The 110,475-nt window shown below is 67.4% G+C and carries 106 protein-coding genes, 5 tRNA genes and 1 riboswitch (2 of these 112 cut by a window edge); of the genes, 61 read left to right on the top strand and 50 right to left on the bottom strand.

Annotated elements, in window-relative coordinates; genetic code table 11:
• The 8 genes from ybgC to EJI01_RS28620 all read right to left on the bottom strand — a co-directional run.
• Window positions 1-175: the beginning of a tol-pal system-associated acyl-CoA thioesterase gene (gene ybgC, locus EJI01_RS03195; protein WP_126835637.1), read on the bottom strand. The gene continues 290 nt to the left of window position 1, outside the view; 175 of the gene's 465 nt are visible here — the first part of the coding sequence; it begins with the start codon at window positions 173-175; its stop codon lies beyond the left edge, outside the window.
• Entirely contained in the window at window positions 172-1,449 is a 1,278-nt protein-coding gene (locus EJI01_RS03190) for a pyridoxal phosphate-dependent aminotransferase (protein WP_126835636.1), read from the bottom strand. Before EJI01_RS03190 ends, ybgC begins: the two co-directional genes overlap by 4 nt.
• The gene (gene nusB / locus EJI01_RS03185; RefSeq protein ID WP_126835635.1) at window positions 1,446-1,979 is read right to left on the bottom strand and encodes a transcription antitermination factor NusB; all 534 of its coding nucleotides are present in this window, start codon (window positions 1,977-1,979) and stop codon (window positions 1,446-1,448) included. The genes EJI01_RS03190 and nusB overlap by 4 nt, the downstream gene beginning before the upstream one ends.
• Window positions 1,976-2,440 (bottom strand): 6,7-dimethyl-8-ribityllumazine synthase, encoded by a 465-nt coding sequence (ribH, locus tag EJI01_RS03180; RefSeq protein WP_126835634.1) that lies wholly within the window; start codon window positions 2,438-2,440, stop codon window positions 1,976-1,978. The genes nusB and ribH overlap by 4 nt, the downstream gene beginning before the upstream one ends.
• Before the next feature lie 31 nt (window positions 2,441-2,471).
• On the bottom strand, window positions 2,472-3,632 hold the full coding sequence (gene ribBA, locus EJI01_RS03175) for a bifunctional 3,4-dihydroxy-2-butanone-4-phosphate synthase/GTP cyclohydrolase II (RefSeq protein ID WP_126835633.1): 1,161 nt from the start codon (window positions 3,630-3,632) through the stop codon (window positions 2,472-2,474).
• A complete protein-coding gene (locus EJI01_RS03170; protein WP_126835632.1) occupies window positions 3,629-4,282 on the bottom strand; it encodes a riboflavin synthase in 654 nt (217 codons plus the stop codon). Before EJI01_RS03170 ends, ribBA begins: the two co-directional genes overlap by 4 nt.
• 44 nt (window positions 4,283-4,326) lie before the next feature.
• The gene (ribD, locus tag EJI01_RS03165; RefSeq protein ID WP_126835631.1) at window positions 4,327-5,445 is read right to left on the bottom strand and encodes a bifunctional diaminohydroxyphosphoribosylaminopyrimidine deaminase/5-amino-6-(5-phosphoribosylamino)uracil reductase RibD; all 1,119 of its coding nucleotides are present in this window, start codon (window positions 5,443-5,445) and stop codon (window positions 4,327-4,329) included.
• Between the two features lie 98 nt (window positions 5,446-5,543).
• Window positions 5,544-5,735 carry a hypothetical protein gene (locus EJI01_RS28620; protein WP_185878792.1) on the bottom strand — a complete coding sequence of 64 codons (192 nt, stop codon included), beginning with the start codon at window positions 5,733-5,735 and terminating at the stop codon, window positions 5,544-5,546.
• On the opposite strand from EJI01_RS28620, the gene EJI01_RS03160 reads away from it, so the two are divergent.
• Genes EJI01_RS03160 through EJI01_RS03130 form a run of 7 tightly spaced genes read left to right on the top strand, consistent with a single transcriptional unit; the run spans window position 5,722 to window position 10,614 of the window.
• Window positions 5,722-6,225, top strand: coding sequence for a GspH/FimT family pseudopilin (locus EJI01_RS03160; RefSeq protein ID WP_185878791.1), 504 nt, complete (start codon window positions 5,722-5,724; stop codon window positions 6,223-6,225). The two genes, EJI01_RS28620 and EJI01_RS03160, sit on opposite strands and share 14 nt — an antisense overlap.
• Window positions 6,222-6,773 carry a type IV pilus modification protein PilV gene (gene pilV, locus EJI01_RS03155; protein ID WP_126835629.1) on the top strand — a complete coding sequence of 184 codons (552 nt, stop codon included), beginning with the start codon at window positions 6,222-6,224 and terminating at the stop codon, window positions 6,771-6,773. The genes EJI01_RS03160 and pilV overlap by 4 nt, the downstream gene beginning before the upstream one ends.
• The gene (locus EJI01_RS03150; protein WP_126835628.1) at window positions 6,770-7,735 is read left to right on the top strand and encodes a PilW family protein; all 966 of its coding nucleotides are present in this window, start codon (window positions 6,770-6,772) and stop codon (window positions 7,733-7,735) included. Before pilV ends, EJI01_RS03150 begins: the two co-directional genes overlap by 4 nt.
• The gene (locus EJI01_RS03145; RefSeq protein ID WP_126835627.1) at window positions 7,732-8,301 is read left to right on the top strand and encodes a PilX N-terminal domain-containing pilus assembly protein; all 570 of its coding nucleotides are present in this window, start codon (window positions 7,732-7,734) and stop codon (window positions 8,299-8,301) included. The genes EJI01_RS03150 and EJI01_RS03145 overlap by 4 nt, the downstream gene beginning before the upstream one ends.
• Window positions 8,302-8,327: 26 nt before the next feature.
• The gene (locus EJI01_RS03140) at window positions 8,328-9,176 is read left to right on the top strand and encodes a hypothetical protein (protein WP_126835626.1); all 849 of its coding nucleotides are present in this window, start codon (window positions 8,328-8,330) and stop codon (window positions 9,174-9,176) included.
• Window positions 9,173-10,141 (top strand): pilus assembly protein, encoded by a 969-nt coding sequence (locus EJI01_RS03135; RefSeq protein WP_126835625.1) that lies wholly within the window; start codon window positions 9,173-9,175, stop codon window positions 10,139-10,141. The genes EJI01_RS03140 and EJI01_RS03135 overlap by 4 nt, the downstream gene beginning before the upstream one ends.
• Window positions 10,141-10,614, top strand: coding sequence for a type IV pilin protein (locus tag EJI01_RS03130; protein ID WP_126835624.1), 474 nt, complete (start codon window positions 10,141-10,143; stop codon window positions 10,612-10,614). The genes EJI01_RS03135 and EJI01_RS03130 overlap by 1 nt, the downstream gene beginning before the upstream one ends.
• On the opposite strand, the gene nrdR is transcribed toward EJI01_RS03130, so the two are convergent.
• The 3 genes from nrdR to EJI01_RS03115 form a co-directional block, all read right to left on the bottom strand.
• A complete protein-coding gene (nrdR, locus tag EJI01_RS03125) occupies window positions 10,615-11,058 on the bottom strand; it encodes a transcriptional regulator NrdR (protein ID WP_126835697.1) in 444 nt (147 codons plus the stop codon).
• A gap of 99 nt (window positions 11,059-11,157) precedes the next feature.
• Window positions 11,158-12,402, bottom strand: coding sequence for a serine hydroxymethyltransferase (glyA, locus tag EJI01_RS03120; protein ID WP_126835623.1), 1,245 nt, complete (start codon window positions 12,400-12,402; stop codon window positions 11,158-11,160).
• 42 nt (window positions 12,403-12,444) lie between these two features.
• Window positions 12,445-12,571: riboswitch (ZMP/ZTP riboswitch) on the bottom strand.
• Window positions 12,572-12,610: 39 nt separating this feature from the next.
• Window positions 12,611-13,447 (bottom strand): transglycosylase SLT domain-containing protein, encoded by an 837-nt coding sequence (locus EJI01_RS03115; protein WP_126835622.1) that lies wholly within the window; start codon window positions 13,445-13,447, stop codon window positions 12,611-12,613.
• Window positions 13,448-14,040: 593 nt separating this feature from the next.
• Here EJI01_RS03115 and EJI01_RS03110 point away from each other — a divergent pair.
• Together EJI01_RS03110 and EJI01_RS03105 are read left to right on the top strand one after the other, a co-directional pair.
• Window positions 14,041-17,841: a DUF748 domain-containing protein gene (locus EJI01_RS03110; RefSeq protein ID WP_126835696.1), complete on the top strand. Its 3,801-nt coding sequence runs from the start codon at window positions 14,041-14,043 to the stop codon at window positions 17,839-17,841.
• Window positions 17,842-17,930: 89 nt separating this feature from the next.
• Window positions 17,931-20,747, top strand: coding sequence for a DUF349 domain-containing protein (locus EJI01_RS03105; RefSeq protein WP_260602288.1), 2,817 nt, complete (start codon window positions 17,931-17,933; stop codon window positions 20,745-20,747).
• Between the two features lie 15 nt (window positions 20,748-20,762).
• Here EJI01_RS03105 and EJI01_RS03100 read toward each other — a convergent pair whose 3' ends face one another.
• The 5 genes from EJI01_RS03100 to EJI01_RS03080 form a co-directional block, all read right to left on the bottom strand.
• Window positions 20,763-21,548: a zinc-dependent peptidase gene (locus EJI01_RS03100; RefSeq protein ID WP_126835620.1), complete on the bottom strand. Its 786-nt coding sequence runs from the start codon at window positions 21,546-21,548 to the stop codon at window positions 20,763-20,765.
• Window positions 21,548-22,309 carry a UDP-2,3-diacylglucosamine diphosphatase gene (locus EJI01_RS03095; protein ID WP_126835619.1) on the bottom strand — a complete coding sequence of 254 codons (762 nt, stop codon included), beginning with the start codon at window positions 22,307-22,309 and terminating at the stop codon, window positions 21,548-21,550. The genes EJI01_RS03100 and EJI01_RS03095 overlap by 1 nt, the downstream gene beginning before the upstream one ends.
• 7 nt (window positions 22,310-22,316) lie before the next feature.
• Complete coding sequence (locus tag EJI01_RS03090; RefSeq protein WP_126835618.1) at window positions 22,317-22,826, bottom strand: peptidylprolyl isomerase; 510 nt, start codon at window positions 22,824-22,826, stop codon at window positions 22,317-22,319.
• 17 nt (window positions 22,827-22,843) lie between these two features.
• Complete coding sequence (locus EJI01_RS03085) at window positions 22,844-23,416, bottom strand: peptidylprolyl isomerase (protein ID WP_126835695.1); 573 nt, start codon at window positions 23,414-23,416, stop codon at window positions 22,844-22,846.
• 70 nt (window positions 23,417-23,486) lie between these two features.
• Window positions 23,487-24,068, bottom strand: a complete 582-nt coding sequence (locus tag EJI01_RS03080) for a tetratricopeptide repeat protein (protein ID WP_126835617.1) — start codon at window positions 24,066-24,068, stop codon at window positions 23,487-23,489.
• Window positions 24,069-24,260: 192 nt separating this feature from the next.
• Here EJI01_RS03080 and cysS point away from each other — a divergent pair, with 192 nt between their 5' ends.
• The 6 genes from cysS to EJI01_RS03050 all read left to right on the top strand — a co-directional run bounded on the left by cysS (window position 24,261) and on the right by EJI01_RS03050 (window position 29,752).
• A complete protein-coding gene (gene cysS, locus EJI01_RS03075; protein WP_126835616.1) occupies window positions 24,261-25,637 on the top strand; it encodes a cysteine--tRNA ligase in 1,377 nt (458 codons plus the stop codon).
• The gene (locus EJI01_RS03070; RefSeq protein ID WP_409513924.1) at window positions 25,619-26,305 is read left to right on the top strand and encodes a DNA-3-methyladenine glycosylase family protein; all 687 of its coding nucleotides are present in this window, start codon (window positions 25,619-25,621) and stop codon (window positions 26,303-26,305) included. Before cysS ends, EJI01_RS03070 begins: the two co-directional genes overlap by 19 nt.
• Before the next feature lie 15 nt (window positions 26,306-26,320).
• Window positions 26,321-27,301 (top strand): acetyl-CoA carboxylase carboxyltransferase subunit alpha, encoded by a 981-nt coding sequence (locus EJI01_RS03065; protein ID WP_126835614.1) that lies wholly within the window; start codon window positions 26,321-26,323, stop codon window positions 27,299-27,301.
• A gap of 32 nt (window positions 27,302-27,333) precedes the next feature.
• Entirely contained in the window at window positions 27,334-28,284 is a 951-nt protein-coding gene (gene tilS / locus EJI01_RS03060) for a tRNA lysidine(34) synthetase TilS (RefSeq protein WP_126835613.1), read from the top strand.
• Between the two features lie 84 nt (window positions 28,285-28,368).
• Window positions 28,369-29,637 (top strand): aspartate kinase, encoded by a 1,269-nt coding sequence (locus EJI01_RS03055; protein ID WP_126835612.1) that lies wholly within the window; start codon window positions 28,369-28,371, stop codon window positions 29,635-29,637.
• Between the two features lie 22 nt (window positions 29,638-29,659).
• A tRNA-Ser gene (locus EJI01_RS03050) sits at window positions 29,660-29,752 on the top strand.
• A gap of 92 nt (window positions 29,753-29,844) precedes the next feature.
• Here the strand turns inward: EJI01_RS03050 and EJI01_RS03045 are convergent.
• The gene (locus EJI01_RS03045; protein WP_126835611.1) at window positions 29,845-30,369 is read right to left on the bottom strand and encodes a hypothetical protein; all 525 of its coding nucleotides are present in this window, start codon (window positions 30,367-30,369) and stop codon (window positions 29,845-29,847) included.
• Between the two features lie 305 nt (window positions 30,370-30,674).
• On the opposite strand from EJI01_RS03045, the gene EJI01_RS03040 reads away from it, so the two are divergent.
• On the top strand, window positions 30,675-31,214 hold the full coding sequence (locus tag EJI01_RS03040; RefSeq protein ID WP_260602286.1) for a PA2169 family four-helix-bundle protein: 540 nt from the start codon (window positions 30,675-30,677) through the stop codon (window positions 31,212-31,214).
• Between the two features lie 50 nt (window positions 31,215-31,264).
• On the opposite strand, the gene EJI01_RS03035 is transcribed toward EJI01_RS03040, so the two are convergent.
• Complete coding sequence (locus EJI01_RS03035) at window positions 31,265-32,563, bottom strand: lytic murein transglycosylase (RefSeq protein ID WP_260602285.1); 1,299 nt, start codon at window positions 32,561-32,563, stop codon at window positions 31,265-31,267.
• 93 nt (window positions 32,564-32,656) lie between these two features.
• Here EJI01_RS03035 and EJI01_RS03030 point away from each other — a divergent pair, with 93 nt between their 5' ends.
• Entirely contained in the window at window positions 32,657-33,631 is a 975-nt protein-coding gene (locus tag EJI01_RS03030; RefSeq protein ID WP_126835610.1) for a Bug family tripartite tricarboxylate transporter substrate binding protein, read from the top strand.
• 21 nt (window positions 33,632-33,652) lie between these two features.
• Here EJI01_RS03030 and EJI01_RS03025 read toward each other — a convergent pair whose 3' ends face one another.
• The 3 genes from EJI01_RS03025 to EJI01_RS03015 are packed head-to-tail and all read right to left on the bottom strand — an operon-like array spanning window position 33,653 to window position 36,439.
• Complete coding sequence (locus EJI01_RS03025) at window positions 33,653-34,939, bottom strand: TRAP transporter large permease (RefSeq protein ID WP_126835609.1); 1,287 nt, start codon at window positions 34,937-34,939, stop codon at window positions 33,653-33,655.
• Window positions 34,933-35,424: a TRAP transporter small permease gene (locus EJI01_RS03020; RefSeq protein ID WP_126835608.1), complete on the bottom strand. Its 492-nt coding sequence runs from the start codon at window positions 35,422-35,424 to the stop codon at window positions 34,933-34,935. The genes EJI01_RS03025 and EJI01_RS03020 overlap by 7 nt, the downstream gene beginning before the upstream one ends.
• Window positions 35,425-35,437: 13 nt before the next feature.
• On the bottom strand, window positions 35,438-36,439 hold the full coding sequence (locus EJI01_RS03015) for a C4-dicarboxylate TRAP transporter substrate-binding protein (RefSeq protein ID WP_221885626.1): 1,002 nt from the start codon (window positions 36,437-36,439) through the stop codon (window positions 35,438-35,440).
• A gap of 83 nt (window positions 36,440-36,522) precedes the next feature.
• On the opposite strand from EJI01_RS03015, the gene EJI01_RS03010 reads away from it, so the two are divergent.
• From EJI01_RS03010 to EJI01_RS03000, 3 genes are read left to right on the top strand one after another with little or no spacing between them, the layout of a single operon-like run.
• The gene (locus tag EJI01_RS03010) at window positions 36,523-37,374 is read left to right on the top strand and encodes an IclR family transcriptional regulator (protein ID WP_165031698.1); all 852 of its coding nucleotides are present in this window, start codon (window positions 36,523-36,525) and stop codon (window positions 37,372-37,374) included.
• Window positions 37,371-38,141: an SDR family NAD(P)-dependent oxidoreductase gene (locus EJI01_RS03005; protein ID WP_126835606.1), complete on the top strand. Its 771-nt coding sequence runs from the start codon at window positions 37,371-37,373 to the stop codon at window positions 38,139-38,141. Before EJI01_RS03010 ends, EJI01_RS03005 begins: the two co-directional genes overlap by 4 nt.
• Window positions 38,142-38,187: 46 nt before the next feature.
• On the top strand, window positions 38,188-38,370 hold the full coding sequence (locus EJI01_RS03000) for a hypothetical protein (protein ID WP_126835605.1): 183 nt from the start codon (window positions 38,188-38,190) through the stop codon (window positions 38,368-38,370).
• A gap of 72 nt (window positions 38,371-38,442) precedes the next feature.
• On the opposite strand, the gene EJI01_RS02995 is transcribed toward EJI01_RS03000, so the two are convergent.
• The 6 genes from EJI01_RS02995 to EJI01_RS02975 all read right to left on the bottom strand — a co-directional run bounded on the left by EJI01_RS02995 (window position 38,443) and on the right by EJI01_RS02975 (window position 43,425).
• Entirely contained in the window at window positions 38,443-39,687 is a 1,245-nt protein-coding gene (locus tag EJI01_RS02995) for an NAD(P)/FAD-dependent oxidoreductase (protein WP_185878790.1), read from the bottom strand.
• A gap of 68 nt (window positions 39,688-39,755) precedes the next feature.
• Entirely contained in the window at window positions 39,756-39,932 is a 177-nt protein-coding gene (locus EJI01_RS28615) for a hypothetical protein (protein WP_185878789.1), read from the bottom strand.
• 116 nt (window positions 39,933-40,048) lie between these two features.
• On the bottom strand, window positions 40,049-40,855 hold the full coding sequence (locus EJI01_RS02990) for a PPK2 family polyphosphate kinase (protein ID WP_126835603.1): 807 nt from the start codon (window positions 40,853-40,855) through the stop codon (window positions 40,049-40,051).
• Window positions 40,856-40,904: 49 nt separating this feature from the next.
• Entirely contained in the window at window positions 40,905-41,330 is a 426-nt protein-coding gene (locus tag EJI01_RS02985; protein WP_126835602.1) for an RNA-binding S4 domain-containing protein, read from the bottom strand.
• Window positions 41,331-41,335: 5 nt separating this feature from the next.
• The gene (locus tag EJI01_RS02980) at window positions 41,336-42,748 is read right to left on the bottom strand and encodes a sensor histidine kinase (protein WP_126835601.1); all 1,413 of its coding nucleotides are present in this window, start codon (window positions 42,746-42,748) and stop codon (window positions 41,336-41,338) included.
• Entirely contained in the window at window positions 42,745-43,425 is a 681-nt protein-coding gene (locus EJI01_RS02975) for a response regulator transcription factor (protein ID WP_126835600.1), read from the bottom strand. Before EJI01_RS02975 ends, EJI01_RS02980 begins: the two co-directional genes overlap by 4 nt.
• Window positions 43,426-43,526: 101 nt before the next feature.
• On the opposite strand from EJI01_RS02975, the gene EJI01_RS02970 reads away from it, so the two are divergent.
• From EJI01_RS02970 to EJI01_RS02960, 3 genes are all read left to right on the top strand, one after another.
• Window positions 43,527-44,486, top strand: a complete 960-nt coding sequence (locus EJI01_RS02970) for a Bug family tripartite tricarboxylate transporter substrate binding protein (protein WP_126835599.1) — start codon at window positions 43,527-43,529, stop codon at window positions 44,484-44,486.
• 82 nt (window positions 44,487-44,568) lie between these two features.
• Window positions 44,569-45,129: a tripartite tricarboxylate transporter TctB family protein gene (locus EJI01_RS02965; RefSeq protein WP_126835598.1), complete on the top strand. Its 561-nt coding sequence runs from the start codon at window positions 44,569-44,571 to the stop codon at window positions 45,127-45,129.
• An 81-nt stretch (window positions 45,130-45,210) separates the two neighbouring features.
• Window positions 45,211-46,731 (top strand): tripartite tricarboxylate transporter permease, encoded by a 1,521-nt coding sequence (locus EJI01_RS02960; RefSeq protein ID WP_126835597.1) that lies wholly within the window; start codon window positions 45,211-45,213, stop codon window positions 46,729-46,731.
• A gap of 256 nt (window positions 46,732-46,987) precedes the next feature.
• Here EJI01_RS02960 and EJI01_RS02950 read toward each other — a convergent pair whose 3' ends face one another.
• Window positions 46,988-47,650 carry a trimeric intracellular cation channel family protein gene (locus tag EJI01_RS02950; RefSeq protein WP_126835595.1) on the bottom strand — a complete coding sequence of 221 codons (663 nt, stop codon included), beginning with the start codon at window positions 47,648-47,650 and terminating at the stop codon, window positions 46,988-46,990.
• 114 nt (window positions 47,651-47,764) lie between these two features.
• On the opposite strand from EJI01_RS02950, the gene EJI01_RS29570 reads away from it, so the two are divergent.
• From EJI01_RS29570 to EJI01_RS02935, 3 genes are all read left to right on the top strand, one after another.
• Window positions 47,765-48,835, top strand: coding sequence for an alpha/beta fold hydrolase (locus EJI01_RS29570; protein WP_126835594.1), 1,071 nt, complete (start codon window positions 47,765-47,767; stop codon window positions 48,833-48,835).
• A 137-nt stretch (window positions 48,836-48,972) separates the two neighbouring features.
• Window positions 48,973-49,926 carry a hypothetical protein gene (locus EJI01_RS02940; RefSeq protein WP_126835593.1) on the top strand — a complete coding sequence of 318 codons (954 nt, stop codon included), beginning with the start codon at window positions 48,973-48,975 and terminating at the stop codon, window positions 49,924-49,926.
• A 145-nt stretch (window positions 49,927-50,071) separates the two neighbouring features.
• Window positions 50,072-50,857, top strand: a complete 786-nt coding sequence (locus EJI01_RS02935; RefSeq protein ID WP_126835592.1) for a hypothetical protein — start codon at window positions 50,072-50,074, stop codon at window positions 50,855-50,857.
• Window positions 50,858-50,896: 39 nt separating this feature from the next.
• On the opposite strand, the gene EJI01_RS02930 is transcribed toward EJI01_RS02935, so the two are convergent.
• Genes EJI01_RS02930 through EJI01_RS02915 form a run of 4 tightly spaced genes read right to left on the bottom strand, consistent with a single transcriptional unit; the run spans window position 50,897 to window position 57,053 of the window.
• Window positions 50,897-51,262, bottom strand: coding sequence for a hypothetical protein (locus EJI01_RS02930; protein ID WP_126835591.1), 366 nt, complete (start codon window positions 51,260-51,262; stop codon window positions 50,897-50,899).
• A gap of 39 nt (window positions 51,263-51,301) precedes the next feature.
• Window positions 51,302-54,427 carry an efflux RND transporter permease subunit gene (locus EJI01_RS02925; RefSeq protein WP_126835590.1) on the bottom strand — a complete coding sequence of 1,042 codons (3,126 nt, stop codon included), beginning with the start codon at window positions 54,425-54,427 and terminating at the stop codon, window positions 51,302-51,304.
• A complete protein-coding gene (locus tag EJI01_RS02920) occupies window positions 54,424-55,575 on the bottom strand; it encodes an efflux RND transporter periplasmic adaptor subunit (RefSeq protein WP_126835589.1) in 1,152 nt (383 codons plus the stop codon). The genes EJI01_RS02925 and EJI01_RS02920 overlap by 4 nt, the downstream gene beginning before the upstream one ends.
• A complete protein-coding gene (locus tag EJI01_RS02915) occupies window positions 55,572-57,053 on the bottom strand; it encodes an efflux transporter outer membrane subunit (protein ID WP_126835588.1) in 1,482 nt (493 codons plus the stop codon). Before EJI01_RS02915 ends, EJI01_RS02920 begins: the two co-directional genes overlap by 4 nt.
• A 236-nt stretch (window positions 57,054-57,289) precedes the next feature.
• On the opposite strand from EJI01_RS02915, the gene EJI01_RS02910 reads away from it, so the two are divergent.
• The 8 genes from EJI01_RS02910 to EJI01_RS02875 all read left to right on the top strand — a co-directional run bounded on the left by EJI01_RS02910 (window position 57,290) and on the right by EJI01_RS02875 (window position 65,660).
• Complete coding sequence (locus EJI01_RS02910) at window positions 57,290-58,813, top strand: sigma-54 interaction domain-containing protein (RefSeq protein WP_126835587.1); 1,524 nt, start codon at window positions 57,290-57,292, stop codon at window positions 58,811-58,813.
• 150 nt (window positions 58,814-58,963) lie between these two features.
• Window positions 58,964-60,160: a substrate-binding domain-containing protein gene (locus EJI01_RS02905; protein WP_126835586.1), complete on the top strand. Its 1,197-nt coding sequence runs from the start codon at window positions 58,964-58,966 to the stop codon at window positions 60,158-60,160.
• Between the two features lie 4 nt (window positions 60,161-60,164).
• Entirely contained in the window at window positions 60,165-60,998 is an 834-nt protein-coding gene (locus tag EJI01_RS02900) for an ABC transporter ATP-binding protein (protein WP_126835585.1), read from the top strand.
• Window positions 60,995-61,723, top strand: a complete 729-nt coding sequence (locus EJI01_RS02895; RefSeq protein WP_126835584.1) for an ABC transporter ATP-binding protein — start codon at window positions 60,995-60,997, stop codon at window positions 61,721-61,723. Before EJI01_RS02900 ends, EJI01_RS02895 begins: the two co-directional genes overlap by 4 nt.
• A 256-nt stretch (window positions 61,724-61,979) precedes the next feature.
• On the top strand, window positions 61,980-62,963 hold the full coding sequence (locus tag EJI01_RS02890) for a branched-chain amino acid ABC transporter permease (RefSeq protein WP_126835583.1): 984 nt from the start codon (window positions 61,980-61,982) through the stop codon (window positions 62,961-62,963).
• A gap of 207 nt (window positions 62,964-63,170) precedes the next feature.
• Window positions 63,171-64,235 (top strand): branched-chain amino acid ABC transporter permease, encoded by a 1,065-nt coding sequence (locus EJI01_RS02885; RefSeq protein WP_126835582.1) that lies wholly within the window; start codon window positions 63,171-63,173, stop codon window positions 64,233-64,235.
• The gene (locus EJI01_RS02880; protein WP_126835581.1) at window positions 64,232-65,107 is read left to right on the top strand and encodes an alpha/beta fold hydrolase; all 876 of its coding nucleotides are present in this window, start codon (window positions 64,232-64,234) and stop codon (window positions 65,105-65,107) included. The genes EJI01_RS02885 and EJI01_RS02880 overlap by 4 nt, the downstream gene beginning before the upstream one ends.
• Window positions 65,108-65,153: 46 nt before the next feature.
• On the top strand, window positions 65,154-65,660 hold the full coding sequence (locus EJI01_RS02875; protein WP_126835580.1) for a DUF1993 family protein: 507 nt from the start codon (window positions 65,154-65,156) through the stop codon (window positions 65,658-65,660).
• A 2-nt stretch (window positions 65,661-65,662) separates the two neighbouring features.
• Here the strand turns inward: EJI01_RS02875 and hemH are convergent, their stop codons facing one another.
• Complete coding sequence (gene hemH / locus EJI01_RS02870; protein ID WP_126835579.1) at window positions 65,663-66,694, bottom strand: ferrochelatase; 1,032 nt, start codon at window positions 66,692-66,694, stop codon at window positions 65,663-65,665.
• A 15-nt stretch (window positions 66,695-66,709) separates the two neighbouring features.
• Here hemH and EJI01_RS02865 point away from each other — a divergent pair, with 15 nt between their 5' ends.
• On the top strand, window positions 66,710-67,435 hold the full coding sequence (locus EJI01_RS02865; protein ID WP_126835578.1) for an HAD family hydrolase: 726 nt from the start codon (window positions 66,710-66,712) through the stop codon (window positions 67,433-67,435).
• A gap of 114 nt (window positions 67,436-67,549) precedes the next feature.
• A complete protein-coding gene (locus tag EJI01_RS02860; protein WP_126835577.1) occupies window positions 67,550-68,011 on the top strand; it encodes an SH3 domain-containing protein in 462 nt (153 codons plus the stop codon).
• Between the two features lie 3 nt (window positions 68,012-68,014).
• On the opposite strand, the gene EJI01_RS02855 is transcribed toward EJI01_RS02860, so the two are convergent.
• From EJI01_RS02855 to EJI01_RS02840, 4 genes are all read right to left on the bottom strand, one after another.
• Window positions 68,015-68,497: a hypothetical protein gene (locus EJI01_RS02855; protein WP_126835576.1), complete on the bottom strand. Its 483-nt coding sequence runs from the start codon at window positions 68,495-68,497 to the stop codon at window positions 68,015-68,017.
• Entirely contained in the window at window positions 68,497-69,177 is a 681-nt protein-coding gene (locus EJI01_RS02850) for a C39 family peptidase (protein WP_126835575.1), read from the bottom strand. Before EJI01_RS02850 ends, EJI01_RS02855 begins: the two co-directional genes overlap by 1 nt.
• A gap of 10 nt (window positions 69,178-69,187) precedes the next feature.
• Window positions 69,188-69,535, bottom strand: coding sequence for a hypothetical protein (locus tag EJI01_RS02845; protein WP_126835574.1), 348 nt, complete (start codon window positions 69,533-69,535; stop codon window positions 69,188-69,190).
• A gap of 82 nt (window positions 69,536-69,617) precedes the next feature.
• Complete coding sequence (locus EJI01_RS02840) at window positions 69,618-70,622, bottom strand: hypothetical protein (protein ID WP_126835573.1); 1,005 nt, start codon at window positions 70,620-70,622, stop codon at window positions 69,618-69,620.
• Window positions 70,623-71,183: 561 nt separating this feature from the next.
• Here EJI01_RS02840 and EJI01_RS02835 point away from each other — a divergent pair.
• Both EJI01_RS02835 and EJI01_RS02830 read left to right on the top strand, forming a co-directional pair.
• On the top strand, window positions 71,184-72,485 hold the full coding sequence (locus tag EJI01_RS02835; RefSeq protein WP_126835572.1) for a transporter: 1,302 nt from the start codon (window positions 71,184-71,186) through the stop codon (window positions 72,483-72,485).
• A gap of 12 nt (window positions 72,486-72,497) precedes the next feature.
• On the top strand, window positions 72,498-73,928 hold the full coding sequence (locus EJI01_RS02830; RefSeq protein WP_126835571.1) for a sigma-54 interaction domain-containing protein: 1,431 nt from the start codon (window positions 72,498-72,500) through the stop codon (window positions 73,926-73,928).
• On the opposite strand, the gene hpnE is transcribed toward EJI01_RS02830, so the two are convergent.
• The 3 genes from hpnE to hpnC are packed head-to-tail and all read right to left on the bottom strand — an operon-like array spanning window position 73,844 to window position 76,865.
• Complete coding sequence (gene hpnE, locus EJI01_RS02825; RefSeq protein ID WP_126835570.1) at window positions 73,844-75,118, bottom strand: hydroxysqualene dehydroxylase HpnE; 1,275 nt, start codon at window positions 75,116-75,118, stop codon at window positions 73,844-73,846. The genes EJI01_RS02830 and hpnE overlap by 85 nt on opposite strands.
• Window positions 75,115-75,954 carry a presqualene diphosphate synthase HpnD gene (gene hpnD / locus EJI01_RS02820; protein ID WP_126835569.1) on the bottom strand — a complete coding sequence of 280 codons (840 nt, stop codon included), beginning with the start codon at window positions 75,952-75,954 and terminating at the stop codon, window positions 75,115-75,117. The genes hpnE and hpnD overlap by 4 nt, the downstream gene beginning before the upstream one ends.
• Entirely contained in the window at window positions 75,951-76,865 is a 915-nt protein-coding gene (hpnC, locus tag EJI01_RS02815; RefSeq protein WP_260602282.1) for a squalene synthase HpnC, read from the bottom strand. Before hpnC ends, hpnD begins: the two co-directional genes overlap by 4 nt.
• 167 nt (window positions 76,866-77,032) lie before the next feature.
• Here hpnC and EJI01_RS02810 point away from each other — a divergent pair, with 167 nt between their 5' ends.
• The 12 genes from EJI01_RS02810 (at window position 77,033) to EJI01_RS02755 (ending at window position 90,093) form a co-directional block, all read left to right on the top strand.
• Window positions 77,033-78,199, top strand: a complete 1,167-nt coding sequence (locus tag EJI01_RS02810) for an efflux RND transporter periplasmic adaptor subunit (protein ID WP_126835567.1) — start codon at window positions 77,033-77,035, stop codon at window positions 78,197-78,199.
• A 10-nt stretch (window positions 78,200-78,209) separates the two neighbouring features.
• A complete protein-coding gene (locus EJI01_RS02805; RefSeq protein ID WP_126835566.1) occupies window positions 78,210-81,383 on the top strand; it encodes an efflux RND transporter permease subunit in 3,174 nt (1,057 codons plus the stop codon).
• A gap of 111 nt (window positions 81,384-81,494) precedes the next feature.
• A tRNA-Leu gene (locus EJI01_RS02800) sits at window positions 81,495-81,581 on the top strand.
• 28 nt (window positions 81,582-81,609) lie between these two features.
• Window positions 81,610-82,923, top strand: coding sequence for a trigger factor (gene tig, locus EJI01_RS02795; protein WP_126835565.1), 1,314 nt, complete (start codon window positions 81,610-81,612; stop codon window positions 82,921-82,923).
• A gap of 95 nt (window positions 82,924-83,018) precedes the next feature.
• On the top strand, window positions 83,019-83,627 hold the full coding sequence (gene clpP / locus EJI01_RS02790; protein WP_126835564.1) for an ATP-dependent Clp endopeptidase proteolytic subunit ClpP: 609 nt from the start codon (window positions 83,019-83,021) through the stop codon (window positions 83,625-83,627).
• A gap of 138 nt (window positions 83,628-83,765) precedes the next feature.
• Window positions 83,766-85,031: an ATP-dependent Clp protease ATP-binding subunit ClpX gene (clpX, locus tag EJI01_RS02785; protein WP_126835563.1), complete on the top strand. Its 1,266-nt coding sequence runs from the start codon at window positions 83,766-83,768 to the stop codon at window positions 85,029-85,031.
• Between the two features lie 123 nt (window positions 85,032-85,154).
• A complete protein-coding gene (lon, locus tag EJI01_RS02780; protein WP_126835562.1) occupies window positions 85,155-87,596 on the top strand; it encodes an endopeptidase La in 2,442 nt (813 codons plus the stop codon).
• 54 nt (window positions 87,597-87,650) lie between these two features.
• Window positions 87,651-87,726 (top strand) — tRNA-Gly (locus EJI01_RS02775).
• A gap of 55 nt (window positions 87,727-87,781) precedes the next feature.
• A tRNA-Cys gene (locus EJI01_RS02770) sits at window positions 87,782-87,855 on the top strand.
• An 86-nt stretch (window positions 87,856-87,941) separates the two neighbouring features.
• A tRNA-Leu gene (locus EJI01_RS02765) sits at window positions 87,942-88,034 on the top strand.
• A 22-nt stretch (window positions 88,035-88,056) separates the two neighbouring features.
• Entirely contained in the window at window positions 88,057-88,689 is a 633-nt protein-coding gene (locus EJI01_RS02760) for a DUF6806 family protein (RefSeq protein ID WP_126835561.1), read from the top strand.
• Window positions 88,690-88,758: 69 nt separating this feature from the next.
• Window positions 88,759-90,093, top strand: coding sequence for an MFS transporter (locus EJI01_RS02755; RefSeq protein WP_126835560.1), 1,335 nt, complete (start codon window positions 88,759-88,761; stop codon window positions 90,091-90,093).
• Here the strand turns inward: EJI01_RS02755 and EJI01_RS02750 are convergent.
• From EJI01_RS02750 to EJI01_RS02740, 3 genes are read right to left on the bottom strand one after another with little or no spacing between them, the layout of a single operon-like run.
• Window positions 90,060-90,821, bottom strand: a complete 762-nt coding sequence (locus EJI01_RS02750; RefSeq protein WP_126835559.1) for a hypothetical protein — start codon at window positions 90,819-90,821, stop codon at window positions 90,060-90,062. The two genes, EJI01_RS02755 and EJI01_RS02750, sit on opposite strands and share 34 nt — an antisense overlap.
• A gap of 7 nt (window positions 90,822-90,828) precedes the next feature.
• A complete protein-coding gene (murI, locus tag EJI01_RS02745) occupies window positions 90,829-91,653 on the bottom strand; it encodes a glutamate racemase (RefSeq protein ID WP_260602279.1) in 825 nt (274 codons plus the stop codon).
• Entirely contained in the window at window positions 91,650-93,203 is a 1,554-nt protein-coding gene (locus tag EJI01_RS02740; RefSeq protein WP_126835557.1) for a fumarate hydratase, read from the bottom strand. The genes murI and EJI01_RS02740 overlap by 4 nt, the downstream gene beginning before the upstream one ends.
• Window positions 93,204-93,264: 61 nt before the next feature.
• Here EJI01_RS02740 and fumC point away from each other — a divergent pair, with 61 nt between their 5' ends.
• Window positions 93,265-94,650, top strand: a complete 1,386-nt coding sequence (gene fumC, locus EJI01_RS02735; RefSeq protein ID WP_126835556.1) for a class II fumarate hydratase — start codon at window positions 93,265-93,267, stop codon at window positions 94,648-94,650.
• 8 nt (window positions 94,651-94,658) lie between these two features.
• Here the strand turns inward: fumC and EJI01_RS02730 are convergent, their stop codons facing one another.
• Window positions 94,659-95,267 (bottom strand): YqhA family protein, encoded by a 609-nt coding sequence (locus tag EJI01_RS02730; RefSeq protein WP_126835555.1) that lies wholly within the window; start codon window positions 95,265-95,267, stop codon window positions 94,659-94,661.
• A gap of 150 nt (window positions 95,268-95,417) precedes the next feature.
• Here EJI01_RS02730 and acs point away from each other — a divergent pair, with 150 nt between their 5' ends.
• Entirely contained in the window at window positions 95,418-97,412 is a 1,995-nt protein-coding gene (acs, locus tag EJI01_RS02725) for an acetate--CoA ligase (RefSeq protein ID WP_126835554.1), read from the top strand.
• 156 nt (window positions 97,413-97,568) lie between these two features.
• A complete protein-coding gene (locus EJI01_RS02720) occupies window positions 97,569-98,093 on the top strand; it encodes a LapA family protein (protein ID WP_126835553.1) in 525 nt (174 codons plus the stop codon).
• A gap of 8 nt (window positions 98,094-98,101) precedes the next feature.
• Here EJI01_RS02720 and EJI01_RS02715 read toward each other — a convergent pair whose 3' ends face one another.
• Window positions 98,102-98,407, bottom strand: a complete 306-nt coding sequence (locus EJI01_RS02715) for a c-type cytochrome (protein WP_126835552.1) — start codon at window positions 98,405-98,407, stop codon at window positions 98,102-98,104.
• Window positions 98,408-98,513: 106 nt separating this feature from the next.
• Between EJI01_RS02715 and EJI01_RS02710 the strand changes: the two genes are divergently transcribed.
• On the top strand, window positions 98,514-98,777 hold the full coding sequence (locus EJI01_RS02710) for a TIGR04438 family Trp-rich protein (protein ID WP_126835551.1): 264 nt from the start codon (window positions 98,514-98,516) through the stop codon (window positions 98,775-98,777).
• A 25-nt stretch (window positions 98,778-98,802) separates the two neighbouring features.
• Here the strand turns inward: EJI01_RS02710 and ilvD are convergent, their stop codons facing one another.
• Entirely contained in the window at window positions 98,803-100,497 is a 1,695-nt protein-coding gene (ilvD, locus tag EJI01_RS02705) for a dihydroxy-acid dehydratase (protein ID WP_126835550.1), read from the bottom strand.
• A gap of 98 nt (window positions 100,498-100,595) precedes the next feature.
• Here ilvD and EJI01_RS02700 point away from each other — a divergent pair, with 98 nt between their 5' ends.
• The 7 genes from EJI01_RS02700 to EJI01_RS02670 all read left to right on the top strand — a co-directional run bounded on the left by EJI01_RS02700 (window position 100,596) and on the right by EJI01_RS02670 (window position 107,973).
• Window positions 100,596-101,552, top strand: a complete 957-nt coding sequence (locus EJI01_RS02700; RefSeq protein WP_126835549.1) for a LysR family transcriptional regulator — start codon at window positions 100,596-100,598, stop codon at window positions 101,550-101,552.
• Complete coding sequence (gene lgt / locus EJI01_RS02695; RefSeq protein WP_126835548.1) at window positions 101,552-102,382, top strand: prolipoprotein diacylglyceryl transferase; 831 nt, start codon at window positions 101,552-101,554, stop codon at window positions 102,380-102,382. The genes EJI01_RS02700 and lgt overlap by 1 nt, the downstream gene beginning before the upstream one ends.
• 129 nt (window positions 102,383-102,511) lie before the next feature.
• Window positions 102,512-103,180, top strand: coding sequence for a GntR family transcriptional regulator (locus tag EJI01_RS02690; RefSeq protein WP_126835547.1), 669 nt, complete (start codon window positions 102,512-102,514; stop codon window positions 103,178-103,180).
• Window positions 103,177-104,643: a malonyl-CoA decarboxylase gene (locus EJI01_RS02685; protein ID WP_126835546.1), complete on the top strand. Its 1,467-nt coding sequence runs from the start codon at window positions 103,177-103,179 to the stop codon at window positions 104,641-104,643. Before EJI01_RS02690 ends, EJI01_RS02685 begins: the two co-directional genes overlap by 4 nt.
• 35 nt (window positions 104,644-104,678) lie before the next feature.
• Window positions 104,679-105,665, top strand: a complete 987-nt coding sequence (locus EJI01_RS02680) for a Bug family tripartite tricarboxylate transporter substrate binding protein (protein WP_126835545.1) — start codon at window positions 104,679-104,681, stop codon at window positions 105,663-105,665.
• Window positions 105,662-106,420, top strand: coding sequence for an enoyl-CoA hydratase/isomerase family protein (locus EJI01_RS02675; protein ID WP_126835544.1), 759 nt, complete (start codon window positions 105,662-105,664; stop codon window positions 106,418-106,420). Before EJI01_RS02680 ends, EJI01_RS02675 begins: the two co-directional genes overlap by 4 nt.
• A 2-nt stretch (window positions 106,421-106,422) precedes the next feature.
• Window positions 106,423-107,973 carry a malonate--CoA ligase gene (locus EJI01_RS02670; RefSeq protein ID WP_126835543.1) on the top strand — a complete coding sequence of 517 codons (1,551 nt, stop codon included), beginning with the start codon at window positions 106,423-106,425 and terminating at the stop codon, window positions 107,971-107,973.
• Here the strand turns inward: EJI01_RS02670 and EJI01_RS02665 are convergent.
• From EJI01_RS02665 to EJI01_RS02650, 4 genes are all read right to left on the bottom strand, one after another.
• Window positions 107,970-108,353: a VOC family protein gene (locus tag EJI01_RS02665; RefSeq protein ID WP_126835542.1), complete on the bottom strand. Its 384-nt coding sequence runs from the start codon at window positions 108,351-108,353 to the stop codon at window positions 107,970-107,972. The two genes, EJI01_RS02670 and EJI01_RS02665, sit on opposite strands and share 4 nt — an antisense overlap.
• 106 nt (window positions 108,354-108,459) lie before the next feature.
• A complete protein-coding gene (locus EJI01_RS02660; protein ID WP_126835541.1) occupies window positions 108,460-108,885 on the bottom strand; it encodes a universal stress protein in 426 nt (141 codons plus the stop codon).
• Between the two features lie 109 nt (window positions 108,886-108,994).
• Window positions 108,995-109,810: a sulfite exporter TauE/SafE family protein gene (locus tag EJI01_RS02655; protein WP_126835540.1), complete on the bottom strand. Its 816-nt coding sequence runs from the start codon at window positions 109,808-109,810 to the stop codon at window positions 108,995-108,997.
• Window positions 109,811-110,235: 425 nt separating this feature from the next.
• On the bottom strand, window positions 110,236-110,475 hold the 3' portion of the coding sequence (locus EJI01_RS02650) for a cell division protein ZapA (RefSeq protein ID WP_126835539.1). It continues 96 nt past the right edge of the window; the window shows 240 of its 336 coding nt (coding positions 97-336); its start codon lies off the right edge, out of view; its stop codon occupies window positions 110,236-110,238.

Below are 110,475 nucleotides of genomic sequence, written 5' to 3'. Positions count from 1 at the left end.
CGCTGACCACGAAGATGCCGCCGGTCTCCTCGCGCAGCCGGCCTTGCGCGATGCCGAGCGAGCGCAGCCATTCGGTGCGCGCCCGCTCCATGTACTTCAGGTAGTTGGCGTAGAAGACGATGCCGCCGGCATCGGTGTCTTCCCAGTAGACGCGGATCGGAAATGCAAAGCTCATGCAGCGACGGTGGCCCAGGCGCGCAGGCGCTCCACCGATTCTTCGAGGTGCGCCATCGAGCTGGCGGTCGAGAAGCGAACGAAGCGGGCGGTCTCGGCCGAGCCGAAGTCTCGGCCCGGGGTGATCGCGAGATGCGCCTTCTTCATCGCCTCGAAGGCGAAATCCCAGCTGTTCGCGATGCCCAGCTTCTCGCCGAAGGCGGAGCAATCGGCCCAGGCATAGAAGGCGCCGTCCGGCACCACCGGCACCTGGAGGCCCAGCGCGTCCAGCTGCGGAATGAACCAGTCGCGCCGGGCCTTGAATTCGGCGCGGCGGCGTTCGTACTCGGCGATGCTTTCGGGCTCGAAGCAGGCGAGCGCCGCGTACTGCGAGACGGTGCTCGGGCAGATGAAGAGGTTCTGCGCCAGCCGCTCGACCACCGGGACCAGCGCCTCCGGCACCACCAGCCAACCCAGGCGCCAGCCGGTCATGCTGAAGTACTTGCTGAAGCTATTGATGCTGATGACCTGGTCGTCGATCGCGAGCGCTGTCTGCCCGAAAGTGTCTTTTTCGCCCCCCACGCTCGGCACTGACGTGTCCTCGCTGCCCCCCGAGGGGGCGCCGGGTTCCTCGGGGCGGCCCAGCGCGGCGCCGTAGGAGAGGCCGAGATAGATCTCGTCGATCAGCGTGATGCCGCCGCGCTTCGACACCACTTCGTGGATGCGGCGCAGTTCACCGGGCGCGATCGAGGTGCCGGTCGGGTTGGAGGGCGAGGCCAAGAGCACGCCGCGCGTACGTTCGCTCCAGGCGGCCTCGACCTTGGCGGCGCTCAACTGGAAGCGCTCGGCGGCCGTGGTCGGCACCAGCACGGCGCGGCCGTCGGTTGCGCTCACGAAGTGGCGGTTGCAGGGATAGCTGGGGTCGGGCAGCAGCATCTCGTCGCCGGCCTCGATCAGCGCCAGGCAGGCCAGCTGCAGCGCGGCCGAGGCGCCGGCCGTGACCACGATGCGGCGCGCCGGCACATCGACGCCGAAGCGCTCGCGGTACCAGCCGCTGATGCGTTCGCGCAGGTGGTCGAGGCCGACGGCATGCGTGTACCGCGTCGCGCCCGCGCGCACCGCGCGCGCGGCCGCCTCCTGCACCAGCGGCGGCGCGGTGAAGTCGGGTTCGCCGATGTTGAGGAAGATCATCGGCCGGTCGGTGTGCGCGACTTCGCGTGCCAGCGTCGACGCGGCCTTGGCGACCTCCATCACGTAGAAGGGCTCGATGCGCTCGGCGCGGCGGGAAATTCTCATGGCCTGGCCTTGCCGCTCGCGCGATCGGCCTCGACTTCCGCTGGGCGCAGCTGCGGCGCCAGGCCGTTGAGCACCGCGTTGACGTACTTGTGGCCATCGGTGCCGCCGAATTCCTTGGCAAGCTCGATGCATTCGTTCAGCACCACGCGCCACGGCACATCGAGGCAGTTCTGGAATTCGTACACGCCGATCCACATCGCGGCATGCTCGACCGGCGAGATCTCTTCGAGCTTGCGGTCGAGCAGCGGCACGATCAGCGCATCGAGCTGGTCTGCGGCGGCGATCGAGCCGTGCAGCAGCGCGTCGTAGTGCGCCGCGTCGGCCTTGTGGAAGCCGGCCAGGTCGCGCGTGAACTGGTCGATCGAGGCGGCGTCGTTGTGTCCCACCAGGTGCTGATAGAGCGCCTGCAGCGCGAACTCGCGCGCCCGGCTGCGGGTCGACTTGGCGGAGGCCTTGCGCGCGCCAGTGCTGGTGAGACCCGCGCGGGACTGGCGCGGCTTGCCGCTGGATTCTTTGGTGTCGTCAGTCATGAAAGATGGGTGAGCAGCTGCGCCATCTCGACTGCGACGCGCGCCGCGTCGCGGCCCTTGTCGGTCTGCCGCGCGATGGCCTGTTCGAGGTTTTCGGTGGTGAGGATCGCATTGGCGATCGGGATGCGGTAGTCGAGCGCGAGCCGGCTCACGCTCGCGCCCGATTCGTTGGCCACCAGCTCGAAGTGGTAGGTCTCGCCGCGGATGATGCAGCCCAGCGCGATCAACGCCTGGTAGCGGCTGCGCTCGGCCAGCGCCTGCAGCGCGACCGGCACTTCGAGCGCGCCCGGCACGCTGACATGGTCGATGTCGGCCTCGGCGACGCCGAGCGTCTTGAGCTCGCCGAGGCACGCCTCGGCCAGGGCATCGGTGATGTCTCCGTTGAAGCGTGCCTGCACGATGCCGATGCGCAGGCCCTTGCCGTCGAGCGCGACATCGCTGCCCTTGTTCGCGTGCTGCATCAGGCTTCCTGCCTTGCGTGCGTGTTCTTCTTCATTGCTCTTCCTTCGTGATGTAGCCCGCGATCTCGAGGCCGTAGCCTGCCGCCATGCTGGGCATGCGGCGCGGCGTGCCCAGCAGGTTCATCTTGTGCACGCCGCATTCGCGCAGGATCTGCGCGCCGATGCCGTAGCTGCGCAGGTCCATGCGTCCGCGCTCCGGCGCCTGCGCAGGCCGCGCGGTGCCGTCGAACTGCGACAGCAGCTCGGCACCGGTCTCGCCGCAGTTGAGCAGCACGGCCACGCCCTTGCCTTCGGCCGCGATGTGGGCCAGGCTGGCATCGAGGCTCCACGAGTGCAGCGAGCGGTTGACTTCCAACGCATCGAGTACCGACAGCGGCTCGTGCACCCGCACGTCCACCGTCTCGCCCGCGTTCCACTTGCCGCGCACCAGCGCCAGGTGCACGCCGTGGCTCGGCTTGTCGCGGAAGGCATGGGCGGTGAACCAACCACAGGCGGTGTGGATCTCGCGGCAGCCTACCCTTTCGACCAGCGACTCGGTTCGGCTGCGGTGCTCGATCAGCGCGGCGATGGTGCCGATCTTGATGCCGTGCTCGGCGGCGAAGAGCTGCAGGTCGGGCAGCCGCGCCATGGTGCCGTCCTCGTTCATCACCTCGCAGATCACCGACGCTGGCGAGCAGCCGGCCATGGCGGCGAGGTCGCAGCCGGCCTCGGTATGGCCGGCGCGCATCAGCACGCCGCCGTCGACGGCCTGAAGCGGAAAGATGTGGCCGGGCTGCACCAGGTCGGCCGCGACGGCATTCGGCGCGACGGCGGCCTGCACGGTGCGTGCACGGTCGGCGGCGGAGATGCCTGTGGTCACCCCCTCGGCCGCCTCGATGGAGACGGTGAAGGCGGTCGAATGCTTGGCGCCGTTGCGCGCCACCATCGGCGGCAGCTGCAGCCGCTCGCACATCTCGCGCGAGAGCGTGAGGCAGATCAGGCCGCGCGCATGGCGTGCCATGAAGTTGATGGCCTCAGGCGTCACGTGATCGGCTGCGAGCACGATGTCGCCTTCGTTCTCGCGGTCTTCCTCGTCGACCAGGATCACCATGCGGCCGGCGGCGAGCTCGGCCACGATCTCTTCGACCGAGGAGATCGGCGCGGGCGCCCGGCCGCTGCGCGAGGCGGTGATCGGCGTGACGGAGGCATTCATGAGACTGGGTCTTTCTGAGGGAGGGGCAGGGCGCCGGCCTGAAGCATGCGCTCCACGTAGCGGGCGACGGTGTCGATCTCGAGGTTGACCCGGCTGCCTTGCTTCAGGCTGCCGAGCGCGGTGTTCTCGACCGTGTGTGGAATCAGGTTGATGCTGATCTCGCTGCCATCGGCGCCATCGCTCACGCTGTTGACCGTGAGGCTCACGCCGTTGACGGTGATCGAGCCCTTGTAGGCGAGGAAGCGCGCCAGTGCAGGCGGCGCCAGCACGCGCAATTCCCAGCTTTCGCCCACCGGCGCGAAATGGCTGACCGTGCCGATGCCGTCCACGTGGCCCGACACGATGTGGCCGCCGAGCCGGTCGTTGGCGCGCAATGCCTTCTCGAGATTGACGCGGCCCGCTTCTTCGGCGAGGCCGGCCGTCTTGTCCAGCGATTCGGCCGAAATGTCGATGGTGAAGAGCTGATTCGCCGGGTCGAGGGAGGTGACGGTCATGCAGGCGCCGTTGAGCGCGATGCTGTCACCGAGACTCACGTCGGCCAGATAGCCGTCGGGCACCGCGATGCTGAGCCGCTTGCCGTGGGATGAAGAGCTGCCGAGGTCGTGGACGGCGGCGATGCGCCCCACGCCGGTAATGATTCCGGTGAACATCGCGGCATTTTCGCAGAGATGCGAAGACGCCCCGGGGGCAAATCCTAAAACCGGTCGCGGCCGGCGACCCGCGCAACGATTCGCAGGTCCGGCCCGATCTGCTCGAAGGACTTGAACTCGAGCTCCAAGGCATCGCCGAGCGCGGTCAGCGCGCCCGCGGCATGCGGCTGGCTGGCCATGCCGAGCCCGTCACCGATGAATTTGGGAGCCACATAGACCAGCAGTTCGTCGACCAAGCCTTCACGAATCAAGGAGCCGTTGAGCTTGTGGCCGGCCTCTACGTGCAACTCGTTGACCTCGCGCGCGGCGAGATCGCGCAGCATGGCTGCCAAGTCGACCTTGCCTTGTGGGTTTGCAAGGTAGCTGACCGTGGCGCCGCGTGCTTCGAGCGCAGCCTGCCGGGCCTCGTTCCGATTGGCGGCATAGATCCAGACAGGCCGGGCCGCGCCGAATATCTTTGCCTCCGGCGGCGTCTGCAAATGGCTGTCCACCACCACCAGATGCGGCTGCCGCGGCGTTTGGACCAGCCGCACATCGAGCCGCGGGTCGTCTTCGAGCACGGTGCCGACGCCGGTCAGCACGGCACTGGCACGCGCGCGCCAGGCGTGGCCGTCGGCGCGGGCGGCTTCGGAGGTGATCCATTGGCTGATGCCGTTGGTCAACGCCGTTCTGCCGTCGAGCGAGGCGGCGACCTTGAGCCGGACCCAGGGTGTCTTGCGGACCATGCGGCTGAAGAAGCCGATATTGAGTTCGCGCGATTCGTCTGCGCCGGCGCCCACTTCCAATTCGACGCCGGCGGCGCGCAGGCGCTCGAAGCCCTGCCCTGACACCATGGGATTGGGGTCGGCGATGGATGCCACGACTTTTCGGACGCCGGCCGCAATCAATGCATCGCAGCAGGGGCCGGTGCGGCCATGGTGCGAGCAGGGCTCGAGCGTCACATAAGCGGTGGCGCCTTTGACCGAGCAATTGCGTGCGGCGGCGTCGCGCAAAGCCATGATTTCGGCATGCGGGCCGCCCGCCATTTGCGTCGAGCCTCGACCGATCACCGTGCCTTCTCCGTCGAGCAGGACGCAGCCGACACGGGGATTCGGCTCCGTTTCGACGCTCGCCTGCCGGGCGAGATCGAGTGCCTGGGCCATGGCCTGGATATCTCTATTCATGGGCTGCCAATTCACAATTCTTCGGATTTAGATTTGGTTCAGATTTAGCGAGAATTTCCGTTGATCCTTCAATTCAATCCGTTTGTCGAAAGATTTATTCATGCATTGCTTTGGGAAATTAGACTTCGCGCCGAATTGATTTGAGCAAGGGAGAAGCGTTCGCGCCGGCCTGTCGGCGTGGATTGCACAGGTATGAAGCGACTATTTTGCTTGCGAACGCCAGAAAAATTCGGGCGCAGCTTGGGGCAAGGCGGCTTCACGTTGATCGAGACGTTGGTGACGATCGCCATTGCAGCCATTCTCATGTCGATGGCGGCGCCTTCGATGCGCAACCTGATCGAGCGCAACAGCGTCGCGGACAGCGTCGACAGCTTCGTCAGCGCCATCAGCCACGCGCGCGCCGAAGCGATCAGGCGTGGGCTTCCGGTGACCCTGTGCCGCAGTATCAACGCGGCGACGAGCGCTACGCCGGCCTGCAGCGCGGACCCGGCTTGGGAGGCCGGCTGGATGGCCTTCGTCGACCTCGACGGCGACGGCACTTTCGAGTCCATCCACGGCGATAGCCTGCTGCGCGTACAAGGCGCCTTGAACAAGAGCGGGGGAATCCGCCAGGGCACCTACGCAAGCCTCCGGTTCAGGCCCACGGGCACGCTGAAGAACGGCGCTTCGACCTTCATCTTCAAGTCGCCGTCGAACAACGAGTCACTGCAGCGCGGCGTCTGCGTCGGCTTCGTTGGGCGAGTCCGGCTCATCTCCGGCACCGAGAGCTGTTCATCATGACGAGACGTTCGTGCCACCAGGCCGGCGCCTCCCTGCTCGAGGTGCTGGTGGCGATCCTGGTCATGTCTTTCGGCTTGCTGGCCCTGGGGGGCCTGGCAGCGGCTGCGCAGCAGTACGTGAAGATGGCGCAATACCAGTCCATCGGCATGGCACTGGCGGCGGACCTGGGCGAGCGGATGCGCGGCAATGTCCAGGCCTTCCAGAAGGGCGCCTACGCCAGGGCCGCGGCGTACTCGACTGCGGCGGTCACGGCACCTCCGTGCAAGATCAAGACCGCTTGCACAGTCGATGAAATTGCTGCCATCAACATGGCGCAGTGGATCGGTGAACTGCAACAGCGCCTGCCGGGCGGCGATGCGTATGTCCAGCGCGATGCCATCAATCCCCTGGCAACCGATGTCTGGCTGCTCTGGATCGACCCCGATGACGAATTCGGCAACGTCGGCCGACGCGTTGGAGAGACGCGTGATTGCCCGGCTAGCGCGGTGGCCGGCATCAAGGATGGCGCGCCCAGGCCGCGTTGCATGTACTACCGCATCAGCATATGAAGAAGATCGAAAGTCGCTCGCCTTCTGCGCGCGCGCAGGGCCGCACCCTGCTCGAACTGCTCGTCGCCATCACGATCGGCCTCGTGGTGCTGGGCGCGCTGATCGTCGTCTATCTCTCCACTGGCGCCAGCAGCCGACAAGCCACGGCGATCTCGCGGATGAACGAGGACGCGGCGATTGCGCTCGACTTCGTCGGGACGCAGCTTCGCATGGCCGGCTTCAGCATTCCCCGCCGCAGCGTGGCAGCCGGCGCCGTGATGGTCGACAAGGTGCTGGTCTCCGTGCCCGACAGGAATTTCATCGGTGCCGCCATCCGCGCCTGCGACCACGGCTTCGCGAATCCGACCGTCGCCGCGTTCGAGGATCTCGCGTGCAGCGACGCGGCGACCGGTGCCGCCGCGTTCGCGCTTCGCTTCGAAGGTGCCGACGAGGCCGGTAGCGACGGCGCGCGCGCCTTGCTGCCCAATACCGACTGCCTGGACCAAGCCGTCGCTGCAACCCGGTACTCGGCAAGCGCCATGAGTGACTCTTACCCGTCGTATCCGCTCGTCGAGTCCCGCTTCATTGTCGGCGTCAGCAAGTCGAACGGCACGCCGGAATTGTCATGCGGCGGCAACGGCAAACCGTCGTTTGCCTCGCAGCCCATCACGCAGTACGTGGAGGACATGACGCTGCGCTACGGCCTGGCTGCGGACGGCCAGAGCCCCGACGTCGTGCAGTACGTCGACAAGGCGGCCGACGTCGATGCTCTGGGCGGGACCGTCGATCAGCGCTGGTCCCGCGTCGTGACGGTCCGGCTGTGCCTGCTCATGCGCAGCGCCGAGCCCGATCCGGCGGGTGCTGGCAAGTATGTCGACTGCGATGGGCAGCCAGCACTTTCCGGCGACGGGCTGATCCGCCGCGCCTACGTCAGCACCATCGCGCTGCGCAACCGCGGCGGGTTCGCGGGAGGCGCGCCATGAGCTCGCGTATCGCAACCATGGCTCGCGAGCGCGGGATCGTGCTGATCCTGGCGCTGGTACTGCTGGTCCTGATCTCGCTCGTCGCCACCGTGGCTATCCGCCGAGCGACCTCCGGCGAGCAGGTGTCCAAGGCCTTGAGGACGCACACCGTGGCGTTCCAGGCGGCGGAAACGGCGCTGCGCTTCTGCGAAGACCAAGTGCTGAGGAATTCCAAGGTCGTGAGCGGCGTCGACGAGTTGCAGCCGGCTCCCTATCCGATGGACGGTAGCGCGCCGATGCTGTGGAGCAACCGGACCAATTGGGAACCCGGGGTGCGCAAGGCGATCGCGATCGATACCACCATGGTCAACTCCAAAGACAGCGCGGCAAGAAAGCTGCCGTCGACTGCGCTGCCGCGCTGCATGGTCGAGCGGATGCGATTGGACAGCGACGAGGGCGCCGAGGTCGATGCCTTCCTCATCACCGCGATCGGCTTCAGTGCCGACTACCACCAAACAACATCGACAAGCCCCCCCGACGCGGGTGGCGAGGTGTGGCTGCAGTCCACGGTGACGCGCAGGCGCTAGCAAGAGAAGGAACAGGAGGAACGAAGATGAAAACCTGGATTCGACTATCGGCCGTGATTGCGGCGGGTGTTCTGGTGGCGGGCAATGTGTGGGCAGGCTTGTCGCAGGTGCCCTTGACGCGATCGAACTCCTCGGTTTTTCCGAATCTGATGTTCACGCTCGACGACTCAGGATCGATGGAATTCGAGTGCTTGCCCGACTCGATCTGCTCCGTGCCCGGGGTCGTCGCAGGAGCCGTGGCGTGGTATCCGGCGGGGGGCTATTGGGATTGCTGCCGCTCGGTGGCGACTTACAAGAGCAGCTCGTTGTTTGCGCGTCGAATACGGTCGGCCGGGACCAATTCTCTTTACTACAACCCGGAGATCCGCTACCGACCCTGGCTCAAGGCAGATGGCTTGCGGTTTCCCGAGTATTCCGAGACCGAGGCTCCGCTCGATCCGCAGAATCCTGCGACAAAGGTCAATCTGGTTGCGACGCAGACCGTCACCGCGTTCTGGTGCGAGGACTTGACTGCCGCCTGCACGGTTGGTCAGCTGAGCGCCAGCGCGGAGACCTTCTGGCCTGCCCAGTACTACCAGCTCGCGCCCGGGGCAACGGGCAGGAACCTGGCCGACTACACGCAGGTCCTGATCTCGTCTTCCAACAACAGCTATCCGAAGAGCGCGAATCGTCAGGATTGCACCGGCGACACCTGCACCTACAAAGAAGAAATACAGAACTTTTCGAACTGGTTCACCTATGCGCGCAATCGCCTCAAGGTCGCCATAGGCGGTACGTCCGAAGCATTTGCCGATGTGCCATCGGGGTTCCGCGTGGGCTACGGCACGATCAACAGCCCTACGACCACTGTCGACGGCGAAGAAATCTGTACATGATCGACGCACGAACCGGCTCACGCGTGGCCGTGCTCGACACCGGTGAGGGAACGACAGACAAGCCCAACGGCCTTGGCGGCGTTAAGCTGGTGCGCGATGGCGCCAAGCGCATCGTGGCCGCTTTTGCCGGCGACCTCTACGGGAACCTGTGGAAGTTCGACCTGTCGTCGCCCACGGCTTCGGAATGGGGCGTGGCCTTCGGCGGAAATCCGCTCTTCCAGGCCGCGAACAGCAAAGGCGAGCCGGAGCCCATCACCGCGGCGCCCAATGTCACGCGCCACCCGCTCGGGGGCCTCATGGTCCTGGCCGGATCGGGCAAGCTGTTCGAAAGGGAAGACTCCGACAATCAGTCGGAGCGGACCTTGTACGGGGTCTGGGACAAGGTGAAAGTCGGAGCAAGCTCCGCCAAGTCCGATGATCGCGTCACCGACAACGATCTGCTCGTGACGCAGACCATCGAGAGGCTGACCATCGGCGACGCGTCCGGCAACTACTTCGGCCTCAGCAACAACGGCGTGGACTATGGAGCGGGCGACGACGCGAAGAAGCGGGGCTGGAGGATTCGCATGAACATCGCCTTGGGGCAGCGCCTGATCTACGAACCGCAGCTGCACTCCGGCCGCGTGATCTTCGACACCATGGTGCCCGGCGGCACTGCCACCGGCTGTACCGCCACCGAACCGCGCGGCTATCTCTTCGTACTGGACCCGTTCACCGGTGCGCCCGGGCGCGACGGGCCGACCTTCGATACCAGCGGCGACGGGTACATCACTGCGGCGGACAACGCCGCGGCGGTCATCACGAGCCATGGATCCATCGGCGACAAGGCAATAGTCGGCGTGCCCGATGCCGGGTCTTCTTCGCAGGTTCGCGTCGAAGGCGCTGGTACCAGCGAGCTGGTCCAGCTGGGCAAAACCCCCATCGGCCGGCAATGGCGGCAGATTGCAACGCCTCCCGCGTACTGATGAGCGCCGCCATGCGAGTCCCTGAACAATCCATGCGCCACCTTCGAGGCTTCACTCTCATCGAGGTGATGATCGTGGTCGCGATCGTCGCGATCCTCGCTTCAATCGCCTATCCCAGCTACGTCGAGTCGGTCCGCAAGTCCAGGCGCGCGGAGGCGCGGGCCCAGCTGTTGGAAGCGGCGCAGTACATGCAGCGCTTCTATTCGCAGAACGACAGTTTCAAAAGGGCGGTCGGCACGGGCACCGACATGACGCTGCCCAGCGAGTTGAAAATCGTGCCCCCGCAGGGCGCCCAGACTTATGCGATCGATTTCGTGACGAACTCCCTGACGCCGAGCTCATTCAATCTCCAGGCCACGCCCACCGGTTCGATGAAGGGCGATCGCTGCGGCACGCTGCAACTGGACAACGTCGGGCGCAGAAACATCAAGGACGCCAAGGCCGGCGTCGCGATCGAGGACTGCTGGCGCTGATCAGATATCCCGCAGCAGTTGCCGAAACTCGTCCACGTCCTCGAAGCTCCGATAGACGGAAGCGAAGCGCACGTACGCCACCTTGTCCATGCGCTTGAGCTCCCGCATCACCAGTTCTCCCACTTTCGTGGATTCGATCTCCCGCAGCCCGCTGGACAGCAGCTTCTGCTCGATGCGCAACAGCGCATGGTCGATCTGCTCGATGCTCACCGGCCGTTTGCGCAGGGCCAGCATCATCGAGGCGCGGACCTTCTTGGGCTCGAAGTCGGCCCGGCTGCCGTCCTTCTTGACCACGACCGGGAAGTTGACGTCCGGGCGCTCGTAGGTGGTGAAGCGCTTTTCGCAGTCGCCGCACTGCCGGCGGCGCCGCACGAAGTCGCCGTCTTCCGACACGCGGGTCTCGACGACCTGCGTTTCGAGGTGACCGCAAAAGGGGCATTTCATGCGGCCGCCCTCGCGCTCGGCGCCGGGCCGCCCCAAGGCGAGCGCAGCCCCCTCGGGGGGCAGCGAGGACACGCAGTGCCGAGCGTGGGGGTCATGTTCCTAACGGTAGACCGGGAACCGGCTCGTCAACGCGTTCACCTTGGCGCGCACCGCCTCGATGGTCGCGGCGTCGCGCGGGTTGTCCAGCACGTCGGCGATCAGGTTCGCGGTGGCACGCGCCTCCTCGTCCTTGAAGCCGCGCGTGGTCAGCGCCGGGGTGCCGATGCGCACGCCGCTCGTGACCATCGGCTTCTCGGGGTCGTTCGGGATCGCGTTCTTGTTGATCGTCATGTGGGCGCTGCCCAGCACGGCCTCGGCTTCCTTGCCGGTGATGCCCTTGGCGCGCAGGTCGACCAGCATCACGTGGCTCTCGGTGCGGCCGCTCACGATGCGCAGGCCGCGTTCGGTGAGCGTTTCGGCCACGATCTGCGCGTTCTTGACCACCTGCTGCTGATAGGTCTTGAATTCTGGCGAGAGCGCCTCCTTGAAAGCCACCGCCTTGGCAGCGATCACGTGCATCAGCGGCCCGCCCTGCAGGCCGGGGAAGATCGCGCTGTTGATGGCCTTCTCATGCTGCGACTTCATCAGGATGATGCCGCCGCGCGGTCCGCGCAGGCTCTTGTGGGTGGTAGACGTCACGACGTCCGCATGCGGCACCGGATTGGGGTAGACGCCCGCGGCGACCAGGCCCGCGTAGTGGGCGATGTCGACCATGAAAATCGCGCCGACGTCCTTGGCAACCTTGGCGAAGCGCTCGAAGTCGATGCGCAGTGAATAGGCCGAGGCGCCCGCGATGATCAGCTTCGGCGCGTGTTCGTGCGCCTTGCGCTCCATCGCGTCGTAGTCGATTTCTTCCTTGTCGTTGAGGCCGTAGCTCACCACGTTGAACCACTTGCCGCTCATGTTGAGCGGCATGCCGTGGGTCAGGTGCCCGCCTTCGGCCAGGCTCATGCCCATGATGGTGTCGCCCGGCTTCAGGAAGGCCAGCATGACGGCCTCGTTGGCGGAGGCGCCGCAATGCGCCTGCACGTTGGCCGCGTCGGCGCCGAACAGCTGCTTGACGCGGTCGATCGCCAGCTGCTCGGCCACGTCGACATGCTCGCAGCCGCCGTAGTAGCGCTTGCCGGGATAGCCTTCGGCGTACTTGTTGGTGAGCTGCGTGCCTTGCGCGGCCATCACGGCCGGCGACGCATAGTTCTCGCTCGCGATCAGCTCGATGTGCTGTTCCTGCCGGGCGTGCTCGGCCTGGATGGCGGCCCAGATTTCGGGATCGGTCTGTTCGACCAGGATATTGCGGTTGTACATGGCAGTCCTTTAAGACGATGGTCCTTGTTCTTCAACCAAAACAAGGGCTGCCCAGGCGAACGGCTGAACGCCTGCTCAAGACCGCGGGCGGCACGCTTCCCAGTGGTGTTCCACGTCAGCGCAATGCACCTGAAAAGGGTTGCGCCTATCGCCAGTCGCGTGCCGGCCGAGTGTAGCTGACGGCGGTGGCCGCCGTCTTCGAAAGGGCCTATAGATCGGACAGCAACGCCACGCTCTGCGTGTTCGCTTCCGCCGGCTTGGCGGGTGCCACCACAGGCAGCGGCTGCGCCCGCATGCCGGGCGGCGTCGGCGTGGTGGTGGGGGGCGTGCGTCCGGCGACCACCTGCTGCAGGCGCGCATGTTCGGCCAGCACCTTGCTTGCATACCCGCCATCGTCGGGCAGATTGGCGGCGCCTACGTAGAACTTGAGGCCACCCTCGAGCGAACCCGCGCGCGCGATGCATTCCTGCAGCACCTTGACGCCGACGCGCATGTTGGTCACCGGATCGAAGGCGGTCAGGGTGCCGCCCGCGCTTTGGTACTTCTCGCCGTGCACGCGGGTCATCACCTGCATCAGGCCCTGGGCGCCGACATGGCTCTGGGCAAATGGATTGAAGCTGGATTCGACCGCCATGATCGCCAGGATCAGGGTCGGATCGAGCTTGGTGCGCTTGCCGAGTTCGAAGGCTTCCGCCACCAGCACGCTTAGCGGCTCGGCGGCCACACGGTACTTCTTGCTCAGCCAGTAGGCGACCGCGGCCTGCGGCTTGGGCAGCTCGTGCGGGCTCGCGGCCGTTGTGCGGTCGATGGCCGTGGGCTCGAGATCGGTTGCCTCCGGCGGCGGCTTGCGCGACTGGAGCCAGCCCATGAGCTGTTCCTCGCCCGACTGGCGCAGATCCGGACGCGCGGCCAGCGCCAGCGCAGCGAACACGATGGCCAGGCCGACCAAGGCAAAGCCGTTATGAGTGATCTCGAAAAAACCGTCGGCCACATCGGACACGAAGGTCCGCAGCCCGCGGGCCGTGGCTTCAAACGCCTGTTTCATCGCTCTTCCTTTCTATGCGGCACCTGGGTCGCAGCGCCGGAAAGGCGATGGTCGTAGGCAGCGGCGCTTGATTGGTACGAATCAGGTTCCGCGCATGGAAGGGGAGAAGGGCGCGGCCACCTGATTAAGCCGAAAGAATTCAGCAGCGGATACTGGGAGAGTCCCGGCTGCCAGGTGGCTGCGCGGGCTGGCCGGATTCTAGGAGGCGCTAAATACCCGGTCAAGAATAATGATTAGAGTTTTTATGCTAGTGACGGTTGAAAGAAAGGCCCGAATCGCCGGCTGCCGCTTCATTGAAAAGCTCATTTGCAATCCTCGAAGCGCGCGCCTACCCTGAGGAGGCCTGAGCTATCAGGCGTTAAACCAAGGTCCAGCAACCCGAAGAGCAATCGGACGGTTCAGCGGCCGAGGCCCAATGGTGGCAATCTTTTGCTGCCAGCACGGTCGGAACGAATGAACTTCCGGTCGAGCGAAAAGATGGCATGGGCGTTGCGCCCGCCATCGAGCCCGGAGGCCAGACTTCGCGTCGAGCCGCCGGGCTTTCTTCTTTCTGGGAAGGCACTCGCACTTTTGCGGCACACTCGCCCCCGATGATGAACGCAGCTTCGCTGAAACAAAATAAGTGGGTGCGACGGGGAGTGCTGGCGTTGCTGGTGCTGCTCGGTCTCTGGCTGCTCGCCTGGCTGGCGGTGCCTCCGATCGCCAAGAGTCAGATTCAGAAGATCGCGAGCGAAAAGCTGGGCCGCCAGGTCACGGTCGGCAAGATCGACTTCAAGCCCTGGACGCTCGAACTGACCCTGAAAGACTTGGCGATCGCCACGGCCGACGGCAGCCGGCCGCAGGTGGCGGTGGCACGCATCTATGCCGATGCCGAGCTGCAGTCGATCCTGCGCCTGGCGCCGGTGATCGACGCCGTCGCTATCGACGCGCCAGCCGTCCTGCTGACGCACCTGGCGGACGGCAAGTACGACATCGACGACATCCTGGCCAAGCTCACCGGCGCACCCGACGCGCCCAAGAGCGAGCCGCCGCGCTTCGCGATCTACAACATCGCCATCACCGGCGGGGCGGTCGATTTCGACGACCAGACCGTCAAGCGCAAGCATGAGCTGCGCGATTTCGTGCTCAAGGTGCCATTTCTCAGCAACCTGCCTTCGCAGCGCGAAATCAAGACCGAGCCCAAGCTGGCCTTCGTCCTGAACGGCAGCGCATTCGATTCGGCCGCTTTCACCACCCCCTTCGCGGAAAGCCGCAAGACCGACGCGCAGGTGCATTTCAAGGATCTGGACCTGGCGCCCTACCTGGGCTACATCCCCGGCGGCCTGCCGGTGGCCCTGCGAGCCGGCAAGCTCGACGCGGACCTCAAGATCGACTTCGAACGCGCCGCGACCGCGGGACTCAAGCTCACCGGCACGGTCGCGGCGCACAGCATCAAGCTGGCGGATTCGAAGGGACGCGATCTGCTCGGCTTCGATTCGCTCAAGGTCTCACTGGCCGACGTCCGGCCGCTGGAGCGCGTGGTGCATCTGGGCGAGGTCGCGCTGGCTGCGCCGCAGCTGGTCGTGGCCCGCGATGCGGCCGGGCAGCTCAACCTGGTGGCCACCGGCCGGGCGACCGGCGCGACCGAAAAAGTAGTGCCCGCCACGGCCCCAAATGCGAACGGCGAGCCTGTGCCGAAGCCGGCCGAGCAGCCGGGCTGGCGCGTGCGGGTCGACAAGCTGGCGCTTTCCGGCGGCGAGATCGGATGGCGCGACCAGACCACCCAGCCGGTAGCCGCCATCGACGTGAAGCAACTCAACATCGAAGCCAGCGCCGTGACTTGGCCGATGGACAAGCCGGCGCCTTTCAGCGGCTCCACCTCCGTCGGCGGCGCTCCCCTCAAGTTCAGCGGCGAGGCGACCGACAAGGCGGCCAAGATCCAGACCGAGGTCGAGGGCTTGCCGCTGTCGCTGGCGGCTCCCTATCTCGCGCAAAGCCTGGAGCCCACGCTCGACGGCAAGCTCAGCGGCCAGATCGACGTAGCCTGGGCCCAACCCGATCTCAGGTTCAAGGCACGCCGCGTCGCGGCCGACGGACTCGCGCTGACCCAGGCCAAGACCGCGCTGGCGAGCGTCGGGCGCTTCGAGCTCGTCGATGCCGAAGTCGACATGACGAAGCACACGCTCGCGATCGCCTCGTTCACCGCCACGAATCCCAAGGTCATCGTCGAGCGCGACCACGAGAAGCGCTGGATGTTCGAGCGCTGGCTGAAAACGCCGGCGGGCGGCACCCAGGGCCAAGGCGCGGCCGCCAAGGTCGCGCCACCCAAGCCCAGCGCGGCTGCCCCGGGCGCCAACACCAAGCCGTGGGAGCTTTCGATCGGCACGGTGGCGGTCGACAACGGCGCGCTCTCTTATTCGGACAAGGCCGGCGACACGCCGGTGGCTTTCGAAGTCAGTGCGCTGAAACTCAACGCGCAGAAGATCGCGCCCAACACCGCCACCGCCTCGCCCTTGCAGCTTTCGGGTCGCATCCGCGCCGGTCGCGCGGAAGCCGGGCGCTTCGACTACAAGGGCTCGGTCGCGCTCAAGCCGGTGGCGGCCGAGGGCCGGCTGGAGATGGTTTCCATTCCGGCCCATGCCTTCAAGGCTTACTACGCCGATGCACTGAACATCGACATCCGGCGCGCGTTCGCCAACTACCGCGGCACGGTCAAGTTCGCGACGGCGCCCGCCGGTATGAGCCTCAAACTGGCCGGCGATACGGCGCTCGACGATTTCCGCGCCAACAGCACCACGCTGACCCAGTCGCCCGGCACGGCGACCCGGAGCAATCAGATCCTGAGGTGGAAGACCCTGAGCCTGCGCGGCCTGCAGGTCGACATGGTGCCCCGCGCGCCGCTGGCCGTGGATGTGCGCGAAACCACGTTGACCGACTTTTTCGCCCGCGTGATCGTCGACCCGACCGGCCGTCTCAATCTGCAGGACCTCACCAGGAAGCCCGAGCAGGCGACTGCCGCCGCGGCGCCGGCCGGCGAACCCACCACGCGCCGCAGCCTGGGCGGCACGACCACCACGGCAACCGCCAAGCCCGCTGCGCGTTCGGGCGGCGCCCCGGTCTCAGCGGAAGCCATGGTCGGCGGCGGCGCCGAGGCCGCCGCACCGGCCCCGGCCGCTGTCGCCAAAGCGCCGGCGCCTGACAACGGCGGCCCCGCGCCGGTCATCAATTTCGGTCCGATGAGCATGGTCAACGGCCGCATCGATTTCACCGACCTGTTCGTCAAGCCCAATTACTCCGCAGACCTCAGCGAACTGACCGGCAAGCTCAGCGCCTTCTCTTCGAAGCCGCAAGGCGACAGGCCGGCGCTGGCCGATCTCGAATTGCGCGGCAAGGCGCAGCAAACCGCGCAGCTCGAGATCACCGGCAAGCTCAATCCGCTGGCCAAGCCGCTGGAGCTCGACATCACGGCGAAGATGCGTGAGCTCGACCTGCCGCCGCTGTCGCCGTATTCGGTGCGCTACGCCGGGCACGGCATCGAGCGCGGCAAGCTCAGTATGAACGTCACCTACAAGATCACGCCCGACGGCCAGCTCACCGCCACCAACAAGCTGGTGCTCAACCAGCTGCAGTTCGGCGAGGAAGTGCAGGGCGCGCCGAACAGCCTGCCGGTGCGGCTCGCGGTCGCTCTGCTGGCCGACCGCAATGGCGTGATCGACATCGACTTCCCGGTCAGCGGCTCGCTCAACGATCCGCAGTTCAGCCTGGGCCCGCTGATCTTCAAGGCGATCGTCAACCTGATCGTCAAGGCTGCCACCTCGCCCTTCAGCCTGCTGACCGGCGGCCTCGGCGGCGGCGGCGGCGAATCGAGCACCATCGTCTTCGCGCCCGGCAGTTCGGATCTTTCGCCGGCCGCCAAGGAAAGCCTGGACAAGGTGGCGAAGGCGCTCACGGACCGGCCCGGCCTGCAGATGACCGTGGTCGGCACCGCCAGCCTCGAGCGGGAGCGCGAGGCCTACCAGCGCCAACGCCTGCGTGCGCTCACCCAGACCGAAAAGCGCCGCGCCGCGGTACGCAGCGGCAACCAGAATGCGGCCGATGTGACGCCCGTGACCGATGCCGAGTATCCGGAGCTGCTCGCCGCGGTGTACAAGCGCTCCGAGATCACCAAGCCGCGCAACATGATCGGGCTGGCGAAGGATCTCCCGGCCAAGGAGATGGAAGACCTGCTCATGGCCAGCATCCCGGTCGACGAGGAATCGATGCGGCAACTCGCCGTCGAGCGCGGCGCCGTGGTGCGCGACTACCTGCTGGCCCAGAAGCTGCCCAGCGAGCGCCTGTTCCTCGGCGCGGTGCGCACGAGAGCGGCCGGCAACGATTGGAAACCAGGCGCCGAACTGAATCTGGCGACCCGCTGAAAGCAGGGCACAAGTCGGTGAAAATGGCGGAGTGCGCCGGCAAATGCCGGCGCCTTCGCTTTTCCTCTTCAGATAACGACATTCGCGCAGTGACTTCAACTTCCACCAAGCCCAACGACCTCCAGTCCCTCGACACGATGACCGGCGGCGCCTTCACTGCACCGACCTCGGGTGAGCGTGCCCAGCGTGTCCGCGATTGGCTCGCGGGCAATCCGGCGCCTGAGCAGATGCAGGAGGTGTTCAAGGAATTGAGCGGCCGCGACAAGGGCGCCGCGCGCCTGCTGCGCGAGAAGCTCGACGAGCTCAAGCGCGCCAAGGGCCAGGAAGCCATTGCCGCCGAATGGGCGCAAAAGGCCGAGGCGCTGCTGGCCCAGCCCAAGCTCAACATTGCCGACGCGCTGGCCTGGCAGCGCGACGCGGCCAAGGCGGGTGCACCCCTGTCGCGCGAGCCGCTGGCCGGCTTCAAGGCCCGGTTGGCCGAACGCGTGAAGGGCATCGAGGACCTGCAGCACCGCGCGCAGGTTCACCGCGAGGCCGCCGTGCTGCTGGCGCAGCGCTTCGAAGTGCTGTCGACCAAGAGCTGGCGCGACGCGCAAGCCGCCGAGGAAGCCTTGCGCGCCGACGTCGCGCACTGGCAGCAGCAGGCCGCGGAGATCACGGCCGACGGCAACTGGAACAGTCTCGACGCCAAATTCGCACCGCAATTGGAGTCTTCCAAGGCGCAGTTGCTGGTGGTGTCCGATGCGTTCCACCAGGCGCTGGCGCAGACCATCGCCGCGGCCGAGGATGCGGCCGCGCCGCTGCCGCCCGTGCCGGTGTGGGCCGACGAGCTGCGCGTGGCGCGCGGCGGCGTGGCCGAGGCGGCTGCGCCCGCGGCGCCGAAGCCGCCCGTGCCGAAGGTCGATCCCGAGAAGCGGGTCGCCGCCCAGGCGGCCGTGGAAGCCGCGCTCGCCAAGCTCGAAAAGGAAACTGCCGAAGGCCACGGCAAGGCCAGCGCCGGCGCCGCTGCCGCGCTGCGCGCCGTGCTCAAGGAGCACGGCAAGCTGGTCGAGCCGCCGCTCGAAGCCCGCGTGCATGCGGCCCTGGTCGCTGCCGGCGAGCTCGAAGGCTGGCAGCGCTGGAGCGCCGACAAGGTGCGCGAGGAACTGGTGGCCAAGGCCGAAGCCCTGCTCAAGCGTCCCGAAGGCCAGGCCCTGGGCGGCCGCAAGATGCAGGAAACCTTGCGCACCCTGCGCGAGCAATGGAAGCAGGCCGATCAGGGCGGCGTACCCAATCACGCGCTCTGGAAGCGCTTCGACGAAGCCTGCAACGAAGCCCACAAGGTGGTCGAGGCTTGGCTCGAGAAGGTGCGCGCGGACGCGGCCGAGCATCGCGCCCAGCGCTTGGCGCTGATCGAGGAAGTGAAAGCCTGGGCCGCCGAACACGCGGATGCGTCCGATCTCAAGGCGCACAACCGCGCGCTGCACCAGTTCGCCGATCGCTGGCGCGATGCAGGCCACGTGGGCGAGAAAGTGTTCGCCGAATTGCAGCCGCAATGGAACGAGGCCTTCGGTGCCGCACGCGCGCCCTTCGAAGCGCAGCAGAAGGCCAGCATCGAGCGACGCCAGGCGATGATTGCCGAGGCCGCCGAACTCGGCGCCTCGCCGATGCTGCGCATCGATGCGGTCAAGGCGCTGCAGCAGCGCTGGCAGGCCGAGGCCCAGACCGTGCCGCTCGATCGCCGCCAGGAACAGAAGCTGTGGGACGCCTTCCGCGCGCCGATCGACGAGGCCTTCAATCGCAAGAGCGCCGAGCGCGAGAAGGCGGCGGCTGCCGTGAGCGAGCACGATCGCAACGTGCTCATCGCCTCGAAGGCGCTGGATGCGGCCAACAGCACCGGCGATGCGCAGAAGATCCGCGCCGCCGTCGCGCAGCTCGAAGCCGCGCTGCGCGGCGAAGCACCTCCACCCGCTGCCAAGCCTCAGCCCGCGGCCGCCGATGGTCCGCCGGTCGGTGCCACCGAACTGACCGCGCCGGGCCAGGCCGCGGCCGAGTTCGGCGAAAGCGCCGAACAGGCCCCTGCGCCCGGCGATGCCGAGGCGTCGCCCGAGGTGCCGGCCGAAATCGCGGCATCGGCGCCCGATCTGGTGGCGCCGGCCGACAGCGCGGACCCCTCGGCCCGCACCGATGCCGCGGAGGCCGAAGCCAGCCCGGCACCCGCTGCGCCGCCCAAGCCGGCACCGAAGCCGGTGATCGCCGTGCGCGGCGACGACCGTCCCGGGAACAAGAAGGCCGAAGCCGCGCCGGCCGGACGCAGCGGCAAGTTCGGCGATCGCCGCGACAGCCGCGGCGCCCCGGGCGGCCGTCCCAATGACCGCGCGCCCCGTGCCGGCGATCGCGGTGCGCCGGCCGGCGCAGGCCGCTTCGGCGACCGTCCGCCGCGCTTCGAGGACCGTGGTCCGCGCCTCGGCGACGCTGCCTTCCGAGCGCAGCGAGAAGCGCTCGAACGTGCCGATCTGGCGCTGCGCAAGCTCGCGGCGCAGGCGCATGGCGAAGCGCTCACGCAGGTGCTCGGCGCCTGGGAGCAGCGCGACGCGTCGAAGCTGCCCAGCGTCCAGGAACTGGGCCGCGCCGTTACGCCGGCGGTGCGCGGCCAGTGGTCGCAGGCCCTGGCCGCAGGCCCGACGGCCGCGGCCGACGATGCGGCCGAAGCCTTGCTGCGTCTCGAGATGGCGGCCGAAGTGCCGACGCCGGCCGAGCAGCTCGATGCACGCCGTGCGCTGCAGCTGAAGCTGCTGACCAAGCGCGGCGATCCGGCGCCAGCCCAGACCTGGGGGCAGGATGCCGGCAAGGTGCTGGCCGCTGCGCACGATGCGGCATCGGCGCGCCGGCTGCAGAACGCGCTCAAGGCCCTGCTGCGCAAATAAGGGGCAGAGCGGCGTCTAGCGCTTGCCGAAGAACTCGTCGAACAGGGCCGCCAGTTCGGAGAACTCTGCGGCCAGTTTCGCGCGGTTCACGAAGTAGGCCTCGCAGGCCACGGCAAAGAACTCGCCGGGCGATTCCGCGGCATAGGCATCGAGCCACGGCGGCTCGCCGCCGAAGCGCTCGGCCACGATGATTTTCTCGCGGAAGGCGTCGTAGGCCGGCTGCAGCACCGCGAACCAGGCGGCGCGTGCATCGCGCGCCGACGAGGTCCCGGCGAAGCCGGCCGGCAGCGGCGGGCAGCCGTCGGCAGCACCGCCGTGCATGTCGATCTTGTGGGCGAACTCGTGGATCACGACGTTGTAGCCCGCGTCGCGCGTGATGCTGCTCGCGAGCACGTCCTGCCAGCTCAGCATCACCGGGCCTCGGTCCATGGCCTCGCCGGCCAGCACCTCGTCGTATTCGTGCACCACGCCCGTCTCGTCGGTCGTCTTGCGGCGCGCCACGGCTTCGGAGGGATGCACCACGATGCCGACGAAATCCTCGTACCAGCGCAAGCCGCCCCTCAGGTGCAGCACCGGTAGCACCGCCTGCGCTGCCACCGCGAGCGCGACCTCATCGGTGATCACGAAGCCGTGCGCTCCATGGAATTCCTTGTCGCGCAGGAATTCCGCCGCGAGGCGGCGCAGGCGCTCCAGGTCGGCCGCTGGCCGCTCGGCGAGAAAGGGATAGCGCGCCAGCGTGGCCTGCCATGCCGGCTCGGGAATCGAGGGCGGCGCGCGCAGGCCGCGCAGCCAGCCGAACATCAGCGCAGATCGACGCGTTGCGCGCCGGCGCTCGTAAGACAGAGCAATTGGGCGCGCGCCGGATGGGCTGTCAGGTCCCAGTCGCTCAGCACGATGCGCTCGAGTCCGCCGCCGAGCGCATGCGTCGCAGGCTTGTGCGTGTGGCCATGGACCAGCGTCGCTGCGTCCGCCTGCGCGAGCCATGCGCGCGCAGCATCGGCATCGACGTCGGCCCAGACCATTTCCGGGCTGCGCTTGCGGTCTTCGCTCTGCGTGCGCATCGACCGGGCCAGCGCGCGGCGCTCGGCCAGCGGGCGCGCGAGAAACGCGCTCTGCCAGGCCGGCGTTCGCACCTGGGCGCGGAATTGCAAGTACTCGGTGTCTTCCAGGCAGAGTAGGTCGCCGTGGCTCAGCAGCCAGCGCTTGTCATGCAGGACCAGCACGGTCGGATCGTCGAGGAGCGTCAGCTTGCATTGCGTCGCGAACGCAGCACCGATCAGGAAGTCGCGGTTGCCGTGCATGAAGAAAACCGGCCGGCGCTCGGCCGCCGTGCGCAGCAATTCGGCGCATTGCGCTTCGAAGCCGGGTTCGGCCGCCGCATCGTCGCCGACCCAGACCTCGAACAAGTCGCCGAGGATGAAGATCGCATCGGCCGGCGTGGTTTGCAGATAGCCGCGCCAGGCGTCGAAGGTGGCCGCGTCCGAGGCCTGCAGGTGGAGGTCGGAGAGAAGGTCGACCGTGTGCCACGCCGCAGGGGCCGCGAGCTCGGCGAAAGCCGTCATCGATGGATCAGTCTTTGACGACGGCCTTCTCGATCACCACGTCTTCGAGCGGCACGTCGTCGTGGAAGCCCTTGCGGCCGGTCTTCACGGCCTTGATCTTGTCCACCACTTCCTTGCCGCCCACGACCTTGCCGAACACTGCATAGCCCCAGCCCTGCGCCGACGGCGCGGTGTGATTCAGGAAACCGTTGTCGGCCACGTTGATGAAGAACTGGGCCGTAGCCGAATGCGGCGCGCTGGTGCGGGCCATGGCGACGGTGTAGTTGTCGTTCTTGAGGCCGTTGTTGGCCTCGTTCTGGATCTCGGCGCCGGTCGGCTTCTGCGTCATGCCCGGCTCGAAGCCACCGCCCTGCACCATGAAGCCGGGGATGACGCGGTGGAACACGGTGTTGTCGTAGTGACCCTTGGTCACATAGGCGAGGAAGTTCTCGACCGACTTCGGCGCCTTGTCCTGGTCGAGTTCGAGCGTGATCACGCCCTGGTCCTTGATGTGCAGTTCGACTTTGGGGTTGCTCATTGGGTTGCTCCTTTGGGTTACTTCGCCACGGTGGCGGACTGGATGGTGATGCTTTCGACCGGCACGTCCTGCATGCCGTTCTTGTTGCCCGTGCGCGCGGCGCGGATTTTGTCGACCACCTCGGTGCCCGCCACCACCTTGCCGAACACGGTGTAGCCGTAGCCGTCGGGGTTGGGTGCGTTGAGCATCGCGTTGTCCTTTACGTTGATGAAGAACTGCGAGGTGGCCGAGTTGGGGTTGCCGGTGCGCGCCATCGCGATCGTGTACTTGTCGTTCTTGAGGCCGTTGCCGGCCTCGAGCGGGATCGGCGCGCGCGTGGCTTTTTGCTGCAGGTCGGCCGTGAAGCCGCCGCCCTGGATCATGAAGCCGTCGATCACGCGATGGAACACTGTGCCGTCGTAGTGCTTGTCCTTGACGTACTGCAGGAAGTTCTCGACCGTCTTGGGCGCCTTGTCCGGCGCGAGTTCGATCACGATGTCGCCGGCCGAGGTGCTGAGCTTGACGCGCGGCGCGCTCTGCGCCCAGCTGGGGCTCGCGATGGCCAGGCTCGCGGCCAGGACCAGTGCCGTGCGGCGTGAGAAGACGTGCATGTTCAAGAGAAGACTCGCTTTCGAAGGAAGAGCGCTGCCCGTGCCGCTCTCGCGGGCAGGCGGCGGGTGCTTATTGGCGAACGGGCTTGCGGATGACGCTCGTCGCGGGCGGCAGTGCGCCGGAGGTCGGCGTCGTGAAGAGCTGGCGGATCAGCGCGAGCTTGGGCGCCACGGTGGTGTTGCCGGCTTCGAGCTGTTGCGCGCGGCCATAGGACTGGCCGGCGAGGCGGGCATAGACATCGCCCAGGTTTTCGTGCGCGGTGGCGTAGCTCGGGTTGAGCTTGATCGCCATTTCGAGCGCGGCGCGGGCCTTGTCGAACTGGCTCTGCGCGGCGTACAGCGCCGCGAGGTTGTTGTAGGGCTCGGGCAGCTCGGGGAAATCCTGCGTGAGCTGCGTGAACACCGCGGTCGCGTCGGCCTGCTTGCCCTGCTCGGTCAGGATCACGCCGCGCAGGAAGCGCATTTGCGGATCGCGCGGCTTGCCTGCGATGTAGGCATCGGCTTTTGCCAGCGCTTCTTGGGACTTGCCCTGACGCAGCAATGCGTTGACATCGGCATAGTCGTCGGCTTGCGCCGCACCGGCGGCGAGCACCAACAGGAGGGCCGAAAGAATGCGCAGAACCATGGGGAAGGGGAGAGCGGCGTGCTTCATGAAGCCTCGAGAGATGGGGGAGACGCGGGCCTCGAAAACACCCGGAAAATATCCGGCGGCGGCCGTTTATACTGCGGTGGATTGTAGCCGAGGGGCCGCGTTCAACCCCTTGTCGCAACAGCATCCACACCCCTGAAAAACCCCTGTCGCCACCCGTATCGCATGGGTGCGAAACGACGCGTTCCGAGCCTCATGAGTCTTCGCATCTACAACACGCTCTCGCGTGAGCTGGAGGAATTTTCTCCTTTGCAACCCGGCCGGGTGCGCATGTACGTGTGCGGAATGACGGTCTACGACTACTGCCACCTGGGCCATGCGCGCTCGATGATTGCTTTCGACGTGGTGCAGCGCTGGCTGAAACTGTCAGGATTCGAGGTCGACTATGTGCGCAACATCACCGACATCGACGACAAGATCATCCGCCGCGCGGTGGAGAACGGGGAGAGCATTCGCGCGCTCACCGACCGCATGATCGACGCGTTGCACGAGGATGCCGATGCGCTGGGCATCGAGCGGCCCGCGCACGAACCGCGCGCGACCGAGTTCATTCCGCAGATGCTGTCGATGATCGCCACGCTCGAGAAAAAGGGCCTCGCCTATCGCTCGACCAACGGCGACGTCAACTACGCGGTGCGCAAGTTCCCGGGCTACGGCAAGCTCTCCGGCAAGACGCTCGACGAGCTCCACGCCGGCGAGCGCGTGGCCGTGCTGGACGGCAAGGAAGATCCCCTCGACCCCGTGCTCTGGAAGAGCGCGAAGCCCACAGAGCCCGACGAGGTCAAGTGGTCCAGCGATTTCGGCGCCGGCCGTCCCGGCTGGCACATCGAGTGCTCGGCCATGGCCTGCCAATTGCTCGGCGAGACCGTCGACATCCACGGCGGCGGCATGGACCTGCAGTTTCCGCATCACGAGAACGAAATCGCGCAGAGCGAGGGCGCGAGCGGCAAGCCGTTGGCCCGCGTTTGGATGCACAACGGCTTCATCAACATCGACGACGAGAAGATGTCCAAGAGCCTGGGCAACTTCTTCCTGATCCGCGATGTGCTCAAACAGTACGACGCCGAGACCGTGCGCTTCTTCGTCGTGCGTGCGCACTATCGCAGCCCGCTCAACTACAGCGATGTGCATCTCGACGATGCGCGCGCCTCGCTCAAGCGGCTCTATACGGCGCTGCAACTGGTGGCGCCGGCCGCGGTCGCGATCGACTGGTACGAGCCCTACGCCGCACGCTTCAAGGCGGCGATGGACGAGGACTTCGGCACGCCCGAAGCGGTTGCGGTTCTTTTCGACTTGGCCGGCGAGGTGAACCGCACGCGCTCGGCCGAGGCCGCCGGGCTGCTGAAGGCGCTGGGCGGCTGCCTCGGCCTGTTGCAGGCCGATCCGCAGCAATTCCTGCAGGCCGGCAGCACGCTCGACGATGCCGCGATCCAGGTCCTGATCGCCGAGCGCGCCGAGGCCAAGGCGGCGAAGAACTTCGCGCAGGCCGACCGCATCCGCAACGATCTGCTCGCCCAGGGCATCGTGCTGAAGGACTCGCCGACCGGTACGACATGGACCGTGTCCAAGTAAGGGACCGAGAAGAAAAAATGCCTGCCGCCAAGAAACCGACCATCGAAGTCTTCACCCCCGACTACTGGGAAGAAGCTTGCAAGCACTTGGCCAAGAAGGACCGCGTCATGAAGCGGCTGATCCCGCAGTTCGGCGACGCCTGCCTGGAGTCGCGCGGCGACGCCTTCACCACGCTGGCGCGCAGCATCGTGGGCCAGCAGATCTCGGTGAAGGCAGCGCAGTCCGTCTGGGATCGCTTCGCCACGCTGCCGCGCAGAATGACGCCCGCCAACGTGCTGAAGCTCAAGGTCGACGACATGCGCGCCGCCGGCCTGTCGGCGCGCAAGATCGAGTACCTGGTCGACTTGGCCCTGCATTTCGATTCCGGCATCGTGCACGTCGACGCCTGGGAAGACATGTCCGACGAGATGATCGTCGCCGAGCTGGTCGCGATCCGGGGCATCGGCCGCTGGACCGCCGAGATGTTCCTGATCTTCCACCTGATGCGGCCAAACGTGCTGCCGCTGGACGACGCCGGGCTGATCAACGGCATCAGTCAGAGCTATTTCTCGGGCGACCCGGTGAGCCGCAGCGATGCCCGCGAGGTCGCGGTTGCCTGGGCACCATATTGCAGCGTCGCGACTTGGTATATTTGGCGATCGCTCGACCCGCTACCGGTCGCATACTGACAACAGGAGAAGACGTTGGCGAAACGAACCTTCCTCGACTTCGAGCAACCCGTTGCGGAGCTCGAATCCAAGATCGAAGAACTGCGCTATGTACAGACCGAATCGGCGGTCGACATTTCGGAAGAGATCGATCAACTCAGCAAAAAAAGCCAGCAGCTCACCAAGGAAATCTACAGCGACCTGACGCCGTGGCAGATCACCAAGATCGCGCGTCATCCGGAACGGCCCTACACGCTCGACTACGTGGGCGAGATCTTCACCGACTTCGTCGAATTGCACGGCGACCGCCACTTCGCGGACGACCTGTCGATCGTCGGCGGCCTGGCGCGCTTCAACGGCACGCCCTGCATGGTGCTGGGCCACCAGAAGGGCCGCGATACCAAGGAGCGCACGGCACGCAACTTCGGCATGAGCAAGCCCGAGGGCTACCGCAAGGCGCTCAGGCTCATGAAGACCGCCGAGAAATTCAAGCTGCCGGTGTTCACCTTCGTCGATACGCCGGGCGCCTATCCCGGCATCGATGCCGAGGAACGCTGCCAGTCCGAGGCCATCGGCCGCAACATCTTCGAGATGGCACAGCTCGAGGTGCCGATCATCGTCACCATCATCGGCGAGGGCGGTTCCGGCGGCGCGCTGGCGATCTCGGTCGGCGACCAGGTGCTGATGCTGCAGTACTCGGTGTACTCCGTCATCAGTCCCGAAGGCTGCGCCTCGATCCTCTGGAAGACCAGCGACAAGGCCCAGGAGGCGGCCGATGCCCTCGGCATCACTGCGCACCGGCTCAAGGCCCTGGGCCTGGTCGACAAGATCGTCAACGAGCCGGTCGGCGGCGCGCACCGCGACCACCGGCAGATGGCCGCCTTCCTCAAGCGCGCGCTCAACGACGCCTTCCGCCAAGTCGGCGACCTGAAGCCGAAGGAGCTGCTCGACCGCCGCTACGAGCGTTTGCAGAGCTACGGCCGCTTCGCCGACACCAAGGCCGAGAGCGCCAAGTAGCCCGCGCGGCCGTTCCCGGCCTGCTACCTCCGATGCAGAATCCCGCCGCCCCAGCGCTCGCGTCCTGGGCGGCGCCCTTGCCGCTGGGCATCGCCTACAGCGGCGGTGCCGACTCCACGGCGCTGCTGCATGCCGCGGCGCAGCGCTGGCCCGGACAGATCCAGGCGCTGCATGTGCATCACGGCCTGCAGCACGCAGCCGACGACTTCGAAGCCCATTGCGCCGCCACGTGCAGCGCCCTGGGCGTGCCGCTGCACGTGGGCCGCGTCGATGCCCGGCACGCACCCGGCGAGAGCCCCGAAGATGCCGCGCGCCGGGCGCGCTACCAAACGCTGGCCGCGCTCGCCCAAGCCCATGGCCTGCAGCATGTCGCGCTGGCGCAGCATGCCGACGACCAGGTCGAGACGATGCTCATCGCGCTCAGCCGCGGCGCCGGCCTCGACGGATTGGCCGGCATGCCGCCCCGGATCGAGCGCCATGGCGTCGACTTCCACCGTCCGATGCTCGAGGTGCATGCGAGCGCGCTGCGCGAATGGATTGCCGCCAGCGCCACCGCGCACATCGACGACCCCAGCAACACCGACCTGCGCTACACGCGCAACCGCATCCGCCTGCAGGTGCTGCCGACGCTCGCAGCCGCCTTGCCGCAGTTTCGCGAAACCTTTGCGCGCTCGGCGCGCAACGCGGCCAAGGCTTCGGGCCTCCTGGCCGAGATCGCTGCGCAGGACATCGCCACCGCGGGTTCGCCGCCGACGCTCGCCGCATTGCGTGCGCTGCCGCGCGAGCGTCTTGCCAATGCGCTGCGCCACTGGCTCAAGCGCGAACACGGCGCGGTGCCGAGCGAGGCCCAGCTCGATCAGCTGCTCGACCAGATCGCGGCTTGCAGCACGCGCGGCCACCGCATCCGTCTCAAGGTTGCCGACGGTTACCTCCTGCGCGAGGGCGAGTTTCTGCGTTGGTACAATGCCCGTCCCCTGCCGTAGCCCTCAGCCTTCGCGCTGAACGGCGCCCGGCGGAACACGGATGCCGGCATGCGGCATCCGAATCCTTCTGTCCTGACTTCACCCATGGCATTGATCGTTCACAAATACGGCGGTACGTCGATGGGCTCGACCGAGCGCATCCGCAATGTCGCCAAGCGCGTCGCCAAGTGGGCACGCGCCGGCCACCAGATGGTGGTGGTGCCGAGCGCCATGAGCGGCGAAACCAACCGCTTGCTCGGCCTCGCCAAAGAGCTGGCCCCGCCCAAACCCGGCGACGACCACAACCGCGAGCTCGACATGCTGGCTTCCACCGGCGAGCAGGCCTCGTCGGCGCTGCTGGCGATCGCGCTGCAGGCCGAGGGCATGCAGGCAGTCAGCTATGCCGGCTGGCAGGTTCAGGTCAAGACCGACAGCGCCTTCACCAAGGCCCGCATCGAAAGCATCGACGACGAGCGCGTGCGCGCCGACCTCGACGCCGGCAAGGTCGTTGTCGTCACCGGCTTCCAGGGCGTCGACGACGCGGGCAACATCACCACGCTGGGGCGCGGCGGCAGCGACACCTCGGCGGTCGCGATCGCGGCGGCGATGAAAGCGCACGAGTGCCTCATCTACACCGACGTCGACGGCGTCTACACCACCGACCCGCGCGTCGAACCCGATGCGCGCCGGCTGACCACCGTGAGCTTCGAAGAGATGCTCGAGATGGCGAGCCTGGGCTCCAAGGTGCTGCAGATCCGCTCGGTCGAATTCGCCGGCAAGTACCAGGTGCCGCTGCGCGTGCTGTCGAGCTTCACGCCGTGGGACATCGACATCCAGGAAGAAGCCCGCTCCGGCACCCTGATCACTTTCGAGGAAGACGAAAACATGGAACAAGCCGTCGTATCCGGCATCGCATTCAACCGCGACGAAGCCAAGATCTCCGTGCTCGGCGTGCCGGACAAGCCCGGCATCGCGTACCACATCCTCGGCGCCATCGCCGACGCGAACATCGAGGTCGACGTCATCATCCAGAACCTGAGCAAGGACGGGCGCACCGACTTCAGCTTCACGGTGCACCGCAACGACTACGCGAAGGCGGTCGACCTGCTCAAGGCCAAGGTGCTGCCCACGCTGGGTGCGGCCGACATCGTCGGCGACACCAAGATCTGCAAGGTCAGCATCGTCGGCATCGGCATGCGCAGCCACGTCGGCGTCGCGAGCAAGATGTTCCGCGTCCTGAGCGAGGAGGGCATCAACATCCAGATGATCTCGACCAGCGAGATCAAGACCTCGGTCGTGATCGACGAAAAGTACATGGAGCTCGCGGTGCGCGCGCTGCACAAGGCCTTCGATCTCGATCAACCGGCCGCCTAAGCTGGCATAATTGCTGTTTCCAGGAACTGTGACCGAGTGGCCGAAGGTGCTCCCCTGCTAAGGGAGTATGGGGTGTAGAGCCTCATCGAGGGTTCGAATCCCTCCGGTTCCGCCAGTAATGCCTCCATGAATATCCATGGAGCTGAAAGAGCCCAAGAGAATCAAAACTCTTGGGCTTTTTTGCGTCCGGCGATGCCCATCCAGCTCCTATTCGACACCGTCGCACATCCGCTTGCTGTCTTGCCCTGTGCTGACGATGACCACCTTCCCCCCGCCGTCGACGTTGACATTCGTGCATCCTTTTTGAGTGCTGCTGCCCGCCCCGGGGATCGCACCGAGAATTTCATTGGTGGCAGCAACCGCCTTCTTCACGCCCTCCCAGGTTGTCTCCAGAAAGCTTCTTGCCAGGACCTGAGGCGGTCCCTTCACATCGACGATGACCACCTCGGCCTGAGCTGCACCCTCCACTTGGTAGCGGACGCCGCCTGGAATGGCGCGAAGAGCCTTGGCCGTTGCACCGTCTGGCAACTTGATCCCTGTTTGGAGTTCCGGGTTGGCCTTCAGGAAATCTTGGACCTGTCGCGCTGACGCGTTGGCTCGTCTGGGGACTGGCACCTGTGTGCCCGGCGGGCTCAGGATGGCTGGAGGCGTTGGCGCAAATTGCGCCTGCGTGAGACCGGTCAGCCCAAAGCCTGAGAGGAAGATCACCACTACGGCCAAGTACCTGGTCATGATTGCTCCCCATGCCCAGCCCCTCGCCGGGCTCAGGTCATATTAGGTATCCAGCGCCGCAGCGACAAGCCGAACGGGTGGAGGTCTGGCTGCGCTCTGCGGTGCTGATCACCGTAGCAGTGCCGCTTCGGCGGCAAGTGAGAAGGAGGCGCTGTTCGCGGTAGGGCAAGGCTGCCGGAAGACGCCCGCTGTCGGATTCGGCCTGCGCTTACAGGCGCCTTCGCGAGGGGACGACGTGAACGGCGGCCGCCGCCGTAATCATGATCCTCATCGACCTTGCATCGAACAACTCCAGGGAGACAAGCATGGCCACCAGCAACGATCTTCCCGTCCTCGCTGACGGATCAGTCGCCGCAGGCGCGAATCCGGCCGTCATGCGCTGCGACGATGAGACGCTCGAAGTGCTGAACGATCTGCTCGAGAATGCGCGCAACGGAGAGTACGGGTTTCGAACTTGTGCGAAGGAGCTGCCTGCCGGATCGAGCCAGAGGCAAGCGCTCAACCAGCGCGCCTCGCAGTACCACGAAGTCTGCGACGGACTGGCGCAACTGATACGCCGCCACGGCGGCTTGCCGGCCGAGGGCGGCACCACGGGCGCGGCGATTCACCGGCGGTGGGTGCATGTGAAGGGCGCGATTGGCGCCAACAGCGAGTTGTCGATCCTCGAAGAGTGCGAGCGCGGCGAAGAGGCAGCCATGGTGCGCTGCCTGCAAGCGATAGAGCGGAATCTGCCACCCGACGTCCGCGATTTGATCGCCCGCCAGGCTGCGGCCGCGCAGGAAAGCCGCGATCGGATCAGAACGCTGTGCGACCAGGCTCGCACCGGCGGTCGATCGAAGGCCTGAACGCCGGCAACGTGAGGCGCGTGACGCGTCCGCGCAGCGCTGACCTCCGCCTAATGTTCCTGCAGGCGCTGAAGCAGCTCCGCGCTCGGATAGCCGTCCGCGGGCAAGCCGACACTGCGTTGATAGCGGCGCAGCCCTTCACGGGTCGCCGGGCCCATGACACCGTCGGGCGCTCCGCTGGCAAAGCCACGCTGATTGAGCGCGGTCTGCAGCTCGAGCAGCTGGCTGCGCGTGAGCGCGGCCAGATCCCGCGGCCAAGGCGCCTGCACGCCCGAGCCGCCGGCGAGCCGCTGCGCAAGAAGGCCGACCGCGAGCGCATAGCTGGTCGAGTTGTTGTAGTGCAAGATGGCACGGAAGTTCGATCCGACCAGGAAGGCCGGCCCGCGGGCTCCCGCGGGCAGCAAGATCGTGCCGTCGGCAAACTCCGGCAGCGGCTGGCCGTCCACGGTGCGCAGACCCTCAGTGGCCCATTGAGCGGTCGGCTGGCGCACGGTTGCGTCGGCGCGGCCATAGTCGAAGCCGGTCGGCAAGCGGACCTCGACGCCCCAAGGCTTGTCCGCCTGCCAGCCCGAGCGCGACAGGAAGTTCGCGGTCGAAGCCATCACATCGGCCATGCTGCCCCAGATGTCGCGCCGCCCATCGCCATCGGCATCCACCGCGTAAGCGACGAAGCTCGACGGCAGGAACTGGGTCTGGCCCATGGCGCCAGCCCAGGAGCCGATCATGCGTTCGCGCTCGATGTCGCCGTTGTCGACAATCTTCAGCGCCGCGAGCAGCTCGCTGCGCGCCCAGTCCTCGCGGCGTCCCTCGAAACCCAGCGTCGCCAGCGCGTCGATCGTCGGGGTACTGCCGTAGTTGCTGCCGTAGTTGCTTTCCATGCCCCAGATGGCGACCACGATGCTCGGCGGGACGCCGTAGCGCGAGGCCGCTGCTTCGGCTTCGTTGCGAAGCTGCAGCAGCTTGTCCTGCCCAGCGGCGACGCGTTGAGTCGTCACGGTGCTCTCGAGGTAGTCCCAGACCGTGCGCGTGACTTCGGGCTGCGCACGATCCAGTTCGATGACGCGCGGAAGATATTGGACGTTGTCGAATGCGCTGCGCAGCGTTGCCTCGCTGATGCCCGCTGCGCGCGCGGCGGTGCGGAAATCCGCAACCCACCGTGCGAACCCCTGCGGGAGCGCCGCTCCGCCCGCGGCCGCGGGAAGGTTCGCGCTGGATGACTGCGATGGTGCCGTAGATGGCGCGGAAGCGCAGGCTCCCAGCAGCGCGATCGCGAGCGCTGTGGGAACAAGGCGGGGGAAACGCAGCGGCGGGCAATGGTCTTGGTGCATGCCGTTGATTTTCGCCTTCATGCAGGGACTGCGAGGCAGCGCCATCGGGATTTCCGCGAGGAGCAAATGCAGCGGGGAACTGCGAAGCTTCTTCGGACGACACAGGAGACCCTCATGCAACGTCGAATCATGCTGTACGCGGCCATCGCTGCCGCCGCTTCTGCCGCGATGCCACTCGCGGCGCAGGACAAGTGGCCCAGCAAACCCATCACCTACGTCGTGCCCTTCGGAGCCGGAGGGACCACCGACATTCTGGCGCGCCTGGTCACGAGCAAGGCAGGGCCGTCGCTGGGAACCACCTTCGTCATCGAGAACAAGCCGGGCGCAGGCGGAGGAATGGGAACGGACTACACGGCGAAGGCGGCGCCGGATGGCTACACCATCCAGGGCGGCACCATCAGTTCGCACGCGATCAACGTGAGTCTCTATTCGAAGCTGCCATACGACCCGATCAAGAACTTCCAGCCGATCACCATGATCGGATCCATGCCGAACGTGCTGGTGGTACGCGCCGACAGCCCGTTCAAGACCGTGCAGGACGTGATCACGGCGATTCGAAGCAAGCCCGGCACGGTCAGCTACGCCTCTTCAGGCAACGGCACTTCGCAGCATCTCTCTGGCGTGTTCTTCGAGCAAACCAGCGGCGGCAAGATGGTGCATGTGCCGTACAAGAGCAGCGCCGAGTCCTTGAATGGACTGCTGTCCGGCCAGGGACCCGAGCTCATCTTCGAGAACCTGGCACCGGCCCTGCCGCAGATCAAGGCAGGCAAGCTGCGCGCTTTGGCGGTGACTTCCGAGAAACGCGCAGCGCAGCTGCCCGAGATTCCGGCCATGGCCGAAACCATGCCCGGGTTCAGCGTGGTGTCGTGGCAGGCGATCTTTGCGCCGGCTGGCGTGCCGAAAGCCATCGTCGACAAACTTTCTGCCGAGTTGATCAAGGTGGTGAACGACCCGGAGGTGAAGTCCAAGCTGATGGAGCAGGGCATCGAGCCCGGAGGCATGACGCCTGCCGAGCTGGCGGCCTTCCAGAAGACTGAAATCGACAAGTGGGCGCGCGTCATCAAATCGGCCAACCTCAAGCTGGATTGAACGTCGCCATTGCCGACCGTCCTAGCCTTTTCCGAAGATCAGATCCGGCACCAGCAGCACGAGCTGCGGCACGAAGACCAGCAGCGCCGTCACGGCGCTGACGACCGCGAGGAAGGGGAGCGACTCGCGCGTGTATTCCCCGATAGGGCAGCGCAGGATGGAACACACCGCGTACATCGCAGAGCCGACCGGCGGCGTGAAGTTGCCGATGGTGGCGGCAATGATGAACACCAAGCCGAAGTGCACCGGATCGACACCCAGCTCGGTGACCAGGGGCAGGAAGATCGGCGTCAGCATGATGATCAGCACGGTGCCGTCGATGAAGCATCCGGCCACGAGGATGAACAGCACCACAAGCACCATGATCAGCTCGGGGTTGTCGGTAAGGCCCAGCAGCGCCGCAGAGACTACCTCCGGCACGCGCTCGAAGACGATGCCGTAGCCGAAGATCGCCGAGAGCGCGAGCAGGAACATTACCGAGCCGATGTCCATGAGGCTGCTCTCCAGCGCTTCGCGCATGGCGGCGCCTTGCAGCTGGCGGTAGGCCGCGAGGCCGATCACCACTGCGTAGACCACGGCAAAGGCACCGATCTCCGACGGTGTGAAGATGCCGAAGCGCAGGCCCACCAGCAGGAACACCGGAAACAGCAGGGCCCAGATGCCGCCCCAGGCGGCGGCGCCGATCTCGCGCGCGCTCGGCCGCGTGGCGCGCTCCGGCGCATAGCCGCGGCGCCGGGCCGTCGCCGATATCGTGAGCGCAAGCGCTGTCCAGAGCATCAACGCCGGCACGAAACCTGCCGCGAACAGCCGGCCGATGGACACCTGGCCGACGGTGCCGTAGAGGATGAAGCCGATACCCGGCGGAATCATCGGCGTGAGCACCGAGCCGAAGGAGAGCACGCCTGCCGCATAGCCGCGCGAGAAGCCGCGCTTGCGCATCTCGGCGCCCAGAATGCGCGCCTGCATGGCGGCATCGGCGATGCAGGAGCCGGAGACGCCGCCCATGAGCGCAGCCATCGCGACCGACACCTGCGCGAGCCCGCCGGTGAGCCGGCCCGCCAGCACGCCGGCCAGCCGCAGCAACTGCTCGGTGATGCCGGACTTGTTCATGAAGTTGCCGGCCAGAATGAAAAGCGGCACGGCCAGCAGCGCGAAATTCTGCGTCTGCGTGATGGTCAACTGGATCGGAATGGTGGAAGGCAGCTCGGGGTGCTGCACGAAGAACAGGGCGCCCGAGATGCCGATGGCAAAGGCCACCGGCATGCCCATCAGCAGGAACACCAGGAAGGCCAGCGAAACGATCAGCACTGCGCCGCCTTCGCCCCATGCTCCGTGCGGGCGAACTCGCTGCGCGCCTTGAGAACGGTCGTGACGAGCAGCAGCAAACCGCCGACCGGCATGCTCATGGTGACCCACGAATAGCTGATCTCCGGGATGCCCTGGAAGCTGCGCGCGCGGCTGATCCACGACAGCCACAGGCCCATGGTCGTCACATAGAGCAGGAAAGCGCCGATCAGCAGGTAGTTTGCAAGGCGCAGCAGCTTCTGCCATCGGGGCGACAGCCTGCCGGTCAGGACTTCGACCGACATCAGCGCGTCGCGGCGCCAGGCCACATCCGCGCACAGGAAGCAGGCCCAGGCGAACAGGCAGGTGGCCGCATCGGTGGTCCAGTTCAGCGGTTCGCCAATGAGGCGGGCGATGCCGCCGCTGAAGATCAACAGGACCATCGCGACCAGGAAGGTCGCGGCCACGCGAGCCTCGACGCGCAGCAAGGCCTGATAGAGCTTCTTCATCGGCTCGCCGGCTTCACTTCTTGCCGATCTCCTTGTGCACCGCGTCCCGCACGCCGCTGAGCTTGAGGGCCTCGTACGCCTGCTCGCCGGCCTTGCGGAAGGCTGCAAGGTCCACGTCTTCCACAACCGTCATGCCGCGGCCCTTGAGCTGCTGCTTCACTTCGGCTTCGAGGCGCAGGATGGTCTTGCTGGTGTCTTCGCCGGCCTTGTCGCATTCCTCCACCAGCGCCGACTGGTAGTCCTTGGGCAGGCCGTCGAACCACTTGCTGCTCACCACCTCGAAGTTGATCAGCATGATGTGCCGGGTCTCGTTCGCGTACTTCAGCACTTCGTAGAAGCGCCCGCCGGGGATGTTGTTGTAGACCAGCTCGACGCCGTCGATGGCTTTCTGCTGCAGGGCCGGGTACATCTCGCCGAATGCCATGGCGACCGGCGCCGCACCGAGCGCGCGCACCGACTCCTGCCAGATCGGCGCCGGCGGCGTGCGAATGCGCTGGCCCTTCAGGTCTTCTGGCTTGCGCACCGGCTTGTTGGTGAAGAAATGGCGATAGCCCTGCACCCAGTTGAAGCACACCACCTTCAGGCCATGCTTGCTGGCGAGCTCCTCCTGCCACTTGAGCACGCTCGGCGCCTTGCGCAGCTTCGCGACTTCTTCGAGCGTCTCCGCGAAGTAGGGGCCGTTCATCACGGCGATGGCCGGCACGTAGTTGCCGAGGCGCGCGGAATCGGTGTTCTGCCCCAGGTTCGCACCCTGGCGGATCTGCTCGATGATGTCTTCTTCCTTGCCGAGCTGCGCGCTGTGGAAGACCTCGATCTTCAGCCCGCCCTTGGTGCGCTCCTCGACGCGCTTGCCCCAGCGGATGAATCCCTCGTGGTACGGCTCCTTCGGCCCGAGCACGTGGTTGAACTTGAGCGAGAAGGTCTTGGCTGCCTGCGCCTGGACATCGGGGAAGGCCAGCGCCGCGAGCATGCCGAGCACGGCGACGAGAGGGCGCATTGCGTTGTTCGCATTCATCTCTTGTCTCCTGTGGCGGACTTTGGAGACCACCTGGTGCTATTCTAGAAAATGAAACATACATGGCAATAGCGTTTAAGACTATGAAACAGCTCCCCGGGCGCGCCGCGCGCGTCCGTTCGAAGGCGTCCTCTACGGACGCCGGCCCGAGCACCCATCGATCCCTCGAGCGCGGCCTGGCCGTGCTCGAGCTGCTGGCGGGTACGGCCGGCCCGGTCGCGCTGACCGATGCCGCGCGCCGCCTGGGCCTGCATCGAAGCACGGCCCACCATCTGATGCAGACCCTGGTGGGCCTGGGCTGGCTGCGTCAGGAAGAGGAGACGCGCAGCTATGCCCTGACGGCGAGGCTGCATCAGCTCACCGAGCGCAGATGGAGCGCCGAGCAGATCGGGGATCTGGCGCAGCCCTACCTGGAGCGGCTGACGCGGGAGACCGGCGAAGGCAGCAGCGTGGCCGTCTGGACCGGCGGCAAGGTGACCATCGCGGCCAAGCGCGAAGCCGACGGGCCGGTGCGCGTGGTGCAGGACGTGGGTGCGGTGCGCCCGATCTACTGCACCGCGGTCGGCAAGGCGCTGGCCGCCTGGCTGCCGCGCGCCGAGGTCGTGGCTGCGCTGGCGCGCGAGCCGATGCGGCCGCTCACGCCCAAGACCATCACCACGCCGGAGGCGTTCGAGAGCGAGCTGCGCCGCATTCGCAACGCGGGCTACGCGCTCGACGACGAGGAGCAGTTCAAGGGCTTGCGCTGCATCGCCATGCCGGTGTTCTGCTACACAGGCGAGGTCGTGGCGTCGATGTGCGTGTTGGGGCCTCGGCAGCGCATGACGCATCAGAAGCTGCTGGCCGTGCGCACGCCGCTGGCAGTGCTGGCGCGGGAACTGTCGGAGCAGTTGGGCTTCGTTCGCATTCCGCCATCCCACCGAGGAGAGAACGCATGACGCACGAGGAACGCTTCACGCTCGAAGGCCTGCAGGCGCTGGTGATCGGCGGCGGCAGCGGCATCGGCCGAGCCATCGCGGTCGGCCTGGCCGATGCCGGCGCCGATGTCCACGTGGCCGGCCGCCGACCGGAGATGCTGGCGCAATCCTGCGCGCTGATCCAGTCGCACGGCGCCGAGTCGAGGGCCTTCTGCGTGGACGCAGCGGACTTGCAGGCGCTGGAGCAGCTGCGCGCAGACGTGATCGGGTCGGTGGGCCTGCCCGACGTGCTGGTCAACGCGCAGGGCGTCATGCGCCTGAAAGCGGCCGAAGAATACGACGAGGCGGACTACGACCGCATCATGGACACCAATGCGAAGAGCGTCTGGTTCGCCTCGACGCGCTTCGGATCGGCCATGCTCGAGCGGGGCAGCGGCTGCATCATCGGCATCGCCTCGCTCGCGTCGTTCCGCGGCTTTGCGCGCAACGGGATCTATTGCATGAGCAAGCACGCGGTTCGCGCACTCACCGAAACTCTTGCCTCCGAATGGGCCGCACGCGGCGTGCGCGTCAATGCGATTGCGCCGGGCTTCTTCATGACGGACCTCAACAAGGACTCGATGACCGACGAGCGGAAGCAGAGGGCCATGTCGCGCATTCCGATGGGCCGCTTCGGCGAGCTCGATGAGCTCGTCGGCGCTGCGGTGTTCCTGGCGTCGCCGGCGGCGCGCTATGTGACCGGCGTCACGCTGGCAGTGGACGGGGGCTTCCTCGCGGCCGGGATGTAGGCAGGCGCGGCTCGACGCGCAGCAGGTCCTGGGGTGGCGGGCTGCGATGAACACGGCCACGCCACCGATCGGCGCGAACGTCCACGCCGCCTCCTGCGTCGCAGCGGCTTTCGCGAAATGGGGTGTCGAGCCAAGCGCCGGCAGTCCCGAGGATTTCGGCAGATACATCGTCGAAGAGTCAAGGCGCTGGCGCGCGACGGTTGCCAGCGGGGCATTGACCTTCGAGTAGCTGCTCGCGGTCTCCGAGGCCGCTTGATCCACCCGGTCCGACCGGCAGACATCCAAAAGCTGAATCCCGTGTTCAGCTTGCCTCCCGCGCGGCGAGCATGCCGTCGGCGATGCGCTGCGCGGTGTTGATGGAATCCGTGAGGCCGAGGTGCCCGTGGCCGACGGCGAGCCACAGGCCGGGCCGGCCGGCGGCGGGGCCGATGACCGGCACCGAGTCGGGCATGCAGGGCCGGTGGCCCATCCACTGGGTGGACGACAGCGCCTCGAGCCCGCCGAAGGTCTCGCGTGCGATGCGCTCGAGGATCGCGGCGCGGCGCGGCTCTGGCGGACTCGCGAGGCCGCCGAACTCCACCGTGCCGCCGACGCGCAGGCCGTCTTCCATCGGCGTGACGAAGATCTTGCGGTCGGCCAGGATCACGGTGCGCGAGACGGTGTCGCGCCCGCCGTCGAACTGCACGTGGTAGCCGCGCTGGCTCTCGAGTGCGAGCCGCACGCCGAGCGGGTCCAGCAGCCGGCGCGCCCATGCGCCGGCGGCCACCACGACCCGGTCGAAGCCGTTGGCCGCGGCATCGGCCTCCGCCGCCGTGCGCAGCTGCCAGCGGCCGTCGGCCAGCGGCGTCATCGCCTGCACCTCGTCGCGCCGCTGTTGGCCGCCGCGACTGGCGAAGGCGCGCACCATCGCCTGCACGTAGCGGAAGGGATTGACGATGGTCGCGTGGTCGGCCATGAAGACGCCGACCTGGTAGCGCTCGCCCACGCGCGGTTCGAGCGCCAGGATGCCGGCGCGGTCGAGTTGCTGAAACGGGTAGCCGTAGTGCTGGCGCATGCGCCATACGGCGGCATCCTTGGCCAGCGTCCGCGCGTCCGGATAGAGATGCAGATGCCCGCGGCGCACGAAAAGCTCGGGCACGCCCAGCTCGCGCGCCAACTGGGCGTGGCGGTCGACGGCGCCCGCGTGCAGCGCGGCCAGCTTGTCGGCCGAGAGCGCGACGCGCGAGGGCTGCGCGGAGGCGATGAAGCGCAGCAGCCAGGGCAGCGCCGTCGGCAGGTAGCGCAGCGGAAGATGCAGCGGGCCTTCCTCGTCCAGCAGCATGCCGGGCACCGAGGACAGAATCCCCGGCATCGCGAGCGGCGCCAGCGAGCCCGGGCTGATGGCCCCCGAGTTGCCGTAGCTGCAGCCGCGCCCGGGTTCGTCGCGATCGATCAGCGTGACCGCGGCGCCGCGCTTCTGCAGTGCGAGCGCAATGCAGCTGCCGACGACGCCTGCACCGACGACGGCGACGGCGAGCTGCGTTTCACGCACCGGCGCGACTGGCATCGGCAGTGGCACCAGATCTCATCAAGACCGCGCGCCATCGATGAGGAGCTGACAGATCTTTGATGAAGTCAGCGCGAGGGCGCGTCCTTGCAGTCGTCGAGCAAGGCGATCGACTGTTCGACCCGGTGCGCGATCTCGTCGTGCAGCGCCTTCGGTGCCCTGCTGGTTGCCGTCAGGAGCAGCATGCCGGTGCCCAGCGCCGCAAGAAGGCCTGTGAGCAGCTCTGAATAGGTGAAGACGTCCATCTTTGTCTTGGGGTTGGTGATGGCCCGGAATCGAGCGAGCGCGAAGTCTCTCACCGGGCCCAAGCCCTTTCAATACGCCATTTGGGGGAGAAAAGCGGCCAGGACCCTTGACGGCCCTACTGAACGATCAGCCCCTCCATGGCCGGGTCGCCGGGCGGCGCCTTGAGCTTCATCTCGCGCAGGGTCTTGACGAGCAGCTGCGCGATCATCAGGTTGCGATGGCGCTTGCTGTCGGCCGGCACCACGTGCCAGGGCGCATGGTCGCTGGAGGTGGCGGCCAGCGCCTTCTCGTAGGTGCGCTGGTAGTCGCCCCATTTCTTGCGCACGTCCAGGTCGTCGAGCTTGAATTTCCAGCGCTTCTCGGGCTCGTCGATGCGCGCCTGCAGGCGTTCGCGCTGCACGTCCTTGCTGATGTGCAGCATGCACTTGACGATCACGGTGCCCGTTTCGGCGAGCAGCCGCTCGAAGTCGTTGATCTGCGCGTAGCGGCGCCGGGTCTCGGCCTTGTCGATCCAGCCTTCGACCACCGGCACCAGCACGTCCTCGTAGTGGCTGCGGTTCCAGACCATGATCTCGCCGCTGCGCGGCACCACGGCGTGGCAGCGCCAGAGAAAGTCGCGCGCGCGTTCGTCCTCGGTCGGCGCCTTGAAGGCCGTCACCCGCACGCCGAGCGGCGAGGTGCGCGAGAACACCCAGCGGATGGTGCCGTCCTTACCGCTGGTGTCCATGCCCTGCAGCACCAGCAGCAGCTTGCGCCGGCCCTCGGCATGCAGCAGGTTCTGCAGCTCGTCGAGCTCGCTCGCCAGCGTATCGAGCCGTTCGCGCTGCGCGTCTTCGGGTCCTTCGATGAAAGCCGTATCGGCGGAATCGATGGATTGCAGCCTGAAGTTGCTGCCGACGCGGAAATTCTTGAAGCTGGCCATGCGCAGGGACTCCTTGCGAAAACAACGAGTCCGAGAGGGTACGCGATGTTCAGCTGTCGTCGGGGTCCAGCGAGGCGCTCCAGCGGCTGTCCCAGTCGACGCGGCGCGCGTCGTCGAGCTCGCGCCGGTTGCGCTTGGTGGGCCGCCCCTGCTCGATGCTGAGCGCCGGCTCGCTGCCCATGCGGCGCTGCTCGCGTGCAGCCGCCTGCGCCGCCAAGCTCTCGGGCGTTTCTTCGTAGAGCTGCTGCGCCACCGGCGCCGGGCCGCGCTGGCCGCTGAGGCCGCGTACCAGGACGATGCGGCTCAGGGGGCCGAGCCGCATCGCGACCGTGTCGCCCACCTTCACCTCGCGCGAAGCCTTGGCCACGTCGCCGTTGACCTGCACGCGGTTCTTTGCGATCTCTTCGGCCGCGAGCGAACGCGTCTTGAAGAAGCGTGCGGCCCAGAGCCACTTGTCGATGCGAAGTCGATCCATGTACTTCAAGTATCGCGCGCCAGCGGGAGATGCACGACGGCATCCAAGCCGACATGCTGTCCGCCTGCTTCCCGGTTCTCGAGCGCGATGCGCCCGTCCAGGGCGAGCACGATCTCGCGGCAGATCGCCAGCCCGAGTCCGGAGCCGCTGACCAGGTCGCCGGCCGCGAAGGGCGCGAAGAGGCGCTGCCGCAATTCGTCGGAGATGCCGGGTCCGTCGTCGCGAACTCCGAGCACCGCCATATCGCCCTCGGCATGCACACGCACCGCGAGCGCACCGCCGCGCGGGCTGTGCTTGATGGCGTTGTGCAGCAGGTTGCGCGCCAGTTCCTGCAGCATCCAGCGATGCGCGCGCACCCACACCGGCGCCGCGTCGACCGAGAGCTCGAAGTCGAGCGCCTTGTCCGCCAGGAGCGGCGACACATCGAGTGCCACCTGGCGCACCGCCTCGCCGAGCTCCAGCGTCACCGACTCGGGCTGCTGCCGCAGCTGCTCGACCTTGGCGAGCGAGAGCATCTGGTTGGCAAGCAGGGTCGCGCGCTCCACCGTTTCGCCGATCTCGTCCAGCGCCTGCGCGGTCGGCACGTCCCCGCGGCGCGCCGACTGCACCTGGGCCTTGAGCACGGCCAGCGGCGTGCGCAGCTGGTGCGCGCTGTCGCGCACGAAGCGCTTCTGGTGGTCCAGCAGCCGCTGCAGCCGGCCCATGACGCGGGTGGTGGCGTCGACCATGGGGCGCAGCTCGCGCGGCGCGTCGGGCGCGTCTATCGGCGAGAGATCGTCGGCGGCCCGGGCCTCGATGGCTTCGCCCAGCTGGCGCACCGGCCGGGTAGCGCGCTGCACCACGAACACGGTGACCCCCGCGATCACCGCCAGCAGCACCAGCTGGCGCCAGAGCATGTCGACGAGCAGCTTGCGCGCCAGCGTCTCGCGCAGCTCCAGCGTCTCGGCCACCTGCACCACCGCCATGCCGCGCCCGCGCGCGCTCGCCACCGGCTGCAGCAGCACCGCCACGCGCACCGGCTGTTCGCGGAAGCGCGCATCGTAGAAGTCCACCAGCGCCGCGTAGGGCGGGCGGTCCGGCAGCTTGCCGCGCCAGAAGGGTAGCTCGGCAAAGCCCGAGATCATTTCGCCGTCCTGCGCCGAGACGCGATAGAACATGCGGCTCTTGTTGTCGGCCTCGAAGGCTTCGAGCGCGGAGTAGGGAACGATGGCGCGCAGCGAGGCATCCTCGTCGTAGCCCTCCACGTCGAGCTGCTCGCCGATGGTCTTGGCCGAGGCGAGCAGCGTGCGGTCGTAGGCGGTGGTCGCGGCCGCCAGGCTCTGGCGATAGAGGCTCACGCTGTTGATCACGATGAACAGCGCGACCGGCGCCAGGATGCCGACCAGCAGCCTGGCGCGCAGCGAGAAAGGCCGGATCATCGTTCTTCGCGCAGCAGATAGCCCAGGCCGCGCAGCGTCATCAAGGCGGCGCCGGTGCCCGCGAGCTTCTTGCGCAGGCGGTAGACGACGACCTCGATCGCTTCGTACTGCACGTCCGCCTCGCCGGGAAAGACCAGCTCGAACAGGCGCTCCTTGCTGACCGCGTGGCCCGGCTTGACCATCAGCGCCTTGAGCAGCGCGAGCTCGCGCGGCGTGAGCTCGAGCACCTCGGCACGGTGGTAGATCGCGCCGCTGTCGGCTTCGTAGCGCAGTCCGCCGACCTGCGGCAGCTGGGTCGCGGCTTCGGGCCCGGCGCTCTGGTGGCGCCGGTGCAGGGCGCGGATGCGCGCTTCGAGTTCGTCGAGGTCGAAGGGCTTGGGCAGGTAGTCGTCGGCACCCGCGTTGAGGCCGACGACGCGGTCGCCGACCGTGCCGCGCGCGGTCAGGAGCAGCACCGGCGTGCGCAGGCCTTCGGCGCGTGCCTGGGCCAGCACCTGCAGGCCGTCGAGCGTGGGAAGGCTGAGGTCGAGCGCCACCACGTCGGGCTCGAGGGCGCGCCATTGCGCGAGCGCCTCGGCGCCGTCGCCGCAAAGACGCACGTCGATCATGCGGCGCCCGAGCGTGCGCTGCAGCGTGGTTTGCATCGACGGATCGTCTTCGACTAGCAGCAGCTTCATGGCCGGAATTCGGTGTTTACCCCAGTGCACTGGACAGCCAACTGACAGCGGGGCGGCGCATCATAGCGGGCGTTCAGCATCCCAGATCCAAGGAGACATGCATGCGTCGAGATACCTTTCTGAAGTCCCTGGCCGCCCTGGCCGCCACCGGTGCCTTGCCACTCTCGGCCTGGGCCGCCCCCAACGTCAAGATGATGATCCCGGCCAATCCGGGCGGCGGTTGGGACACCACGGGGCGTGCGCTGGGCAAGGCCATGACCGACGGCAAGCTGGCCGACACGGTCACCTACGACAACAAGGGCGGCGCCGCCGGCGCGCTGGGCCTGGCCCAGTTCATCAACGGCTCCAAGGGCGATCCCAATGCGCTGATGGTGATGGGCGCCGTGATGCTGGGCGGCATCATCACCGGCAAGCCGCCGGTCAACCTCTCGCAGGCCACGCCGATCGCGCGCATCACGAGCGAATACAACGTGTTCGTGCTGCCGGCGAACTCGCCGCTGAAGACCATGAAGGACGTGGTCGAGCAGCTCAAGAAGGATCCGGGCAGCGTCAAGTGGGGCGGCGGCTCGCGCGGCTCCACCGAGCACATCGCCGCGGCCATGATCGCGCAGAAGGTGGGCGTCGATCCGTCCAAGATCAACTACGTCGCCTTCCGCGGCGGCGGCGAGGCCACGGCGGCCATCCTGGGCGGCAACGTCACGGTCGGGGGCAGCGGCTACAGCGAGTTCGCCGAGTACATCAAGACGGGGAAGATGCGCGCCATCGCCGTCACTTCCGCCACGCGCCTGCCGGGCAGCACCGTGCCGACGCTCAAGGAGCAGGGCATCGACGTCGAGATCGGCAACTGGCGCGGCGTTTACGGCGCGCCCGGCATCACGGCCGAGCAGCGCAAGGCGCTGACCGACCTGGTGCTGGCCGCGATCAAGACGCCGACCTGGAACGAGGCGATGAAGAAGAACGACTGGACGCCGGCCGTCCTGTCGGGCGAAGCCTTCGCCAAGTTCGTGGACGACGAGTTCGCGAGCCTGCGCGCGACGATGATCAAGTCCGGCATGGTCTGAGGCCGCGCGTTCGCGAAAGCGCGGGAGCGCGTCGCCCGGCGGCGTGCTCCTTTTTCCTTGACCCAACGCGAGGTCCAGAACAATGTCCAACATCGACCCCTCCTCGAGCGGAGACGCGTCGCTCGAGCCCCGATCGCCGCAACCCGCCCTCTGGCCGCAGACGCTGGTCGGCGTCGGCATCCTCCTCGTCGGCCTGGCGCTCGGCTTCGGCGCGATCGGCATCTCGTCCGAGGCCGGCTACGGCGGCGTCGGCCCCAACTTCCTGCCCTGGCTGGTATCGGTCGCGCTCACCGTGTGCGGCGCCTGGATCATCTGGGAATCGCGCACCGGCGGCTTCCGCGACATGGATGCGCCTTCGGGCGCGGTGCAGGCCTACTGGAGCGGCTTCGCCTGGGTGACGGCCGGGCTGCTGCTCAATGCAGCGCTGATCACCACCATCGGCTTCATCCTGAGCTGCACGCTGTGCTACCTGCTGGCCGTGCAAGGGCTGCGGCGCGCCAACGGCCAGGCGGCCGTCAATGCGCCGCGCACCTGGATCACCGACATCGTGACCGGCCTTCTGATCTCGGCGCCGGTGTACTGGCTCTTCACCAAGTTCCTGGCGATCAACCTGCCGGGCCTGACGACCACGGGATGGATTTGATGGGCCCCCACACTCACATTCGTTCGCTGCCCCCCGAGGGGGCGCAAGCCGCCCTTGGGTCGGCCCTTCGGGAGGCTTGACATGGACATCTTCAATGCATTGATGCAGGGCTTCGCGCTCGCGATCACGCCCGTCAACCTGCTCTGGTGCCTGGTGGGCTGCGCCCTCGGCACGGCCGTCGGCGTGCTGCCCGGCATCGGCCCGGCGGTGGCGGTGGCGATGCTGTTGCCGATCACCGGCAAGGTCGAGATCACGGCCTCGATGATCTTTTTCGCGGGCATCTACTACGGCGCCATGTACGGCGGCTCGACCACTTCCATCCTGCTCAACACGCCGGGCGAAACGGCGAGCATGGTGACGGCGATGGAAGGCAACAAGATGGCCAAGAGCGGCCGCGCGGGCGCCGCGCTGGCCACCGCCGCGATCGGCTCCTTCGTGGCCGGCAGCATCGCCACCGTGGTCGTCACGCTGTTCGCGCCTTTCGTGGCCGACTTCGCCGTCCGGCTCGGGCCGCCCGAATATTTCCTCCTGATGGTGCTGGCCTTCACGACGGTGAGCGCCGTGCTCGGCAAGAGCACGCTGCGCGGGATGACGGCGCTGTTCATCGGCCTCGCCGCCGGCTGCATCGGGCTCGACCAGATCTCCGGCCAGGGGCGCTACACCGGCGGCATTCCCGAGCTGCTCGACGGCATCGAGATCGTGCTGGTCGCGGTCGGCCTGTTCGCCGTGGCCGAGGTGCTCTACGCGGTGCTCTACGAAGGCCGCGTGGTCGAAAGCCAGAACAAGCTGAGCCGCGTGCACATGACGGGGCGTGACTGGAAGCGTTCGATCCCGGCCTGGCTGCGCGGCACGGCGATCGGCGCACCCTTCGGCTGCATCCCGGCTGGGGGCACCGAGATTCCCACCTTCCTGAGCTACGCGACGGAGAAGAAGCTCGCCAAGGACCCGGACAACAAGGCCGAGTTCGGCACCAAGGGCGCGATCGAAGGCGTGGCCGGCCCCGAAGCCGCCAACAACGCGACCGTGACGGCCGCGCTGATCCCGCTCTTGACGCTCGGCATCCCGACTTCGAACACCACCGCCATCCTGCTCGGCGCGTTCCAGAACTACGGCATCCAGCCCGGGCCGCAGCTCTTCACCACCTCTGCCGCGCTGGTGTGGGCGCTGATCGCATCGCTCTACATCGGCAACGTGATGCTGCTGGTGCTGAACCTGCCGATGGTCGGCCTGTGGGTCAAGCTGCTCAAGATTCCGAAGCCGCAGCTCTATGCGGGCATCCTGATCTTCGCGACCGTGGGTGCCTACGGCATGCGCCAGAGCGCCTTCGACCTGGTGCTGCTCTACGTCATCGGCGTGATCGGCGTTCTCATGCGGCGCTTCGATTTCCCGACCGCGCCGGTGGTGGTCGGCATGATCCTGGGGCCGCTCGCCGAAGCGCAGCTGCGCAACGCGATGTCGATCGGCGAGGGTAGCGCGGCGGTGTTCTTCCAGCGGCCGATGTCGATCACGCTGGTCCTGGTCGTGCTGGCCGTGCTCATCCTTCCGCGTGCGGCCAAGGCGATGTCGGATCGCAAGGGGCGGCGCGCGGGCGCTGCGGCCTGAAGCTACTCTGAAGCGATCGGCCTCGGAAGAATTCATCAGATTCTCCGCGGCACTCTCCCCGCAGAATCGCGCCCTGCCGCGCGCTTGAGCTTCTTCTTCGCGCGACGGCGCAGGGAGAAGAACAATGAACAAGCGATTGCATCGCGTGGTGTTCAATGCCGCGCGCGGGCTGCAGCGTCCACGACCGTGCCTTCCAGGGAAAGGTGCCCCGAGAGTTGAACCTGTCGCCTCGAAGAAGCATTGACCCGATGAAGCCCTATTCGCGCTCCCCTGGCTGCCAGGCCGGCAGCGTCCACCCGAGGACGATCGCCAGCACCCGCAAGAGCGTCGCCGTTGCCGCCGCGGCCACCAGCCCGATCCATTGCGGCGCGCCCTGCGTGTGGGCCAGGACCACCACCCACGCGCCTGCAAAAGAGCACACCGCGTAGGGCTGATGGTCGCGAAAGGCGCGCGGGATTTCGTTGCAGACGATGTCGCGCAGCACGCCGCCGAACACCGCGGTCACCATGCCCATGAGCACGGCCACGATGGGAGGCATCGAGGCGTCGAGCGCGATCTGCGTACCACCGGCGGTGAAGAGCCCCAGGCCCAGCGCGTCGGGCCACTGCATGGCGCGCTCGGTGAGCGCGAAGTGCCGCGCGCGCAGGAAGAACATCGCGGCCACGCACAGCGCCAGCAGCAGCCAGAGCCAGACCGCGTGCTCGACCCAGAAGAAGGGGCGCCGGTCCATCAGGATGTCGCGCAGCGTGCCGCCGCCGAAGGCCGCCAGGCCGGCCACCACGCATACGCCGACGGCGTCGAGCCGCTTGCGCGCGGCCGCGATCAGGCCCGAGAGCGCAAAGGCGACGGTAGCGGCAGCCTCGATCGCGATCTGCGCGTTGGACAGCGACCAGACATTGGACAGCGGCAGGCTCTGCATGGTGGATCGATCCCGAAGTGGGTAGACCGCATGGTAGAGCGGCGCGGCTGACAGACCGATCCCGCCATGGCACCATAGCTCTCCGCTGGCACCTGCCCAGCCGGGGGTGACGCGATGCCGCTGAAACAGCAGATCCGCTTCTGCACCGCGCCCGACGGCGTGCGGATCGCCTACGCGACGAGCGGCAAGGGGCCGCCGCTGCTGAAGGTCGGCAACTGGCTCTCGCACCTCGAGTTCGATCTCACCAGCCCGGTGTGGGGCCACGTGCTGGAGATGCTGTCGTCCCACAACACGCTGGTGCGCTACGACCAGCGCGGCACCGGCCTGTCGGACCGCGAGGTCGAGCAGGTGAGCTTCGAGCTCTGGCTGCGCGACCTTGAGACCGTGATCGATGCCGCTGGTCTCGAACGCTTCCCCATGCTCGCGATCTCCCAGGGCGTCAGCCTCGCCATCGCCTACACGGCGCGCCATCCCGAGCGGGTGAGCGGCCTGGTGCTGCAGGGCGGCTATGCGCGCGGGCGCCGCAAGCGCGGCGGTGGCCGGGTGCTCGACGAGGAATCCGAAACCCAGGCCAAGCTGATGGAGATCGGCTGGGGCCGCGCCGACACGGCTTTCCGCCAGTTCTTCACGAGCCAGTTTCTGCCTGGTGGAACGCCCGAGCAGCACCAGTGGTTCAACGAGCTGGCGCGGGTGTCGACCTCGCCCGCCAATGCGGCGCGCACCTTGCGCGTGTTCGACAGCATCGACGTGTCGGACCTGCTGCCGCAGGTGCACTGCCCGACGCTGGTGCTGCATGCCACCGGCGATCTGCGCGTGCCTTTCGACGAGGGCCGCTTCATCGCGGGCGGCATCGCGCAAGCCCGCTTCGTTCCGCTGCACAGCGTCCACCACCTGATGCTCGCGCAGGACGAGGTCTGGCCGCGCTGGGTCGAGGAGGTGCGGGATTTCCTCGCCCATGCAGGACCAGCGGCGGACGACCCGGCGCTCGCGCGCCTGACCGTGCGCGAGCGCGAGGTACTGGAACTCATCGCGCAGGGCCGCGACAACGCCCAGGTGGCGGCGGCACTGCAGCTCAGCGAGAAGACGGTGCGCAATCACATCACCAGCATCTTCGCCAAGCTCGAAGTCGAGAACCGGCCGCAGGCCATCGTGCTGGCGCGCAACGCCGGCTTGGGCCGCGGCTGAGCCGACCCCGGACCGTGGCCCCAGGCTTTGCGCGCCGCGCCGCCTTGCGAATGCGCTTTCCGGGACCGCGGCCTCATGGCTGCGAACGGTGCTTCCTCGAACAATGACCTCACCCCAACGAGTCGAAGGAATCCGCCATGCAGTCCGCACAAGCCATGCCGTCCGCGGCAACAGTCTCCCCGCGCTATGCCCGCTGCATCGAGAACTCGAAGCGCATCCGCTGGGACATCGATCGCGATGTGATTCGCCAGCGCGAATTCGGCGCTGCCGACAAGTTCCTGCCCGACGGGATGACGCTGCTGGAGGAGCGCCTCGCTTTCCTGAGCCCCGGCGAGCGGCGTTTCCTGAACCGCATCCAGGGCCGCACCTACGCCAACATGTTCGGCCTGATCGAGCGCTTCATCGGCGCCAAGATGCTCGAAGTGAGCCGCGACCATTGGCTCGGCGACCAGGTGGCGCTGGAGGCGCTGGTGCGCTTCACCGACGAGGAGCTCAAGCACCAGGAGCTGTTCCGCCGCATCGAGGGCCTGGCCGCGCGCTGCATGCCCGCCGGCTACCTGTTCGTGCCCGAGCCCAACACGGTGGCGCAGCTCGTGCTCGGCAAGTCGACCTGGGCCGTGCTTGCGCTGACCTGCGACGTGGAGCTCGTCACGCAGGTGCACTACCGCGAGAGCATCGCCGTCGATGCCGAGATCTCGCCGCTTTTCAAGGACGTGTTCCTCTTCCACTGGAAGGAGGAGTCGCAGCATGCCGTGCTCGACGAACTCGAGTGGCAGCGCGAGGACGCGAAGCTGACGCCGGAAGAACGCGATGCGGCCGTCGACGATCTCATCGCGCTGGTGGCCGGCGTCGACGGCCTGCTGCAGTTGCAGGCGCAAGCCGATTGCACCTACTTCGTGGCCAACAAGCCGCAGGCCGGCGTGCTGGACGCGGCCGAGGTGGAGGCGGTCCGCAACGCGCTGCTCGCGGCCTACCGTTGGCAGTACATCCATTCGGGCGTGGCGCAGGCGCGCTTCGGCGAGTTGCTCGGGGGGCTGATCACGCCGCCGCAGGGGCAGCGCATCCAGGTGGCGCTCGCGGGGCTGCAATGAACGCGGCTCCGCCGCCTCCGCGCGGCTGAACTGCATCGCGAGGCGAGGCAGGTCGTATTCCTACGCAGCTTGCGGTACGCGCCGACACAAGGGCGCGCGCCGCGTCCTACGGTGAAGCTCTCGGCAGTTCACTCAGGAGATGCACATGTACCCACGCGATGACGATGATGAAGCGCGGCGCCGGGGTTCCTATGGCGGAGGCCGCGACTGGCGCAACGAGGACGAGCGGCGCAGCGGCTACCAGGGCCGCGGGCAGCAGGAGGCTTTCCAGGGCCGCTCTGGGCAGATGGGCGGCTACGAGCCCTATGAGCAAGGCTATGGCCGCGGCGCTGGCGGCGCCGACTTCGGCAGCGGCGAAACCGGCGCCTGGCGCGGCGAGGAGCAACGCGGCTACGAGCGTTCGCGCGGCAGCGCCTCCGGCCGCGGCTACCAGGGCCGCGACAGCTGGCGCACCCATTCGGACGAGCAGCGCTATGGCGGCTTCGAGCGCGGCCCGAGCGGCGGCGCCGGCGGCAGCTTCATGAGCGACTACGGCGGCGGACAGCAGGACCAATGGTCCGGCTCCGCCCTGCCACGGCATACGGGAACGGCCTACGGGCGCGGCGGCGTCGACTATGGCGAGGGCCGCGGGCAGCAGGGTCAGTGGGACCCCGACTACCACCAGTGGCGCAGCGAGCAGCTGCGGCGCCTGGACGAAGACTACGAAGCGTTCCGAAAGGAGCGCTACAGCAAGTTCTCCGAGGAGTTCAATACCTGGCGAGCGAATCGCGCAAGCCAGTCGCCGGCAGCCGGCCCGGGCGCGACGAGCGGCCCGGACGCGACGAGCGGCACGGGCGGCACAGGCAGCGCCTCGCCGTCCTCGCGCGTCGCCGCCTCATCGTCCACGGCGAGCAGCGGCGGCAAGTCCTCCGAGACCAAGCAGCAGGGCTGAGCGAGCCCTGAGTGCGGTGCCCGGATCGCGGCGCGCTCTCTAGCGCGAAGCGGGTCGATCGGCCGGCAACACGATGGTGGCGCGGCCATCGCGCGACGGAACCGCATCGGAGCCGCTCGATGGCGGCGGCGCGCCGGCCGGAGTGACGATCGTGGCACGGCCGTCCGCGGAAGGCACCGTGACCTGGGCGGGCGGGCCACCGAGGGCGCGGTCCAGCGCATTGCCGGCGGCGCGGATGCAGGCCTCGCGCGCTGGCGCTGCCAGTGTGCCGCTGTTGCAGGCGGCCACCTCGCGCTCGTAGCGTTGCCGGGCGTGCACTTCCTGTGCCGGCTGGGCGCTGGCGGCCGCGGCTGCCGCCAGCAGGGCCACACACAACATCGCGCCGGGGATGCGGATCGGGTTCATGGCTTGCCTCCGTGGAAGGTCACGAGGCCCCATGCTGCCTCAGTTCGGCGCCGGCTGCTGCTTGAGCGGAGGCGCCCCTTCCGGCGCATCGGCCGGGTCGGGCGCCCGGCCGCGGATGCGCGCGACCGTGCGCTTGATCCAGTGCTCGATGTCGTCGATGTAGGTAAACACCGCCGGCACCACCAGCAGGCTCAGGATCGTCGAGGTGATCAGGCCGCCGATCACCGCCATCGCCATCGGCGCGCGGAAGCTGGAGTCGGCCGCGCTCCAGCCGAAGGCGATCGGCGCCATGCCGGCGCCCATGGCCAGCGTGGTCATGATGATCGGCCGCGCGCGCTTGTGGCAGGCGTCGCGCAATGCGTCCCAGCGGCTCATGCCGTGGTCGCGGCGCGCGACGATCGCGTACTCGACCAGCAGGATCGAGTTCTTGGTCGCCACGCCCATCAGCATGATGAAGCCGATCATCGAAGGCATCGAGAGCGGCTTCTGCCCGATCAGGAGGCCGAGGAAGGCGCCGCCGAGCGCCAGCGGCAGCGCGCACAGGATGGTGACCGGGTGCAGGAAGTCCTTGAACAGCAGCACCAGCACGATGTAGATGCACAGCACGCCGGTGAGCATCGCGAGGCCGAAGCTCGCGAACAGCTCGCTCATCATCTCGGCATCGCCGACCTCGGCCACCCGCACGCCCGGCGGCAGGTTCTGGATCGAGGGCAGCTTCATCGCCGCGGTCTTGGCGTCGCCCAGGCCGACGCCCGAGAGCTCGATTTCGAAGTTGACGTTGCGCGAGCGGTCGTAGCGGTCGATCACGGCCGGGCCGCCTTCCATGGTCAGCGTCGCGACCTGGCCGAGCATCACGGGGCCGTTCGTGCCGGGCACGCTGAGCCGTTCGAGCAGCGCCAGGTTCTCGCGCGCCGAGTCCTCGAGCTTGACCACGATCGGCACCTGGCGCTGCGCCAGGTTGAGCTTGGGCAGCGCCTGGTCGTAGTCGCCCAGCGTCGCGACCCGCAGCGTCTCGGCGATGGCCGAGCTGGTGACGCCCAGGTCGGCGGCGCGCGCGAAGTTCGGGCGCACCGCGATCTCGGGCCGGATCAGGCTCGCGGTGGACGTGATGTTGCCCAGGCCGGGGATGGTGCGCAGGTCTTTCTCGACCGCGCGCGCCGCGCTCGTCAGCGCCGCCGGGTCTTCGCCGGTCAGCACCAGGATGTATTTCTCGCCCGAGCCGCCCAGGCCCACGGTGCTGCGCACGCCGGGCAGAGTTTCGAGCGCCTTGCGGATCTCGTTCTCGATGCCCTGCTTGCGCGGCCGGTCGCCGCGTTCCGCCAGCTTGATGGTGAGCGTGGCCTTGCGCGTCTCCGGCGTGCCGAAGTTGGCGAAGGGATCGCCGCCCGCGCTGCCGCCGCCCACGGTGGTGTAGACGCTCTTCACGTGCTCGACCGCCATCACGCGCTGCCGCGTCTCCTCGGCCATGGCCATGGTCTGGGCCAGCGTGGCGCCCGGCGGGAGCGATAGGTAGACCTGCGTCTGCGAGTTGTCGTCGGGCGGGATGAAGCCGGTCTTGAGCAGCGGGATCATCGCCACCGAGCCGAAGAAGAAGAGGGTGGCCAGCACCATGGTGGTGAAGCGGTGCCTGAGGCTGCGCTCGGCCAGCCGCATGTAGAAGGCGAGCCAGCGCGGCTCCTTCTCGGCGCCGACGAGGGGCTTCAGGATGTAGGCCGCCATCATCGGCGTGAGCATCCGCGCCACCACCAGCGAGGCGAACACCGCGAGCGATGCGGTCCAGCCGAACTGCTTGAAGAACTTGCCGGCCACGCCGCTCATGAAAGCGGTGGGCAGGAATACCGCGATCAGCGTGAAGGTGGTGGCGATCACCGCCAGTCCGATCTCGTCGGCCGCCTCCATTGCCGCCTGGTAGGGACTCTTGCCCATGCGCAGGTGGCGCACGATGTTCTCGACCTCCACGATCGCATCGTCCACCAGGATGCCGACCACCAGCGAGAGCGCCAGGAGCGTCACCACGTTGATCGAGAAGCCCAGCATGTACATGCCGATGAAGGCCGGGATCGCCGACATCGGCAGCGCGACGGCCGAGACGAAGGTGGCGCGCCAGTCGCGCAGGAACAGCCACACCACGAGCACCGCGAGGATGGCGCCTTCGTACAGCAGGTGCAGCGAGCCGTCGTACTCCTCCTGCACCGGCTCGACGAAGTTGAAGGCCTCGGTGAGCGCGATGTCCGGATGCTGCGCGCGCAGCTCGGCCAGCGCCTTCTGCACCGCGCCGCCGACCTCGACCTCGCTCGCCCCGCGGCTGCGCGCGACCTCGAAGCCGACCACCGGCTTGCCGTCCAGCAGCGCGGCGGCGCGCGGCTCGGCGATGGTGTCGGACACGCGCGCCACCTGGTCGAGCCGGATGCGGCGGCCGTCCGAGAGCGGGATCTGCATGTCCGCCAGCTCGTCGGCCGAACGCACCGTCGCCAGCGTGCGCACCGGCTGCTCGCTGCCGCCGAGATCGGCGCGGCCGCCGGCGCTTTCGGTCTGCACCTGGCGCAGCTGGCGCGAGATGTCGGACGCGGTCGCGCCCAGCGCCTGCAGCTTGGCCGGATCGAGGTCGACATGCACCTGGCGCGTGACGCCGCCGACCCGGTTGACTGCGCCGACTCCGCTGATGGCGAGCAGCTTCTTGGTCACCGTGTCGTCGACGAACCAGGAGAGCTCCTGCGGGTCCATGCGCGTCGAAGCGATGGTGAAGGCCAGCACGGGCTGGGCCGCGAAGTCCAGCTTGTTGATCACCGGATCGCGCACATCGGCGGGCAGGTCGGCGCGCACCTTCTGCACGGCCGAGCGCACGTCGTCGACCGCTTCCTGCACCGGCTTCTCGAGCCGGAATTCGACGATCAGCGTGGCCGCGCCGTCCTGCACCTTGGTCGTGATGTGCTTCAAGCCCTGCACGGTGGCGATCGAGTTCTCGAGCTTGCGCGCCACGTCGGTCTCGAGCTGCGAGGGCGCGGCGCCCGGCAGCGAGGCCGAGACGGTGACTGTCGGCAGGTCGATGTCGGGGAAGTTCTGCACCTTCATCGCGTTGAAGGACAGCATGCCGGCGAAGGTGAGCAGCACGAACAGCATCACCGCCGGAATCGGATTGCGGATGGACCAGGCCGAGACGTTCATGGACGCTGCTCCTTGTTCGGCAAGGCGTCCACCACCCGCACCAGGTCGCCGTCGTTCAGGAAGCCGGCGCCCTGCACCACGACGCGCGCATCGGGCGGCAGCTTGGTCGTGATCTCGACGCGGTCGCCGACGCGGCGTCCGGTCTCGACCTTGAGCTGCGCGACGCGGCTGTCCGGCTGCAGCAGGAGCAGGTGGTTGAAGCCATCACGCGGAACGATCGCGGCCTGCGGCACGGTGAGCGCACTGCTGCGGCCGAGTTGGAAGTCGCCGCGCGCGAACATGCCGGCCTTGATGCCGGTGTTCGCCGTCACGTTGGGGATGTCGACGTACACCAGCGCCGCGCGGGTCTGCGGATCGACCGTCGGCGCGATGCTGCGCACCTTGCCGTTGACCTGGGCGCCGCTGGCGCTGATCACGACGGCCGGCGTGCCGACCGCGACCCGGCTCAGCTCGGCCGAGGTCACCTCGGCGCGCCATTCGAGCCGACCCTGGCGGATCAGCCGGAACAGCTCCGTGCCGGCGCTCAGCACGCTGCCCACCGTGGCGGTGCGCGAGGAGATCACGCCATCGTCGGGCGCCAGCACCTGCGTGTTGCGGCCGCGCACTTGCTGTGCCGCGAGCACCGCCTCGGCGGCCGCGACGCGCGCCTTGGCCGTCTGCTCGGCGGTCTGGTACTGGTTGATCTGCTGCTGGCTCAGCGCGCCGGTGGCCTGCAGCGTGCGCGCCCGCGCGGCGTTGCCCGCGGCGTCGGCGGCGGTGGCCTTGGCTTCTGCCAGCGAGGCGCGTGCCTGCGCGACGTCGGCCTGCACGGTCTCCTGCGAGAAGGTCGCGAGCACCTGGCCCTTCTTGACCACGTCGCCGACATTGACGCGCACCTCGGCCAGGCGCAGGCCGTTGGATTCGGAGCCGATGCTGGCTTCCTGCCAGGCGGCGACATTGCCGTTGGCCGCGAGCGTGACGGTGAGCTCGCTGCTCTCGGGCTTGGCGACGGTCACGGTCAGCGCCGGCTTTGCCTGGGCCGCCGCATCCTTCGGCTTGGCCGTGCCTTCGGCCGGCTCGCCGCGCGAGAACATGAACGCGGCGGCCGCGATGAGCAGCACGAGAACGGCGAGCACGATGACGAGGGTGGAACGCTTCATTCTTTTCATGATGGGGTTGCCTCGGTCTTTGAGGTCGTCGTTGTCGTGGTCGATCCGGGTCGGGTCCAGCCGCCGCCCATCGAGCGATAGAGCGCCACCCAGGCCTCGGCGCGCTCGCGCTGCAGCGAGACGCGCGCGGTCTGCGCCGCGAACAGCGTGCGCCGCGAATCCTCGAGTTCGAACAGGCTGGCCAGCCCGCTCTGGTAGCGCGCGCTGGTGGCGTCGAAGGAGGCCTGGTAGCTCTGCACCGCCGCATCGGCATCGCCGGCGCGCGCGTCGGTGCTCTGCAGGTTGATCAGCGCTTCCTCGACCTCGCGCACCGCCTGGCGCACGCTGGAGCGGTAGAGCGCGACGGCTTCGTCGTAGCGCGCCCGTGCCGCATCGACATTGGCCGCGAGCGTGCCGCCGTCGAAGATCGGCACGCTGAGCGCGACCGGGCCGATGGTCCAGCTGTCCATCGTCTCGCGGATGCCGCTGGTGCGGATCTGGAGCCGGCCGATCGAGCCCTGCAGCGTGAGGCGCGGGAAGCGCTGCGCCAGCGCCGCACCGGCGTCGGCGCTCGCCGCGGCGACGCCGAGTTCCGCCGAATAGACGTCGGGCCGCTGCGCGAGCGCCTCGGCCGGCACGCTGGCGACGGTCTGGACTTCCGGCAGCGGGCGATCGACCGGCGCGGCATCGAGCTTGGCCTGCAGCGTGCGCGCATCGATGCCGGCGAGCGACACCAGCGCCTGCTGCAGCAGCGCGCACTGCGCCCGCTGCTGCGTGAGGCGTGCCGACGCATCGGAGGCGCCGGCACGCGCGAGCGCGGCCTCGGCCGGCGCGGTGAAGCCGGCACGCATCGACAGGTCGGTCAGGCGCGCGGTTTCTGCCCGCGACTGCGTGTCCGACGTGGCCACCGCGAGCTGGCGCCGGCAGGCGCGTTCGCTTAGGTAGGTAGTCGCGGTCTCGGCCGCGACCGAGACCCTTGCCTCGTGCCATTTGGCATCGGCGCCCGCCAGCCGGGCCTGGCTGGCGTCGCGGCTGGCGCGCAGGCCGCCGAACAGGTCGATCTCCCAACTCGATTGCAGGCCGGCCTGGATCGTCGTGATCGGCGGAATTCCGGTGAGACCAGTGCCGGTGCCCGTGCCCGTTCCGCCGAACCCGCTGGTGGGCGAGTTGCCGCGGCTGGCCGATACGTTGCCGGTGAGATTCGGCGCCAGGGCCGCGCCTGCGGACACGCGCGTCGCCCGCGCCTCCGCGATGCGCGCGGCCGCGCTGGCCACGCTGGGACTGGCGGCCTGGGCCGCATCGATCAGCTCGGCCAGCAGCGGATCGTCGAGCTGGCGCCACCAGTCGGCCAGCACGGGCAGCGAGCCGCCATGGGGCAGGGGCGTGTGCCATTGCGCGGGCGTCGGCGCAGTCACCTGCTCGGGCGGACGCGGCAGCGCGCAGGCCGACAGCAGCAGGGGAAGCGCGAGCCAGAGCGCGGGAAGCCGGGAGTTCCTCATGAGAAAAGCATTCCGCAAAAGTGGCGTGGCTGGCGAACCGATCGTTCGCCGCTGGGCCGGGATGCAGCCGGGTGGGCCGTGCAAGGCGCGCAGCATAGCAAGTCTGCGCGCCTCGAGAACCATTGCCCTTACTGCATTTCGAAAAACCTCGCATCCTAACCAAGTGCTAAGAATTCATTGATGCCGAACGCGGCAACCATTGATGCGCCGCAGGATGCGCGCGCTACGATCCGGCCATGTCCGCTGCCACCGCGCCAACGCCCGCACTGCCGCTCGATGCCGATGGCATCCTCGCGCTCGCCGCGCGCTCGATGTTCCATCTGTTCTCCAGCATCAGCCAGGGGATGTTCCTGGTCGACCGCGGCGGCCGCATCGTCTGGGTCAACGAGGGTTACGGGCGCTTCCTGCCGGCGCTGGGCTTCTCGTCTATCGACCAGTTCCTCGGCCACCAGGTGGAGGACGTGATCCCCAACACGCTGATGCGCCGCGTGCTCGAGACCGGCGAGCCGATCCTGATCGACCTGCTCACCAACAAGGCCGGCACCTTCGTCGTCAGCCGCATTCCGCTGCGCGAGGAGGGCGAGGGCGGCGCGGCCGGCGCGGTCATCGGTGCGATCGGCATCGTGCTGTTCGACCATCCGGAAGACACGCTGAAGCCGCTCATCAGCAAGTTCGCGCTGCTGCAGCGCGACCTCGACGATGCGCGGCGCGAGCTCGCGAGCCAGCGCAACAACCCGCTCTACCAGCAGTCGGCCGACGGCCTGCGCCGGTCCAAGTACACCTTCGCCAGCTTCATCGGCTCGAGCGCTGCTGCGGTGGAGGTCAAGCGCCATGCGCGGCGTGCGGCGCAGTCGTCCAGCCCGGTCCTTCTCCTGGGCGAAACCGGCACCGGCAAGGAGCTGCTCGCGCATGCGATCCATGCGGCCTCGGCGCGCGCACAGAAGCTCTTCGTGAGCGTGAACATCGCGGCCGTGCCCGACACGCTGCTGGAGGCCGAGTTCTTCGGCGTCGCGCCCGGCGCCTATACCGGCGCCGACCGCAAGGCGCGCGAGGGCAAGTTCAAGCTGGCCGACGGCGGTACGCTGTTCCTCGACGAGATCGGCGACATGCCGCTCGGCCTGCAGGCCAAGCTGCTGCGCGCGCTGCAGGAGGGCGAGATCGAACCGCTGGGCTCGAACAAGCTGGTGCCGTTCGATGCGCGCGTGATCGCGGCCACCTCGCGCGACCTGGCGCTGTTGGTGCGGGAGGGGCGCTTTCGCGAAGATCTTTTCTACCGGCTCAATGTGCTGCCGGTGCGCGTGCCGCCGTTGCGCGAGCGGCGCGCCGACATTCCGGCGCTGGTCGAGGCGCTGGGCGAGGACATGGCGCTGCGCAGCGGCGAGGCGCCGCCCGAGCTCACGCCCGATGCGCTGGCGCTGCTGGCCGCGCAGCACTGGCGCGGCAACATCCGCGAGCTGCGCAACGTGCTGGAGCAGGTGACCATGCGCAGCGATTCGCAGCGCATCGACGCGGCGCAACTCGAACGCATCCTGCGCGAGACCGGGCAGGAAAAGATCGCGGCGCCCGATGCGCTGCCGGCAACCTCCGAAGCCGACGACGGCAAGGCGCTGCTGCGGCCGCTCGCGCAGCAGATCGCGGAGCTGGAGCGCCGGGCCATCGCCGCCGCGATGGCCGAGACCGGGGGCAACAAGCTGGCGGCGTCCCGGCTGCTCGGCATCTCGCGCGCGACGCTCTATGAACGTCTGGAAAACCCTGACTGAAAAACGTACAACTGTCTGAAACCAAGGCAAATTGAGTGTCTTGATTTCGGACTTCGCGTCGAGCTTCCAAGGGAAAGTCCTTTGCCAACAAGGCGATCGGGACTGGCATGAACTGTGCAATATTCAGTCATCCCAAATAGGAGACAAAGAATGCACCGTCGTCACATCGTCGCCATCGCGGCGCTCGCCACCCTGGGCGCTTCCGCCCTCACGACACCGGCCTGGGCCCAGTCGAACGAGATCAAGATCGCCCATATCTACAGCAAGACCGGTCCGCTCGAGGCCTACGGCAAGCAGACCCAGACCGGCTTCATGATGGGCCTCGAATACGCCACCGGCGGCACCATGGCCGTCAACGGCAAGAAGCTCGTCGTGATCGAGAAGGACGACCAAGGCAAGCCCGACCTCGGCAAGTCGCTGCTGGCAGCGGCCTATGCCGACGACAAGGCGGCGCTCGCGGTCGGCCCGACGTCGTCCGGCGTCGCGCTGGCGATGCTGCCGGTGGCGGAGGAATACAAGAAGATCCTGCTGGTCGAGCCCGCGGTGGCCGACTCGATCACCGGCGACAAGTGGAACAAGTACATCTTCCGCACCGGCCGCAACTCGAGCCAGGATGCGATCAGCAATGCGGTGGCGCTCGACAAGCCCGGCGTCAGCATCGCCACGCTGGCGCAGGACTATGCCTTCGGCCGCGACGGCGTGAAGGCCTTCAAGGATTCGGTCAAGAAGGCCAAGGTCGTTCATGAAGAGTACCTGCCGCAGAACACTACCGACTTCACGGCCGGCGCCCAGCGCCTGATCGACAAGCTCAAGGATCTGCCGGGCCGCAAGGTGATCTGGATCGTGTGGGCCGGCGCCGGCAATCCGTTCAAGATCGCCGACCTCGACCTCAAGCGCTACGGCATCGAGATCGCCACCGGCGGCAACATCCTGCCGGCCATGGCCAGCTACAAGCAGTTCCCGGGCATGGAAGGCGCGACCTATTACTACTTCGGCATCCCGAAGAATCCGGTGAACGAGGCGCTGGTCGCGGCCCACTACAAGCAGTTCAAGACGCCGCCGGACTTCTTCACGGCCGGCGGCTTCTCGGCCGCGATGGCGGTGGTGACGGCGCTCAAGAAGACGGGCGGCGACACCAACACCAACAAGCTGATCTCGACCATGGAAGGCATGAGCTTCGACACGCCCAAGGGCCCGATGACCTTCCGCAAGGAAGACCACCAGGCACTGCAGAGCATGTACCACTTCAAGATCAAGGCCGACCCGGCGTTTGCCTGGGGCGTGCCGGAACTGGTGCACGAGATCAAGGCGTCCGAGATGGACATCCCGATCAAAAACAAACGCTGAACCGATGCTCGAAACGCGCGGGCTCACCGTCCGTTTCGGAGGCCACGTCGCCGTCAACGATGTCAGTTGCAGCTTCGCACCTGGCACGCTGACCGCGATCGTCGGCCCGAACGGCGCGGGCAAGACCACCTACTTCAACCTGATCTCGGGTCAGCTCAAGGCCACGGCCGGGACCGTGTCGCTCGATGGGCAACTGCTCTCCGGACAGAGCGCCTCGGCGCGGACGCGGGCCGGCCTCGGGCGGGCCTTCCAGTTGACGAATCTCTTTCCCAATCTCACGGTGCTGGAGAACGTGCGGCTCGCGGTGCAGGCCGCGCGCGAAGGCGCGCACCGGCGCGGGCTCAACCTCTGGAGCATCTGGAGCGACCATCGCGCGCTGACCGAGCGCGCCGACCAGATCCTGGCCGAGGTCGCGCTCAAGGCGAAGGAGCACGCGACGGTCGCGAGCCTGCCGCACGGCGACCAGCGCAAGCTCGAAGTGGCGCTCCTGATGGCGCTCGAACCGAAGGTCTTCATGTTCGACGAACCGACGGCCGGCATGCATGCGGCCGAAGCGCCGGTGATCCTGAATCTGATCCGCGCGCTCAAAAAGGACAGGACGAAAACCATCCTCCTGGTCGAGCACAAGATGGACGTGGTGCGCGAGCTCGCGGACCGCATCATCGTGCTGCACAACGGGCAGCTGGTGGCCGACGGCGAGCCGTCGGAGGTGATCGCTTCGCCGATCGTGCAGGAGGCTTACCTCGGCTTGCCTGCGGCTGGCGCCGAGGACGCTTCGCGGCATGCGACCGCCCCCATCCCGGCCTTTCCCCGCGCGGGGGAAGGAGCGACACCATGAGCCATCCAGCATTGTTGCAACTCGAAGGCGTGCATACCCACATCGGCGCCTATCACATCCTCCACGGCGTAGACCTTGCGGTGCCCCGCGGCCAGCTCACGATGCTGCTGGGCCGCAACGGCGCCGGCAAGACCACCACGCTCAGAACCATCATGGGCCTGTGGCATGCGTCCGATGGGCGCGTGCGCTTCGGCGACCAGGACATCACGGCCTTGCATACGCCGCAGATCGCCGGGCTCGGCATCGCCTACGTGCCCGAGAACATGGGCATCTTCTCGGACCTCACGGTCAGGGAGAACATGCTGCTCGCGGCACGCGCGGCCAAGAATGCCGAGCAGATGGACGATGCGCGCTTGAAGTGGATCTTCAAGCTGTTCCCCGCGGTGGAGAAGTTCTGGAGCCATCCGGCCGGCAAGCTCTCGGGCGGCCAGAAGCAGATGCTCGCGGTGGCCCGCTCGATCGTCGAGCCGCGCGAGCTGCTGATCATCGACGAGCCGAGCAAGGGCCTCGCGCCGGCCATCATCAACAACATGATCGACGCCTTCAGCGAGCTCAAGCGAAGCGGCGTCACCATTCTCCTGGTCGAGCAGAACATCAACTTCGCGCAGCGCCTCGGCGACACAGTGGCCGTGATGGACAACGGCCGCGTGGTGCACAGCGGCACGATGGCGGCGTTCTCGGCCGATGAAGAGTTGCAGCATTCGCTGCTGGGGCTGGCACTATGAGCGCCGCGCCGGGCCACCCCAAGCAAGCTCGCGCCCCCTCGGGGGGCAGCGCAGCACACGAAGTGGCAAGCGTGGGGGGCACTATGAGCGCCGCGCCGGGCCGCCCCAAGCAAGCTCGCGCCCCCTCCGGGGGGCAGCGCAGCACACGAAGTGGCAAGCATGGGGGCACTATGAGCGCCGCGCCGGGCCGCCCCAAGCAAGCTCGCGCCCCCTCGGGAGGCAGCGCAGCACACGAAGTGGCAAGCGTGGGGGCACTATGAAACTCGAATTCGACTGGAAGCCGATGGCGCTGGTGCCGGTGATCGCGCTGATCGCGCTGCCCTTGACGGGTTCCGTCTCGACCTGGCTCACGCTCACCGTCGCCGGCCTTGCGATGGGCATGATCATCTTCATCATCGCCTCGGGCCTGACGCTCATCTTCGGCCTGATGGACGTGCTCAACTTCGGCCACGGCGTGTTCATCGCGCTCGGCGCCTTCGTGGCGAGCAGCGTGCTCGGCGGCATGAGCGACTGGACCGGCTCGCAGGAACTGTGGCGCAACCTGGTGGCCGTGTTCCCCGCGATGCTGGTCGCGATGACGGTGGCCGGCGCAGTCGGCCTGGCCTTCGAGCGCTTCATCGTGCGGCCGGTCTACGGCCAGCACCTGAAGCAGATCCTCATCACCATGGGCGGCCTGATCATCGGCGAAGAGCTGATCAAGGTGATCTGGGGCCCGGGCCAGCTGCCGCTGCCGCTGCCCGAAGCGCTGCGCGGCTCGCTGCTGGTGGGCGATGCGGCGATCAGCAAGTACCGCATCCTCGCGGTGGCGGTCGGCGTTTTCGTCTTCGGGCTGCTGGCGTGGACGCTGGGGCGGACCAAGATCGGCTTGCTGATCCGCGCCGGCGTGCAGGACCGCGAGATGGTCGAGTCGCTCGGCTATCGCATCGGCCGGCTGTTCGTCGGCGTGTTCGTGGTCGGCAGCGCGCTCGCGGGCCTGGGCGGCGTGATGTGGGGCCTGTTCCAGCAGAACCTGATTCCGCAGATGGGTGCACAGGTCAACGTACTGATCTTCATCGTGATCATCATCGGCGGCCTGGGGTCGACCACCGGCGCATTGATCGGCGCCTTGCTGGTGGGCCTTCTTACCAACTACACCGGCTTCCTGCTGCCCGTGATGACGCAGTTCGCGAGCATCGCGCTGATGGTGGCGGTGCTGCTGTGGCGGCCGCAGGGCGTGTACCCGGTGGCCAGCAGCCGATGAAAGTTCACCCCCAGGCTTGCCCACTTCGTGTGGCCGCCAAACGCGCCGCGGCACGGAGGCCTTGGCCCTTCAGGCCGTCCAAGCCTGCGCAGGCAGGCTTGGAGCCGCGGCCTTCAGCCTTCACCGGGGGCAACACCAGCGGCCCGGCAAAGCCGGTTCCGCGGTGTTCCCCGTATGGCACGGTAGGCGGCCAATGTCAGGATGCGCATGATTTCTAGACTTCTCTCCAACGATCTGCCGCGCAGTCGCGTGCTCGCGGTGCTGCTGGTCCTGCTGGTGCTCGGCCTGGCCTTCGCGCCCTTCATCTTCCCGGGCGTCAAAGCGCTGAGCGTTGCTGCCAAGGTGCTGGTGTTCATCGTGCTGGTCGCGAGCTTCGACCTGCTCCTGGGCTATACCGGCATCGTGAGCTTCGCGCACACGATGTTCTTCGGCATCGGCGCCTACGGCATCGCGATCTCGGCGACGCGGCTCGGGCCCGGCTGGGGCACCGTGCTGCTCGGACTGGGCGCGGCGCTCGCGGTTTCGCTGGTGCTGTCGCTCGCGATCGGGCTGTTCTCGCTGCGGGTGCGCGCGATCTTCTTCGCGATGATCACGCTCGCGGTGGCCTCGGCATTCCAGACGCTGGCTTCGCAGCTGTCGGACTTCACCGGCGGCGAGGATGGCCTGACCTTCAAGCTGCCCGAGCTGATCTCGCCGAGCTTCGAGTTCGCCGAAGAACCTTTCCTCGGCGTCTCCCTCGACGGGCGGCTTCTCTGCTACTACCTGCTGTTCGTGACGACCGTGGCGCTGGTGCTGGCGCTGCTGCGCATCGTGAACTCGCCTTTCGGCCGCGTGCTGCAGGCGATCCGCGAGAACGAGTTCCGCGCCGAGGCGATCGGCTACCGCGTGGTGGTCTACCGCACGACGGCCTCTGTGCTGTCGGCCCTGTTCGCGACGCTGGCCGGCGCCATGCTCGCGATCTGGCTGCGCTACAACGGCCCCGACACCTCGCTCAGCTTCGAGATCATGGTCGACGTGCTGCTCATCGTCGTGATCGGCGGCATGGGCACGCTCTACGGTGCGGCCGTGGGCGCGGTGCTCTTCGTGGTCGCGCAGAGCTACCTGCAGGACCTGCTGCGCATCGGCAGCGAGGCCGCGAGCGGTGCGCCGTGGCTGGCGGCGCTGCTGTCGCCCGACCGCTGGCTGCTGTGGCTGGGCGTGCTGTTCGTGCTCTCGGTCTACTACTTCCCGACCGGCATCGTGGGCCGGCTTCGCGCGAGGGCCCTCCGATGAACGCTCCGACCTCGAACTACCTTCAGATCGCCGGCCGCGAGATCCACTGGATGGATTGGGGCGAGCAGGGCGGTCCCGTGGTGATCGCATGGCACGGCCTCGCCCGCACCGCCCGCGACATGGACGAACTGGCCGCGAACTTCGCCGAACGCGGCTTCCGCGTGATCTGCCCCGACACCATCGGCCGCGGCCTGAGCCAGTGGAGCCCGATGCCGGACGACGAATACCAGCTGTCCTTCTATGCGCGGCTGGCGACCGGCCTGTGCGACGCGCTCTCGCTCGAGCGCGTGCACTGGGTCGGCACCTCGATGGGCGGCGCCATCGGGATGGTCTGCGCCGGAGGCCTCCTGGAGCCGCGCATGAAGCCGCGCATCGCGAGCCTTGTGCTCAACGACACGGCGCCGCAGATCGCGCAGGCCGCGGTCGAACGCATCCGTTCCTACGCGGGCCAGCCGCCGGCCTTCGACACCGTGGCCGAGCTCGAGGCCTTCTTCCGCACGGTCTACAGGCCCTACGGCTGGCTCAGCGACGCGCAATGGCGCCGGCTCACCGAGACTTCCACGCGCCGGCTGCCCGACGGCCGCGTCACGCCGCACTACGACCCGGCCATGGTGCGGCAGTTCGTCGCCCATCCGGAGGACTACCTGCTCTGGTCGCACTACGACGCCATCGAGGTCCCTGTGCTGTGCCTGCGTGGCGCAGAGTCGGACCTTGTGCTGCCCGCTACGCTCGACGAGATGCGGCGCCGCGGACCCGGCGCGGCGGGGCGCCTTGAGATCATCGAAGTGCCGGGCTGCGGCCACGCGCCGGCGCTCAATGTGCCGGAACATCTGGCGCCGATCGAGGCCTTTGTGCGCGCCGCCGGCACGTAATTGGCGCAATGGCCACAATCGGCCGCTGCATCAATCCGGAGCTCTCATGGCGCTTTCCCTCTACGACATCTCGATCCCGGTGTTCATCCGCGGGCTCGGCCAGCTTTCGCATCTGCTGGACAAGGGCCTCGCGCACGCGCAGGCCACGGGCATCGACGCGGCGACGCTCGTCGATGCGCGGCTCGCACCTGACATGCTGACCTTGGCCGGACAGATCCAGCGGGCCAGCGACGCCTCCAAGCTCGGCGCCGCGCGGCTGGCGGCGATCACCGCGCCCAGCTTTCCCGATATCGAGAAGACCTGGGACGAATTGCAGGCGCGCATCGCCAAGACGATCGACTTCCTGAACGGCGTCGACCGCGCCCAGATCGACGGCTTCGAGGAACGGTCCGTCTCGATGAAGGTCGGCGGCAGCGAGCTGGAGTTCACGAGCCAGCGTTACCTGCTGCAGTTCGCGCTGCCCAACTTCTTCTTTCACGTGACCACGGCCTACGACGTGCTGCGGCACAGCGGCGTGCCGATCGGCAAGCGCGACTACCTGGGACGTTTCTGAACTCAGGCTGAGCGGGTCGGCCAGCCGGCGAGGTGACGCTCCGCGATCGCCGCCAGCGCCGTGATCCACGCGTTGCTGTCGTTGAGGCAGGGGATGTAGTGGAATTCCTTCCCGCCCGCGTGCAGGAAGGCCTCCCGGCCTTCCATCGCGATCTCTTCCAGCGTCTCCAGGCAGTCGGCCGGAAAGCCGGGGCACATCACGTCGATACGCGCGACGCCCGCCGCACCCATCTCGCGCAGGCTCGGCTCGGTGTACGGCTCGAGCCACTTCGCGCGGCCGAAGCGCGACTGGAAAGTGACGCGGTATTGCGAAGACGCAAGCTGCAGCCGCTCGGCCAGGAGGCGCGCGGTCGCAAGGCATTGCGCCTGGTACGGATCGCCCTGGCGGATATTGCGCTCCGGAATGCCGTGGAAGCTCATCAGCAGCTGGTCGGGCCGGCCATGGTCCTTCCAGTAGCGCAACGCGCTCTGGGCCAAGGCCTCGATGTAGAGCGGCTCGTCGTGGTACTGGTTGACGAAACGGAACTCCGGCAGGCGGCGCACGCGTGCGCTCCAAGCATTGACGGCATCGATCACGCTCGCCGTGGTGGTGGCCGAATACTGGGGATAGGCCTGCAGCACCAGTACGCGGGTCGCGCCTTCCGCCTTGAGCGTGTCGAGCTGCGCGGCGATCGAGGGGCTGCCGTAGCGCATGGCCTCGCGCACCGCCACGCGGTGGCCGCGCTCGCCGAGCCAGCCGGCCAGGAGCTTCGCCTGCTTCTGCGTCCAGACCTTGAGCGGCGAGCCTTCGGGCGTCCAGATGCTGGCGTACTTGGCGGCCGACTTGGCCGGCCGCGTGCGCAGGATGATGCCGTGCAGGATCAGCGCCCACAGAGCCCGCGGAATCTCGACCACGCGCGGGTCGCCGAGGAAGTCGGCGAGGTAGGGACGCACCGCGGCGGCGGTGGGCTCGTCGGGCGAGCCGAGGTTGCACCAGAGCACGGCGGTGCGCTCCTGGTTCGTTTCGACGGCAGGAGCTTCGGGGCGAAAAGGCATGCGCTATTCTCGGTCATGGCCTTGGCGACCCCCGACTCCCTGACCCTCGACGTGAAGCGCATCGCGGCGATTTCGCTCGACCTCGACGACACGCTCTGGCCGATCTGGCCCACCATCGAACGCGCCGAGCGCGTGCTCTACGAATGGCTGGTGCGCGAGGCGCCGCAGACTGCGAACCTGCTGGTGACGCCCGGCGTCTTGCGCGAACTGCGCGAGGCCACGGCCAAGGAGCGTTCCGATCTCGCGCACGACCTGAGCGCCCTGCGGCGCGAATCGATACGCACGGCGCTCCGGCGCGCGGGCGAAGACCCGGCGCTGGCCGATCCGGCCTTCGATGTCTTCTTCGCCGAGCGCCAGCGCGTGAAGCTCTACGACGACGCCTTGCCCGCGCTCAAGTGGCTCAGCGAACGCTATCCGCTGGTGGCCGTTTCCAACGGCAATGCCGACATCCACCTGGCCGGCGTGGGGCGCTGGTTCCGTACCGCCTTCAACGCGCGCGAGTTCGGCAGCGGCAAGCCGCATGCGCCGATCTTCCGCGCCGCAGCGGCTTCGGTCGGGCTGCTGCCCAAGGACGTGCTGCACGTGGGCGACGATGCAGCGCTCGACGTGGTGGGTGCGCTCGATGCCGGCATGCAGGCTGCCTGGCTGGTGCGCGACGAGCGGCCCTGGGAGCACGGCGCGCGGCCGCAGCTGATCGTGCCGAACCTGCATGCGCTGTGCATGGCGCTCGACACCGCCTAGCGATTTCCCGTATCGATTCGACGGAACTTCTGCGGCGCAGCAGGCCCTGAAGGGCTGGTCGCGCGAATGCGGCCGCGCTTGTTCAACCTGTCTCCCTCGAAAGGATTTCGACGAATGATCGACACACGCCGCCTGAGCGCATCTCTTCTTGCCTTCCTACTGCTCGTATCGTCGATCCTGCCGACGGCGGCCCATGCGCGGGAGATGGTCAGCGCGGCGCGCGCCGAGATCAATATGCGCACCGGCCCTGGCCCGCGCCACGAAGTCGCCTGGGTCGTGAGCCGCGGCTATCCGCTCCAGGTGCTGGGGCGCAAGGGCCGCTGGCTCAGGGTGCGCGATTTCGAGAACGACCGGGGCTGGGTGCTTCGCTCGCACACCGGCCGCAGGCCTCATCACATCGTGACCGCGCGCGTCGCCAACCTGCGCGGCAAGCCGGGCACCGGCGCCCGCGTGGTCGGCAAGGCCCGCTACGGCGACGTGCTGCGCACGCTGGAGCGCCGCGGCGACTGGGTGAAGGTGCGCCACGAGCGCGGCACCACCGGCTGGGTGGCGCGCCGCCTGGTCTGGGGCTGGTAGGACTCAGCGCGGTGCAGCCGAACGGGTCAGCGCCTCGTTCAGCGTGTTCTGGATGTTCAGGTTCTTGATCATGCCCATCGCGTTGCTGCGGGCGTCGATCACGGTCTGGTTCACGATGTGCTGGTTGTTCAGCGTGTTCTGAATGATGGTGCCTGCGCCCGTCGACACGACGTCCGGAGCGACGCTGTTGCCCGGCCCGGTCTGCACCAGGTTCAGCGCCGTCATCTGCTGATTGAGCTGCGCAGCCTGGGCCGGCGTCAGCTCGGACAACCGGCCGAAATTGAGCGTGGTCTGAGTGACCAGGTCGCCGTTGATGTAGACGGCACGCGTGATGCCGAAGCTGACCAGGAGGCCGCCCCCCACGTCGAAGCCGCCGCGCAGGCCGTCGAGCGTCCGCTCGCTCACGGCCTCCCACACCGCGTCGGCCTGCGCCGGCAGGCACAGGGCCAGGCCGAGCAGGGCGCAGAGCAGGCGGGCGGCGCGCATCAGAACTCTCCCGGTCCCATCTTGGGCAGCGTGATGTGGGACAGGCCTTCCCGGCTGACGCCGCCGCCCAGCGGTGCACGCGGCGCCACGCGCCAATCGGCCGCCAGGTTGAAGCGCGCCGACTCCATCCGGTTGTGAACCACGAACAGCAGGTTGTTCTTCCAGATGGCCTCGAAGGTCTTGCGCGGCAGCGCGCGCGTGCCTTGCGCCGGGTCGCCGATCAGCACCCGGTCGGCCTGCACGCCCTTGACCACCACGAAATGGTGATAGCCGTTCTCGTTGATCAGCACGATGGCGGGCACGCGGGCCTCGTTGAGCTTGTCCAGCGGCTGCTCGAAGCCGTCGGCCTCGAAGCCGTGCGCGGCCAGGTAGCGCTTCATGTCGAGCAGCGAGAAGCCTTCGGTGTGGATCTTCTTCTTGTCGCCGCGGGCGTACATCTCCTCGAACACCATCTGTTCCGTGACCGGGTAGCCGTAGTGGTGCGTGAGCAGCGTGGCGAGCGCCGCCGAGCCGCAGCTGAAGTCGTACTTCTGCAGCAGCGTGCCGGCCAGGCGCGCCTGCCGCATGCTGACGACCGGCATGATCACGTCGCCCGTGCCCATGGACGGCAGGTGCGCCAGCTGGCCCGGCGCTGCGCTGGCCGCTGCGATCAGCGAGATGAAGAGCAACAGGCCGCGCATGGCGTCCCCGTCAGTTCATCTGCAGGTGAAGGATCACGGCGTTCTGGATCAGCACGTTCGCGCCGGTGTTCTGGATCACGACCGGCAGGCCGCTCATGTTGGCGAAGGATCCTGAACTGATGGCGTTGCTGCCCGTGTTGACGTTGCGGGCCGTGTTGTCGGCCGTGACCCCGCTCAGCTCCATGTCGTTGTGCACCAGCTGATTGCCGCCGCGTTGGCTGGCCAGCACCGCCGAGTCGACGGGATTGGAGAAGGCCAGCGAGCCGCTCGGCACTACCGATGTTTGCGCGCTGGCGCCCTGCGCCAGCATGAACGTCGCGACCAGGCCGACGGAGCCGAAGAGTGCTATCGATCTCATGTGTCTCTCCGGTGAGCGAGCCGGCATCGCCGCGCTGCCTGCATGCGCTGCAGGCGGCACGGCGAGTGCGAGCTCTAGGGGGCTACCGTCCCACGGCCAGGTTGGCCTGCACGTTCACGCTTTGCTGGACCAGCGACGAGAAGCCGCTGTTCTGGTTCGCGAGCATGATGCCGGCCGCCGACTGTCCGACGCTGGTCATGGTGTTGGACATGTTGAAGGTCCCGGCAGTAACGGTGTTGGTGCCGCCGGCACCGCCGCTGCCGCCTTCGCCCACACCGCCCGTGCCGCCGTTGCCGGTGTTGGTGCCGCCGTTGCCCGCACCACCGGCGCCGCCCGCGCCGCCGCTGCCCGCGGTGTTGTTGCCGTTGCTGGCGCTGCCATTGGTCGCGCTGCCGTTGGTGGCCGCCCCGCCGGCGCCGCCGGTGCCATCGCCTGCCGTGCGCGAACCGCCGTTGGTGCTCGTGGCCGTGCCGCCGTCATCCGCAACCACGATGCCGCTTGCATTGAAGCCATTCGCGCCGCCTCCGTCGCCGTTGCCGCCCGTGCCCGCAGTGGCGCTGCCGTTGGTCGCGCTGCCATGGTTGATGGCGCCGTTGGAGGCGTTGCCGCCGGTCGCACCAACCGCACCGTTGCCGCCGGTGCCGGTGCCGGAGGCCGAGCCGCCGCGGCCAACGCCGCCGTAGCCGCCGTTGCCGGTGCCGCCCGCGGCGGAGCCGGTGTTGTAGGCCTGGTTGCCGATGTTGTAGACGCTGTTGCCCGTCACCACGCCGGTCAGGTTGCTGGTGGCGGTCGCCTTCGTCACATTGAAGGCATTGCTGAAGGTTCCGGTGGAGCCGTTGTTGAGCGCGGCGGAGCGTGCAGCGCTGGTGTAGGCATCACCCGAATCCTTGTTGGTGCTGCTGTCGCTGCGTGACGAGGTGCGCGTGCTGGTGCTGGTCCTCGTGCTGGTGGAGGTGCTGGTGTTCGTGCTCGTGTTGTCGCCTTCACCGGTGAGTTGAAGCGCGAGCTGGCCCGTGTCGTTGGCGAACGCCACACCGCTGAACCCGAATGCAACCGTGATGGCCGAAGCCAGAAGTGTCTTCTTCATAGGGTCTCCATTTGTTGACGTGACAAAGCGCGGATGAGTTGCGTCGCCGCAATTCAAGAGACCTCGTGCAACTTCGATGCCAGACGACGGCGGCCCTGCTCTTGTACGACGGAGAAGGCCGTGCAGCTGCCCTGGCCGGGTTCATCTCGCGGCCTCGTGCACGGTCCTCGAGTCGACGATTTGTCACGGCGGCTTGACGGCTGCGCAGGACTGCTCGCACGTGTAGCAGGCGTCCGCCTTGGAAACATTCGCGGCCCGGGCAGGCAATCGGATGCGCTTGCTGTCTCATCCATGTGACGGGCCGCCGAGCCGGCGAGCGAGTTCGATCGCGGCGGTTAGCGTTGTGCGACAAGGCCTTGCGTGGCGCCTCCTTCGATTGAGGTAGCCCATCCGGCCGAGCCTTGAAGTGCCTCAGTTTTGAGACAGCGATAGAGCGCGTATCGTCACCCGGCTGTCACCATTACTTTTGTTTTCAACTTGCACCTTGCCACACTTTGAAAGATGCGTTTACGCTGGCGCGCGACATTCAACCCCCGAGCCAACAACAAGGGAGGTGGAGAGATGGAGACATCGCGGCAGCACAGGGCGCTTGCGCTCCTTGCGTGTTCTTCCCTGGCGTGGTCGGGCGCGGTTGCGCAGGCCCAAGGCACATCGCCCGCCAGGGGCGCGGCCAAGCGCATGGAAGCGCTGCAGCAGCAGTTGACGGAGCAGGGACGCCAGATCGAGGTGCTGCGGCAACAGGCGCAGGAGCAGGAGGCCCGATACCGCGAACTGCAGGAGCGCCTGCAGACCCAGGAGGCGCGCAGCGCGCCACCCCCGGAAAGCAAGCCCGCGGCGACCGAGGTTGCCGACACCGGCCCGCGTCCGGTGCGCGTGGGCGTGGCACCCAGCAGCAGCGATGCGTCCGCGGTGCCGGAAGTGGCGCCGATCTTCGACCAGCCCGGCATCCTCACGCCGCGCGGCAAATATGTGATCGAGCCCTCGCTGCAGTACGCCTACTCGTCGAACAACCGCGTCGCGCTGGTGGGCTACACGGTGATCCCCGCGCTGCTGATCGGCCTGGTCGACGTGCGCGAGGTCAAGCGCAACACGCTGACCGCCGCGCTCGCCGGCCGCTGGGGCATCACCAACCGGCTGGAACTGGAAGCGAAGCTTCCCTACGTCTATCGCTCCGATTCCACCATCAGCCGCGAGATCTTCACCGGCTCCGCGAATGAACGGGTGTTCGATACCAGTGGCCGGTCGGTCGGCGACATCGAGCTCGCGGCGCGCTACCAGCTGAACGAGGGCAAGGGCAACTGGCCCTACATGATCGGCTCGCTGCGCTTCAAGACCCGCACCGGCAAGGACCCGTTCGAGGTGGTGACCGACTGCGTCACGCGCTGTATCGGCAACACGACCGGAACCGGCCTGCCGCTGGACCTGCCGACGGGCTCGGGTTTCTATTCGCTGCAGACCGGGCTGACCTGGCTGCTGCCCACCGACCCGGCGGTGTTCTTCGGCAGCTTCACATACACGCACAACTTCGGCCGCGACAACCTGAGCCGCCTGGTGCTGAACGGCGAACGCGAGTTCATCGGGTCGGTCAAGCCGGGCAATATCTTCGGCGTGAACTTCGGCATGGGCCTGGCGCTCAACGAGCGCTCGTCCTTCAGCGTCGGGGTGGAGCTCAATTCCATCGGCAAGACCAAGCAGAACGGCATGCCGGTCGTGACCTCGGTGCGCACACAGCTGGGATCGCTCAATTTGGGCTACTCGTACCGGGTCAGCGACAAGACCGCGGTGAACGTGACCGTGGGTGCCGGGTTGACGCGGGACACGCCCGATCTCACATTGACGGTCAGGGTGCCGATGTCGTTCTGATCCGAGTTCGCCATGCAGCTTCGAACCCTTCTGTACGTGGCGCTGGGCGGCGACGCGGGCGGCGTCAAGGCGCACTTGCTCGCCCGCGGCTGGGAGCTCATGCAGGCGACCGACCTGGCGGCGGCGAATCGCATCCAGGCGCACCGCCATCTGCCGGTCGGCCTGCTGATCGTCGGCGACGCGCTGACGGTGCCGGAGGCGGCGATCGAGGCCTGCGTCAATGCATCGCACGGCATGGAGTGGGTGGCCGTGTGCGAGGCGCAGGCGCTGGAGTCGCCCGGTTTCCGCGAACTGGTTCTCGGCTGCTTCTTCCACCATCAGGTCCTGCCGCTCGACGGGCATGAGCTGGAGCGGGTGCTCGACCATGCCTGCCAGCGCGCCATGCTGCGGCGCCGGCACAAGACCCACACGCACGTGGCGGATGCCATGGGCATGGTCGGCCAGGGGCCCGCCATCACGCGGCTGCGCCAGCAGATCCGCAGGGTGGCAGCGACGGATGCTCCGGTGCTGATCGGCGGCGAAAGCGGCAGCGGCAAGGAACTCGCCGCACGCGCCATTCACCAATGCTCGCTGCGCTCGGCCGGGCCCTTCGTGGCCGTCAACTGCGGCGCCATCTCGCCCTCGCTGATCCAGTCCGAGCTGTTCGGCCACGAAAAGGGCGCGTTCACCGGCGCATCGTCGGAGCGGCGCGGGCTGATCGAGGCTGCCAACGGCGGCACGGTGTTCCTCGACGAGATCGGCGATCTGCCGCTGGAGCTGCAGACCAACCTTCTGCGCTTCCTGCAGGAAAAGACGATCCAGCGCGTCGGCGGCGTGCGCAGCCTACAGGTCGACGTGCGCGTGCTGGCGGCTTCGCACGTGGACCTGGCCGAAGCGGTGGCGGTGGGCCAGTTCCGCGACGACCTGTTCTACCGCCTGAACGTGCTGTCGATCGAGGTGACACCGCTGCGCCGCCGCATGGAGGACGTGCCGATCCTCGCGGAGTACTTCTTCCAGCGCTGCGCGGGCAAGAGCAAGACCCGCGTGAAAGGCTTCAGCCGGCAGGCGCTGGGGGCCCTGATGGCGCATGGCTGGCCCGGCAATGTGCGCGAGCTGTACAACCGCGTGCAGCGTGCGGTCGTGATGAGCGAGCAGCGGCTGATCGGGCCGGCCGACCTCGGCCTCGCCGCGGTCGAGACGCCGGTGGGGATGGGCCTGGATACGGCCCGCACCATGGCCGAGCGCGATGCGATCTGCCTCACGCTGACGCGTGTCGGACGCAACGTCACGCACGCGGCGCGCGAGCTCGGCGTGTCGCGCATGACGCTGTACCGCTTGATGGACAAGCACAGCATCGCGCTGAGCGCGCCGCAGGGCCCTTACGTGGAGCCGCAGCCGGCGGCCGCCGTGCGGCCGCTGCGTACCGCGCCTTCGATCGTCGCGGGATACGGACCTTCGACATAGTCGCCGCAGGCCAGCAGGCCCCGCGCCACCTGGGCCCGGGGCCGCACCAGCGCCGGCGTGCAGGCGAAGGTGGCGCGGCGCTCCACCACGGTCTGCACCGGCTGCAAGCCGGCCAGACCGAGTTGCTCGCGGGCTTGCGCAAGCACCTGCTGCTGCAAGGTCTCGCGTTCGTCGTTGCTGGCGCTGACCACGAAAGCCAGCAGGCCGCGCGGTCCGCCGAGCTGGCCGCGATCGAAGACGAACTGCGCCGGCGTGCGCGCGCCCGCACGCAGCGCCAGAATCGGTGCGCTCAAGGCGATGCCGCCTGCCATGTAGAGGGTCGCGATGCTTTCGTGCTGCAGCGCCCGGGCCGTTTGCGACCAGGCCGATGCCTCGGGCAGCGCCGCGCTCGCGGCGAGGCGCGCGGCCTCCCACGGCGGGCAGGCGAGCACCACCCGGTCGAAGCCTTCTCCATCGAGCTGCCAGCCCGCCGGTCCGTGGGCGATGGCCTGCACGCGCGTGCCACTGCGCAGCTGGGCGCCGTGCTGCGCGAGCCAGCGCGTCGCGGCATCCGGGAACAGCGCGCCGAGGTCGACGCGCGGCAGCAGCAGGTCGGCGCCGCCGCGCTCGGCGAACAGGGCGTCGTTCAGCACGCGCAAGAAAACTTCACCGCTCGCGCGCCCGGTCGGCGTGTTGAGCGCCGAGACGCACAGCGGCTCGATCAGTTCGGCGATGACGCGCGGCGTCAGCGCTGCGCAGAGTGCGGCCACCGATGTGCGGGGGTCGCAGCGGAAGCCGTCGCGGCGCCAGCGCCATGCGGTGCGCACCAGCGCGGCCTTGTCGTGCCAGGACCAGCCGCGCGCACCCAGGATGCCGGCCAGCAGGTCCAGCGGCGGCGGGCCGTGCGGCACCTGCAGCCCGCCGCCGTCGGCGAAGCGCAGCGTGAGCGGCATGCGATGCAGCACGGCGCCGGGATCGACGCCGAGCTCGCGCATCAGCGACAGCGTGGCGCTGTAGGCGCCGATCATGATGTGCTGGCCGTTGTCCAGCATGACCGGCTGGCCGTCGGGCATCTGTGCCGGCAGGGCGCGCGCGCGGCCGCCGAGGGTGCGTGCGGCTTCGAACAGCACGACGACGTGGCCGGCGCGCGTCGCGTCGATGGCGCAGGCCAGGCCGGCCCAGCCCGCGCCGATGACGGCAATGCGGCTCACAGCTTTCCGAGTGCCTGGACTCGCCAGGCCAGCCACAGCTTGCGCACCGGCGTCAGGCTCACGCGCTGGTGCAGCACCTGGAAGTCGTCGCGCTCGATCTCGCGCAGCAGGGTGCGGTAGATGCTGGCCATCATCAGGCCGGGCTTCTGGGTGCGGAGGTCGGCCGCGGGGAGCAGGGCGAGCGCCTCGTCGTAGGCCGCATGCGCGCGCTCGGCCTGGAACTTCATGAGCGCGACGAAGCGCTCGGAGTGCAGGCGGTTCAGGATCTCGTGCGCCTTGACGTCGAACTGCTGCAGCTCGCTGACCGGCAGGTAGATGCGTCCGCGCAGCGCGTCCTCGCCGACGTCGCGAATGATGTTGGTCAGCTGCAGCGCCAGGCCCAGCTTGTGGGCGTAGGCGGTGGTCTGCGCGTCGGTCTGGCCGAAGATGCGCGCCGCGCCTTCGCCCACCACGCCGGCCACCAGGTGGCAATAGCGCTTCAGGGCCTGGAAATCGAGGTAGCGGGTCTGGTCCAGGTCCATCTGGCAGCCGTCGATCACCTCGTGCAGCTGGCGCTCCTCGATGCCGTAGACCGCCGCGTGCGGCATCAGCGCCTGCATCGCCGGATGGTGCGGCTGGCCCGCGAAGGACTGGGCGACCTCGGTGCGCCACCAGGCCAGCTTGGTCGCCGCGACGCCGGGATCGCTGACCTCGTCGACCACATCATCGATCTCGCGGCAGAAGGCGTAGAAGGCCGTGATGGCGGCGCGTCGCGGCTTCGGCAGGAACAGGAAGGCGTAATAGAAGCTGCTGCCCGAGGCGGCAGCCTTGTCCTGGACGTACTGCTCGGGCGTCATCGTGGAAAACTCTTCATCGCGGGGGATTGTCTCCGCATCCGGAGTGCGCGCCAGGCGAGCAGCGCGGCATCCGACTTGCCGATGGTCGGACGCCGCGAAAAACTGTCGCAGCCCAGCGCCTCGATCTTGTCGAGGATGCGAAGCCCGCCTTGCACGACCAAGCGCAGCTCCCAGCCGGCGCGGCCCGGCAAGCGGTGCACCAGCGGTGCGCCTTCGTTCATCAGCGCACGCGCCCAGGCCACCTCGTCGGCAATCAATGCGATGGCGGCCGGCGGCGGCGCGGCGGCGCCGAGCGGCCTGAAGTCTTCGAAGTCGCTCGCCGTGAGGCCATGCGCTGCGCTGTCGGCGTGCGGCAGGTAGAAGCGGCCGCGCGGCAGGTCGACGCTCAGGTCCTGCCAGAAGTTGATGAGCTGCAACGCGCTGCAGATGGCGTCGCTCTGGGCGAGCGCACGCGCATCGTCCACGCCGTACAGGTGCAGCAGCAGGCGGCCGATCGGGTTGGCCGAGCGGCGGCAGTAGTCGAGCAGCTCGGGGCGGTCGGCATAGCCGCGGCCGTCGCGCGTCTTCTCGATGTCCTGCATGAAGGCGGAGAGCAGGTCGGCCAGGAGCGGCTCGGGCAGCGCGAAGCTGCGCATGGCATGTGCGAGCGGAGCGAAGACCTCGGGCCAGCGCGCCGAGCTCGCCGCGCCGCGGGCGGCCGCGGCGAGCTCGGCGCGAAAGGCGCGCAGGTCGTCGAGCCGCTCGGCCGCGCCGGCCTCGCCCTCGTCGGCGATGTCGTCGGCCGTGCGCGCGAAACCGTAGATCGCGGCGATGGGCGCCCGCAGATGCGGCGGGCACAGCCAGGAGGCGACCGGAAAATTCTCGTAGTGCGTCGGCGCAGGCGCGGCGACCGGGTGGGGAGGGGAGGACACGCGCCGGATTGTCGTGTACCGCGCAGCACCATCGTGACATCCCCTGGGCCTGCCTTGGGGCGGCCGGGGCGGCCCGGGGCGGCCGTGATTGACACAGGTTCTCGTTTACCCTAGATTACTAACCGGCTGGTCATTAATGACTCCGTTCGTCTTTTCTAGGGTGCTCCATGACCTTGTCCGTCCCGACCGTCTACCGTTCCGCCAGCCTGCTGCTGCTTGCCGCCCTCGCGCTTGCCGGCTGTTCCCGACCGCCGGCTCCGGAGGAGCCCCTGCGCGCCGTCAAGGTGATGACGGTGGGCACCAGCGCCTATGGCACCGAGGCCGAGTTCTCGGCCGAGGTCCGGGCCCGCGTCGAGTCCCGGCTCGGCTTCCGGGTGGCAGGCAAGATCACGCGCCGCCAGGCCGAACTCGGCCAGCATGTGCGGGCCGGACAGGTGCTGGCGCAGCTCGATCCGCAGGACTATCGGCTGGCCGCCGACGCCGCCCGTGCGCAGCAGGCCGCGGCCCTGACCAACCGCGACCTGGCCGAGGCGGACCTCAAGCGCTACCGCGGCTTGCGCGAGCAGAACTTCATCAGCGCCGCCGAGCTGGAGCGGCGCGAAAGCACCTACAAGGCCGCGCAGGCGCAGCTCGAGCAGGCGCAGGCGCAGCTCGCATCGCAAGGCAACCAGGCCAACTACACGACGCTGGTGGCCGATGTGCCGGGCATCATCACGGCGATCGAGGCCGAGCCGGGCCAGGTGGTGTCGGCCGGCACGCCGGTGGTGCGCATCGCACAGGACGGCGCGCGCGACGTGGTGTTCGCGGTGCCGGAAGACCGCGCCGCGCTGATCAAGCCGGGGTCGGCCGTCACGGTGCGCGGCTGGGCGGGCGGCGCCGAGTTGGAAGGCAAGGTGCGCGAAGTGGCGGCCAGTGCCGACGCGGTGACGCGCACCTACAGCGTCAAGGTTGCGATCGACGCCGCCACCGCGCCCGCACTCGGTGCCACCGTCTATGCGCGGCCGCAGGCGCTGTCGCGCACCGGCACTCCGGTGCTCAAGCTGCCGACCAGCGCCCTGCGCCAGGAAGGCCAGGGCAGCGCGGTCTGGGTGCTCGACAAGAGCAGCATGACAGTGCGCTCGCAGCCGGTGCAGGTGGCCACGGCGGACGGCAACGAAGCGGTGATCGCTGCCGGCATCACGCCGGGCACGACGGTGGTGGTCGCGGGCGTGCACGTGCTGTCGCCGGGCCAGAAGGTCTCGCTCTACAGGGAGAAGACGGCCGCGCCGGCCAATCCGCTGCGCGAGGCCGTCAACGTGCAGGCGCCAGCGGCGGCTCCGGTTGCCGCCCGCTGAGGACGCCGCCATGACGCAGCAGACCGCAGCTGCCGGCAAGGCCGGCTTCAATCTCTCGAAGTGGGCGCTCGAGCACGCCGCGCTCACCCGCTACCTGATGCTGGTGCTGATGGTGCTCGGCTTCGCGGCCTACTTCCAGCTCGGCCAGGACGAGGATCCGCCCTTCACCTTCCGGGCGATGGTGGTGCGCACCTACTGGCCGGGCGCGACCGCGCAGCAGGTGGCAGAGCAGGTGACCGACAAGCTCGAGCGCGCGCTGCAGGAGGCGCCCTACGCCGACAAGATCCGCAGCTATTCGAAGCCCGGCGAGTCGCAGATCATTTTCCAGATCAAGGATTCGTCGCGGCCGGGCGATGTCGCGAACGTCTGGTACACGGTGCGCAAGAAGATCGGCGATATGCGCGGTACCCTGCCGGCCGGCATCCAGGGGCCCTTCTTCAACGACGACTTCGGCGACGTGTACGGCGTGATCTACGCGCTGGAGAGCGACGGCTTCAGCTACGCCGAGCTCAAGACCTTTGCCGACGACGTGCGTCAGCAGCTGCTGCGTGTGAAGGACGTGGCCAAGGTCGAGCAATTCGGCGTCCAGGACGAGAAGGTCTTCATCGAGGTGTCTCAGAAGCGCGTGGCGCAGCTGGGGCTCGACTTCAACTCGGTTCTGGCGCAGATCGGATCGCAGAACGCGATCGAGAGCGCCGGCACGATCCAGTCGCCGCAGGACGTGGTGCAGGTGCGCGTAGGCGGCCAGTTCACGAGCGTGGAGCAGCTGCGCGCGATGCCGATCCGCGGCAGCTCGGGCAACCAGATGCGGCTCGGCGACATCGCGGAGATACGGCGCGCCTACGTCGATCCGCCGGCGGTCAAGGTGCGGCACCAGGGCAAGGAGGTCATCGCGCTCGGCGTATCGATGGGCAAGGGCGGCGACATCATTGCGCTCGGCAAGGCGCTGCGCGTCGCCACGGCCGAGATCGACAGGCGGCTACCGGCCGGCGTGACTCTGGCGCAGGTGCAGAACCAGCCGGTGGCGGTTTCCAACTCGGTCAACGAGTTCGTGAGCGTGCTGATCGAGGCGGTAGCGATCGTCCTGGCAGTGAGCTTCATCGCGCTCGGCCTGCACAAGGGCGGGCGCTTCGGCTGGTACATCGACATTCGGCCCGGGCTGGTGGTGGCGATCACCATTCCGCTGGTGCTGGCCGTGACCTTCCTGGCGATGAACTACTTCGGCATCGGGCTGCACAAGATCTCGCTCGGCTCGCTGATCATCGCGCTGGGCCTGCTGGTGGACGACGCGATCATCGCGGTCGAGATGATGGTGCGGAAGATGGAGGAGGGCTACGACAAGGTGCGCGCCGCCACCTTCGCCTACGACGTCACCGCCAAGCCGATGCTGACCGGCACCTTGATCACGGCCGCAGGCTTCCTGCCGATCGGCCTCGCGAAGTCGGTGACCGGCGAGTACACCTTCGCGATCTTCGCGGTGACGGTGATCGCGCTGGTGCTGAGCTGGGTCGTCTCCGTGTACTTCGTGCCCTACCTCGGTACCTTGCTGCTCAAGGTGAAGCCTCATGATCCCGACGCGCCGCCGCACGAGCTCTTCGATACGCCCTTCTACAACACCTTCCGGCGCACCGTGAACTGGTGCGTCGAGCATCGCTGGCTGACCATCGGCGCCACCTTGCTGATCTTCGCTTTAGGCATCGTCGGCATGGGCAAGGTGCAGCAGCAGTTCTTCCCCGATTCCAGCCGGCCCGAGATCATGGTCGACCTGTGGTTCCCCGAAGGCACCTCCTTCGCCGCCAACGAAGAGGTGGCCAAGCGGGTCGAGCAGCGGCTGCTGAAGGAAGAGGGCGTCACCAGCGTCAGCACCTGGGTCGGCTCCGGCGTGCCGCGCTTCTACCTGCCGCTCGACCAGGTGTTCCCGCAGACCAACGTGTCGCAGCTGATCCTGCTGGCCAGGGACCTGAAGTACCGCGAGACGCTGCGCCTCAAGCTGCCCGCCTTGCTGGCGGAGGAGTTCCCCGAGGTGCGCGGCCGCGTGAAGCTGCTGCCGAACGGCCCGCCCGTTGCTTACCCGGTCCAGTTCCGCGTGATCGGCACCGAGCCGCAGCGATTGCGCATCCACGCCGACGAGGTCAAGGCCGTGATGCGCGAGAACGCCAACATGCGCGGCGTCAACGACAACTGGAACGAGTCGGTCAAAGTGATCAAGCTCGAGATCGACCAGGACAAGGCGCGTGCGCTCGGCGTCACCAGCCAGGCCATCGCGCAGGCCTCGCGCACCATGTTCAGCGGCACCACCGTCGGCCAGTACCGCGAGAACGATCTGCTGATCGACATCGTGCTGCGGCAGTCGCCCGACGAGCGCGAGGCGATCTCGGACATCGGCAATGCCTACCTGCCGACGAGCTCGGGTCGCTCGATCCCGCTGACCCAGATCGCGCGGCCGGTGTTCAGCTGGGAGCCGGGCGTGATGTGGCGCGAGAACCGCGACTACGCGATCACCGTCCAGGGCGACATCATCGAAGGGCTGCAGGGCGCGACCGTCACCGAGCAGCTGCTGCCGGCGCTGCGCAAGCTCGAAGCGAAGTGGCACGCCGATGGCGAGGGCGCCTATCGCATCGAGGTCGCTGGGGCGGTGGAGGAGAGCAGCAAGGGCTCCGCCTCGATCGTGACCGGCGTGCCGATCATGCTGTTCCTGGTCTTCACGCTGCTGATGCTGCAACTGCACAGCTTCAGCCGCTCGATGCTGGTGTTCATCACCGGCCCGATGGGCATCGCCGGCGTGGCGGGTGCGCTGCTGGTGCTGAACCGGCCCTTCGGCTTCGTGGCGCTCCTGGGCGTGATCGCGCTGATGGGGATGATCCAGCGCAACGCCGTGATCCTGATCGACCAGATCGAAAGCGACCGCGAAGCCGGCGTGCCGACCTGGAACGCGATCGTCGAGTCGGCGGTGCGGCGCCTGCGACCCATCGTGCTGACCGCCGCGGCGGCCGTGCTGGCGATGATCCCGCTGTCGCGCAGCGTGTTCTGGGGACCCATGGCGGTGGCAATCATGGGCGGGCTCATCGTGGCCACCGTGCTCACGCTGCTGGCGCTGCCGGCGATGTACGCAGCCTGGTTCCGCGTCAAGCGCGAAGAGCCCGACCCGGCCGGCGAGGCCGAAGAGGCCCTGGTTCGCGCTTAAAATACGCGGTTGACCGATTTCAGGCAGGAGGCCTCACAGGCCGCCCGCCGCGAATGACCGAAGGCGGCCTCAGGGCCGCCTTCGGTATTCATCACCTGAAAAACTGGAACCGCGCGGGTGGCGAAATTGGTAGACGCACCAGGTTTAGGTCCTGACGTTCGCAAGAACGTGCCGGTTCGAGTCCGGCCCCGCGCACCAGCACAAGACCCTCTCAAGGAAGACACAAATGACCGTGAACGTTGAAACCCTCGACAAGCTCGAACGCAAGATCACGCTGACCTTGCCGGTCGGCACTATCCAGTCCGAGGTCGATTCGCGCCTCAAGAAGCTGGCCCGCACCGTCAAGATGGACGGCTTCCGTCCGGGCAAGGTGCCGATGAACGTCGTGGCCCAGCGCTACGGCTACTCGGTCCACTACGAAGTCATGAACGACAAGGTCGGCGAGGCCTTCTCGCAGGCGGCCAACGAGGCCAAGCTGCGCGTGGCCGGCCAGCCGCGCATCACCGAGAAGGAAGAATCGCCCGAGGGCCAGCTCGCGTTCGACGCGGTGTTCGAGGTCTTCCCGGACGTCAAGATCAACGACCTAGCCAACGCCGAAGTCGAGAAGCTCAGCGCCGAAGTGGGCGAGGACGCGATCGACAAGACGCTCGAGATCCTGCGCAAGCAGCGCCGCACCTTCGCGCAGCGCCCGCAGGACGCGGCCGTGCAGGACGGCGACCGCGTGACGGTCGACTTCGAAGGCAAGATCGAAGGCGAGACCTTCCAGGGCGGCAAGGCCGACGACTTTCAGTTCATCGTCGGCGAAGGCCAGATGCTCAAGGAGTTCGAAGATGCAGTGCGCGGCCTGAAGGCCGGCGACAGCCGCACGTTCCCGCTCTCCTTCCCGGCCGACTACCACGGCAAGGAAGTGGCCGGCAAGCAGGCCGACTTCATGGTCACGGTGAAGAAGATCGAGGCCTCGCACCTGCCCGAAGTCAACGAGCAGCTCGCCAAGTCGCTCGGCATTGCCGACGCCACCGTCGAGGGCCTGCGCGCCGACATCAAGCGCAACCTCGAGCGCGAGGTCAAGTTCCGCCTCCTGGCCCGCAACAAGACCGCGGTGATGGATACGCTGATCGCCAACGCCGAGCTCGATCTGCCTAAGTCCAGCGTGCAGGCCGAAGTCGACCGCATGGTCGAAGGCGCCCGCGCTGAACTCAAGCAGCGCGGCATCAAGGACGCCGACAAGGCCCCGATTCCCGACGACGTGTTCCGCCCGCAGGCCGAGCGCCGCGTGCGCCTGGGCCTGGTGGTGGCCGAACTCGTGCGCGCCAACAACCTGCAGGCCAAGCCCGAGCAGATCAAGGCGCACATCGACGAGCTGGCCGCCAGCTACGAGAAGCCGGCCGACGTGGTGCGCTGGTACTTCGGCGACAACCGCCGCCTGGCGGAAGTCGAGGCGGTCGTGATCGAGAACAACGTCACGGATTTCGTGCTCGGCAAGGCCAAGGTCAACGCCAAGTCGGTGTCCTTCGACGAATTGATGGCCCAGCAGGGCTGATCGTCGGCTCGCCTGCGTTCCCATGAGGCTTGTGCTTTGATGCGCGAGCCCCATTTCGTCTGGGTACAGTACAACCCCTCTCTGGAGAGCAAAACATGAGCGCACAGGAAATTCAGGGCCTCGGCATGATTCCGATGGTCATCGAGCAATCGGGTCGCGGCGAGCGGTCTTACGACATCTATTCGCGGCTGCTCAAGGAGCGGGTGATCTTCCTGGTCGGCGAGGTGAACGACCAGACCGCCAACCTGGTGGTGGCGCAGCTGCTGTTCCTTGAGAGCGAAAACCCGGACAAGGACATTTCGTTCTACATCAATTCCCCGGGCGGCAGCGTGAGCGCCGGCATGGCGATCTACGACACCATGCAGTTCATCAAGCCCGACGTGTCCACCCTGTGCATCGGCTTCGCGGCCAGCATGGGCGCCTTCCTGCTGGCAGCCGGCGAGAAGGGCAAGCGTTTCTCGCTGCCCAACTCCAAGATCATGATCCACCAGGTGCTGGGCGGCGCCCGCGGCCAGGCCACCGACATCGAGATCCATGCCCGCGACATCCTGAAGACGCGCGAGCAGATGAACCGCATCCTGGCCGAGCGCACCGGCCAGGCCTTGGAGAAGATCGCCCGCGATACCGAGCGCGACTACTTCCTGACCGCCGACGAGTCGAAGGAATACGGACTGATCGATCAGGTGATCGCCAAGCGCAGTTGAGGTACCCCGGCGCCGAGGCGCCCAGGCAAAAACGGCGCTTTCCGCACGGAAAGCGCCGTTTTTGTTCCGGTGTTCGCCGGTTCGGGGGACTCCCATCTTCGCTATCATTGTTAAACCCCTGTTACGAGGCACCTGCCCATGGCCGAGAAAAAAGGCTCCTCCAGCGAAAAAACGCTTTATTGCTCGTTCTGCGGGAAGAGCCAGCACGAGGTCAAGAAGCTGATTGCCGGACCGTCGGTTTTCATCTGCGACGAATGCATCGATCTCTGCAACGAGATCATTCGCGATGAGCTGCCCGCCGGTGAAGAGGCGCGCGAGGCGCGCAGCGACCTGCCGACGCCGCTCGAAATCAAGGCCAACCTCGACAACTACGTGATCGGCCAGGAGCCGGCCAAGCGCATGCTGTCGGTCGCGGTCTACAACCACTACAAGCGCCTGCGCCACAAGGACAAGGCCAAGGGCGACGACGTCGAGCTCAGCAAGAGCAACATCCTCCTGATCGGCCCTACGGGCTCGGGCAAGACCCTGCTGGCCCAGACGCTCGCGCGCATGCTCGACGTGCCCTTCGTGATGGCCGACGCCACCACGCTGACCGAAGCCGGCTACGTCGGCGAAGACGTCGAGAACATCATCCAGAAGCTGCTGCAGAGCTGCAACTACGAGGTCGAGCGTGCCCAGCGCGGCATCGTCTACATCGATGAGATCGACAAGATCTCGCGCAAGTCCGACAACCCCTCGATCACGCGCGACGTGTCGGGCGAGGGTGTGCAGCAGGCGCTGCTCAAGCTGATCGAAGGCACCATGGCCAGCGTGCCGCCGCAGGGCGGCCGCAAGCACCCCAACCAGGACTTCCTGCAGATCGACACGACCAACATCCTTTTCATCTGCGGCGGCGCCTTCGCCGGGCTCGAGAAGGTGATCGAAAACCGCACCGAAGCGTCGGGCATCGGCTTCGGCGCCTCGGTCAAGAGCAAGAAGCAGCGCAGCATCACCGAGGTATTCCGCGAGGTCGAGCCCGAAGACCTGATCAAGTTCGGCCTGATTCCAGAGCTCGTCGGCCGCATGCCGGTCGTGGCCTCGCTGGCCGAGCTCAGCGAAGACGCGCTGGTGCAGATCCTGACCGAGCCGAAGAACGCGGTGGTCAAGCAGTTCACCAAGCTGCTGCAGATGGAAGGCGTCGACCTCGAGGTTCGCCCGGCCGCGCTCAAGGCCATCGCACGCAAGGCGCTGGCCCGCAAGACCGGCGCGCGAGGCCTGCGTTCGATCCTGGAGCAATCGCTGATCGACACCATGTTCGAACTGCCGAATGCCACCAACGTCGACAAGGTCGTGGTCGAAGAATCGACAATCGACGAAAACAAGCCACCGCTCCTCGTGTACCGCGAGGCGGCCAAGAAGGCCTGATTGAGTGACCTTCCGGCCGGCTCCTCCGATACCGGCGACCGGCGTCTTCGGCGATTACCGTGCCCGCGGGCTTGAAAAGCGCGCGTGGCCGACCATCTTTCCATGATCAAGTAAAGGATTTCCATGTCCGGTCATACCCCCCTGCCTGCCACCGAACTCGACCTGCCGCTGCTTCCGTTGCGCGATGTGGTCGTCTTCCCCCACATGGTGATTCCGCTGTTCGTCGGCCGCCCGAAAAGCATCAAGGCGCTCGAGCTCGCGATGGAAGCGGAGCGCCGGATCATGCTGGTGGCGCAAAAGGCCGCCGCCAAGGACGAGCCCTCGGTCGAGGACATGTTCGAGGTCGGCTGCGTCTCGACCATCCTGCAGATGCTGAAGCTGCCCGACGGCACGGTCAAAGTGCTGGTGGAAGGCCAGCAGCGCGCGCGCGTCAATCGCATCGACGACGGCGAAACGCACTTCTCGGCCAACGTGACGCCGGTGGAAGTGGTCGAGGCCGCCGCTCAGAAGGGCACCGAGGTCGAGGCGCTGCGCCGCGCTGTGATGCAGCAGTTCGACCAGTACGTGAAGCTCAACAAGAAGATTCCGCCCGAGATCCTGACCTCGATCTCTAGCATCGACGATCCGGGCCGCCTGGCCGACACCATCGCCGCTCACCTGCCGCTCAAGCTCGACAACAAGCAGGCAGTGCTCGACCTGGCCGACATCAAGTCGCGGCTCGAGAACCTGTACGGGCAGCTGGAACGCGAGGTCGACATCCTCAACGTCGACAAGAAGATCCGCGGCCGCGTGAAGCGCCAGATGGAGAAGAACCAGCGCGACTTCTACCTCAACGAGCAGGTCAAGGCGATCCAGAAGGAGCTCGGCGAAGGCGAGGAGGGCGCGGACATCGAGGAGATCGAGAAGAAGATCAAGCTCGCCAAGATGCCCAAGGAAGCGCTCAAGAAGGCCGAGGGCGAATTCAAGAAGCTCAAGCTGATGTCGCCGATGTCGGCCGAGGCGACCGTGGTGCGCAATTACATCGACGTGCTGATCGGCCTGCCGTGGAGCAAGAAGACCAAGATCAAGCACGACCTCGCGCACGCCGAAGAGGTGCTCAACGAAGACCACTACGGGCTCGAGAAGGTCAAGGACCGCATCCTCGAATATCTCGCGGTCCAGCAGCGCGTCGACAAGGTGAAGGCCCCTATCCTGTGCCTGGTCGGCCCGCCGGGCGTGGGCAAGACCTCGCTCGGGCAGTCGATCGCCAAGGCGACCGGCCGCAAGTACACGCGCATGGCGCTGGGCGGCATGCGCGACGAGGCCGAGATCCGCGGCCATCGCCGCACCTACATCGGCGCGCTGCCGGGCAAGGTGCTGTCGAGCTTGAACAAGGTCGGCACGCGCAATCCGCTGTTCCTGCTCGACGAGATCGACAAGCTAGGCACCGACTTCCGCGGCGACCCGTCGAGCGCTCTGTTGGAAGTGCTCGACCCCGAGCAGAACCACACCTTCGGCGACCACTACGTCGAGGTCGACTTCGACCTCTCCGACGTGATGTTCGTCGCCACCTCGAACTCTATGAACATCCCGCCGGCGCTGCTCGACCGGATGGAAGTCATCCGCCTCGCGGGCTACACCGAGGACGAGAAGACGCACATCGCGCTGAAGTACCTGCTGCCCAAGCAGATGAAGAACAACGGCGTGAAGGAGGAAGAACTCCTGATCACCGAAGAGGCTGTGCGCGACATCGTGCGCTACTACACGCGCGAAGCCGGCGTGCGCTCGCTCGAGCGCGAGCTCTCGAAGATCTGCCGCAAGGTGGTCAAGGGGCTGCTGCTCAAGAAGATGACGCCCAAGGTGGTCGTCGAAGGCAAGAACCTGAATGACTTCCTCGGCGTGCGCAAGTACAGCTTCGGCCTGGCCGAAAAGCAGAACCAGGTGGGTCAGGTGGTCGGCCTCGCGTGGACTGAAGTCGGCGGCGACCTGCTGACAATCGAAGCGGTCACCATGCCCGGCAAGGGCGTGATCAGCCGCACCGGTTCGCTCGGCGACGTGATGAAGGAATCGGTCGAGGCCGCGCGTACGGTGGTGCGCAGCCGCGCACGACGCCTAGGCATCAAGGACGAGGTTTTCGAGAAGCGCGACATCCACATCCACGTGCCTGACGGCGCGACGCCGAAGGACGGCCCGAGCGCGGGCGCCGCGATGACCACGGCCTTCGTGTCGGCGCTCACCGGCATCCCGGTGCGCAGCGACGTCGCGATGACCGGCGAGATCACGCTGCGCGGCGAGGTCACGGCCATCGGCGGGCTGAAGGAAAAGCTGCTGGCTGCATTGCGCGGCGGCATCAAGACCGTGCTGATCCCCGAGGAGAATGCAAAGGACCTGCAGGACATTCCCGAGAACGTGAAGAACGGCCTGGAGATCGTGCCCGTGAAGTGGATCGACAAGGTGCTCGAGATCGCGCTCGAAAAGACGCCGACGCCATTGTCCGACGAAGAGGTCGCAGCTTCTGCAGCAGCCGTGGCCGAGCTTGCGAAACAGCGCGGCTCGCAGCCTGCGGAAGGTTCGGTCAAACATTGAGTCGCGAGACTTGCGAGGCCCCGAAAAAATGCTATATAATTCGAGGCTCGAAACGCGGGAATAGCTCAGTTGGTAGAGCGCAACCTTGCCAAGGTTGAGGTCGAGAGTTCGAGACTCTTTTCCCGCTCCAGTTTTGAAAAAGGGAAGCTTCGGGCTTCCCTTTTTTTCGCGAGTTCAAACAGCAGGGCGCGATAGCAAAGCGGTTATGCAACGGATTGCAAATCCGTCTAGCCCGGTTCGACTCCGGGTCGCGCCTCCATCCATATCGATATCGATCCGACAGCCCCACCAACCATCGTTGCCGGGGCTGTTTTTGTTTCGGTTATCGTGCATATCCGCCAGGACGCCCGGATGGTGAAATTGGTAGACACATCGGACTTAAAATCCGCCGCTTCCTGCATAAGGGGCATACCGGTTCGACCCCGGTTCCGGGCACCATCACATACAAGGGAGCAATGACATGCCTCGCTACAACGCTCCGTTCGAAATCCATGTGCACGGCGATGTGCCGCTGCGTTCCGATGTGAGCTTCGAGCAGATCCAGGAAGCGCTGAAGCCGCTGTGGAAATATGCCGGCGCCAAGTCGTTGGCCGATGGCGCGACCAGCGTCTACGAAGAAGAGCCGGGCATCCGCTTCGAGCAGAAGGAGCACATGCTCCAGATCTGCTGGACGGTGGCCGGCGACGAGGATTTCCGCCAGGCACTCGACGAGATGTGCATGGGACTCAACGAACTCGCCGAGCAGGGCGCTGCGCTTGAAGTCACCTTCTACGACACCGACTTCGACGAGGAAGAGGGCGACCCCGACGAAGAGTCGCGCGACGATTTCCTCATGCTGTTCGTGGGCCCGAATCCGGCAGCCATCATGCAGGTGCAGCGCGACCTGCTGGTGGAAGACGTGGTCAACCTCATGGAGCGCCATTTCGACGGCTCCGAGCTCGGCGGCGTGGTGGCAGAAATCGACAAGCTCTTCGGCGACCGCTTCGATGCCTTGGTGAATTCGCTCGAGATCGGCAAGCGTCCGCGCGGTGGCACCGGCGGTCCGGGCTCGGGCGGCCACGGCGGCGGACGCCGCCCGCGCCACCTGCATTAGCGAGTGCGTGCCATGGAGCGGTCAAGCCGCTCCGCTATGCTCGGCGACCTTCTGTTCGAGGAGAGTCGCTTGGCCTTGTTTTCACAATCTGCCCTCCGTCCCGGCGTGCGCAAGCGCGAAGTCTTCGGCTGGGCGATGTACGACTTCGCCAACTCGGGCTACACCACGGTGGTCATCACAGCGGTGTTCGCTGCCTACTTCGTCGGCGGCATCGCCAAGGGCGAGCCCTGGGCCACCTTCGCATGGACGGCGGCGCTGAGCACTTCATACGCGATCGTGATGCTGTCGATGCCGGCCATCGGCGCCTGGGCCGATCTGCATGCGGCCAAGAAGCGTGTGCTGGCCATCGTCACGGCCGGCTGCGTGCTCGGCACGGCGGCCCTCGCGCTTACGCCGCAGCTCGGCGGTCCGTATGCGGTGGCGATGGCGATGGGGCTGGTGGTCCTCTCCAACACCTTCTACTCCTATGGCGAATCGCTCACCGGCGCCTTCCTGCCCGAACTCGCCACGGCCGAGGGCATGGGCAAGGTCAGCGGATGGGGCTGGGCCTTCGGCTACATCGGCGGCATGCTCGCGCTCGGGCTGTGCCTGGCCTATGTGCTCTCGGCACAGGCCAAGGGCCTGCCTGCCGCGCATTTCGTGCCGGTCACGATGCTGATCACGGCTGCGCTCTACGGCGCGGCGGCTTGCGCCACCTTCGCGCTGCTGCCCGAGCGCGCGCTGCCGCAGACCGCCGGTGCGCGCCAGAGCGCTTGGCAGCAGCTGGGTCACACCTTCCGCGAGGCGCGCGCCTACAGCGACTTCATGTGGCTCCTGGCCTGTACGGTCTGCTATCAGGGCGGGGTGGCAGTGGCGATCACGCTGGCGGCGATCTACGCCGAGCAGGTGATCGGCTTCGTCGCCAGCGAGACCATGGTGCTGATCTTCGTGCTCAACATCGCGGCCGCGCTCGGCGCCTTCGGCTTCGGCTACCTGCAGGACCGCATCGGCCACCGGCGCGCGCTGGCTGGTGCGCTCGTGGCCTGGATCGCCGTGTGCGTGATCGCCGCTTCGGTCACCACCAAGGGCGGCTTCTGGTGGGCCGCGTCCATCGCCGGCCTGGCGATGGGTTCGAGCCAGTCGGCCGGCCGCGCCATGACCGGCGTGCTGGCGCCGCCGCGCCAGCTCGCCGAGTTCTTCGGGCTCTGGACCTTCGCGACGCGGCTGGCAGGCATCATCGGGCCGCTGAGCTATGGGGCCATCACCTGGATGACCGGCGGCAACCAGCGCATTGCCATCCTCTCGACCGCCGTGCTGTTCGTCGGCGGCCTGCTGTTGCTGATCCCGATCGACATGCGGCGCGGCCGCGCTGCGGCGCTGCGTGAAACGTCTCAGTCGGAAGCCGCGCCCTTGGCGCTGCGGTAGATCATCCCGTCGTAGCGCAGCATCATCGACGTGAACTTCGCCGGCCGCTCGTGCGTCACGCATTCTTCGCCCTGCGGGATGGAGCGGGTCTGGGTACGCGTCTGGCGCAGCAGCAGATCGGCGTAGCCGTTGCTCGTGCTGCGTGCGATCGACAGGCTGCCGCGCACGGTCTCGAAGTTGCCGGCGCAGTTGGTGTCCCATTCGCCGCGTTCCAGCGTCGTCTCGAGCCCGTCGAGCACCTTGGCCAGCTTGGCGCCCTGGGGGACGTACAAGGTGAGCGTTTCGCTCGAATAGGGATTGGCGCGGGACGAGCCCTGGCGGATGACGCGAACGCCGAATGCGCGTGCGTCGCCGGCCAGCGTATAGCGCGCCGTATCGACCTTGATCGCGCCGACGCGGACCGCGTCTTCGGTCAGCGCCGCGGGCTGGAGCAGGCGGCTGACCACCGCCGCGCGATCCGTGTTGCCGTTGTCGGCCTGCTGTACCACGAGCACGTCGAGATCGAACTCCGTGAAACCGGGTTTTGAGGTTGGACGCGGCATCGGCAGCACTACGATGAAGCGGCCGGCGAAGCCGCGCCAAGGCTGGCACACCGCGCGCTCGTGGTCGAGCAGGCGCTTCGGATGCAGCTTGGCATGCATGCGCTCCGCGAGGCCGGTGTCGCAGGCCGCGTGGCCGGCAACACAGAAGGCGGCCAGCAGCGGGGCAAGGAGCAGGCGGCCGCGCATGGACGGATCAGGCGATCGTCGCCGTCGATGCGATGGCGGTCGTCACGCGGTCGGCAGGCCGCGTGAGCCAGCGCGCCGCGGCAGCATCGAGCGCATCGGGTGCCGCGCTGCAGACGAGCACGACGGCGCCGCCACCCGTTTCGGCCAGCTGCCCGGCCTGGGACAGCAGCCGTCGCGTCTGCTGCGCGACCGGCGCGCCGGTATCGATGAAGCGCACCACGTCGCCGGCATGGCGGCGCAGCTCGGTCGCGATGAAGGGGTAGTGGGTGCAGCCGAGCACGAGTGTGTCGATCTGTCCCGGCGCGCTGCCGAAAGTGCCTGCAGCGTTCAGGTAGCGTTGGCTCAGTGCAGCGATCTCCCTGTGGTCGGACCGCTCGATCGCACCCGCCAGACCGTCGCAGGGAACGATGCGAAAGTCCGCCTGCGCGGCCAGCGATGCATGCAGGGCCTCGAACTTGCGGCTTTCCAGGGTTACGCGGGTCGCGATGACCGCGATTCGGCCGGTACGGCTCGTCGCCACCGCGGGCTTGAGCGCGGGCTCGACGCCGACCAGCGGCAGCGCAGGGTGATCGGCGCGCAGTTCGTGGATGGCAGCCGCCGTCGCGGTATTGCAAGCCACGACCAGTGCCTTGATCCGATGCCGATCGAGCAGGTAAAGCGCGACCGCGCGGCTTCGCTCGGCCACGTAGGCATCGCCGCGCTCGCCGTAGGGCGCGTGGCCCGTGTCGGCGAAGTAGACGAAGCGTTCGTGCGGCAGTTCCTCGCGCAGCGCATTGAGGACCGAGAGGCCGCCGACGCCGCTGTCGAACACACCGATCGGAAATTCGCTCAAGCGGCTTCCATCATGATGGTCTTGAACTCGCCGCTGGCGATGCGCTTCTGCCATTCGGCCGGGCCGGTGATATGGGCGCTGGTGCCGCCGGCGTCCACCGCCACCGTGACCGGCATGTCCGCCACGTCGAACTCGTAGATCGCCTCCATGCCGAGGTCGGCGAAGCCCACCACCTTGGCAGTCTTGATCGCCTTGCTCACCAGGTACGCCGCGCCGCCCACCGCCATCAGGTAGGCGCTCTGGTGCTTCTTGATCGCCTCGATCGCGACCGGTCCGCGCTCGGCCTTGCCGATCATCGCGATCAGTCCGGTCTTCGCGAGCATCATCTCGGTGAAGCCGTCCATCCGCGTGGCGGTGGTCGGGCCGGCCGGACCCACGGCTTCGTCCTTGACCGGATCGACCGGGCCGACGTAATAGATCACGCGGTTGGTGAAGTCCACCGGCAGCTGCTCGCCCTTGGCCAGCATGTCGGCGATGCGCTTGTGCGCCGCATCGCGGCCGGTGAGCATCTTGCCGTTGAGCAGCAGCGTGTCGCCCGGCTTCCAGCTCGCGACCTCTGCCGGCGTGAGCTTGTCGAGGTCGACGCGCTTGCTCTTGTTGTAGTCGGGCGCCCAGTCGATCTTGGGCCACAGATCCAGCGAGGGCGCCTCGAGGTACACAGGGCCCGAGCCGTCGAGCACGAAGTGCGCATGGCGCGTGGCGGCGCAGTTCGGGATCATCGCCACCGGCTTGCTCGCCGCGTGCGTCGGGTACATCTTGATCTTGACGTCGAGCACGGTCGCGAGGCCGCCGAGGCCCTGCGCGCCGATGCCCAGTGCATTCACCTTCTCGTAGAGCTCGACCCGCAGCGCCTCCACCTTGCTAAGCTCGGCGCCCGAGCGCTTCTTCGCCAGCAGCTCGTGCATGTCGAGGTCGTCCATCAGGCTTTCCTTGGCGAGCAGGGCGGCCTTCTCGGCCGTGCCGCCGATGCCGATGCCCAGCATGCCCGGCGGACACCAGCCGGCGCCCATGGTGGGCACGGTCTTGAGCACCCAGTCGACCACGCTGTCGCCGGGGTTCAGCATCGCCAGCTTGCTCTTGTTCTCGCTGCCGCCGCCCTTGGCCGCGACCGTCACCTCGACGGTGTTGCCCGGCACGATCTCGGTGAAGATCACAGCCGGCGTGTTGTCCTTGGTGTTCTTGCGGTCGAACTGCGGGTCGGCCACGACCGAGGCGCGCAGCGTGTTGTCGGGATGGTTGTAGCCGCGGCGCACGCCCTCGTTGATGGCGTCGTCCAGGCCGCCGGTGAAGCCGCCCCAGCGCACGTCCATGCCGACCTTGAGGAACACGTTGACGATGCCGGTGTCCTGGCAAATCGGGCGCTGGCCGGTCGCGCTCATCTTGCTGTTGGTGAGGATCTGCGCCATCGCGTCCTTGGCCGCCGGGCTCTGCTCGCGCTCGTAGGCGCGGGCCAGGTGGGCGATGTAGTCGGTCGGGTGGTAGTAGCTGATGTATTGCAGCGCTGCGGCAACCGACTCGATCAGGTCGGCTTGTTGAATCGTGGTGGTCATTGGGGGTTCTGGCTTGGACGGATACTGGCGGGCCCTCCATTTTGACAGCTCAGGCCCGCCCATGAAGACACGTACCGAACGCGACACCTTTGGCCCCATCGAAGTGCCGGCAGACCGGCTCTGGGGCGCGCAGACCCAGCGCTCGCTGCAGAACTTCGACATCTCGGGCGAGCAGCAGCCGCGCGAGATCATCCAGGCCCTGGCGCAGGTCAAGCGCGCCTCCGCCGTGGTCAACCATGCGCTCGGCCTGCAGGACGAGAAGAAGACGAGGGCCATCGTCGCCGCGGCCGACGAGGTGATCGCCGGCCGGCATCCCGAAGAATTCCCGCTGGTGGTGTGGCAGACCGGCTCGGGCACGCAGACCAACATGAACGTGAACGAGGTGCTGGCCAATCGCGCGAGCGAACTGCTGGGCGGCGAGCGCGGGGAAGGGCGGCTCGTGCATCCGAACGACGACGTGAATCGCAGCCAGTCCTCGAACGACGTGTTTCCGACCGCGATGCACGTGGCGGCGGTCGATGCGATCACCAACCGGCTGCTGCCGGCCATCGCCAAGCTGCGCGGAACGCTGGAAAAGAAATCGCGGGACTTCGCCGACATCGTGAAGATCGGCCGCACCCATTTGCAGGATGCGACACCGCTCACGCTGGGCCAGGAATTCTCGGGCTACGTGGCGCAGCTCGCGCACGGCGAAGCCCACGTGCGCGCCGCACTGCCGCACCTGTGCGAGTTGGCGCTGGGCGGCACCGCGGTCGGCACAGGCCTCAACGCGCCCAAGGGCTACGCCGAGCAGGTGGCGGCCGAACTCGCGAAGCTCACCAGCTTGCCTTTCGTGACGGCGCCGAACAAGTTCGAGGCCATGGCCTCGGTCGACGGGCTCGTGCATGCGCACGGCGCGCTCAAGACCCTTGCCGCGAGCATGACCAAGATCGCCAACGACGTGCGCTGGCTAGCGAGCGGCCCGCGCAGCGGTATCGGCGAGCTGAGCATTCCCGAGAACGAGCCGGGCTCGTCGATCATGCCCGGCAAGGTGAACCCGACGCAGAGCGAGGCGGTGACGATGCTGGCCGCGCAGGTGTTCGGCAACGACGTCGCGATCAACATCGGCGGTGCCTCGGGCAACTTCGAGCTCAACGTGTTCCGCCCGATGGTGGCGCACAACTTCCTGCAGAGCGTGCGCCTGCTGGCCGACGGGATGGTGAGCTTCAACGACCATTGCGCGGCGGGCATCGAGCCCAACCGCGAGCGCATCGCCGAACTGGTGCAGCGTTCGCTGATGCTGGTGACTGCGCTCAACACGCACATCGGCTACGACAAGGCGGCCTTCATCGCGAAGAAGGCGCACAAGGAAGGCACGAGCCTGCGCGAGGCGGCCATCGCGTCGGGCCACCTCACGGCCGAGCAGTTCGACCAGTGGGTGGTGCCGGAAAAGATGACCGGGCGCTAGTCCCGCCGTCAGTGATGCGGCGGCGTGGGCGACATCAGCTTGTCGGTATAGGCGATGGCCATGGCCGACAGCAGGAAGGTGATGTGGATCGCCGTCTGCGCGATCAGCACCCGATCGGTGTAGTTGTCGGCGTTGATGAAGGTCTTGAGCAGGTGGATCGAGCTGATGCCGATGATGGCGGTAGCCAGCTTGACCTTCAGCACCGAGGCGTTCACATGACTCAGCCACTCGGGCTGGTCGCGGTGGCCTTCGAGGTTCATGCGGCTGACGAAGGTCTCGTAGCCGCCGACGATCACCATGATCAGCAGGTTGGAGATCATGACCACGTCGATCAACGCCAGCACCACCAGCATGATCACGGTCTCGTTGAGCGTCGTGACCGGCACATTGGTCTTGTAGCCGATGCTGGTGATGAGCGATTCCAGCGCCTGCTTGCTGCCGAAGGCCGCTTCGACCAGGTGAAACAGCTCGACCAGGAAGTGCACCACGTACACGCCCTGCGCAACGATGAGGCCCAGGTACAGCGGCAACTGCAGCCAGCGGCTGGCGAAGATCAGGTTGGGCAGCGGGCGCAGCGGCGAGACTTTGCCGGGGGTAACGGGGTCGAGGTTGGACATCGGGTCGTTGTGGGCGGGAAAACGCGCGATTCTAGGGCGCGCGAGAGGGCTCCGGTGTCACGCTCCTGTCGTTAACATGGAGCGTCAGTCATCCGTAAGTGCGGCCGCCGACATTAGCGCCGGCCACTTCAAAGCTACAGGAGACAAGGAATGAGCAGCGCATCGACGATCGAGTCCACCCTGGTCGAAAACCGCGTGTTCCCGCCGGACGCCCGTGCGACGCAGGGCGCGCGTATCGCAAGCATGGCCGCGTACGACGCGCTGTGCAAGGAAGCCGCCGACGACTTCGAGGGCTTCTGGGCCCGCCAGGCGCGCAGCAACGTGGTGTGGACCAAACCCTTCACCCGCACGCTCGACGAATCCAACGTGCCCTTCTACAAATGGTTCGACGACGGCGAACTCAACGCCTCGGCCAATTGCCTCGACAAGCACATCGGCACGCCAGTCGAGAACAAGACCGCGATCGTCTTCGAGGCCGACGACGGCACGGTCACCAAGATCACGTACAAGGAGCTGCTGGCCCGCGTCTCCCAGTTCGCCAATGCGCTGAAGGCGCAGGGCATCCGGAAGGGCGACCGCGTCATCGTCTACATGCCGATGACCATCGAGGGCGTGATCGCGATGCAGGCCTGCGCCCGCATCGGCGCCACCCACAGCGTGGTGTTCGGAGGCTTTTCGGCCAAGGCGCTCCAGGAGCGCATCATCGATGCCGGCGCCGTAGCCGTCATCACGGCCAACTTCCAGCTGCGCGGCGGCAAGGAGCTGCCGCTCAAGGCCATCGTCGACGACGGCATCGCGCTCGGCGGCTGCGAATCGATCAAGACCGTGCTGGTCTATCAGCGCACCGCGACCGCCTGCAACATGGTGGCCGGCCGCGACAAGACCTTCGGCGAAGCGCTCCAGGGCCAGAGCGCCGAATGCGCGCCGGTGCCGGTCGGCGCCGAGCATCCGCTCTTCATCCTCTACACCTCGGGCTCGACCGGCAAGCCCAAGGGCGTGCAGCATTCGACCGGCGGCTACCTGCTGTGGGCCAAGCTCACGATGGACTGGACCTTCGACCTGCGTCCCGAAGACGTGTTCTGGTGCACCGCCGACATCGGCTGGATCACCGGCCATACCTACGTGGCCTATGGCCCGCTCGCCGCGGGCGCGACGCAGGTCGTGTTCGAGGGCATCCCGACCTTCCCGCATGCGGGCCGCTTCTGGCAGATGATCGAGAAGCACAAGGTCACGATCTTCTATACCGCGCCGACCGCGATCCGATCGCTGATCAAGGCCGCCGACAGCGACGAGAAGGTGCATCCGAAGAATTGGGATCTGTCCTCGCTGCGCATCCTCGGCACCGTGGGCGAGCCGATCAATCCCGAAGCCTGGATGTGGTACTACCGGAACGTCGGCCGCGAGAAATGTCCGATCGTCGACACCTTCTGGCAGACCGAGACCGGCGGCCACGTCATCACGCCGCTGCCGGGTGCCACCCCGCTGGTGCCGGGTTCCTGCACCTTGCCGCTGCCGGGCATCATGGCCGCGATCGTCGACGAGACCGGCAAGGACATTCCGAACGGCGCCGGCGGCATGCTGGTCATCAAGCGGCCCTGGCCCTCGATGATCCGCACCATCTGGAACGACCCCGAGCGCTTCAAGAAGAGCTATTTCCCCGAAGAGATGGGCGGCACCATCTACCTCGCAGGCGACGGCGCGGTGCGCAGTGCCGACCGCGGCTACTTCCGCATCACGGGGCGCATCGACGACGTGCTCAACGTGTCGGGCCATCGGCTCGGCACGATGGAGATCGAATCCGCGCTGGTCGCCAAGACCGACCTCGTGGCCGAGGCCGCCGTGGTCGGGCGGCCGGACGATGTGACCGGCGAGGCGGTTTGCGCCTTCGTCGTGTTGAAGCGCGGCCGCCCGAGCGGCGACGAGGCCAAGCAGATCGCCGCCGAGTTGCGCAACTGGGTGGCGAAGGAGATCGGCCCGATCGCCAAGCCCAAGGACATCCGCTTCGGCGAGAACCTGCCGAAGACGCGCAGCGGCAAGATCATGCGGCGTCTCCTGCGCAGCATCGCCAAGGGCGAGGCCATCACGCAGGACACGTCCACGCTCGAGAATCCCGCCATCCTCGAGCAGCTCGGCCAGGCTTACTGACCGGCCCCCACGCTCCGTCACGGCGTGTATTCGCTGCCCCCCGAGGGGGCTTGGGGCGCCCTGCGTCGGCCTGGGGCGTCGCAGCCGCGCCCCTGTCCGACAGAGGGCCCGCGCCGGATGCGTTACAAACAACGATCGATTGTTGAGGAGAGATCCATGGGACTGAGAACAGGCGTGCTGCTGGTGGTCATGCTGTTGATCGCGGCGCTCGCGGCCTTGAACTGGGGCCTGCTCGTCTCGCCCACCGTCATGTCGCTCGGCTTCATGCAGATCACGGCGCCTTTCGGCTTGATCATGCTGGGCCTGACGGCGCTCCTCGGCATCTTGTTCGTGGCCTACATCGTCTACCTGCAGACCACGGTGCTGCTCGAAACGCGCCGCCACACCAAGGAAATGCAGGTTCAGCGCGACCTGGCCGACCGGGCCGAGGCTTCGCGCTTCACCGAGCTGCGCAGCTTCCTCGAGACCCAGGAGAACGCCCACATGGCACGCAATGCCGAGCGGCATGCGGCGCTGCTGGCGCGCGTGGAGCAGCTGGAGACGATGATCAAGGTGCGCTCCGACCAGACCGACAACACGCTGGCGGCCCACATCGGCCAACTCGAAGACCGCTTCGACCGCCGGTCGGCGGCAACGGCGGTGGCGTCGTCGCCGCCTGCGGGCATGCCGCCGCCGGTCTGAGATTCGCGCTACTTCGTCGACAGCACCCAGGCTGCCAGCTTCTTCGCGTCCGCCTCGCTGACCTGGTTGTTGGCCGGCATCGGCACCTGGCCCCAGACGCCCGATCCGCCCTTGATGATCTTGCCGGCAAGCATGTCGGGCGCTGTCTTGTTGTCCTTGTACTTGGCCGCGATTTCCTTGAACGAAGGGCCGAGGATCCTGCGTTCGACCGCGTGGCAGCTCATGCAGTTCTTCGAGGTGGCCAGCGCCAGGTCGGCGAGGGCGGGTGCAGCAGAAGCCAGGCCCAGGGCGGCCAGCAGAAGCGCTCTTTTCATGGGGTCCTTGTCGCGTGGGTGCGTTAAAGTCGATCCAACGCGATTGTAGGTAACGCGGTGCACGGTCCGCCGCGATGCGGGCCTGGACAACCGGAGGGGATTCTCTATGTGGTTTCTGTTGCTGGGCCTTCTTGCCGTGGCCCTGAAGTACTTCGAAATCGGCTTCGTGGCCCAGTGGGACTGGTGGATCGTGCTGATCCCCTTCGCGCTGGCCGCGGCCTGGTGGGCCTGGGCCGACTGGTCGGGCTACACCAAGCGCAAGGTGGTCGAGCGCGAGAACGCGCGCCGGCAAGACCGCATCGACCGCCAGCGCAGCAATCTGGGCCTTCTGACGAGCCGCTCCAACCGCCGCCGCCGCGGCGGACGCTGAAGCTTTCTTCCGACTCGACGAGCGATCAGTACTTGTCGAGCACCGCACCCGAGCTCGCGCTCGATGCGTTGAAGGCGAACTTGGCCTGCACGCCGCGCGTGTAGCGCGGGGCAGGTGCCTTCCATCCCACGCGGCGCTTGGCGAGTTCGGCGTCGGACACGTTGAGCTCGAGCTTGAGCTGATGCGCGTCGATGGTGATCGAGTCGCCCTCGTTGACGAAGGCAATGGTGCCGCCAGCCGCCGCTTCGGGCGCCACGTGGCCGACCACCATGCCCCAGGTACCACCCGAGAAGCGGCCGTCGGTGATGAGGCCCACGCTTTCGCCGAGGCCTGCACCGATCAGCGCGCCGGTCGGCGCCAGCATCTCCGGCATACCGGGGCCGCCCTTGGGACCCAGGTAGCGCAGCACCATCACGTCGCCGCCCTTGATCTTGCCGTCGAGGATGGCCTGCAGCGCCGACTGCTCGTCGTCGAACACGCGCGCCGGGCCGGTGATGACCGGGTTCTTGAGGCCGGTGATCTTGGCCACCGCGCCTTCGGGCGAGAGGTTGCCCTTGAGGATCGCCAGGTGGCCTTCGGCGTACATCGGATTCGTGATCGGGCGGATCACGTCCTGGTCGGCACGCGGCTGGTCGGGCACGTCCTTCAGTACCTCGGCGATGGTCTGGCCGGTGATCGTGATGCAGTCGCCGTGCAGCAGGCCCGCGTTCAGCAGGATCTTCATCACTTGCGGGATGCCGCCGGCCTGGTGCAGGTCGACGGCGAGGTACTTGCCGCTGGGCTTGAGATCGCACAGCACCGGCACCTTCTTGCGCATGCGCTCGAAGTCGTCGATCGACCATTCCACGCCTGCGGCGTGCGCGATGGCGAGGAAGTGCAGCACCGCGTTGGTCGAGCCGCCGGTGGCCATGATCACGGCCACCGCGTTCTCGATCGCCTTCTTGGTGACGATGTCGCGCGGCTTGATGTCCTTCTTGATCGCCTCGATCAGCACCTTGGCCGATTCCTTGGCCGAGTTGGCCTTCTCGTCGTGCGGGTTGGCCATGGTCGAGGAGTAGGGCAGAGAGATGCCGAGCGCCTCGAACGCCGAACTCATGGTGTTGGCCGTGTACATGCCGCCGCAGGAGCCGGTGCCGGGGATCGCGCGCTTCTCGATCTCCAACAGGTCCTCGTCGCTCATGTTGCCGGCGGCGTTCTGGCCGACCGCCTCGAACACGCTCACGATGTTGAGGTCTTGGCCCTTGTAGCGCCCCGGCAAGATGGTGCCGCCGTAGACGTAGATCGCCGGCACGTTGGCGCGCAGCATGCCCATCAGGCCGCCGGGCATGTTCTTGTCGCAGCCGCCGACCACCAGCACGCCGTCCATCCACTGGCCGCCGACGCAGGTCTCGATGCAGTCGGAGATGACCTCGCGGCTTACCAGCGAATACTTCATGCCTTCGGTGCCCATCGCCATGCCGTCGGAGATGGTCGGCGTGCCGAAGACCTGCGCGTTGCCGCCGGCTTCCTCGATGCCGGCGATCGCGGCATCGGCCAGTTTCTGCAGGCCCGAGTTGCAGGGCGTGATGGTGCTGTGGCCGTTGGCCACTCCGACCATCGGTTTCTTGAAATCGCCTTCCTCGTAGCCCATCGCGTAGAACATCGAGCGGTTCGGCGCACGCGATTTGCCCTCGACGATGTGGGCGCTGCGACTGTTGATCTTGATCGGTGGGTTGGCCATGGTCTCTCTTGTGTTGCGGGGTCGGGGGAAGACAAGTATCGGACGATTGACTGATTGCTTCCAATCCTAATTTCAAGACCGATTGATATGCTCGGCGTATGAAAGAAGTCTGGGTCGACCTGCGCGCGTGGCGCCAGTTCCTCGCGGTGGCCGAGGAACTGCATTTCGGCCGCGCCGCCGCGCGCCTGCACATGACGCAGCCGCCGGTCACGCAGGCCATTGCGCAGCTCGAGAAGGCGCTGGGCGTGCTGCTGTTCGACCGCACCCGGCGTCGGGTCGCGCTCACGCCCGCGGGCGAGGCGCTGTTGCCCGAAGTGCGCGAGCTGCTGGCGCGCGCGCAGGCGCTGCCGGTGCGGGCGAGGGCGGCCGCGGCCGGCGAAGTGGGGCGCGTGCGGCTCGCCTTCGTCTCGACCATCGGGTTCGAGCGGCTGCCGGCCTGGGTGCGCGAATTTCGCCTGCGCTGCCCCGAGGTCGCGCTGGAGCTGGTCGAGGCCACCGGCGATGTGCAGCTCGAGGCCTTCGCCCGCGGTGAGATCGATGCCGGGCTGATGCTGCATTCGCCCGGCTTCGCGCCGCCCGGCCTGGAGCGGCTCGCGGTGTCCGAGGAGCCGCTGGTGGTTGCGCTGCCGGCGAAGCATCCGCTGGCCCGGATGCCGAAGCTGCCGCTGGCCGAAGTCCTCGCCGAGCCGCTGGTGATCTTTCCGCGCCGCATCGTGCCCTCGCTGCACGACGCGATCTTCGGGCTCTACCATGCGGCCGGCCTGGTGCCCCGGGTTGCGCAGGAAGCGATCCAGATGCAGACCATCGTCAACCTGGTCTGGGGCGGACTCGGCGTGGCCTGGGTGCCCGAGAGCGTGACGCAGTTCCGGCGCGCCGGCGTGGTCTATCGCGCTGCGTCCGAATTCGCGCCTTCGGGACGGCGCAAAACCGCCGTCTTGCCCGGCTGCGAGACCAGCCTGGTCTGGCCCGGCCACGCGGACAACTCCGCGCTCGCGCGCTTCGTGCGATTCGTCCAGGAACAGGGGACTGTCACATCCGTGGGCACAATAGGCTGATGCTCACGTACCCGCAGATCAATCCCGTCGCCCTACAGCTCGGACCGATCGCCATCCACTGGTATGGCCTGACCTATCTGGCCGCTTTCGCACTGTTCTACTTCCTCGGCACGCGCAGGCTGCGGCACGAGCCTTTCCGTTCCATCGCCGGCCCAGGGGCCTGGAGCCGCAAGGACCTGGAGGACATCCTCTTCCTCGGCGTCATGGGCGTGATCGTCGGCGGCCGGCTCGGCTATTGCCTGTTCTACAAGCCCGGCTATTACCTCACGCACCCGCTGGAGATCTTCTTCGTCTGGCAGGGCGGCATGAGCTTCCATGGCGGCCTGCTCGGCGTGATCGCAGCGATGGCGTGGTTCGCGCGTTCGCGCGCGCGGCCCTTCTGGCAGGTGATGGACTTCGTCGCGCCCTGCGTGCCCACCGGGTTGGCGGCGGGGCGGGTCGGCAACTTCATCAATGGCGAGCTGTGGGGCCGCTTCAGCAGCCCCGATCTGCCCTGGGGCATGGTGTTTCCACAGAGCGGATCGATGCTGCCGCGCCACCCCTCGCAGGTCTACCAGTTCTTGCTCGAAGGGCTGCTGCTGTTCGCGATCCTCTGGCTCTATGCCCGCAAGGAGCGGCGCGAGCGACGCGTGTCGGCGGTGTTCCTGATCGGCTACGGACTGATGCGCTTCATCGCCGAATACTTCCGCGAGCCCGACGACTTCCTGGGCCTCCTGGCATTCGACATGAGCATGGGGCAGTGGCTCTGCGTGCCGATGATCGCGTTCGGCATCTGGCTCTACGCCAGTGCGCCGGCGGCGCGCGCGGCCGCGACGCCGGCGCGCGGCTGAAGCGCCACGACGGGCGGCAGGGTTTATCCCGGGCAGAAAAGCTTTGCGTTATGCCGCTCGGGTTCTCATAATTACGCGTAATTACCGAAAATCACGCAAGCCCGATTTAGATTTATCTTCCCGCCCCCAATGCGCATCGTCCACAACTCGCTGCACGACGAAGTCGCCGCCACGCTGCGCGAAGAAATCTTCGCCGGCGCACTGGCGCCGGGCAGCTTCGTGGACGAGGCGGCGGTGTGCGAGCGGCTTTCGATCTCGCGCACGCCGCTGCGCGAGGCGCTGAAGGTGCTGACGGCCGAAGGGCTGCTGCGGCACGAGCCGCGGCGCGGCTGCTTCGTGGCCGAGGTCACGCAGCGCGACCTCGACGACATCTTTCCCGTCATCGCGCTGCTCGAAGGGCGCTGCGCCTGGCAGGCGGCGCGCAATGCCAGCGATGCCGAGCTGCTGGCACTCGAAGCCATGCACGACAAGCTCGCGAAGCATGCACGCGCCAAGCGCATCAACGAGTACTACGCGACCAATTTCGCGATCCACGAGGCAATCATCATGCTGGCCGACAACCGCTGGCTGGCGCAGGTGATCGGCGATCTGCGCAAGATTCTCAAGCTCGCGCGTCTGCAGCAGTTGCATGCGCCGGGGCGGCTCGAACAGAGCCTGTCCGAACATCTCGCGGTGTTCGCCGCGCTCAAGGCGCGCGACAGCGACGGCGCCGAGGCCGCGATGCGCACCCACCTGAACCGCCAGCGCGAAGCCCTGCGGGCGATCGCGCTCCAACAGAAAGCGAAGCTGATCTCATGAATGCCAGCGACTGGATCACCCGCAGCGTCTCGCGGCTGCGCCCCGGCAGCGATGCCGCAGAAGTCAAGAAGCCCGCGAGCTCCGAAAAGAAGACGAAGCCGGCGGCCACCGTCGGTCCTCGCCCGCTGGCCGAACGGCTGGAAGCCACGCTGCGCCGCCACGGCGAGGCGCTGGCGCCGCGTGCGCTGCGCCGCGCGCTCACCGAGCTGCAGGCGGTGGTCGACCCGCGCGTGAGCGAGGTCGAGGCCGGACGCCGCGCCCATGCCGTGGTGCAGTGGTATGCCGGGCGCGAGCTCGACGAGCGGCGCGACGTCTGGCTGCTCATGAGCGAGCGCTTCGCGCCCGACCTGCAGAAGGTCAGCAGCGCGCGCGACCGGCACGGGGCGGCCATGGGAACGCCCGACGAGGCCCAGGCCGAGGTGCACCTGCGCCGCGCGCTGGTCTCGCCGCGCGCGCGGCTGTTGCAACGCTTCGCCATCGATCCCGACGGCATGCGCTTCCTGGTCGACCTGCGCGCCGAACTGCTGCCGCACCTGAAGGGCGACCGGCGCCTCCTGCCGCTCGATGCCGAGCTCGAGCACCTGTTTTCGACCTGGTTCGACGTCGCCTTCCTGGACCTGCGCCGAATCAGCTGGGATTCGCCGGCCTCGCTGATCGAGAAGCTGATCCAGTACGAGGCGGTGCACGACATCAAGAGCTGGGCCGACGTCAAGAACCGGCTCGACAGCGACCGCCGCTGCTACGGCTTCTTCCACCCGCGGCTGCCCAACACGCCGCTGATCTTCGTCGAGGTGGCGCTGGTCGACCACATCAGCGAAGGCATCGTGCCGCTGCTCGACGAAGCTGCCGCGCCGGGCCGGCACGACCGGGCGACGACCGCGATCTTCTATTCGATCAGCAACACACAGAGCGGTCTGCGCGGCGTGAGCTTCGGCGATTCGCTGATCAAGCGCGTGGTCGAGGAACTGCAGAAGGAGATGCCGCGTCTGAAGATCTTCGCGACGCTGTCGCCGATCCCGGGCTTTCGCGGCTGGCTGGGGAAGAACGCGGGCTCGCTGCTGGAGCGGCTCGACGAGAAGCGCACCGCCGAACTGGGCCGCGTCATCGGTTCCCTGCCGCCCACCGCCGAGCGCGTGCTGGCTGCGGCCGAGGAGGCGATCGCGCTCGATGCGAAATCGCCGGTGCGCCAGCTGCTGTTGAACGCCGCCGCCGAATACCTCGGGCGGGCCACCGCCGAGGGCAAGCCGGTCGATCCGGTGGCGCGCTTCCACCTCGGCAACGGCGCGCGGGTGGAGCGGCTCAACTGGGCGGGCGATCCTTCGCCCAAGGGGCTGAAGCAATCCTACGGACTCATGGTCAACTACCTCTACGATCTGAAGCGGCTCGACAAGCACCGTACCCTGCTCGCGCAGGGCAAGGTGGCAGTGTCGGGCGATGTCGACGATCTTTTTCTCAAGGGCTGAGGCCCCCGACGGTTCATCACAAAGGAGACAAGGCAATGACCCCAAGCTACCAGCGGCGCGACGTATTGCGCCTCGCCGCGGCCGCCGCCGCCGTTCTGAGCGGCGGCGCGCGCGCCCAGCCCGGCTGGCCCGCCAAGCCGGTGACGATGGTGGTGCCCTTTCCGGCCGGCGGCGGCACCGACGCCTTCGCGCGGCCGCTGTCGGCGCAGTTCGCCAAGGTCGCCGGCCAGACGCTGGTCGTCGACAACCGTGGCGGCGCCGGCGGCACCCTGGGCGCGAGTATCGCGGCCAAGGCGCAGCCGGACGGCTACACGCTGTTCATGGGCGCGGTGCATCATGCGATCGCGCCCTCGGTCTACCCCAGGCTCGACTACGACATCGAGAAGGACTTCGTGCCGCTGATGCTCCTGGCCAGCGTGCCGCAGGTGGTGGTGGTCAACCCGAAGCGGGTAACTGCAACCACGCTCAAGGACTTCGTCGCCGAGGTCAAGAAGAATCCGGGCAAGCTCAACTACGCCTCGGCCGGCGCCGGCACCTCGCACCACCTGGCCGGCGAGCTCTTCAAGCTGCAGACCGGCACCTTCATCACCCACATTCCGTATCGCGGCGCAGGCCCGGCGCTGCAGGACCTGATCGCCGGCAATGTCGACTGCATGTTCGACGGCCTGGGCTCTTCGGCGCAGCACATCAAGGCCGGCCGCATCAAGGCGCTCATGATGGCCGGCACCAAGCGCAACCCTGCCTTTCCGGACGTGCCCAGCGCCGCCGAGGTCGGACTGCCGGACTACACCGTGACAACCTGGTACGGACTGTGGGCGCCCAAGGGTACGCCGGCCGACGTGCAGGCCAGGATCGTCGACGAGATGAAGAAGGCACTGGCGACCGACGAGCTGAAGGCGATCTGGGCCAACAACGGGGCCGAGATCCCCAATCTGGCCCTGGCGCCATACGGCAGCTTCGTCAATTCCGAGATCAAGCGGTGGGCCGGCGTCGTGAAGGCCTCGGGCGCCAAGCTGGAATGACGGCTTCGGTCAGGCTGGAACGCGAGGGCGCGATCGCCTTCGTGACGCTCGCCAATGCGGACCGGCTCAACGCCATGTCGCGCGCGATGTGGCGCGAACTGCGCGCCGTGTTCGAGCAAGCTCTCGCGCAGGACGCGGCCGTGCGCTGCGTCGTCGTGCGCGGGGAGGGCGCTGCCTTCTGCGCCGGCGGCGACATCTCCGAGTACCCCTCCTTCCGCTTCGACGAAGCCAGCCTGCGCGAATTCCACGAGAACGAGGTCTGGGGCGCGCTGGCCGCGATGCTGGCCTGCGAGCTGCCCCTGGTCGCGCAGATCGAGGGCGCCTGCATGGGCGCGGGCCTTGAGATCGCGAGCTGCTGCGACATCCGCCTGGCCGGCGCCTCGTCGAAATTCGGCGCGCCGATCGCCAAGCTGGGCTTTCCCATGGCGCCGCGCGAGGCGGCCCTGGTGCGCAGCGCCATCGGCGACACGCTGGCGCGCGACATGCTGCTGGCCGCCGGCGTTCACGATGCGCGCCGCCTCTACGACGCCGGCTTCGTGCTGAGCGTGCTGCCCGATGCGCAGGTCGCCGCGGCTGCGCTGGCGCATGCGCAGCGCATCGCCGCGCTGGCGCCGGCGGCTGCGCGCCTCAACAAGCGCACCTTCTTCGCCGGCACGGTCGACCGGCTGCTCGCCAGCGCCTACGACTACGCCGACTCGCCCGAACACCGCGAGGGCATCGCCGCCTTCCTCGCCAAGCGCACACCCGTCTTCTGACCATGACCGACACGACCAACGCCAATCTCTATGCCGCGCTGCGTGCGGCCTTCCCCGCTGATCTCGATGCCATCGCGGTCGAGACCGACGACGGCCTGTTCTATTCCTGGCGCGACCTGGAGCGCGCGAGCGCGATGATCGCGAACCTGCTCGAGGCGCTGAAGCTCGACAAGGGCGCCCGCATCGCGGTCCAGGTCGAGAAGTCGGTCGAGGCCATGCTGCTCTACCTCGCGACATTGCGCGCGGGCTACGTGTTCCTGCCGCTCAACACCGCCTACCGCGGCGCCGAGATCGAGTACTTCATCGGCAATGCCGAGCCGGCGGTGGTGGTCTGCAGCAGCGCGAACGCTTCGTGGGTGGCGCCGATCGCGACCGCGGCCGGTACCCGCCATGTGTTCACGCTCGACGACGATCGCAGCGGCACGCTGCTCCAGGTCGCGGCACAGTGCAGCGACCGCCACACCGTCGCCCAGAAGAAGGACGACGATCTCGCCGCCATCCTCTACACCAGCGGCACCACCGGCCGCAGCAAGGGCGCGATGCTCACGCACCGCAACCTGCGATCCAACGCCGAGGTGCTGAAGGACTACTGGGGCTGGCACGCCGGCGCGAAGGGCGACGGCGATGTGCTGATCCATGCGCTGCCGATCTTCCACGTGCACGGCCTCTTCGTCGCCATCCACGGCGCGCTGATCAGCGGCAGCAAGATGATCTGGCTCAACAAGTTCGATCCGAAGCGCGTGGTGGCCCGGCTGCCCGAAGCGACCGTGTTCATGGGCGTGCCCACGCTCTACGTGCGCATGCTGGCCGAGCCTGGGCTGACGCGCGAGGCCTGCAACGGCATGCGCCTCTTCATTGCGGGCTCGGCGCCGCTGCTCCTCGAGACCTTCGAAGCCTGGCGCGAGCGAACCGGCCACACCATTCTCGAGCGCTACGGCATGAGCGAGACCGTCATGCTCAGCTCCAATCCCTACAGCACGGTGCAGGGCCAGCGGCGCGGCGGGACGGTGGGTTTTCCGCTGCCCGGCGTGCAGCTGCGCGTGCGCGACGACGCGGGCCAGCCCTGTCCGACGGACGAGATCGGCCACATCGAGGTGGCCGGCCCCAACGTGTTTGCCGGCTACTGGCGCATGCCCGAGAAGACCAAGGAAGAGTTCACTGCCGACGGCTATTTCAAGACCGGCGACGTCGGCAAGATCGACGGGCTCGGCTACGTCACCATCGTCGGCCGCAGCAAGGACCTGATCATCAGCGGCGGCTACAACGTCTACCCGGCCGAGATCGAGGGCTACATCAACGAAATGGCCGGCGTGGCGGAGAGCGCGCTCGTGGGCGTGCCGCATCCGGACTTCGGCGAAGTCGGCATCGCCATCGTCACGCCCAAGCCCGGCGCGGCGCTCGACGGCGACGCGATCATCGGCGCGCTGAAGAAGAAGCTCGCCAACTTCAAGATTCCCAAGCGCTGCTTCGTCGTCTCCGAACTGCCGCGCAATGCGATGGGCAAGGTGCAGAAGGCGCTGCTGCGCGAGCAGCACAAGGGCTTGTTCGTCTAGCTGCCGCTGCCGTAGGGCCGCGTGAGGATCTCGAGGTTGTGGCCGTCGGGATCGTTCCAGTAGACGCCGCGGCCGCCGTCCCCGTGATTGATCTCGCCGGGACGGCGGTGGCCCGGATCGGCCCAGTAGGGCAGGCCGCGCTCGCGGATGCGGCCGAAGATGTCGTCGAATTCGGCCTCGCTCACGAGGAAGGCCAGGTGCTGCCACGGGATGTCGCCCTCGACCTGCATGTAGTCGAGGGTGACGCCGTTGTCGACCTCGACGCCCTGGAACGGACCGAACGGAACAGGCTCACCGCGGCCGAGGATCTCCGCCAGGAACACCGCTGATGCCCGTGGATCGCGGGCCCGTACGATCGTGTGATTGAGCTGGATGGACATGCGGCGGATGGTAGCGCCGGGCGCGGGTCGGTGCTGTCGCACGCGAGCTGCTTCCGGCGTAAGTTTGCGCCTTCGAGCGCGGCCGCGCCGCCGCGCGGGAACATGCCTATTGCACCAGCAGCACCGAGATGTCCGTCTCCGAAACGACCTTGGTCGCCACCGAGCCCATGAGCGCGCGGCCGAAGATGCCGTGGCCGTGGGTGCCCATCACGATCAGCTCGGCACCGCCCGCCGTCGCGGCCTTCAGGATTTCTTCGGCGGCGTGGCCGTGGCGCGGTTCGGTGCGGAAGTTGCCGATCTCGTGCCTGGCGAAGAAGGCCTTGACCGGCTCCAGCACCTTGGCGTTTTCTTCCGTGTAGTAGTCGTCCACTACATCCTTGCTGAGGTGACGGACCGCATGGCCGGGCAGGCCGGTGCATACGTGCACCACGATCAGCTCATGGCCGTCGACGAACATGGCGCGGTGTGCGGCCAGGTAGTCGAGCGCCTTCTGCGTGTGGAGACTGCCGTCGACGGCGATCAGGATCTTCATGCACTGCCTCGTTTTCTTGCGACCTGCGGCGAAAGCGCCGCATGGCAAGGTTATACGGCGAGGTGCCGCATGTGCACAGAGAAGCCCACCGGATGCAGGGGCCTTGTGCTCAGCCGCGCAGGCCCTTCCACAGCATGTAGGCCGCCAGCACATAGAGAATGCTCGCGAACACGCGCTTGAGTTTCGATACCGGCAGGCTGTGCGCGGCCTTGGCGCCGAGGGGGGCGGTGATGAAGCTGCAGACCGCGATCACGGCCAGCGCCGGCAGCCAGATGTAGCCGATCGAGCCCGCCGGCAGGTCCTGCACCGATAGGCCGCTGGCCACGTAGCCGAGCACGTTGGCCACTGCAATCGGAAAGCCCAGGGCGGCGCTGGTGGCGACCGCGTTGTGGATCGCCACATTGCACCAGGTCATGAAGGGCACGCTGATGAAGCCGCCGCCGGCGCCGACCAGGCCCGACAGGAAGCCGATCGCGCCACCGCCCGCGAGCTGGCCCGCGGTGCCCGGCATCTGGCGCGTCGGCTTGGGCTTGCGGTTGAGGAACATCTGCGTTGCCGAGAAGCCGACGAAGAGCGCGAAGAGGATGGCGAGCGCCGAGCCCTTGAGCAGGGCGAACACGCCGAGGCTGCCGACCAGGCTGCCGATCACGATGCCGGGCGACAGCCTTTTCACGATGTCCCAGCGCACGGCGCCGCGCCGGTGGTGCGCGATCACGCTCGAGATGGACGTGAACATGATGGTCGACATCGAGGTCGCGATCGCCATCTTCACCGCCAGGTCGGACGGTACGCCGCGATGGCCCAGGATGATCGTGATGAAGGGCACCATCAGCATGCCGCCGCCGATGCCGAGCAGGCCGGCGAGAAAACCGGTGCCGACGCCGAGCACGGCGAGTTCGGCGACCAGCAGGGGGGCGATCGTCATCGAAAGAAGTCTCTGAAAAAAGCCACGGCCCCGAAAACGGGGCCGTGGCCGTGCGAAAAAGGTGTCTGCGAGTGAGGCCGGACTCGCATCCTGAACCAGGGTTCAGGTGGGCGAGGGCAGCAAGGCTTCGGGTTCATCTGACGCGAGATGATCACACCCGCCAAGCGATATACCAAGCCCTGCTCCGTAGAGCATTGGAACAAGGAAATATTAAGCCCGACACGCACCGCAGACGAGGTGGATTTTACGCCCACACCGCGAGCGTCGCTCCCATAGTTCTTCATGGTCGTACGCCACCGCGAGGTATGCAACGAGGCTTGTTCCAGGAACACCGCGGAACCAGCTCTGCCGGGCCGCTGGTGTTGCCCCCGGTGAGGGGGTTGGCGGCCACACGAAGTGGGCAAGCCTGGGGGTGAGCCTTGGTCCTACAGCAAATGGTCGTCGCCGGCGAGGGCTTGGTCGAGGCGCTGGATCAGCTGCACGGCGCGGGCATCGTCGGCCGCGGCATCCGAACCCGCCGCAGGGGCGGCCGCCGGCGCTGCAGGCGCTGCGATCGTCGCTTCGCGCTGGGCCAGGTCGAAGGCGAGGTTCAGCGACGCCAGCACCGCGATGCGGTCGCGCGCCTTCACCTTGCCCGCATCGCGGATCTTGCACATCGCGGCATC

This window comes from Variovorax sp. MHTC-1, from assembly GCF_003984645.1.
Lineage (GTDB): Bacteria > Pseudomonadota > Gammaproteobacteria > Burkholderiales > Burkholderiaceae_C > Variovorax.
This window is presented reverse-complemented; position numbering and strand designations above follow the sequence as displayed.

Coding starts and splice junctions, on each gene's coding strand:
- EJI01_RS03190 (WP_126835636.1), bottom strand. CDS start 1,449: ATGAGAATTTCCCGCCGCGCCGAGCGCATCGAGCCCTTCTACGTGATG.
- nusB (WP_126835635.1), bottom strand. CDS start 1,979: ATGACTGACGACACCAAAGAATCCAGCGGCAAGCCGCGCCAGTCCCGC.
- ribH (WP_126835634.1), bottom strand. CDS start 2,440: ATGCAGCACGCGAACAAGGGCAGCGATGTCGCGCTCGACGGCAAGGGC.
- ribBA (WP_126835633.1), bottom strand. CDS start 3,632: ATGAATGCCTCCGTCACGCCGATCACCGCCTCGCGCAGCGGCCGGGCG.
- EJI01_RS03170 (WP_126835632.1), bottom strand. CDS start 4,282: ATGTTCACCGGAATCATTACCGGCGTGGGGCGCATCGCCGCCGTCCAC.
- ribD (WP_126835631.1), bottom strand. CDS start 5,445: ATGAATAGAGATATCCAGGCCATGGCCCAGGCACTCGATCTCGCCCGG.
- EJI01_RS28620 (WP_185878792.1), bottom strand. CDS start 5,735: ATGGCGATCGTCACCAACGTCTCGATCAACGTGAAGCCGCCTTGCCCC.
- pilV (WP_126835629.1), top strand. CDS start 6,222: ATGACGAGACGTTCGTGCCACCAGGCCGGCGCCTCCCTGCTCGAGGTG.
- EJI01_RS03150 (WP_126835628.1), top strand. CDS start 6,770: ATGAAGAAGATCGAAAGTCGCTCGCCTTCTGCGCGCGCGCAGGGCCGC.
- EJI01_RS03145 (WP_126835627.1), top strand. CDS start 7,732: ATGAGCTCGCGTATCGCAACCATGGCTCGCGAGCGCGGGATCGTGCTG.
- EJI01_RS03140 (WP_126835626.1), top strand. CDS start 8,328: ATGAAAACCTGGATTCGACTATCGGCCGTGATTGCGGCGGGTGTTCTG.
- EJI01_RS03135 (WP_126835625.1), top strand. CDS start 9,173: ATGATCGACGCACGAACCGGCTCACGCGTGGCCGTGCTCGACACCGGT.
- EJI01_RS03130 (WP_126835624.1), top strand. CDS start 10,141: ATGAGCGCCGCCATGCGAGTCCCTGAACAATCCATGCGCCACCTTCGA.
- nrdR (WP_126835697.1), bottom strand. CDS start 11,058: ATGAAATGCCCCTTTTGCGGTCACCTCGAAACGCAGGTCGTCGAGACC.
- glyA (WP_126835623.1), bottom strand. CDS start 12,402: ATGTACAACCGCAATATCCTGGTCGAACAGACCGATCCCGAAATCTGG.
- EJI01_RS03115 (WP_126835622.1), bottom strand. CDS start 13,447: ATGAAACAGGCGTTTGAAGCCACGGCCCGCGGGCTGCGGACCTTCGTG.
- EJI01_RS03110 (WP_126835696.1), top strand. CDS start 14,041: ATGAACGCAGCTTCGCTGAAACAAAATAAGTGGGTGCGACGGGGAGTG.
- EJI01_RS03100 (WP_126835620.1), bottom strand. CDS start 21,548: ATGTTCGGCTGGCTGCGCGGCCTGCGCGCGCCGCCCTCGATTCCCGAG.
- EJI01_RS03095 (WP_126835619.1), bottom strand. CDS start 22,309: ATGACGGCTTTCGCCGAGCTCGCGGCCCCTGCGGCGTGGCACACGGTC.
- EJI01_RS03090 (WP_126835618.1), bottom strand. CDS start 22,826: ATGAGCAACCCCAAAGTCGAACTGCACATCAAGGACCAGGGCGTGATC.
- EJI01_RS03085 (WP_126835695.1), bottom strand. CDS start 23,416: ATGCACGTCTTCTCACGCCGCACGGCACTGGTCCTGGCCGCGAGCCTG.
- EJI01_RS03080 (WP_126835617.1), bottom strand. CDS start 24,068: ATGAAGCACGCCGCTCTCCCCTTCCCCATGGTTCTGCGCATTCTTTCG.
- cysS (WP_126835616.1), top strand. CDS start 24,261: ATGAGTCTTCGCATCTACAACACGCTCTCGCGTGAGCTGGAGGAATTT.
- EJI01_RS03070 (WP_409513924.1), top strand. CDS start 25,619: ATGGACCGTGTCCAAGTAAGGGACCGAGAAGAAAAAATGCCTGCCGCC.
- tilS (WP_126835613.1), top strand. CDS start 27,334: ATGCAGAATCCCGCCGCCCCAGCGCTCGCGTCCTGGGCGGCGCCCTTG.
- EJI01_RS03055 (WP_126835612.1), top strand. CDS start 28,369: ATGGCATTGATCGTTCACAAATACGGCGGTACGTCGATGGGCTCGACC.
- EJI01_RS03045 (WP_126835611.1), bottom strand. CDS start 30,369: ATGACCAGGTACTTGGCCGTAGTGGTGATCTTCCTCTCAGGCTTTGGG.
- EJI01_RS03040 (WP_260602286.1), top strand. CDS start 30,675: ATGGCCACCAGCAACGATCTTCCCGTCCTCGCTGACGGATCAGTCGCC.
- EJI01_RS03035 (WP_260602285.1), bottom strand. CDS start 32,563: ATGAAGGCGAAAATCAACGGCATGCACCAAGACCATTGCCCGCCGCTG.
- EJI01_RS03030 (WP_126835610.1), top strand. CDS start 32,657: ATGCAACGTCGAATCATGCTGTACGCGGCCATCGCTGCCGCCGCTTCT.
- EJI01_RS03020 (WP_126835608.1), bottom strand. CDS start 35,424: ATGAAGAAGCTCTATCAGGCCTTGCTGCGCGTCGAGGCTCGCGTGGCC.
- EJI01_RS03015 (WP_221885626.1), bottom strand. CDS start 36,439: ATGAATGCGAACAACGCAATGCGCCCTCTCGTCGCCGTGCTCGGCATG.
- EJI01_RS03010 (WP_165031698.1), top strand. CDS start 36,523: ATGAAACAGCTCCCCGGGCGCGCCGCGCGCGTCCGTTCGAAGGCGTCC.
- EJI01_RS03005 (WP_126835606.1), top strand. CDS start 37,371: ATGACGCACGAGGAACGCTTCACGCTCGAAGGCCTGCAGGCGCTGGTG.
- EJI01_RS03000 (WP_126835605.1), top strand. CDS start 38,188: ATGAACACGGCCACGCCACCGATCGGCGCGAACGTCCACGCCGCCTCC.
- EJI01_RS02995 (WP_185878790.1), bottom strand. CDS start 39,687: ATGCCAGTCGCGCCGGTGCGTGAAACGCAGCTCGCCGTCGCCGTCGTC.
- EJI01_RS28615 (WP_185878789.1), bottom strand. CDS start 39,932: ATGGACGTCTTCACCTATTCAGAGCTGCTCACAGGCCTTCTTGCGGCG.
- EJI01_RS02990 (WP_126835603.1), bottom strand. CDS start 40,855: ATGGCCAGCTTCAAGAATTTCCGCGTCGGCAGCAACTTCAGGCTGCAA.
- EJI01_RS02985 (WP_126835602.1), bottom strand. CDS start 41,330: ATGGATCGACTTCGCATCGACAAGTGGCTCTGGGCCGCACGCTTCTTC.
- EJI01_RS02980 (WP_126835601.1), bottom strand. CDS start 42,748: ATGATCCGGCCTTTCTCGCTGCGCGCCAGGCTGCTGGTCGGCATCCTG.
- EJI01_RS02975 (WP_126835600.1), bottom strand. CDS start 43,425: ATGAAGCTGCTGCTAGTCGAAGACGATCCGTCGATGCAAACCACGCTG.
- EJI01_RS02970 (WP_126835599.1), top strand. CDS start 43,527: ATGCGTCGAGATACCTTTCTGAAGTCCCTGGCCGCCCTGGCCGCCACC.
- EJI01_RS02965 (WP_126835598.1), top strand. CDS start 44,569: ATGTCCAACATCGACCCCTCCTCGAGCGGAGACGCGTCGCTCGAGCCC.
- EJI01_RS02960 (WP_126835597.1), top strand. CDS start 45,211: ATGGACATCTTCAATGCATTGATGCAGGGCTTCGCGCTCGCGATCACG.
- EJI01_RS02950 (WP_126835595.1), bottom strand. CDS start 47,650: ATGCAGAGCCTGCCGCTGTCCAATGTCTGGTCGCTGTCCAACGCGCAG.
- EJI01_RS29570 (WP_126835594.1), top strand. CDS start 47,765: ATGCCGCTGAAACAGCAGATCCGCTTCTGCACCGCGCCCGACGGCGTG.
- EJI01_RS02940 (WP_126835593.1), top strand. CDS start 48,973: ATGCAGTCCGCACAAGCCATGCCGTCCGCGGCAACAGTCTCCCCGCGC.
- EJI01_RS02935 (WP_126835592.1), top strand. CDS start 50,072: ATGTACCCACGCGATGACGATGATGAAGCGCGGCGCCGGGGTTCCTAT.
- EJI01_RS02930 (WP_126835591.1), bottom strand. CDS start 51,262: ATGAACCCGATCCGCATCCCCGGCGCGATGTTGTGTGTGGCCCTGCTG.
- EJI01_RS02925 (WP_126835590.1), bottom strand. CDS start 54,427: ATGAACGTCTCGGCCTGGTCCATCCGCAATCCGATTCCGGCGGTGATG.
- EJI01_RS02920 (WP_126835589.1), bottom strand. CDS start 55,575: ATGAAAAGAATGAAGCGTTCCACCCTCGTCATCGTGCTCGCCGTTCTC.
- EJI01_RS02915 (WP_126835588.1), bottom strand. CDS start 57,053: ATGAGGAACTCCCGGCTTCCCGCGCTCTGGCTCGCGCTTCCCCTGCTG.
- EJI01_RS02910 (WP_126835587.1), top strand. CDS start 57,290: ATGTCCGCTGCCACCGCGCCAACGCCCGCACTGCCGCTCGATGCCGAT.
- EJI01_RS02905 (WP_126835586.1), top strand. CDS start 58,964: ATGCACCGTCGTCACATCGTCGCCATCGCGGCGCTCGCCACCCTGGGC.
- EJI01_RS02900 (WP_126835585.1), top strand. CDS start 60,165: ATGCTCGAAACGCGCGGGCTCACCGTCCGTTTCGGAGGCCACGTCGCC.
- EJI01_RS02895 (WP_126835584.1), top strand. CDS start 60,995: ATGAGCCATCCAGCATTGTTGCAACTCGAAGGCGTGCATACCCACATC.
- EJI01_RS02890 (WP_126835583.1), top strand. CDS start 61,980: ATGAAACTCGAATTCGACTGGAAGCCGATGGCGCTGGTGCCGGTGATC.
- EJI01_RS02885 (WP_126835582.1), top strand. CDS start 63,171: ATGATTTCTAGACTTCTCTCCAACGATCTGCCGCGCAGTCGCGTGCTC.
- EJI01_RS02880 (WP_126835581.1), top strand. CDS start 64,232: ATGAACGCTCCGACCTCGAACTACCTTCAGATCGCCGGCCGCGAGATC.
- EJI01_RS02875 (WP_126835580.1), top strand. CDS start 65,154: ATGGCGCTTTCCCTCTACGACATCTCGATCCCGGTGTTCATCCGCGGG.
- hemH (WP_126835579.1), bottom strand. CDS start 66,694: ATGCCTTTTCGCCCCGAAGCTCCTGCCGTCGAAACGAACCAGGAGCGC.
- EJI01_RS02865 (WP_126835578.1), top strand. CDS start 66,710: ATGGCCTTGGCGACCCCCGACTCCCTGACCCTCGACGTGAAGCGCATC.
- EJI01_RS02860 (WP_126835577.1), top strand. CDS start 67,550: ATGATCGACACACGCCGCCTGAGCGCATCTCTTCTTGCCTTCCTACTG.
- EJI01_RS02855 (WP_126835576.1), bottom strand. CDS start 68,497: ATGCGCGCCGCCCGCCTGCTCTGCGCCCTGCTCGGCCTGGCCCTGTGC.
- EJI01_RS02850 (WP_126835575.1), bottom strand. CDS start 69,177: ATGCGCGGCCTGTTGCTCTTCATCTCGCTGATCGCAGCGGCCAGCGCA.
- EJI01_RS02845 (WP_126835574.1), bottom strand. CDS start 69,535: ATGAGATCGATAGCACTCTTCGGCTCCGTCGGCCTGGTCGCGACGTTC.
- EJI01_RS02840 (WP_126835573.1), bottom strand. CDS start 70,622: ATGAAGAAGACACTTCTGGCTTCGGCCATCACGGTTGCATTCGGGTTC.
- EJI01_RS02835 (WP_126835572.1), top strand. CDS start 71,184: ATGGAGACATCGCGGCAGCACAGGGCGCTTGCGCTCCTTGCGTGTTCT.
- EJI01_RS02830 (WP_126835571.1), top strand. CDS start 72,498: ATGCAGCTTCGAACCCTTCTGTACGTGGCGCTGGGCGGCGACGCGGGC.
- hpnD (WP_126835569.1), bottom strand. CDS start 75,954: ATGACGCCCGAGCAGTACGTCCAGGACAAGGCTGCCGCCTCGGGCAGC.
- EJI01_RS02810 (WP_126835567.1), top strand. CDS start 77,033: ATGACCTTGTCCGTCCCGACCGTCTACCGTTCCGCCAGCCTGCTGCTG.
- EJI01_RS02805 (WP_126835566.1), top strand. CDS start 78,210: ATGACGCAGCAGACCGCAGCTGCCGGCAAGGCCGGCTTCAATCTCTCG.
- tig (WP_126835565.1), top strand. CDS start 81,610: ATGACCGTGAACGTTGAAACCCTCGACAAGCTCGAACGCAAGATCACG.
- clpP (WP_126835564.1), top strand. CDS start 83,019: ATGAGCGCACAGGAAATTCAGGGCCTCGGCATGATTCCGATGGTCATC.
- clpX (WP_126835563.1), top strand. CDS start 83,766: ATGGCCGAGAAAAAAGGCTCCTCCAGCGAAAAAACGCTTTATTGCTCG.
- lon (WP_126835562.1), top strand. CDS start 85,155: ATGTCCGGTCATACCCCCCTGCCTGCCACCGAACTCGACCTGCCGCTG.
- EJI01_RS02760 (WP_126835561.1), top strand. CDS start 88,057: ATGCCTCGCTACAACGCTCCGTTCGAAATCCATGTGCACGGCGATGTG.
- EJI01_RS02750 (WP_126835559.1), bottom strand. CDS start 90,821: ATGCGCGGCCGCCTGCTCCTTGCCCCGCTGCTGGCCGCCTTCTGTGTT.
- EJI01_RS02740 (WP_126835557.1), bottom strand. CDS start 93,203: ATGACCACCACGATTCAACAAGCCGACCTGATCGAGTCGGTTGCCGCA.
- fumC (WP_126835556.1), top strand. CDS start 93,265: ATGAAGACACGTACCGAACGCGACACCTTTGGCCCCATCGAAGTGCCG.
- EJI01_RS02730 (WP_126835555.1), bottom strand. CDS start 95,267: ATGTCCAACCTCGACCCCGTTACCCCCGGCAAAGTCTCGCCGCTGCGC.
- acs (WP_126835554.1), top strand. CDS start 95,418: ATGAGCAGCGCATCGACGATCGAGTCCACCCTGGTCGAAAACCGCGTG.
- EJI01_RS02720 (WP_126835553.1), top strand. CDS start 97,569: ATGGGACTGAGAACAGGCGTGCTGCTGGTGGTCATGCTGTTGATCGCG.
- EJI01_RS02715 (WP_126835552.1), bottom strand. CDS start 98,407: ATGAAAAGAGCGCTTCTGCTGGCCGCCCTGGGCCTGGCTTCTGCTGCA.
- EJI01_RS02710 (WP_126835551.1), top strand. CDS start 98,514: ATGTGGTTTCTGTTGCTGGGCCTTCTTGCCGTGGCCCTGAAGTACTTC.
- ilvD (WP_126835550.1), bottom strand. CDS start 100,497: ATGGCCAACCCACCGATCAAGATCAACAGTCGCAGCGCCCACATCGTC.
- EJI01_RS02700 (WP_126835549.1), top strand. CDS start 100,596: ATGAAAGAAGTCTGGGTCGACCTGCGCGCGTGGCGCCAGTTCCTCGCG.
- lgt (WP_126835548.1), top strand. CDS start 101,552: ATGCTCACGTACCCGCAGATCAATCCCGTCGCCCTACAGCTCGGACCG.
- EJI01_RS02690 (WP_126835547.1), top strand. CDS start 102,512: ATGCGCATCGTCCACAACTCGCTGCACGACGAAGTCGCCGCCACGCTG.
- EJI01_RS02685 (WP_126835546.1), top strand. CDS start 103,177: ATGAATGCCAGCGACTGGATCACCCGCAGCGTCTCGCGGCTGCGCCCC.
- EJI01_RS02680 (WP_126835545.1), top strand. CDS start 104,679: ATGACCCCAAGCTACCAGCGGCGCGACGTATTGCGCCTCGCCGCGGCC.
- EJI01_RS02675 (WP_126835544.1), top strand. CDS start 105,662: ATGACGGCTTCGGTCAGGCTGGAACGCGAGGGCGCGATCGCCTTCGTG.
- EJI01_RS02670 (WP_126835543.1), top strand. CDS start 106,423: ATGACCGACACGACCAACGCCAATCTCTATGCCGCGCTGCGTGCGGCC.
- EJI01_RS02665 (WP_126835542.1), bottom strand. CDS start 108,353: ATGTCCATCCAGCTCAATCACACGATCGTACGGGCCCGCGATCCACGG.
- EJI01_RS02660 (WP_126835541.1), bottom strand. CDS start 108,885: ATGAAGATCCTGATCGCCGTCGACGGCAGTCTCCACACGCAGAAGGCG.
- EJI01_RS02655 (WP_126835540.1), bottom strand. CDS start 109,810: ATGACGATCGCCCCCCTGCTGGTCGCCGAACTCGCCGTGCTCGGCGTC.